We start from the raw sequence: 102,291 nt of genomic DNA, 5'->3' as shown, positions 1-102,291 counted from the left end.
ATGATAGTGCGGGTTCCCGTGTGAAAGTAGGTCATCGTCAGGCTCTTATAAACAAACCGCCCAACCCCTCAAAAGGTTGGGCGTTTTGCTTTGGGAAAACAAAAAATCACCCCACAAACGCCTGCCGGATACCCAGCAGGCGTTTTTGTTTGGGGTTGGCTGGTTACCTTGTCGACCATCGTGTGGTCAAGGCAAATGATTGAAGGCTGCCTTGCCGTCGGCGCCAGGCCTCAAGCCCACAGGCCTTGGCGAATGCCGTGCGAGATGGACTGCATGCTGTTCATCTTGACGGGTTGTCGGGGCGCGGAGGTCTCTCTCGTCATCACGGGATTTTGAATCTCGATACTCGAACCGTCTTCGAACGTCCAACGACTGGCACTGCGATCGGACTCGGCCTTGCCCATGGCATGCAGGGCACGCGCCAGACTGGCAATGTCACCGTCGAGGCGGGAGAGGAATTCTGAGGCTTGAGACATGGTGGCGATGCGTTGTATCGACGCTGAGAACTTGTTTGTATGGGTGTCTAGAATAGCCATGCTCTCAATTTGATCGTGTCAGAGAACTGCCTGCGGTGGCGTGCGATAGCTATCAAAGCGTGAGCGTAAACGTCATCGACGGACCGTCTGAACCTGGCCTCGAAGCCGGCTGGCAACGATGGGAGCGCGAGTTCTGCTCGACGCGCGCGCTGCGTCGGTGCTATCGTGAGGTGCATAACCTATGAATCAAGAAGGATGGAATCCATGCTCGAACTTCGCCCGAACTGTGAATGCTGCGACACCGATTTGCCGCCGTCGGCAGAAAACGCGTTGATTTGTTCGTTCGAATGCACGTTTTGCGCCACCTGTGCGGAGCAGAAATTACTGGGCTTCTGCCCGAACTGCGGAGGCGAGCTGCTCAGGCGTCCCCGCCGGCCTGCAAACAAACTGCAGAATGCGCCGGCATCGACTCGGCGGGTCGTGGCGGCGCAGACCTGTTGACGAGACGGCCACTGCACGGCACCGGCATCGGCTTCGGCTGCCCGCAATTGCTACTGCCACTGCCACGGCAACTGCAACTGCAACTGAAATGACAGGGGTCGTTTCAATCGCGACATCAACGACGATTGCGGTGCGGTGCGGTGCGGTGCGGTGCGGCTGCAGCTCAGGCTCTGGCAAAGACCCTGACGACAGCAATCGCAAGCGGAGTCGGGCGTAGGACACATTGCCGATACCTGGGGGTATTCAGGTTTCCCCCGATGGCAGGGTCAGGACAGGGGTATGGAATGGAGTTGTCAGTGATCTTCAGGAGAACATCATGCGTCACCCCCATTCCCCCGAACGACTGGAAGGCGCGCTGGCCCTGCTGGGAGCCGGTGCCGTTTTTGCCTGGTCGATGACCATGATCTGGGCGATGCTGGTCGTTCACAGCTAGAGCGGTTTTTCTACATCGTTGGCGGCAATCGGGCTGAGGGCTTTCTGCGGGCTCGACGATTGGCGCAATACCGATGGCGATGCCGAAGCCGAAGCCGATGCCGTCGGTGTCGGTGTCTGGGTCCATGGCACGGTCCTTCCGTTTCTACTGCATGGGAATGCAGGATGCCCGAGGGGATGCGGAGCGCAATTCATCGAATCGATGGCACGCTGCGGCCCTGAAATGCGTGAGGGCAAAGGTGATCGATGCCGCTTGCCTCGTTTTGCGCCTTTTGCTCACCGTGCGGGCGCTTGCGATCCGACACGGCGGCTCGTTCCGAATCACATGTTCACGCTATCGTGACTGCGCCGACGGACCGGGTGTGTCCGGTACGGACCTCCATCGCCCCAGGCGGGGTGACAACCGATCGGACGCAAGCCCATGAGTGCAAGCAAGACCACGCTGATGCAGTTTTTCCACTGGTACTACCCGGATGGCGGCAAGCTTTGGCCGGAGGTGGCCGAGAAAGCCGAATCCCTGGCTCGACTGGGCATCACGAATGTCTGGTTGCCGCCCGCGGCGAAGGGGGCGTCGGGCGGTTATTCGGTGGGTTACGACACCTACGACTTGTTCGATCTGGGAGAGTTCGACCAGAAGGGCAGCCGGGCGACCAAGTACGGTGACCGCGAAGCGCTCGAGCAGGCTGTCCATGCGCTCAAGGCCCAGGGTCTGCATGTGATGTACGACGTGGTGTTCAATCACAAGATGGGGGCCGACGAAAAAGAGCGCGTGCGGGTGCGCCAGGTCGACGAGAACGACCGCACGCAGATCTCCGAAGAGGTGATGGAGGCCGAGGCGTACACACGCTTCACGTTCGAAGGCCGAGCCGGCCGGCACTCGGAGTTCGTGTGGGATTTCCGCTGTTTCAGCGGTGTGGATCACATCGAAAACCCCTCGGGACAAGGCATTTTCAAACTGGACAACGATTTCGGCGAAGACGGCTGGAACGACGAGGTCAACGGCGAAAACGGCAACTACGACTACCTGATGGGCGCGAATATCGAGTACCGCAACAAGGCGGTGCGCGAGGAATTGAAGTACTGGGCACGCTGGCTGATGGAGAGCCTGCCTTGCGACGGTTTCAGGCTGGATGCCGTCAAACACATCCCCGCCTGGTTCTTCAAGGATTGGCTGGACCACGTGCGGCATGAAGCCGGGCGCGATCTGCTGGTGGTGGCCGAGTACTGGTCGCCCGACATGGCGGCGTTGGGACAGTATCTGGAGCAGGTCGACAACAAGCTGATGCTGTTCGATGCCGCGCTGCATCACCGGTTTCACGAAGCCTCGAAGCAAGGCGCTCAGTACGATCTTCGCGGCATCTTTTCGGACACGTTGGTGGGGACCTTGCCCGCGCATGCGGTGACGCTGGTCGCCAATCACGACACACAGCCGCTGCAGTCGCTGGAAGCGCCCGTCGAGCCTTGGTTCAAGCCGCTGGCCTATGCCTTGATCCTGCTGCGCGAGCAGGGCGTTCCCTGCGTGTTCTATCCGGATCTCTACGGTGCGCGTTACACCGACAAGGGACACGACGGCTCGGATTGCGAGATCGAGATGCCGGCGATCGCGGCGCTGCCGGGGTTGATCCAGGCGCGTCAACGTTATGCCCATGGTCCGCAGACCGACTATTTCGACGATCCCAACTGCATTGCCTTTGTGCGGGCGGGCACGGCAGAGGCACCGGGCTGCGTGGTGGTGCTGAGCAATGGCGAGGCCTCGGGCAAGACCATCGTCTTGGGGGATGGCCACGCCGATGCAGTGTTCCGCGATGTGCTGGGGCACTGCCAGGACGAGGTGGTGACCGATGCGCAGGGGCAGGCCGTTTTCCCGGTGCAGGGGGGAAGCGTCAGCGTCTGGGTCAGGGCCGATGCGATACAGGGCTAGGCAGGGCTAGGCGCCCGACCGAACCGAAGGCAACAGGCGCGCCGGGTGAGAGGCCGGGTGCCGCCGTGCGGCAGGCGCGAACCGGCAGGGCCGCTCAGACCGATGTCGCCGCGCGCGAGTTGGCGTCGGTGCGGAACACCAGGGCCTGACGGTCCTGCGGGCCGGCCGGGCCGGGCTGGCGTGTGGCTGCAGCGTGGCGCGTCTGGTCGATGACTTCGTCGACCACATGCCGCTGGGGCGAGCGCGAGCACACGGGATCGGTGGCGGAGGGGTCGCCGGTGAGCATCCAGGCCTGGCAGCGGCAGCCGCCGTGGTCGCGGCTCTTTTCGCTGCAATCGCGGCAGGGGGCCTGCATCCAATGGTCGCCCCGGTAGGCATTGAAGGCCTGGCTGCGCCGCCAGATCTCCTCGAGCCGCATGTTGCGCACGCTGGGCAACTGGATGCCGGGCAGCGCACGGGCGTTGTGGCAGGGCAGGGCCAGCCCGTCGGGGGCGACGCCGAGAAAGATCTGGCCCCAACCGCTCATGCAGGCCTTGGGCCGGTCTTCGTAATAGTCGGGCACGACGAACAGGAGTTTGCATCGATCGCCGATGCGCGCCCGATAGTCGTTGACCACCGCTTCGGCTTCGACGAGCTGCTCGCGTGTGGGCATGAGTTCGGCGCGGTTCTTCATGGCCCAGCCGTAGTACTGGGTGTTGGCGAGTTCGAGGTACTCGGCGCCCATGGCCAGGGCCATGTCGATGATCTGGCCGACATGGGGCAGGTTGTGACGATGCAGCACGCAGTTCATCACCATGGGGTAGTCGTGCTCCTTGATCAGAGCGGCCACGCGCTGCTTGAGTGCAAAGGTGCGTGTGCTCGAGAGGAAGTCGTTCATCTCGCGCGTGGAGTCCTGGAACGACAGCTGGATGTGGTCGAGTCCGGCGTGCTTCAGGGCCTGGATGCGGCGCGCGTTGAGGCCGATGCCCGAGGTGATGAGGTTGGTGTAGAAGCCCAGGCGTCTGGCCTCGGCGACCAGTTCCTCGAGGTCGTCGCGCAGCAAGGGCTCGCCACCGGAGAAGCCCAACTGGGCGGCGCCCATGGCGCGCGCCTGGCGCAGCACGTCGACCCATTCAGCGGTGCCGAGTTCGGCGCCGTGCTGGGTGTAATCGACCGGGTTGTAGCAGAACACGCAGTGCAGCGGACAGCGGTAGGTGAGTTCGGCCAGCAGCCAGAGCGGGGGGCCGGACGGGGTGACGGGGGGATCCTGCGGGACCAGAAAGGGCGAACCGTCGGGGCGCACGGAAGAAGCGGCCGGCCGCGGCGGTGCAGGGCGAACCGTGGAGGCCTGCTGAATGGGGATGACGCGGCGGGGTTGGGGCATGGGGGAGGTGGGAACGCGGTAACCCGGTGGGCGATCGAGGTGGCTGTAGCCGGGGCAAGGCGTGAAGCGGTCTCAGACGATCCAGCGGTGATGGGTGGCCGTGGCCAGCCAGGCGTGGACGTCCGGCGTCAGTCCTTCGGTTTTGTAGCGGGTTTCGAGTTCGGCGACGATGGCCGGCACGTCGCGCTGACCGTCGCAGCATTCGAGGATGGCCGCTGCGCTGGCGTTGAGTTTGACCATGCCTTCCGGATAAAGGAGAACGTGGGCCTGCTGTGCAGGTTCCCATTGCAGGCGGAACAGGCGGTTGAGCCTGGGCTGCGCGGGAATGGCTTCGGGCGTGATGTCGGCGGGCGGCGTGCGGCCGGCCGCGCCGGGGCTGGCTGGGTGGGTTGCGGGGTCGAGACGGCTGTCGCTGGTGCTCATTGGGGATAGGCTTTCTCGATGGCGTCGAGCATGCTCCAGAGCACGTCGAGCTTGAATTGCAGGATGTCGAGTGCGCGCAGTTGCTGCTCGTGCGTGGTGAAGTGCGCCAGCGTCACGGCCAAGCCGTGGTCGACGTCGCGCTGGGCCAGGGGAATGCGGCTGCGGAAATAGGACAGGCCGTCGGCCGCGATCCACGGGTAGTGCCGAGGCCAAGTGGCCAGCCTGTCCTTGTGGATCTGGGGCGCGAACATTTCGGTCAGCGAGGAGCAGACGGCTTCCTGCCAGGGCGCGTGGCGCACGAAGTTGACGTAGGCATCGCAGGCGAAACGCACGGCGGGCTGCACGTGGTCGAGGCGCCAGAGGGCGTCGCGGTCCAGGCCTGCTGCCAGCGCCAACTGGGTCCAGGCCTCGAGGCCGCCGGCGTTGTCGCCCTCGAAATCGCCCTGGCCGTCGTGATCGAGCAGGCGGATCATCCATTCGCGGCGGACTTCGCGGTCGGGGCAGTTGGCCAGCACCGCAGCGTCTTTCTGCGGAATGCACCACTGGTAGTAGAAACGGTTGGCGATCCAGCCGCGAACCTGCGCGGGAGAGCATAGACCGCTGTTGAGGCGGACATTGAAGGGGTGATGGATGTGGTAGCCCGCACCCTTGTCCCGCAGGCGGGCTTCGAATTCTTGGGTGCTCCATGGCACCGGACGGGTGGAGGGCACGGGTCGCACCGGCGCGATCACGGGCGTGTGCAGGAAGGGGGAATGGATGGCGGGATTCGTCACGGAACGATCTCCATGCCGTCGTAGGCCAGCTCGATGCCGTGGGCGCGCAACTGGGCGTGCTCGGGCGAGTCGTGGCGCAGGACGGGGTTGCTGTTGTTGATGTGGATCAGGATGCGGCGCTTGTCGGCGTAGTCGCCAAGCCGTTCGAGCATGCCGCCGGCGCCGCTTTGCGGCAGGTGGCCCATGCTGCGAGCGGGTTTGGAGGACAGCTCCAGCCGGATCATCTCGTCTTCGTCCCAGAAGGTGCCGTCGAGCATCAGCACGTCGGCCGACCGCATGGCCTGTGCCACGGCGGGGTCGATCTCGCCGAGGCCCGGGGCGTAGAACACGCGGCGGCCGCTGCGGGTGTCGGTGATGAGCAGGCCGATGTTGTCGCCGGGATGGGGGTCGTGCCGGTGGGGCGAGTAGGGCGGTGCCTTGCTGCTGAGCGCCAGGGCCTGGAACCGAACATGCTTCAGCGGCGCGATCGCGAAGGGCTGGCCGTCCAGCGCCAGTGTGTGTTCGACCGTGCCGCAGTAGTGCGAGAGCACGGTCAGCAGAGGCAGGCCGGTGCGCAGGTCGGCCAGCACGGGCGCGGTGGCGTGGATGTTCAGGGGGCGGGACGATTCACGCAGCATGAGCAGGCCGGTGACATGGTCGATCTGTGCATCCATCAGCAGCACGGCGGCGATGCCGCTGTCGCGGCGGCCGCGGGCGGGTTGAAGCTCGGGGGTGGCGCGGATCTGCGTCAGGATGTCGGGCGAGGCGTTGATGAGCACCCAGTCCGCAGAGCCTTCTTCACCCACGATGAGCGAGGATTGGGTGCGTGCATGGACGGTGGGGTTCGCAGCGTCGGGCGAGGCGGCGTGGGCCGAAACGGCGGGCTGACCGGCTGTGCGGCGTGCCAGGGTGCAGTTGCCGCAATTGCAGTTCCATTGGGGAAAGCCGCCGCCGGCGGCGGAGCCCAGGACTTTGATTTTCATGCGCGGGGGAGCAGACCGTGAGTGTCGTGCCGGGCGGCGGGGCCGATGGCAGACAGGGGGAAACGCAGAGGTGCGACGGATGCCGGCGGCACACCGGCCTTGTCCTGGCCCGGGATGGGACGGGAAAGGCCGGTGCGGCGATCAGCGGTTGAACACGTACATCGTGATTTCAAAACCGAAACGCAGGTCGATGGCCTTCGGGGTTTCCCATTTCATGATCTGTGACTCCTGTGTCGTTGGGGGGAAGAAAAAAGAATGAAAAGAGCACCGTGGCGCACCGGCCGGTGTGCACGGGCTCGAAGCATTGTGCGGGGCGGGATGGGCGATGTCGCGCGCTGAAACCATGAAACGGGTCTCATGATTTTCATGAAAATGCGCCGGCTCGCAGGGGCTATGCAGGCTGTGTATCGGAAGCGGCCATGCTTTTCTTAGAATCCCGCCATGTCCAGTCATCGGCTCTTTCCCGATCTCGAGCCGCATGCCTGCGGCCACCTGTCCGTGGGCGGCGGTCACGAGGTGTATTGGGAACGGGTCGGCCATCCGAGCGGGCGACCCTTGCTGTGGCTGCATGGCGGGCCGGGCAGCGGCGCGTCGCCGCGGCAACGGCGTTTCTTCGATCCGGCGCGCTGGTGCGTGACCTTGTTCGATCAGCGGGGCTGCGGGCGCAGCACCGTGCGGCCGGACTTGGGCGGCGGCGAGGCCGGTGCGAGCATGGACGGACAGGCGCATGCTTCACACCGGGTCGTGCACAATCGCACGCCCGATCTGCTGGCCGACATCGAGTCGCTGCGGCGGGCCGCCGGCGTGACGCGCTGGGTGGTTGCGGGCGGATCGTGGGGGGCCACATTGGCACTGGCTTATGCGGCGCGCTGCCCGCAGGCGGTGCAGGGGCTGGCCTTGCGTTCGCCTTTCCTGGCGTCGCGCGGCGAGGTGCGAGATCTTCTGAGTGCGCCCCCGGCGGGCGTGCATGCCGTGGTGCAAGCCGCCTGGGACCGCTTGGCGGCGGCCCTGGCGATGGGGGACGACCTGGGGCCCAGGGCGGCGGATCGTGACCTTGCGCAGGCCCATGCCGTCTTCCGGCAGGGCGGGGAGGCGTGCCGTGGGCTGGCCGTGGCCTGGAGCGTCAACGAATGGGCGCGCTCTGCGACCCCCGCTACGCTGCAGCAGGCGCTGGACCAGGGCTTTTTGACGGCCCCCGTCGAATGGGCCCGGCGACTGGGCGATGCCGATGACCTGTGGCGTCGCGCGTTGGTTCAGACGCACTATCTGGTCCATGGTTGCTTTGTCGATATGAGCGCTGTGCTGGCCGATCTTTCCGGCGGCTTTGCAGGCCCCGTGGTGCTGGTGCGAGGGGCGCTCGATGCCCTGTGCCCGCCGGGCAACGCCGACGTCATCGTGCAGGCGCTTCGAGCCGGCACAGCGCGGATCTGGACGGTGCCAGGCGCCGGGCACGATGCGCTGGACGATGGCATGGTGGCGGCCTGGCACGACGCGCTGAATGCGCTGGCGCACGATCTGGACCTTACCGAGGCCTGTGCATGACCTTGCGCGCACGCATCAACCTGATCATCGCCAGCCTGATGCTTGTGGTGGTGGGGACGCTGACGGTGGTCGATCTGCTCGGCACACGCAATGCGGTGCGCGAGGAGATTTCCGCGTCGCACCGGATCGCCACGCAGTTGGTGAGGGAAGTGCTCGAACACTATGGTCAGGGGAATGCCGGTCAGCTGGTGCAGTTCCTGACCCGGGTCGGGCGGGTCCGGTCCAACGACATGACGCTTTATGCGGCCGACGGGCAGGTGCTCTACCGGTCGCCGCCCTCGGCCTACAAGCAGGGACGGGATGCGCCGGGCTGGTATGCCCGCCTGGTGATTCCGGATCTGCAGCCGGTGGAGCTGCCGGTGTTTGGCGGCTCGCTCGTGATTCGTTCGAATGCCTCCCGGGCAGTGCTCGATGGCTGGGACGACATGAAGGCGCAGATGCTGGGCACGCTGGTGCTGCTGCTGGCGGTGAACCTGCTGGTGTTCGCGATCGTGGGGCGCTGTCTGCAGCCCTTGTCGGATGTCCGGGCCGTGCTGGACCGGATGGGACAGGGCGACTACGCGGTTCGCCTGCCGAGGCTGCCGGGGGCCGAAGCGCAGTCCATGGGCGAGGCCGTCAATCGACTGGGGGCAGCGATCGAGACGAACCGGGCGGCCAGTCTGCAGGCGGCACAGGCCGAAGCCCGGCTGGCGGCCGAACGCGGTTTTGTGCAGGAGCTGCAGTCGCGCATCGAGGCCGAACGCCGGGATCTGGCGGCTTCGCTGCACGACGAGATGGGCCAGTCGGTGACGGCGGTGCGCACGCTGGCCCATACGCTGGTGCAGCGCTGCGGGGCGGCGCCCGGTGGGGATCCGGCGGCGCGCCGGGCCGGGGAGTTGCTGCTGCGTACCACGGACGGTCTGTACGATGCCATGCATGCGCTCATTCCGCGCCTGCGTCCGCCCGCGCTGGACGCGTTGGGACTGTCTGCGGCGGTGGCCGATCTGGTGCAGGGCTTGCGGATCCAGCATCCCGGTATCGCATTCGAATTGAACCTCCCGGATGCGCCGGATCTCGCGTTGCCCGAGCCTCTGCAGATCGGCGCCTACCGCATCGTGCAGGAGGCCCTGACCAACGTGCTCCGGCATGCCCAGGCCACCCGTGTGCAGGTGGGGCTGGTGCGGCGCGAACACGCACTGCATCTGCAGGTCGACGACGACGGCGTCGGCATGGCGCGGCCCGAGCCGGTGGCCGGCCGCTACGGCCTGTACGGCATGGTGGAGCGGGCCCAGGCCCTGGGCGGGGCGCTGCGGCTGGGCCGTTCGCGTCTGGGCGGCCTGGCCGTGAGAGCCCGCCTGCCGGTCGACGGCTGGGTGATGCCCACCCCGGTCCCGCCTCTTGCCTGATCGTCCCGACGACAACCGAAAATTTCAGATGCCTGCTGCTGCCACCTTTCCCCCCGCGTCCTCCGCCCTTGCACCGGCCCTGCGGGTCCTGCTGGTGGACGACCATGATCTGGTCCGCATGGGCTTCCGCTTGCTGCTGGAGTCGACGGCGGGCATCGAGGTCGTCGAGGAGGTGAACAGCGGCGAGTCGGCTCTGGACTGGCTGCGGCGCTGGCAGGCCACGCCCGAGGGGGCCGCCGGCGAATTGCCGGTGGATGTCGTGATCATGGATGTGTCGATGCAAGGCATCAGCGGGATCGAGGCCACGCGGCAACTGCTGGCGCGTGCGCCGGGGCTGCGGGTGCTGGCGCTCAGCGCGCACGAGGACCCCAGCCACGTGCGCCACCTGCTGGCGGCGGGCGGGCTCGGGTATCTGTCCAAACGCGCCGATCCGCAAGTGCTGGTCGAAGCGGTGCGCTGCGTGGCGCGTGGCGAACGGTTTCTGGATGCGGCACTGGCTCAGCGCATGGCGCTGCAGGCGCTGGCGCCCGCACCGCAGGGGACTGCGGCCGGCGAGGCAGCCGGACGGCATGGCGTGGTCGCAACGCTGTCGGAGCGCGAGTTCGAGGTCTTCCTGCATCTGGCCCGCGGTCTGTCGGCGGCAGACATCGCGACCCAGTTGCACATCTCGCCGCGCACGGTGGGCACCCATCTCTACCACGTCAAGCAGAAGACGGGCGCCCGCAACCAGGCTGAAATCACCTTGCTGGCGATTCAGCAGGGGCTGCTGCAGGTCTAGGCCTGCTCGCGAAACGGGCGGAGCCCAGTTGGCCGTCAAGGCTCGCCCTCACAGGCCCTTCTGCGTGGCCGCGGCCAGTGTCCGGGCCACCCAGGCCATGGCTTCGGGGACATCGTAGTTGCCGGCATGCGGCTGGTCCCATGCCAGGCGATCGTTCAGGTCGAGCACATCGGCGTCGGCGGCCAGGGCGCGGTTGAGGTTGATCGACACGGTGAAGGCCGTATCGCGGTCGCGTGTGCCATGGCGGACATACCAGTAGGGGGCCGTGGTGGCGGTGGTGCCGATGTAGCGCATGGGGTTGTGGCGATCGTGATCGGGGCGCCCGAGAGCGAGCGCTGGGTGGCGGACATGGCGACGGGCTTGGCCACGAGCAGACTTCCTTGCACCAGCGCACCGGCCTGACGCCGCCGGCCGTAGGGGCCGTGGTCAACTCGACGCTGGCGCTGATGCGGGTCGCCACGGGCGACTACATCGTCCTGATGCCGCTGGCGGTCGGGGCCATTCTGCGGGGCGAAGCGGCCTTGTCGCCGGTGCTGCGCCACTTCATTGCGCATCTGCATCGGTCGGCCCATCATGCGACCAACCTGTTCAGGGGGGGAAGCTCTTCATTTATGAGTGCATGCCAGGCGTTATCATCGCCGCATCGTTCCCCTGGCTGGCATGGCGGCCGTCCGGCCGGGCTCGAACCGTAGTTCCCCCTCTGGCGGCCTAGCCGTTTTTGTCTGTTTTTTCGACCGGGTTCGCCGTGCGTCTCAATTCCATCAAGCTCGCTGGCTTCAAATCGTTCGCCGAGCCGACCAATTTCCTGCTGCCGGGGCAACTCGTCGGCGTGGTCGGCCCCAATGGTTGCGGCAAGTCCAACATCATGGATGCCGTGCGCTGGGTGCTGGGCGAAAGCAAGGCGAGCGAGCTGCGCGGCGAGTCCATGCAGGACGTGATCTTCAACGGCACGACGACCCGCAAGCCGGCCAGCCGGGCCAGCGTCGAACTGGTGTTCGACAACAGCGACCACCGCGCGGGCGGCCAGTGGAACCAGTTCCCGGAAATCGCGGTCAAGCGGGTGCTCACGCGCGAGGGCAACTCGAGCTACTACATCAACAACCAGGTGGTGCGCCGGCGCGACGTGCAGGACGTGTTCCTGGGCACCGGCCTGGGCCCGCGCGCCTACGCCATCATCGGGCAGGGCACGATCAGCCGCATCATCGAATCCAAGCCCGAGGAGCTGCGGCTGTTTCTGGAGGAGGCCGCGGGGGTCTCCAAGTACAAGGAGCGGCGGCGTGAAACCGAGAACCGCCTGTCGGACACACGCGAGAACCTGACGCGGGTGGAAGACATCCTGCGCGAGCTCAACGCCAATCTCGACAAGCTGGAAAAGCAGGCCGAAGTGGCCAGCCGCTACAACACCCTGCAGTCGCAGGTGGCGCTGCGGCAGCAGCAGCTGTGGTTCCTCAAGCGCAGCGAGGCCGAGGCCGATCAGGCCAAGATCCAGACCGAAGGCCTGCAGGCGGTCAACGACCTGGAGTCGCGCATGGCCGACCTGCGCCGCATCGAGGCCGAGCTCGAGACCATCCGGCAGGCGCACTACGGTGCCGGCGACAAGGTCAACCAGGCCCAGGGCCAGCTGTACGAGGCCAGTGCCGAGGTCGGCAAGCTCGAGGCCGAGATCCGTTTTGTGGTCGATGGCCGCCAGCGCGCCGAGCAGCGCCTGGTGCAGCTCAAGGAGCAGCACGCCCAGTGGAGCCAGCGGCAGGAAGACGCCGCGGTCGAACTCGAACAACTGTCGGAGCAGACGGTGGGGGCCGAGGAGCAGGCCGAGACGCTGGCCGCCCAGGTCGAGGAGCAGAGCATGCGCCTGCCCGAGCTCGAGGACGCGCTGCGCCGCGCCCAGCAGCAGGCCAACGACCAGCGGGGTGCCGTGCACGCGGTGCAGCAGCAGATTCAGGTGCTGGCAGCCGACCAGCGCAACATCGACGACCAGAGCCGGCAGTTCAACGTGCGCCGCGAACGGCTGCAGGCCGACCGCCAGGCCTTGGCCGCGCCCGACGAGCAGCGGCTGCTCAACCTGCAGGAACAACTGGCCGAGCTCCAGGAGAGCCAGGAACTGGCCAACGCCCGCCTGGCGGAACTGCAGGATCTGGTTCCCGAACTCGACGAGGCCCGTCGCGACCGGCAGCAGGCGGTGAACCGCGAGTCGGCTCGGCAGGCCGACCTGTCGGCCCGGCTGGAGGCGCTGCGCACGCTGCAGGACAAGGTCAAGACGGACGGCAAGCTCCAGCCCTGGCTGGCCCGGCACGGACTCGACAGCCTGCAAGGCCTGTGGAGCCGGCTGGGCATCGAGCAGGGCTGGGAAAATGCGCTGGAAGCCGCGTTGCGCGAACGCATGGGGGCGCTGGAGATCGGCCGCCTCGAGACCGTGCGCGCGTTTGCCACGGATGCGCCGCCGGCCAAGCTGGCTTTCTATACGCCGCCGGTGGCCGGTGTGGCCCCGGCCGCAGGTCACGGCCTGCCGCGTCTGGCCGACAAGTTGCGTGTGCACGACGCCGGCCTGCGGGCGCTGCTGGGCGACTGGCTGCAGGGTTGCTACACCGCCCAGCAGATCGACGATGCACTGGCGCGCCGTGCCCAACTGCAGGCCGGCGAGGTGATCTACCTGCCCGACGGGCATGCGGTCAGCGCGCACAGCGTGAGCTTCTATGCCCAGGACAGCGAACAGGCCGGCATGCTGGCACGGGCCCAGGACATCGAGAACCTGGAAAAGGAAATCCGGGCGCACAACTTCATCGCCGAGGAATCCCGTACGGCGCTGGTGCGGGCCGATGCCGCGTATACCGACGCCACGCAGCGCCAGGTCCAGGCCCGGCGCGAACAATCCGAAGGCCAGGGCCGGCTGCACGACCTGCAGGTCGAGACCCTGCGTCTGGGCCAGTTGGCCGAGCAGGCCCGAGCGCGCAGCCAGCAGATCGCGGGCGATCTGGCCGAGGTCGACGAACAGCTCGAGGCCCTGCAGGAGCGGCGTGTGACCGCCGAGGCGCGCTTCGAGGAACTGGACATGCAACTGGCCGATACGCAGGAGCGCCACGCCCAGCTCGACGACCGGGTGATCGAGAACGAACGCAAGCTGGCCGAGGCGCGCGAGCAACTGCGCGCGCTCGAACGTCAGTCGCAGGAATCCGGCTACGCCCAGCGCAGCCTGACGCAGCGCCTGGGCGAACTCAACCGCTCGATGGAGACCGCAGCGCAGCAGTTGCAGTCGATCGATGCCGAGCGGCAGCGGGTGAACGACGAACTGACGCGGTTCAACGACGCCGCGGCGCAGGGCGGCCTGCAAGAGGCGCTGGCCGCCAAGATGGCGCGCGAACAGGCACTGGCCGCACTGCGCAGCGAGTACGACGATCTCACGGCCAAGCTGCGGGCCAGCGACGAGCGCCGCCTGCAGCTCGAGCGTGAACTCGATCCGCTGCGCCAGCGCATCACCGAATTCCAGCTCAAGGAGCAGGCCGCGCGCCTGGGCCTGGAGCAATACAGCCAGATGCTGGCCGAGGCCGAGGCCGATCTCGAGGCCCTGGCCCGTTCGGTGGCCGACGGACAGGTCCGGCTGACGGGACTGCAGGGCGAGATCGACCGCTACAACCGCGAGATCGCCGCACTGGGCGCCGTCAATCTGGCCGCGCTCGACGAGCTGACCGCGGCCCGCGAGCGCAAGCAGTTCCTGGATTCGCAGATGGCCGACCTGCTCGACGCCATGAACACGCTCGAGGACGCGATCCGCCGCATCGACGGCGAAACGCGCGAACTGCTGGGCAGCACCTTCACGACGGTGAACGAACATTTCGGACGGATGTTCCCCGAGCTGTTCGGCGGCGGTCAGGCCCGCCTGGTGATGACGGGCGAGGAAATCCTGGATGCGGGCGTGCAGGTGATCGCCCAGCCGCCGGGCAAGAAGAACCAGACCATCCATCTGCTGTCGGGCGGCGAAAAGGCGCTGACGGCCATTGCACTGGTGTTCGCGATTTTCCAACTCAACCCGGCACCGTTCTGCCTGCTCGACGAGGTCGATGCACCGCTGGACGATGCCAATACCGAACGGTATGCCAAACTGGTGGCGCACATGAGCGACGAAACACAATTCCTATTCATCAGCCACAACAAGATCGCCATGGAGATGGCCAAACAGCTGATCGGCGTGACCATGCAGGAGCAGGGCGTATCGCGCATCGTGGCGGTCGACATGGAAGCTGCCAACACCCTGATGGAGGCTGCATAAATGGAGAGTTCACTGCAGGTCGGTCTGGCCATCGTCGGCGGCCTGGTGCTGGCCGGCGTGGTGGCGTACAACGCCTGGAATTCACGCCGTCACATGCCCCGGCAGGCCCGCCCGTCCGAGGAGGGACATGACCCCGAGCTCGGCGACGGCGACGGCCCTGGTTACGGCAACGGCGGCGACACCGACGACGGTTCTGCCCGAGCCGATCGGCGCGAGCCCGGCCTTTATGGCGGCGACCACGACTTCCAGGCCCGGCGCGACGAGGCCGAGCCGGTGGGCTTTGCCGAGTTCGACGGACCTGCCGACGAGGACCGGCGTGGCTCGGCATCGGGCAATGGCCGGGCGGCACCGGCATCTTCCGGGTCGGTGTCATCTGCGGGATGGACGGGACAGACCTCGGGCCCTTCCGCAGTTGCGGCACCGGTGGGACTGGCCCCCGAGTTCTCGGCCGTCGGACCGTCCGAGCGCCGTACCGGGCAGCTCGACGCGCTGATCGATGTCATCGCGCCGATTGCGCTCGACGGCGTGGTTTCCGGCGATGCCGCGATTGCGGCGCTGCCGGGCACGCGGCGTGCGGGCAGCAAGCCTTTCCTGATCGAAGGGCTCAATCAGATTTCATCGAGCTGGGAACCGCCGCATCTGGGCCGCCGCTACACGGCGTTCCAGGCCGGCGTGCAACTGGCCAACCGCAACGGTGCGCTCAACGAGATCGAGTTTTCCGAGTTCGTGATGAAGGCCCAGGCCTTTGCCGACGCCGTGGGCGGGGCGCCCGATTTTCCCGACATGATCGAGCAGGTGGCCCGGGCGCGCGAGCTCGACCAGTTCGCCGGGGCACACGATGCCCAACTGGGCTTTTCGCTGCGGGCTCGCACCACGGCCTGGAGTCCGGGTTATGTGCAGCAGCAGGCGGGCAAGCTCGGTTTCATTGCCGGTGCGATTCCCGGCCGCATGGTGCTGCCGGCATCGTCTCCCGGCCTGCCGCCGGTGCTGGTGTTGAGTTTCGACACCCAGGCTGCGCTGGCCGAGGATCTGGCCCAGGCGGCGTTGCACGAGATCGCGCTGTCGCTCGACGTGCCGCAGGTCAGCCGCGACGAACAGCCCTTCGAGCGCCTGCGCGAAGCCGCCCATGAGCTGGCGACCGCCATGGACGGGCTCATCACCGACGACAACGGCACGCCGATCTACCTCGAAGCCATGGATTCGATCGCGCAGGATCTGTCGCAGTTGTACGATACGCTCGATGCGTACGACCTCTCGGCAGGCTCTCCGCAGGCGCGTCGCCTGTTTTCCTGAACGACAACAGTCGCTGGCGGTTGGCGGGCCAGGCCGCTGCCGGCCGTTATGGATGCCTTCGCAGCCTTCGTCCGCAATGGCTGGCGAAGGCTGATTTGTTTGGCGAGGCGATGCGGCCGTGCAAATGGCCGATGCCCGTCGATGTGCGGCGCATGGACTGGCCATGCGTCCCCTGATTGAATTGAATGAACAAGGCGCGGCAGATCCATGCCACGCGATGGACCCCGACATGAGTGCTCAATCCCCGTCTTCGCTCCCGCTCTTTCCTTCCGAGCCGGTCGGCCAGGGCAGCGAATCCCCCCAGGCACCCGAACTCAGCGCCGCCGAGCGCATCCGCCAGTTGCGTGAGCAGATCGTGTTCCATGCCCATCAGTACTATGTGCTCGATGCGCCGCAACTGCCCGATGCCGACTACGACGTGCTTTACCAGGCCCTGGAAGCGCTGGAGGCTGCCCACCCTGAGCTGATCACGCCGGATTCACCCACGCAACGGGTGATCGGTCAGGTGCTGCCCGATTTCGAGCCGGTCAGGCATGCCGTTCCGATGCTGTCGATCAAGACCGAGACGGACACCACGCCGGCGGGCGCCCAGGCTTTCGATGCACGTATCCGGCGCGAGCTGGCGCTGGGCGAAGGCGATCCACCCGTGGCGTATGTGGCCGAGCTCAAGTTCGACGGTCTGGCCATGAGCCTGCGCTACGAAGACGGTATGCTGGTGCAAGCCGCCACGCGGGGCGATGGCGAGACGGGCGAGAACGTGACGCAGAACATCCGCGGCATCCGCCAGATTCCGTTGCGGCTGCATGCCTCCGGGCTGGCCGTACCGCCGGTGCTGGAGGTGCGTGGCGAGGTCTACATGCGGCGTGACGATTTCGAGGCGCTCAACGCCCGTCAGCGCGATGCGGGGGGCAAGACCTTCGTGAATCCGCGCAACGCGGCTGCGGGCGCGGTGCGCCAGCTCGATCCGGCCATTGCGCGCCAGCGTCCGCTGAGCTTTTTTGCCTATGGCGTGGGCGAGGTGACGCAGCAGGCCGACGGCGGGCCGGCCTTCGAGACCCATTACGGCCTGCTGCAGGCCCTGAAGGCCTGGGGCTTGCCGGTGGCCGGCCAGACCGAACAGGTGGCGGGCAGCGAAGGCCTGGCGGACTTCCACCTGCGCATCGGTGCCGAACGGGACCGCTTGCCCTACGACATCGACGGCGTCGTGTACAAGGTCGATGCACTTGAACTGCAGCGGCAGCTCGGGTTCGTGAGCCGCGAGCCGCGCTGGGCCGTGGCCCACAAATACCCGGCCCAAGAGCAGACGACCACCGTGCTGGGCATCGACATCCAGGTCGGACGCACGGGCAAGCTGACGCCCGTCGCGCGGCTGCAACCGGTGTTCGTGGGAGGGGTGACGGTCACCAATGCGACATTGCACAACCGCTTCGAGCTGCGGCGCAAGCGGGTGCGGGTGGGCGATCTGGTCATCGTGCGGCGCGCGGGCGATGTGATTCCCGAGGTGGTGGGCTCGGTGCCGCAGCCGGGCGGGCGGCCGGCCTATGTGCCCAATTTCCCCATGCCCGAGGTTTGCCCGGTGTGCGGCAGTCAAGTCGTGCGCCAGCGCGGCGAGGTGGCCTACCGCTGCACGGGCGGTCTCTTCTGCGCAGCCCAGCGCAAGCAGGCGCTGCTGCATTTTGCGCAGCGCCGTGCACTTGATATCGAAGGTCTGGGCGAAAAGCTGGTCGACCAGCTGGTGGACGGCGATATCGTCAAGGTGCTGCCGGACATCTACAGGCTGGGCCTGAGCAGCCTGTCGGCGCTCGACCGCATGGCCGATAAGTCGGCGCAGAACGTGCTGGCCGCGCTCGAAAAATCCAAGTCGACGACTCTGCCGCGATTCCTGTTCGGCCTGGGCATCCCGAACGTGGGGGAAAGCACGGCCAAGGACCTGGCCAAACATTTCGGTCTGCTCGATCGGGTAATGGATGCCACGACCGAGCAGCTGCTGGAAGTCAATGACGTGGGACCCATCGTCGCCGGGAGTTTGCGGACTTTCTTCGAGCAGGCGCACAACCGGGAAGTGGTCGAGCAGTTGCGGGCGTGCGGCGTGCACTGGCCCGAGCAGGAGCCGGTGCGTGCGCCCGCGTTGCCGCTGGCCGGGCTGACTTTTGTGATCACGGGCACCTTGCCCACGCTGTCGCGCGACGAGGCCAAGGACAGGCTGGAGGCCGCGGGTGCCAAGGTGGCCGGTTCGGTGAGCAAGAAGACCAGTTTTGTGGTCGCCGGCGAAGAGGCCGGCAGCAAGCTGGCGAAGGCTCAGGAACTGGGCATTCCGGTTCTGGACGAGCAGGGCATGCTGGACAAGCTGGCCTGAAGGGATGGCCTCGCCCCGTCGCCGGGGCGGGTGGATCAGCGGTCGACGCGGTTGCGGGTGCCGCCGTCGTCGTTGCCCGTGCTGCGCAGTGCCAGCGCGGCGGCGGCCACGCACATCAGCACGGCCACGGCCTGCATCAGGGATTCGATGGCCTCGGGGTTGTCGAACAGGATCACGACCAGCAGCGTGAGGGCGGCACCGAGGGTCAGTCCGACCGGCGGCAGCCGTTGGGCCAGCACGGGCGGTTGCCAGCCGTAGGCGGTGCAGGCTTCGTGGTAGATGGTGCGCCAGGCCTTGGGGAAACCGTGGTAGCGGCGCAGTCGCTTGAGGTAGAGGCGGTCGCGCAGCACCGGGTGATAGATGCGGTTGTCGCGGGGCGCGCGTTCGTAGGCCCGGTCGAGCACCGGGTAGTCGAACGAAAAACCGGGACGGGCATAGAGACCGGGGACAACCGCTTCGAGCTCGCGGCAGTCGTAGCCGTCGTTGACGAGGATGGTGGCCGCAAAACTCTCGTCGTTGGCCAGCGCGTCGGTGCTGGCGGCGCGCTGATGCCGCAGATGGGTGCAGGCGGCGCGGCTGACGCGGGTGAGCGGGAAAAAACAGCGGTAGGCCTCCTGACGCAGCGCAGCCACATGCACTCGCCAGGACCAGCCCAGATCGGCGGGACGCAGGTCGGACGCCAGGAAGTCGGCAGGGCAGTCGTCGAACAGCCGGAAAAAATCCTCGAGCCGGTCGAAGCCGATGCGCAGATCGGTTTCGAGCAGCCACAGGTGACGAAAATCCGGAACCGCCTGGGCCGCCAGGTAATACGCGTAGTCGCCGCAGCGCCATTGCATGTCCCGCCGCGTGGGCAATCCGAGCGAACGAACGGTGCGGGTGTCGAAGGCGACATGGCGGAAACCGCTGTACTCGAAATGCCGTTTGCGACGATCGGCCACCACGACGATTTCGAAGCGACCGGTGCGGTCGGCTTCGATCAGGGTCTGATGGCTGGCACGCGAATAATGATCCGCACGCAAGACCAATAAGTCTTTCACAGGCTGGGCCTCTGGATTTTTTGCGTTGAGGGTCGCCGGCGCGCGTCGCCGGCGCTTGGCATTATCGGGGCAAATCGGACATTCGAGAAACGGCGTGCGGCCTTGTCCGGCACAGGTGACGGCCCCCCGGGAGAGCTCAACTGTTGGCGGGTTCGATCCAGAACCAGGCTGCGGCCTGCGACGGCACCCGGTCGTAGCGGATGCGCACGCCGTCGAGGGTCTGCTCGGCCGACTGGGCCCCGCCCTGGTAGCTGGCGACCAGACGGGCGACCAGCGGGGTCAGCGTGGAGAGGGATTTGTCCGGCATGGCCGCAGCCGCCACGGCCGCAGTGGTCAGCAGCACACTGGCGTCGGAGTCGGCCGATTGGTCGCCGTTGACGATGAGGGTGATGGACGCCACGCGCAGGCTGTTCTTGTCGACCAGCACGATCAGCGTGTTGTGGTTGTCGAGCGCCAGAGTCATCGAGTCATGGATTTCGCCGATCTCGACCTCGGGTTGGGCCGGCAGACGGTAGGGTAAGGTCGCCTCTTCCATCAGGATGTTCAGACGTTGGGCATAATCCTGCGGCGTGCAGGGTAGGAATGCTTTCTCAATAGGCCGCGCCTGCAGAGCCGCAGCCTGCTGGCGAGCCTCGTTGAGGCTGTGCAGCTTGTCGTTCCAGTAGATGCCGACCAGGAAGGCGGCAACCAGGGTGACGCCGGTCAGGCACAGCAAAGTGATGTGTTTGTTCAAGCTCATATCTCGAGATGGCATTCCTCGTCCGGTCAGAGTGCCTGGCGTCCGTGAAGTTCGGGCGCGCAGGTCGACCTGGTCCGCTCCCGGCCGGTTCCCCGTGTGCACGTGGCGCCATGCGTGGGCCCGCGTTACGCTGACAGTGCATTAAAAAAAACGATACTTTCAATGATTTTCCTGAGCATTATCGCCGCCACGCTGCTGGCGGGCATCGGCAGCGTCTGGCTGGCCTCGTTTCTGAGCTTCGGCGTGCTGGCGCGTTACGCCCAGCACATGCTGAGTCTGGCGGCCGGGGCCCTGCTGGCGACCGCTTTCATGCATCTGCTGCCCGAGGCCTTCGAGAGCGGCGAAGCCGTGCACCGGCTGTTCACGGTGTTCCTGCTGGGGCTGGTGTTCTTTTTTCTGCTGGACAAGGCCGAGCTGTGGCATCACTCGCACGAGCACGGCCAGCTCGACGAGGTGCTGCAGGCGGAAGCCGAGTCGCTCGAACAGGCCCGCGAGCAGGTGCCCGGTGCCCACGCGGCCGCCCATGCGGACGGCGCGCATGCTCACCATGGACACGACCACGGTGCGCATGCCCACGATCACCATCGCCCGCATGGCCACAGCCATGGGCATGCCCACACGCACCGGAGCGGGGGCTGGGCCGTGCTGTTCGGCGACGGCCTGCACGCCTTCGGCGACGGCATCCTGATCGCCTCGGCTTTCCTGGCGGACATGCACCTGGGCATCGTGGCGGCGCTGGCCGTGCTGGCGCATGAGGTGCCTCATCACATGGGCGACATCGTGGTGCTGCGCCAGAGCAGCGGAAACAACCAGCGCAAGGCTCTGGTGAAGGTTTCGATGGCCGGCGCGATGACGGCGGCCGGTGGGGTCATCGGTTATGTGCTGGTCGACCAGCTCCATGACTGGCTGCCGTATTTTCTGGTCGTGGCGTCGAGCAGCTTTGCCTATGTGGCGCTGGCCGATCTGATTCCCCAATTGCAGAAACGCCTGTCCGCCCGGCAGACGACGGCGCAGGTGGCCTGGCTGGCGGCCGGCATCGTCATCGTCACGCTGGCCAGCGGGCTGGCGCACAGCCATGGCGGGCATGATCATGCCCACGGACAGAGCGAGCCGGGCACGCAGGCCCACGATCATCGCGGGGCAGCGCTGCCGGGCGAGGGGCAGCACGCCGACGAAGACCATGACCACCACCACGACCACGAGGGTGGGGGTCGCGATCAGGGGAAGTCGGCCCCCTGAGTCTGGACTCTCAGCCCTGGGCGACCGGCCGCGCCGGATCGCTGCACCAGTCGCTCCAGCTTCCGGCATACAGGCGGGCGCGGCCCAGGCCGGCGATTTCCATGGCGAGCAGGTTGGGCGTGGCACTGACGCCGCTGCCGCACTGGTGGACGACGCCTGCCACGTCGTGGCCGGCCAGCAGTTCGTCGAACTCGGCTCGAAGCACGGCGGCAGGCTTGAACTTGCCGTCGGCGCCGAAGTTGCTGGTGAACGGCCGGTTGAGGGCTCCGGGAATGTGGCCGGCGACCGGATCCAGCGGCTCGACTTCACCCCGGTAACGCGGTGCGCCCCGGGCGTCGATGACGGTCTGGACGGGCGAACCCAGCTTGGCGAGCACGTCCTGGGCATCGACCAGGTCGGTCAGGGCCACGGACAACTGGAAGTCGCCTTCGGCATGCACCTGGGCTTCGGTTTCGAGTGCGCCGCCGGCAGCTTGCCAGGCCTGCAGGCCGCCGTCGAGCACGGCGACGGCATCGAAGCCCACCCACTTGAGCATCCACCACAGGCGGACGCAGTAGTTGCACTGCTGGCGATCGTAGACCACCACCTGCATGCCGTGCTGCAGGCCGGCCTTGGCCAGCCAGGCGGCGAAGTGCTCGCGGCTGGGCAGGGGGTGACGGCCGCCCGAGGCCGCCTGGCCGCTGCCGCTCTTGTCGCTGAGCGACAGGTCGAGGTCGGCGAAGACGGCGCCGGGAATGTGGCCTTCGGTGAACTGGGCCGCACCGGCCTGCGGCTTCATCAGGTCGAAGCTCACGTCGAAGACCAGCAGGGGCTTGCCGCTGGCCTGAAGGGCCTGCAACTGCTCGGCCGAAATCAGGGTGGTGTAGGGCGCGGATGAAGAGGTGGATGCCATATCGGATCGTCGTTCAGGTCAAACGGGTGAAAACAGCGGGCTGCACGGGGCCCTGTCGGCCGGCCCGGAAGGTTGCAGAGGCCGCGATGCGGAGCGGCGCGAGGGCTGCAGCAGTGGCCGCAGGAGGCGACAGATGTCGCGACCGGTGCGGTTCGGGGAGTCATCTTAATCGACGGGGCCATGGCCACGCGCCGCTTTGTCCCTGAGGCCGGTGGCTGGCGGACTCGGCGGCGCTCAGCGGTCTTCGGCGGGGACCTGGGGGGCCACGCGGGCACGCAGGATGCTGGCCAGCACGCCGCTGAGGATGATGAGCCCCATGCCGGCCCAGCCGATGGGCGGAATGTGTTCGGCAAAGACCAGCATGCCCAGGATGGACGAGAAGATGATGCCCGAGTACTGCAGGTTGGCGACCAGCAGCGTGCCCATGTGACCCTGACTGCGGGAGTAGGCGCGGGTCATGCAGAGTTGGGCCATGGCCGCGAGGATGCCCACGGGCAGCAGCCAGATCGCGCCCTGCCAGTTCCAGGGCGACAGACCGGTGGCCAGCGCGACCAGGCCGCCGGCCAGGCAGCAGCCCACGGCGAAGTAGAAGACGGTGCGGGTTTCGGATTCGCCCACCCGGGCCAGGGCCACGACCTGCATGTAGGCGAAGGCCGCCAGCATGCCGGAAAGCAGGCCGATGAGGCCGGCGAACATCTGGCTGTTGTCGATCGAGGGCCGCATGATCATGAGCACGCCGGCGAAGCCGATCAGCACGGTCAGGCTCAGCGGGCCCTGTGCCAGCGGCGAGGGGCCCGGGCGCAGCGGGCGCCAGGCGAGCAGCGAGCCGCCGACGATGAAGGTGGCGATCCAGATGCTGCTCATGTAGTTGAGCGTGACCGCCGTGGCCAGCGGCAGGAAACCGATGGCGTAGAACCAGCCGCCCATCGAGATGACGCCGATCAGGCTGCGCCAGGCGTGCATGCCCGGATACCGGGTCTTGAGCGTCACGCCTTGCGAGCGGGCCAGCAGGCCCAGGCAGACGGCCCCGATCAGCCCGCGGTAGAAGATCAGTTCGGCGGCCGAGTAGTACGCCGACGCCAGCTTGACGCAGACCCCCATGAACGCAAACAACAGGGTGGCCAGCAGCATCCAGAGGGCTTGCATGGGATCGGTATTCCAGAATGCGAAAGCCGTCGATTGTAGGCCGCTTCGCCGGCCGGGAGGGCGGGGCTTCGCGGGCTCAGGTGCGCCACATGCCCTGGGCGGCCATGTCGGCGACGATGCGTACCAGGTGGTCGGAGACGGCCTTGACGGCCAGCGAGGGGCCCTTGGATTTGGAAAACGCCATGGCCACCGTGCGCTGGAACGACGGTTCGACGATGCGAGCGGCCTGCAGCCGGTTCTGCTGCACTTCGTCCCAGACGGCATGCAGCGGCAACACGGTGTAGAGGCGGGCCTCGGCCGTGAGCTGCTTCTGCAGCGGCAGCGAATCGGCCTCGATGGCCGGTGCCAGCGTGATGCGGGCCTGGCGGGCGCCGGCGTCGAGTGCCGTGCGCAGGCCGTTGGGTGCGCTGGGCAGAATGAAGGGCAGGCCGTCGAGCCGCGCGAAAGGCACCTGGCCCTGTGCGGTGAGCCGGTCGCCGCTGCAGCCGATGAGGCAACTGTCGACGGTGGCCAGGGCTTCTTCGCCTTCGGGCAGGCTGCTGCCGTAGCGGTAGAGGATGGCGATGTCCACACGGGCCTCGGTCAGCCATTCCTCGACCTGGCCGCTGGAGCCTTCGAGCACCTTGAGGCTGACACCGGGGTGCAGGGTGTGGATGCGCTCGAAGAGCCGGCCGATTAGGATGGTGCCGATGGACGGCAGCGAAGCGATGGTGACGGTGCCGACGGGCTCGTGCAGGTCGGCCCGGATGTCCTGTTCGAGCGAGCGCGCACGTTCGAGCAGTTCCTTGACCTGCGGGAACAGACGCAAGCCGGTCTCGGAGAGCTCGACGCCCCGCCCGGTGCGCGTGAAGAGGCGGGCACCGCACTCGCGCTCCAGGGCGTTGATCTGGCGGCTCAGGAAAGACTGGCTGCTGTCGAGGAACAGCGCGGCACGTGTGAGGCTGCCCAGTTCGCCGATGGCGACGAAGGACCGCCATTTCTGCAAATCGGCGGTGATGTCGAGACGGAAGTCGGAAGCCTTGGCGCGGTACATCAGCGGGGATTATTCATGACATGCGCCCAGTCGGCAATGGCATCGGCCACCGCCAGGGGCTGCTCGGGCACCATGGCATGGCCGGCGCCCGGGATGCTGCGCACGGTGACCCCGGTGCCGAGCAGGGCCGAGAACTCGTCGCGGCTCGACGGCGGACGCCAGGCGTCGTCGCTGCCTTGCAGGTCGAGCACGGGAATCTGCGACGGGTGTTGCCATTCGGTGCGTGGCGGCTGCTGGGCGGCGGCCCGGTAGGCGGCCCGCCATTGCGGATGCCAGCCGTCGAGCCAGGGCCGGGGATCGTTGCCCGGGGCAAACATGCAGAGTCGCAGGGCTTCGAGGCGAGCCGCTTCGGGCTGGGCGGGGTCGGAGGCCACGGCCAGGGCCTGGGCCATGCCGTCGGGAAACGTGCGTGCGGCGGCGGCCATCAGCACCAGTCCGCGCACCTGGGCGGGATGGCGCCAGGCCGCGACGCGCGCCACCCAGTGGCCGTAGGCATGGCCGGCCACCAGCGCGGGGCCGTGGACGAGTTGCGCGACGACGGCGGCGACGTCGCCGGCCAGGGTGTCCAGCGTCATGTCGGGCGGCGGCGGACTGCTGCGGCCCATGCCGCGGGGCTGTGGCCGCAGCACCTGGAAGCCGCGCAGGGCCAGCAGCTCGGCCAGGTCGTCGAAATCCAGCGAATCGCGCAGCGAGGAGGGCAGGAGCACGAGGGCCGGGCCGCTGCCCTCGGTGACGACGTCGATCCGGGCGTCGCCATGCGAGAGCAGCAGCCGGCGACGGGGTGAGGCCGGGCGTGTCATTCGATCTGGGCGCCCGAGGTTTTTACCAATTGGGCCCAGCGCGGGATGTCGTCACGCAGCAGCGCCGCAAAGGCTTCGGGCGTGGAGGTGGTGGGTTCGATGCCCAGGGCCAGCAACTGGCGGCGCGTGTCTTCGTGACGCATGGCCTGGCGGGTGGCTTCGTTGAGCGTGCGGACCAGCGCGGGCGGCGTGCCGGCGGGGGCAAAGACGCCCAGCCAGTTGGAGACTTCGTAGCCCGCCAAGCCCGATTCGGCCAGCGTGGGAATCTGCGGCAATGCCGCCATGCGCGTGCGCGAGGTGACGGCCAGCGCCCGCACGCGGCCGTTGCGGATGTGTTCCTCGTAGACCGAGTAGGAGTCGAAGGTGCAGTCGATGCGGCCGGCCAGCAGGTCGGTCACCAGCGGGGCACTGCCGCGATACGGCACGTGCGTGAGATCGACGTTCGCCAGGCTTTCGAACAGGGCGCCCGACAGGTGGCTCGAGCTGCCGTTGCCTGCCGATCCGTAGGTGAGCTTGCCGGGCTGGGCCTGCGCCAGCGCCTTGAACTCGGCCACGCTGCGTGCGGGCACATCGGCGTGGACCAGCAGCACGCGCGGCGTGATGTGGGTGAGCGAGATGGGCGTGAAGTCGGCCACCGGGTCGTAGCGCAGGCGCGGGTACAGCGCGGGGTTGATCGCATGCGTGCCCATGGTGCCGAGCATGAGCGTCAGGCCGTCGGGTTTGGCGCGGGCCACGAATTCGGCAGCCAGGCTGCCGCCTCCGCCGCCCCGGTTGTCGACGATGACTTGCTGGCCCAGTACAGCGCCCAGTTGCAGCGCCAGGGTGCGGGCCATGATGTCGGCGGCGCCGCCTGCGGGGAAGGGCACGACCAGCGTGATGGGGCGGTCCGAAAACGCCGCCATCGCCCCGAGGGGCACCATGGCCACGGAGGCCAGGGGCAAGGCGGCGAGGATGCGCAGCACGCCGCGGCGACGGCGGGCGGCGCCTGCAGGGCGCGGGCGGGGCAGAGGGGTCACGGTTTGTCTCCTGAATGCTTGTTGTGCGTTGCACTCTAGCGGCGAGCCGGCCCCGCGCCTATGCCGATCCGCGCATGGCTGGGTTGCGGGCTGCGGCACGACGGCGTGCAAAGCAGCCTTGCCGGTTTGGTGCAAGGCGAGGCGGCAGGCGAGTCCTAAACTTTGTGCAAACAAGGGTCGGCGCCAGGCCGGCCTTCCATTCGCAACCGGAGACAAGACATGAAAACGAACCGCCGCATCTGGGGCGCAGCCATGGCGCTGCTGACCGCCGCTGCCACCTTGGCCCTGCCCTCGGCCCACGCACAGGACTGGCCCAACCAGCCGATCAAGCTGGTCGTGCCCTATGCCGCAGGCGGCCCGACCGATGCGATCGCGCGCCTGCTGGCGACCAAGCTCGGCGAGTCGCTGGGCAAGCCGGTGGTGGTGGACAACCGCGCGGGTGCCGGCGGCATCATCGGCGTGGAGGCGACCGCCAAGGCCCAGCCCGACGGCTATACCCTGGCACTGATCGCGCCGGGCCCGCTGGCCGGCATGCCCAATCTGATGAAAGCGCCGTACACGCTCGACGACGTGCAGTACCTGACGGTGGTCGCACGCATTCCCAGCGTGATCGTGGTCAACAGCAAGTCGGGCATGCACACCCTGGACGATCTGATCAAGAAGGCCAAGGCCGCTCCGGGCAAGCTGGCCTACAGTTCGGCCGGTCCGGGCACCACGCCGCACATCGGCATGGAGCTGTTCAAGGACCAGGCCGCCGTGGATCTGCTGCATGTGCCCTACAAGGGCGCGGCGCCCGCGGTGACGGCGCTGCTGGCCGGCGAGGTCGACGCCACCATGGTCGATTTGCTGCCCGTGCTGCCGCACGTCGGCAGCGGCGCCTTCACGGTGCTGGCCGTGGCCGGCCCCGAACGGGCGCCGCAACTGCCCCATGTGCCCACCACCCACGAGCAGGGACTGAAGGGTGTGTCGATGGAGACCACGTATGGCCTGATCGCGCCCAAGGGCCTGCCCGCCGCGATTGCCAACAAGGTGCGCGAGGCCGCCGTGGCTGCGGTCAATGCCCCGGAGATGAAGCAGACCTTCCTCAAGCAGGGGGCGATTCCTGCCACTTCCACGTCCGACGAGTACCGCCAGTTGATGGCCGCCGAGTCGCAGAAGTGGAAGGGCATCATCACCAAGTCCAAGATCACGCTGGAGTAAGCCGCCGTGACCCGGACGATTGTTTCTGCCTCTTTCGAGCCTTGCGTGCAGGGCCTGGCCGATCCCCAGTGGAAGTTTGCGCGGGCCCAGGTGCCCCGGCTCGAGGGCTGGGTGGTGCGGGTGCGCGACGACGAAGGGCACGAAGGCCTGGGCTACTGCCATGCCATCCCGGCGATCTCCACCCACGGCGAGGGCGCGCGGGCCGGACTGGCTTTCCTGGTGCCGATGCTGGTCGGCCGCAGCCTGGATGAACTGGGGGCGGTGCTCGACGAGCTCGACGCCACGCTGGCCTACCAGCCGACCGTCAAGGCCGCCATCGACATGGCGCTGCACGACCTGCTGGCGCGTGCGATGGACGTGCCCGTGCACGTGCTGCTGGGCGGGCGGCAACGCGAGCGGGTGGCGCTCTCGCGCATCCTGCCCATCAAGGCGCCGGACGAAATGGGCGCATTGGCACGCCAGCTTGCCGGGCAGGGTTATGGGCAACTGAAACTCAAGCTGTCGGGCGATACCGACCTGGACATCCAGCGCCTGGCCGCCGTTCGCGAAGCGGTGGGGCCCGATGTGGTGCTGACGCTGGATCCGAACCAGTCGTACAGCCCCAAGCAACTGATCTCGGCTTTTTCGCGGATGGAGCGTCATGCCGTCGCGCTGATCGAGCAGCCGGTGCCGGCGGCCGATTTCGCCGGGCTCAAGCTGCTGACGCAGGCCTTGCCCGTGGCCATCGAGGCCGACGAAGCCGCGCAGAGCGTGCGCGACGTGTTTCGCCTGGTTTCCGAGCGTGCGGTCGACGTCATCAACCTCAAGGCCACCAACCTGGGAGGGCTGCGGCGCTTTCTGCAGGCCGTGCGCATCTGCGAGGCGGGCGAGGTGGCGGTGCGCGTGGGTGCCGCCTTCGGCCCGGCCCTGATGCAGGGCATGGCGCTGCAGGCGGCCTGCACGGTGCGGCGGCTGCCTTACGGCTGCGAGCTGTCCGAACACCTGCATCTTCTGGACGACCCCTTCACCCCCTTGCCCGTGACCGACGGGCATCTGGCGCTGCCGGCCGGCGCGGGCTGCGGCGTGACCTTCCGCGCCACCACCGGCTGACCCCTGGAGTATTTGCATGACCTCACACGCTTACATCTGCGATGCCGTGCGCACGCCCTTCGGCCGCTACGGCGGCGCTTTGGCCACGGTGCGCGCCGACGATCTGGCGGCGGTGCCGATCAAGGCCCTGATGGCGCGGCATCCCGGTCTGGACTGGGAGCAGCTCGACGACGTGATCCTGGGCTGCGCCAACCAGGCCGGCGAGGACAACCGCAACGTGGCTCGCATGGCCGGCCTGCTGGCGGGGCTGCCGCTGTCGGTGCCGGGCAGCACCGTCAACCGGCTGTGCGGCTCGGGCCTGGATGCGCTGGGCAGTGCGGCGCGGGCCATCAAATCGGGCGAGGCCGGCCTGCTGCTGGCCGGCGGCGTGGAAAGCATGAGCCGCGCGCCCTTCGTGATGCCCAAGGCCGAATCCGCTTTCAGCCGCGCCGGCAGCCTGCAGGACACGACCATCGGCTGGCGTTTCATCAACCCGCGCATGAAAGCGCTGTACGGTGTGGACGCCATGCCCGAGACTGCCGAGAACGTGGCCACCGATTACGGCATCGGCCGCGAAGACCAGGACCGCATGGCGCTGGCCTCGCAGCTCAAGGCGCTGGCGGCGCAGCGCAACGGATTCTTCGATGCCGAGATCACGCCGGTGAGCGTGCCGCAGCGCAAGGGAGAGCCGCTCTGCGTGGACCGCGACGAGCATCCGCGCGAGACCTCGATCGAGGCGCTGGCGCGGCTCAAGGGTGTGGTGCGGCCCGACGGCACGGTCACGGCAGGCAACTCCAGCGGCGTGAACGACGGCGCCTGCGCCCTGCTGCTGGCCGGCGAGGCGGAAGCGACACGCCTGGGCCTGGTGCCGCGTGCCCGCATCGTCGGCATGGCAACGGCCGGCGTGGCACCGCGCGTGATGGGCATCGGACCGGCGCCGGCCACGCTCAAGGTCTTGGCCCTCACGGGATTGAGTCTTGCGCAGATGGACGTGATCGAGCTCAACGAAGCGTTTGCGGCCCAGGGCCTGGCCGTGCTGCGCCAGTTGGGAATCGACGACGACGATCCGCGCGTCAATCCCAACGGCGGGGCCATTGCGCTCGGTCATCCGCTGGGCGCATCGGGTGCGCGTCTGGCGACCACGGCCATCAACCAGTTGCACCGCACCGGCGGCCGCTACGCACTGTGCACGATGTGCATCGGCGTGGGGCAAGGCATCGCGGTGATCCTCGAACGTGTCTGACTCTGTTTTTTGCTCACACCATGCACGATTACACGCAACTCCGTTTTGAACTCGACGGGCATGTCGCCACGCTCACGCTGGACGCCCCGCCGGTCAATGCCCTGACCCGCACCCTCAACGACGAGCTCACGCTGGCGCTCGACCGCATTTCGGAGCTCGACGAGATCCGGGCCGTGGTGCTGACCGGTGCCGGCCGAGTGTTCTGCGCGGGGGCCGATCTCAAGGGCCGGGCCTCGGTGATCAAGGCACCGGGCGACCTGCCGGCCCATTCGCGGCGCACACGCGAATGTTTTCACGCGATCCGGGAATGCGCCAAGCCCGTGGTGTGTGCGGTCAACGGGGCGGCGCTGGGTTCGGGCCTGGCCATGGTGGCGTCGAGCGACATCGTCGTGGTCTCGGACAAGGCGCAACTGGGCCTGCCCGAGGTCGATGTCGGGTTGCTGGGCGGCTGCAGCCATGCGATGCGGCTGTTCGGCCATTCGCGCCTGCGGCGCATGGCGCTCACCGGATTTCGCGTGGGCGGCGAGGAGCTCTATCGCCTGGGCGTGGCCGAGGCCTGCGTGCCGGGGCCCGAGCTGCTGCCGCTGGCCATGGAGATCGCGCAAAGCATTGCCGCCAAGAGCCCGGTCTCGACCCGCATGGGCAAGCACACCCTGAACGTGATCGAGGACATGAGCCTGCGCGACGGCTACCGTTATGAGCAGGACATGACCGCGCAGATCGGCCGGACCGAGGATGCGCGCGAGGCGCAGCGGGCCTTTGCCGAGAAACGCGCGCCCGTATTCGTGGGACGCTGAGCGCCGAGCCGGGTGGGCGGCACATGCCGCTGTCTCTCTGGTGATTGGCAGGGCGCGGGCCGGGGGGCCTAATCCGGGCAGATACCCAAGGAGCCCGCCCCATGTTCTCTGACCTGTCCGCCAATGCCCAGGCGCTGCGCGAGCGCCTGCTGCAGTTCTTCGAGGCGCACATCTACCCCAACGAGGGGCGCTATCGAGAAGAGACGGATGCCCTGCGCCGCAGTGGCGATCCGTGGCAGACCGTGGGGCTGATCGAATCGCTCAAGCCGCTGGCACGCGAAGCCGGGCTGTGGAATTTGTTCTTGCCGCATGCCCACGAGGGGCAGGGCGGCATCTCCAACCTCGACTATGCGCCGCTGTGCGAAGTGATGGGCCGCGTGTCGTGGTCGGCCGAAGTGTTCAACTGCTCGGCGCCCGATACCGGCAACATGGAGACGCTGGCGCGCTACGGCACGCCGGTGCAGAAACAGCAGTGGCTGGAGCCTTTGCTGCAGGGCGAGATCCGATCGGCTTTCCTCATGACCGAACCGGCCGTGGCGTCGTCGGACGCCACCAACATCCAGTGCACCATCCGGCGCGACGGCGACCACTATGTGCTCGACGGGCGCAAGTGGTTCTCTTCCGGCGCCGGCAGTCCGCACTGCCGGCTCTTCATCGTGATGGGCAAGACCGACCCGGACGCGCCCCGACACGCGCAGCAGTCGATGGTGCTGGTGCCGCGCGATACGCCTGGGGTGACGGTGCTGCGGCACCTCTCGGTCTTCGGCTACGACGATGCGCCGCACGGGCACATGGAGGTCGTGCTCGACAACGTGCGTGTGCCGGTGGATCACATGCTGCTGGGGGAAGGCCGTGGTTTCGAGATCGCGCAGGGGCGGCTGGGGCCGGGGCGCATCCACCACTGCATGCGCTCGATCGGTGCGGCCGAACGCGCACTCGAAGCGATGTGCGATCGCCTGCTGGCCCGCGTGGCTTTCGGGCGCCCGCTGGCCGAGCAGTCGGTGTGGCACGAACGCATTGCCGAATCGCGTTGCCTGATCGACCAGGCGCGCCTGCTGACGCTGCAGGCGGCGTGGAAGATGGACACCGTGGGCAACAAGGCCGCCCGGGCCGAGATCGCCATGATCAAGGTGGTGGCGCCGAACATGGCCTGCCGCGTGGTGGACTGGGCCATCCAGGCGCATGGTGCGGCCGGGGTGAGCCAGGACTTCTGGCTGGCCGAGGCCTATGCGCTGCAGCGCACCGTGCGCATCGTCGACGGGCCCGACGAGGTGCACCGCAACGCCATCGCCAGGATCGAGCTGGCCCGGCGTGCGCAGGCCGGTATGTCTGGCACCGCATCCCAGGATTGACGCCGCTCGCGTAGGCGAGAGCGCAGCGGGTTTCCATAATGCCAGGCATAAAGGAGACCCGTTACATGAGCACCGCACACGGTCCGCTATCGCATATCAAGGTCCTGGACCTCAGCCGAATTCTCGCCGCGCCCTGGGCCGGTCAAGTCCTGGCCGACATGGGCGCCGAGGTGATCAAGGTCGAGCGCCCCGGGGCGGGCGACGACACCCGCAGTTGGGGCCCTCCCTTCCTCAAGGACGCGCACGGCCAGGACACCCGCGAGGCCGGTTATTACCTGGCCGTGAACCGCGGCAAACGCTCCATCACGGTGAGCCTGGAAAAACCCGAGGGGCAGCAGATCATCCGCGAGCTGGCCCTGCAGGCCGATGTCGTGCTCGAGAACTACAAGGTCGGCACCCTGGCGCGCTACGGACTGGACGAAGCGTCGCTGCGCAAGCTCAATCCGCGCCTCGTGTATTGCTCGGTCACGGGCTTCGGACAGACCGGCCCGCGCCGCGATCAGCCGGCCTACGATTTTCTGATCCAGGCCATGGGCGGCCTCATGAGCGTGACCGGCGAGCGCGACGGCCTGCCGGGTGCCGGACCGCAGAAGGTGGGCGTGCCCATCGTCGATCTGATGACGGGCATGTACACCGCCGTGGCCGTGCTGGGCGCGCTGGCGCAGCGCGAGCGCACGGGCCAGGGCGAGTTCATCGACGTCGCCATGCTGGACGTGCAGGTGGCCTCGCTGGCCAACCAGGCCATGAACTATCTCGTCTCCGGCAAGGTGCCCCGCCGCAACGGCAATGCCCATCCCAACATCCAGCCGCAGGATGTGTATTCGTGCGCCGACGGCGATGTGATCCTGGTGGTCGGCAACGACGGCCAGTACGCGAAGCTGTGCGAGGCGCTCGGCCGCCCCGAGCTGGCCACCGATGCGCGATACGCCACCAACGCGCAGCGTGTGCGGCACATCGCCGAGCTGTCGGCTACGCTGCGCGACTTGTTCGGGGCCTGGCCGCGCGAGCGGCTCATCGCCGCGCTCGATGCCGCCGGCGTGCCCTGCGGCCCCATCAATTCGGTGGCCGATGTGTTCGAGGACCCGCAGGTGCAGGCGCGCGGCATGCTGCGCCGCGTGCCGCATCCCAGCGGCGTGGAGGTGCCTCAGGTCGCCAGCCCGCTGCGCTTCGGCGGCCAGGCGCCGGTCGATCGCGATCCGCCGCCGTTGCTGGGGCAGCACAGCGAGGACATCCTGTCGTCGCTGGGCTACGGAGCCGCCGACATCCGCGCCCTGCGCGAGAAGGGAGTGATCTGATGGCCCGGCAACTCACGCTGCACTGGTCGCCCAAGTCGCCCTACGTGCGCAAGGTCATGGTCTGCGCCCACGAGCTGGGGCTGGTGCCGCAGCTCGAACTCGTGCGCTCGGTGGCCGCCATGCTCAGGCCCAATGCGGCCTTGATGGAGGTCAATCCGCTCTCCAAGATCCCCACGCTCGTGTTGCCGGACGGCCGCGTGCTGTACGACTCGGTGGTGATCTGCGAGTACCTCGACCACCTGGCGGGCGGCACGCTGTTCCCGGCCACGGGCGATGCCCGCTGGCAGTCGCTGCGCTGGCACGCGCTGGGCGACGGCCTGCTCGACGCGCTCATCCTGTGGCGCAACGAACGCGAGCGTGGCGTGCCGGTCGAGCAACTGCTCGATGCCTTCGCGCTCAAGGCCGACAAGGCCCTGGCCGTGCTGGAGCACGAAACGCCCGCACTGGCGGCGGCTCCGCTGTGCATCGGCCAGATCACCGTCGCCTGCGCGCTGGGCTACATGGACTACCGCTTCGACACGTTGGGCTGGCGCAGCCGCGCGCCGCGTCTGGCCGGATGGCTGGCCGAACTGAGCCAGCGGCCGTCCTTCAAGGCCACGGAGCCGATCGATGGCTGAAGAACAACGCACATTCACGACCGCCGCCGCACTGCCTCGCGAACGCGGTGTTCTGGTGATCGGCGCGGGCACCATGGGCAGCGGCATTGCCGAAGTGGCCGCCGCCGCCGGCCATCCCGTCTATCTGCGCGATGCCAGCGATGCGGCCGTCGAACGCGGCCTGGGCCTGATCCGCGCCAGCCTGGAGCGGCGGGTCGCCAAGGGCCGGCTCGATGCGGCCGAGCGCGATGCCATCCTGGCACGCGTGATGCCTGCACCCCCCGAACTGCCGGCCGGCCTGGGTCTGGCGATCGAGGCGATCTACGAGGATCTGCAGGCCAAGGTCGATGCCTTCGAGGCCGTGGAGGCCATGTTGCCGGCAGATGCCATCCTGGCCACCAACACCTCTTCCCTGTCCGTGACGGCGCTGGCCGGGCGGCTGGCCCGGCCCGGCCGTGTGGTGGGCATGCATTTCTTCAATCCGGCGCCTGCGCTGCCGCTGGTGGAGGTGGTCAGCGGCCATGCCACCGACCCGATCGTGGCCGACACCGTGGCCGCCACGGCGCAGGCCTGGGGCAAGACGCCGGTGCGCTGCCGGTCCACGCCGGGCTTCATCGTCAATCGTGTGGCCCGGCCTTTCTATGGCGAGGCATTGCGTCTGCTGCAGGAACAGGCCTGCACGCCGGCGGCACTCGACGCCGTGCTGCGCGAGTCCGGCGGTTTTCGCATGGGGCCTTGCGAGCTGACCGACCTGATCGGGCAGGACGTCAACCTGGCCGTGACCCGATCGGTCTACGCGGCATTCGACGGCGATCCGCGCTACCGGCCTTCGCTGGTCCAGCGCGAACTGGTCGACGCCGGCTGGCTGGGCCGCAAATCGGGGCGCGGATTCTTCGACTACGGGCCGGACGCGATCCGTGTGCAGCCCGACGACGCGGGGGCCGGGTTGCCGTCGCCCCGTACGGTGCACATCAAGGGCGACCTGGGTGCGGCGCAGGGGCTGGTCGCGCTGCTGGGCGGGCTGGCGGGCGTGACCGTGACATCGACCCCGTCGCCGGATGCCCCAGCCGGTCGGGGCCTGCTGCGTGTCGACGGCCATGTGCTGGCGTTGACCGACGGCCGCACGGCGGCGGCGCTGGCACGCGAGCTCGGCGAACCCGTGGTGCTGTTCGATCTGGCGCTGGACTACGCCCGCTGCACGCGGGTGGCCGTGGCGGCCTCGGATGCGGACGATGAACGGGGCTTGCGTGCGGCGCTGGGCCTGTTCGCCGCGCTGGGCAAGCCGGCCTCGGTGCTGGCCGACCTGCCCGGGCTGGCCGTGATGCGCACCGTGGCCATGCTGGTCAACGAAGGCGCCGAGGCGGTGTTGCACGGCATCTCGGACGAGGCCGGGGTGGATGTCGCCATGCGGCTGGGGGTGAATTACCCCGTCGGGCCGCTGGCCTGGGGCCGGACGATCGGGCTGCCGAATGTGCTGCGGGTGCTCGAGAACCTGCGTGCCGCTTATGGCGAAGACCGTTACCGTGCATCGGTGTGGCTGCGGCGCGAAGTGGATCGGCAGGCCGTCCGGCAAGGAGCATGAACATGAGCATGAACCCCGCCATCGAAGCGACGACGCCGGCGGCCCCGCCGAACACGCCTGCGACGCCTGCCGAAGCGAGCCCGGACGTGGTGCGCACGCAGCGCAGCGGGCCGGTCGCCGTGATCTCCATCCACCGGCCCGAGCGCCGCAATGCGCTCAACATGCGCATCAAGCAGGCGCTGGTCGAGGCCCTGCAGGCGGCCGAAGACGACCCGGCCGTATCGGCCGTGGTGCTGACCGGCAGCGAGGGCTACTTTGTGGCGGGCACCGACATCGCCGAGATGGCCGGCATGAGCCCCGCCGACCATGTTCGCCTGGAGACCGGCCGCCTGTTCGAGGTGGTGCGCGGTCTGGCCAAGCCGACGATCGCCGCAGTGGAAGGTTATGCGCTGGGCGGAGGATGCGAACTCGCCCTGGCGTGCGACATGATCGTCGCGGCCGACGATGCGCAGTTCGGTCAGCCCGAGATCCGGGTCGGCATCATGCCCGGGGCCGGCGGCACGCAACGCCTGCTGCGCAGTGCCGGGCGCTACAAGGCCCTGCTGTGGACCCTGCTGGGCGAGAACATTCCCGCGCGCGAAGCCTATGTGGCCAATCTGGTGAGCGAGCTGGTCGCACCCGGCCAGGCGCTGGAGCGGGCCGTGGCGATCGCCACCCGGCTGGCCGGCATGCCGCCCCTGGCCGTGCAAGCCATCCGCGAAGCCGTGCGCCTGGGAGGCGACGTGCCGCTGGAGACCGCGCTGGCGCTGGAGCGGCGTTATTTCGAACGCCTGTTTGCCAGCGAGGACCAGAAGGAAGGCATGCAGGCCTTCCTCGAGAAACGCCGCCCGCAGTACAAGGGGCGTTAACGGTAGAGGCTCTCGGGATTGCTCACCAGCACCTCGCGCACCAGGGCCTCGTCACCCGTCCAGTCCATGAACATGTCGAGCAACTGGACCGGGTCCGGCGTGGGCGTGACCCGCAGATGGGGCCAGTCGCTGCCCCAGAGCAGGCGGTCGGGGCGCGCCTGCAGCAGTTTCTGCTGGAATGCCCGGCCCACTTCCCAGTCGGGCGATTGCAGCAGGTTGCGGTAGGCGCAGAGCTTGACCCAGACCTGACCGGTCTCGAGCAGGTCGAGCAGGGTGCGGAAGCCCGGCTGATCCACCCCCGAGGCGGCGTCGAAACCGCCCATGTGATCGATCACCACCGGCACCGGCAGGCGCCGGATGGCCTCTGCCGCATCGGGGAGCGCCACGCAGTCGGTCCACAGTTCGGCGTGCAGGCCGGCGTCGGCCAGAGCAGGGGCCAGGGCCTGCAGATCGCTCAGCGCGGCGCTGCCCGCGAAGTTGCCGCCGGCAGCGCTGCGGTGGCTGAAGCGCGCACCGCGTACGCCCCGGCTGCGCAGTGCGGCCAGCGGCAGCGCGGTGTCCTGGCGGATCACCACCACGCCGCGCAGATCGGGTTGTGCGGCCAGCGCATGCAGCAGCAGCGAGTGGTCGTCGCCATAGGCGCTGGGATGCACCAGCACCCCGTGGCCCAGTCCCAGGCGGCGCAGCAGCGCCATGTACTGCGGCTCGAGTGCTTCGGGCGGCGTGTAGCTGCGGTCTGCGGCCAATGGAAAGCGCCGGTAGGGTCCGAACAGGTGGGCATGGCAGTCCCAGCCCCCCAGGACCAGGTCGTCGGATGCGGTCATGCGAGCTCTCCGTGCTGGGGCAGGGCAAAAGCCGGCTGCGCGCCTTCGGGCAGCGGGATTTCGTGGCAGTTGAGGGTCATCGCCACCAGGGTGTAGTAGCCGATCAGTGCCGTGAGTTCGACCACCGTGCGTTCGCCGAAATGCGCCACGGCTGCGCGGTAGGTCGCGTCCGAGACCGACTTGTGGGCATTGAGCTCGACGGCGTAACGCCACACCAGCGCGTCGGAGACCGACAGGCCGGGCGGCTCGGTCTGCGCCAGCAGGGCCTCGATGATGGCCGGCTCGATGCCGGCTTTTTCACCCTCGATGCGGTGCGCGTGCCATTCGAAAGGCGAATTGCAGGCACGGCCGGTGACCAGGATGGCCAGCTCGGACAGGCGGGGCGGCAGCGACGTGCCGTAGCGCAGCAGCGCGCCGAGGGCCTGCCACTTGTCGGCCAGTTCGGCGTTGTGCAGGGCGGCGCGCAGCGGCCCCTGGATTTTGCCCCGGGGCCCCGAGACGATCTTGTCGTAGACCGCTTTCTGGTCCGCGTTCATCGTTTCGGGCGTGGGCAAGGAAATGCGAGGCATGGCGAGTTCCCGGATGGATGGAGTTCGTTGATGTGATCCGGGAAATCATAAGCAGGCCTCGCCCGCCGGGAAGGCCTGCAGCGGCAAGCCTGCCTTGCGTGTTGCCGCATGGCAGGGGCCGCAGCCGCCGGTTCAGCGCGCGGCCGAGCCCGGCACGGCGTCGGCCATCGTGCGCCGATACCACTCGTGGAAGTGCTGCATGCCGTCTTCCATGGGGCTCTGGTAGGGGCCGACCTCGTTGTCGCCGCGCATCATCAGCGCCTTGCGGCCCGCATCCATGCGCAGTCCGATCTCGTCGTCTTCCTCGCAGGTCTCCATGTAGGCGGCCTGCTGGGCCTCGATGTACTCGCGCTCGAAAGCGGCGATTTCCTCGGGGTAGTAGAACTCGACCACGTTGAGCGTCTTCTGCGGGCTGATCGGCACCAGCGTCGAGACCACCAGCGAATTGGGATACCACTCGACCATGATGTGCGGGTAGTAGGTCAGCCAGATCGCGCCGTGCTTGGGCACGCGGCCGCTGTCCTGGCTGAGCACGGCGTCGTGCCAGCGGGAGTAGGTGTCGCTGCCGGGCTTGGCGAGTTCGTTCGAGACGCCCACGGTCTGCACCGAATACTCGGGCTTGAACTCCCAGCTCAGGTCGTCGCACGTCACGAAGCGGCCCAGCCCCGGGTGGAAGGGGCCGACATGGTAGTCCTCGAGATAGACCTCGATGAAGGTCTTCCAGTTGTAGTCGCACTCGTGCATGCGCACCGAGTCGAGCACAAACCCCGAGAAATCGAGCTCGGCGCGGGGCCCCATGTTGGCGAGGTCGGCATGGATGTCGCGGCCGTTGTCCTCGAACAGCATGCCGTTCCAGTTGCGCAGCGGGTAACGCTTGAGGTTGAGGCAGGGGTCTTGCGCAAAATGCGGTGCCCCCACCAGTTCGCCCTTGGTGTCGTACGTCCAGCGGTGCAGCGGGCACACGATGTTGCTGCCGGTATTGCCCCGGCCCTTGAGGATCACGGCCTGGCGATGGCGGCAGACATTCGAGATCAGCTCGATGCCGGTCGGCGTGCGCACCAATGCGCGCCCGTCGCCTTCGTGGGCGAGGGTGTAGAAATCGCCCACTTCGGGCACTGCCAGCTCATGCCCCACATAACGGGGCCCAGCTTGAAAGATGGTCTCCAGTTCGCGCGCAAAAAGCGCTTCGTCGAAATAACTGGTAACTGGAAGTTGGCTAGTCGCCTGCTGCAGTTGAAGACTTAAATCAGACATGGATGACCTGACCTAAAGACTCCCCACAGGGGGAACACAAAGATAAAAGGGATACGCGCTGTTCAGGACGGTGGGCAGCAGGTGCCCGGCGCGTGCGAAAAGAGTGAAGGGGGCGATTGTACCCGACATAAAACGTGGGGCAATTGCCGCAGTGCGGCAGTCGGAGAAATTCTTGATTTGATAGCGTGAGATGCAAGCCGATAAAGGGCTTGATCGATGATTGTCATATTTCTGTCATCATTCGGCGCGACCGTGCATGCCGGAGCGGCGGCGCCGAACGGCAGACGCCGGGTTGCCGCCGACGCCTCGGCCTGCCGCCACGCGCTTGGGCAGCACGGGAGAACCGGCATGCCCTGGCCATGCCGATTTGTCCGACTATGGCTCAACTGCGGCAGGCCCAGGCCGCCCCGGCTTAAAATGAGCGGTTATCGTGGCGTGGCGCCGCGCGGCTGTGGATCGTGCGGATCCAGGCCGATCCAGACGAGCCCCCATTGATGCCCAAGAAGACCCTCACCGCCGACGACGACACAACCCCTGCGGCCGGCCTGTTCGGCTCGCAGCCGCCCCAGCCTGCCTTGCCGCCCCTGCCGGAAAGCTACGAGGCGGGTGTGCAGGAGCTCGAGAGCCTGATCGCGCGCATCGAGTCGGGCCAACTGCCGCTCGACCAATTGCTGGCCGGTTATCGGCGCGGCGCACAGTTGCTGGCGTTTTGCCGCTCGCGGCTCGAGGCCGTCGAGGAGCAGATTCGTGTGCTCGATGGCGGCGAACTGACGCCCTGGAGCGGGACGCGGGACGGCGCGGCATGAGCGCCCTCGAACGCCAGGCGAGCGGACGCGATCCGGCCCCGGCGGCCGAGCGGGGTTTCGATTTCGACGCATGGAGCACGCAGGCGCGCGATCGCGTCGAGTCGGTCCTGTCGACGTGGGTCGGCGCGGGCGTTCCGGCCGGCCTGGGCGATGCGATGCGTTACGCCGTGCTCGATGGCGGCAAACGCCTGCGGCCCCTGCTGGCGCTGGCCGCTGCCGAAGCCGTCGACGGCATGCCCGGTGCGGCCTTGCGGGCCGCTTGCGCCGTCGAGCTCATCCACGCCTATTCACTGGTGCACGACGACATGCCGTGCATGGACAACGACGTGCTGCGCCGGGGCAAACCCACGGTGCATGTGCAGTTCGGGCAGGCGCAGGCCCTGCTGGCCGGCGATGCCCTGCAGGCTCTTGCATTCGAACTGCTGACGCCGGCTTCGCCTGCCGACGACCTGTCTGACGGGCTGAGCAATCTGGCCCACGCGCAGGGGGTGCCGGGCCAGTCCGACCACGCCGATGCCGATGCGGCCACGCAGGCGCGCCTGTGCAGATTGCTGGCGCAGGCCGCGGGCGGCCGCGGCATGGCGGGCGGACAGGCGATCGACCTGGCCAGCGTGGGCCGGCAACTGGACGATGCGTCGCTGTCGCAGATGCACAGGCTCAAGACCGGGGCCTTGCTCCAGGCCAGCGTGCTGCTCGGAGCCGCATGCGGCAAGCCCGCGCCGGCGGCCTGGCGGGCCCTTGCCGAATACGGCGCGGCCATCGGGCTGGCCTTCCAGGTCGTCGACGACATCCTGGATGTCACCGCCGATACCCAGACGCTCGGCAAGACGGCCGGCAAGGACCAGGCCAACGACAAGCCGACCTATGTTTCGATGATGGGCCTGGCGCCGGCCCGGGCCTATGCCGGCGAGCTGCTGGCGCAGGCGCTGGCCGCGCTCGACGGCAGCGGACTGCCACGCATCGATGCCCTGCGTGCGCTGGCCACTTCCGTGGTCGGCCGCAGCCACTGAACGGGTGGCAAGCCGGAATTGTGCTGATACGTGCGGAGGCCCTCTGGGGCTTGCACACATGAAGAATTGATCTAGAGGTTACCTGGGATGTCCTATCCACTGCTGCAGACCATCAACGACCCGGCGGACCTGCGCGCCGTGCCACGCGAGCGCCTTCAGCTGCTGGCCGACGAATTGCGCGCCTACGTGCTCGAAAGCGTTTCCCGCACCGGCGGCCACCTCAGCTCGAACCTGGGCACCGTCGAGCTGACGCTGGCGCTGCACTATGTCTTCAATACCCCCGAAGACCGCATCGTGTGGGACGTCGGCCACCAGAGCTATCCGCACAAGATCCTGACCGGCCGCCGCGACCGCATGTCGACGCTGCGCCAGGCCGGCGGCCTTTCGGGCTTTCCCCGCCGCGACGAGAGCCCCTACGACACCTTCGGCACGGCGCACTCGTCGACCAGCATCTCGGCCGCACTGGGCATGACCCTGGGTGCACAGCTCAAGGGCGAGCAGCGGCATGCGATCGCGGTGATCGGCGACGGCGCCATGACGGCCGGCATGGCCTTCGAGGCCCTGAACAACGGCGGAGTGCACGACAACGCGCGCCTGCTGGTCATCCTCAACGACAACGACATGAGTATCAGCCCGCCGGTGGGCGCGCTCAACCGCTATCTGGCGCAGCTCATGAGCGGCCGCTTCTATGCGGCTGCACGCCAGGTCGGCAAGAAGGTGCTGGGCGTGGCGCCGCCGCTGCTGGAGCTGGCCAAGCGCTTCGAGCAGAACGCCAAGGGCATGGTGGTGCCGGCCACGCTGTTCGAGACCTTCGGTTTCAACTATGTCGGACCGATCGACGGGCACGATCTCGAATCGCTCATCCCCACGCTGGAAAACCTCAAGCATCTGCAGGGCCCTCAGTTTCTGCATGTGGTCACCAAGAAAGGCCAGGGCTACAAGCTCGCCGAGGCCGATCCGGTGGCCTACCACGGCCCGGGCAAGTTCGATCCTGCGGTGGGCCTGCAGAAGCCTGCCACGCCCTCCAAGCCGACCTTCACCCAGGTCTTCGGCCAGTGGCTGTGCGACATGGCTGCGCAGGACGCGCGCCTGGTGGGCATCACGCCGGCCATGCGCGAGGGCTCGGGCATGGTCGAGTTCGAACGGCGTTTTCCCGACCGTTACCACGACGTCGGCATCGCCGAGCAGCATGCGGTCACCTTTGCCGCCGGCCTGGCCTGCGAGGGTCTCAAGCCGGTGGTCGCCATCTACTCGACCTTCCTGCAGCGCGCCTACGATCAACTCATCCACGATGTGGCGATCCAGAACCTGCCGGTGGTGTTTGCCCTGGACCGCGCCGGTCTGGTCGGTGCCGACGGCGCCACCCATGCGGGGGCCTTCGACATTCCCTTCCTGCGCTGCGTGCCCAACGTGAGCGTGGCCACGCCGGCCGACGAGCGCGAATGCCGCCAGTTGCTGAGTTCGGCCTTTGCGCAGGATCATCCGGTGGCCGTGCGTTATCCCCGCGGCGCCGGTGTGGGCGCAACCCCCGACGCGGGCCTCGACGCCTTGCCCATCGGCCGTGGCGAGATCCGCCGCGAGACGACACGGACCACGGCACGCGTGGCCATCCTGGCTTTCGGCACGCTGCTCTATCCGGCCCTGCAGGCCGCCGAGTCGGTCGACGCCAGCGTGGCGAACATGCGCTGGGTCAAGCCGCTCGATACCGCACTGCTGCTGGATCTGGCCGGCCGCCACGACATGCTGGTCACGGTCGAAGAAGGGGCCGTCGCCGGAGGTGCGGGCAGCGCGGTGCTCGAAGCGCTGCAAGCCGCTGGCATTTCTCTGCCGGTGCTCAACCTGGGCCTGCCCGACGTGTTCATCGAGCATGGCGACCCGGTCAAGCTGCTGGCCGGCGTGGGGCTCGATGCCGCCGGGATCGAAGCCAGCCTGCGGGCACGCTGGCCCGAGCTCGGCTGAGCGGCTTCTTCCGCGCTGTGCGCGAAAGCCTCGCCGTGTCTCGCGACATCTCGATGCCTCGCGAAACGGGGGCCTCGTTCAGCCCTCGGTGCCCCATCCGAAACGGATGCCCACACCGGGCTCGGTGACGAGGTAACGCGGCGAGAGTGCGTCGTCCTCGAGTTTCTTGCGCAGCCGCGCGACGACGATGCGCAGGTAGTGGGCATCGTCCTCGTGCGACGGCCCCCAGACTTCCCGCAGCAGGCGTTTCTGGCTCACCAGTTGGCCGGGCGTGCGCGCGAGCAGATCCAGCACGGCGAATTCCTTGCGGGTCAGGGCCAGTGTCTGGCCGCGCAGCGTCACGCTATGGCGGACCAGGTCGATGTGCAGCACGCCGTCGTCGAACACCGTGACGGCCTCGTCCTGGGGGCGTGCACGTTGCCGCAGCGCCAGCCGGATGCGCGCCATCAGCTCCTGGATGCCGAAGGGCTTGGTGACGTAGTCGTTGGCCCCGGCGTCGAGCAGTGCGACTTTCTGGGTCTCGCCGGACCGCACCGTCAGCACGATCACCGGCACCTCGGAGACCGCGCGCAGCCGCTCCAGCACTTCGGCACCGTCGAGATCGGGCAAGCCCAGATCGAGCACGACGAGGTCGGGGTGCAGGGCCGAGAACTCGGCCAGGCCCGCGCGCGCGGTCGGCGCCAGGGTGACGGCATAGCCCTGCGAGCGCAGGCTGATCTCCAGGAACTTGCGGATTTCAGGTTCGTCGTCGATCACGAGAATGCGGGCGGACGTCATGTCGGGCGGATGGCTTGAGCGAGGATCGGGCTAGAGGGAATCGAGCGCATGGGGCGGATCGGCTTCGCGCCGCAGCACATCGGGCGGCAGCGTGATGCGCACCAGGGTGCCCTGGCCGTCCGGCCCGGCATAGGCCTCGGTGCGGCCCATGTGGGCGCCGACGATGGCTTGCACGATGGCCAGGCCCAATCCCGTGCCCTGGCCGCCGCGGTCGCCCCGTTCCACACTGTAGAACATGTCGAAGACCCGGCGGCGTTCGTCGGCCGGAATGCCCGGGCCGCGATCGACGATGTCCAGCGACAGGCCTGCCGCCGCATCGGCCCGGGCCACGATGCGCACCGGTGCGCCGGGAGGCGAGAACTTCGCGGCATTCTCCAGCACGTTGAACAGCGCCTGCTCGATCAGTGCCGGATGCACGTGCAGTGCCGGCAGGTCGGGCGGCAGGTCGATCTCGAAGCTCAGCTGCGGCACGTAGCGCTGCAGGCGGCGCGTGGCCGAGGCGATCAGTTCGTCCACGCCGATCCAGTCGCGTTCGAGCTTGAGGCCCTGCTGGCCCAGGCGCGTCATGTCCAGCAGATTCTGGATGTAGCGGTCCAGCCGCTGGCCCTCCTGGGTGATGGAGGCGAGCAGGGCGGCGCGGTCCTCGCGGCTCATGTCGTCCGCGTAGGCCGCCAGACTGTCGGCCGCACCGATCATCGAGGCCAGAGGCGAACGCAGATCGTGCGAAACCGAGCTCAGCAGCGCCGTGCGCAGGCGCTCGGTCTCGCCAGCCACCCGTGCGGCTTCGAGGTCGGAGACCAGCGTGGTGCGCAGCGCCGCCTGCCCGATGTCCTCGGCCATCGATTCGGCCAGCCGGCGCTGCTCGATGGACAGGCTGCGCACACCGGCCGCAAAACGCAGACCGACGACGCCGCTGGAATCCTCGCCCGCGTTGATGGGCAGAAACCACCAGGAGGAGGACGACAGGGTGTCGGTGTAGCGCCCGCTGGGCTGGCCATGGCGGCGCGTCCACGCCATGGCGCCCTGGTCCTTGGCGCCCGGGGCTTCGCCCGCGCTGGGCGGCACGTCGATGCCGTCGTAGGCGATCCAAGCCATGGCACCCAGCGCTTCTTGCATGGCGCCACGCCCGACCTGCAGCACCTGGCCCAGGTCGGCGGCAATCGAGAGCTTGCGGGCCAGGTCCTGGATCAGCGTGGCATGCGAGTTGGCGGCCCGCAGCGCCAGCACCTGCGCGCGCAACCGCGATGCCAACTGGCCGGCGATCAGCGCGGCGGCCAGGAACAACCCGACCGTCGCCACGCCTTGATTGGCAGCGATGTGGAAGGTCAGCCGGGGCTCGATGAACAGGAAATCGTAGGCACTGAAACACAGCAGCGCCGTGATCACCGCGCCGGCCATGCGGCTGCGCGCACCCACCATCAGCACGGCCAGCATGAAGATCATCGACACGTCCTGCAGGCCCAGCAGCCGGTCGGCCAGCCAAGCCGTCAGGATGGCGCCGGCGGTGTAGGGCAGCACGATCCCGAGATCGGCCCAGCCCGATGGCAGACGCGGCAGCACCGGCGCATGCCGGCTGCGTGGCGGATGGGCGGCCGAGCCGATGATGGTGATTTCGTACTGGGCACCGCGGCGCAGCAACTGCTGGCTGATGGTGCGGTTGAACAGGCGGGCGACCGGCCGCACGCGGGTTCGGCCCAGCACGATGGCGGTGGCACCATGGGCCTGTGCCGCGTCGAGCAGGGCCGAGGCGATATCGTCTCCGTGCAGCAGCGCGGTGTCGCCGCCCAGCCTGCGGGCCAGGGCAAAGGCGCGGTCGATTTCCAGGACGCGCTGGACCTGCCGGCGGTCGATGCCCTTTCCGGGTATGCCGGGCCCGGCCCGCTCGGCTGCGCCTGCGTGTGCCCGCTGCACGGCCACCACCGACCAGGTGGCGCCGCGCCGCTCGGCCATGCGGCTGCCGGCACGCACGAGATCCTGCGACTGGCCATGGCCGTCGATGGCAATCAGCACGTGCCGGCGGATGCCCGCGACCGTGCGTTGGCCTCGCGCGGCGTTGTGCTCGCGCAGATCGGCGTCCACATGGCTGGCCACCGTCTGCATGGCCAGCTCGCGCAGGGCGGTGAGATTGCTCGGTGAAAAGAAGCTCGCCAGCGCCCGCTCGGCCGCCTCGGGGACGTAGACCTTGCCTTGATTGAGCCGCTCGATGAGCTCACGGGCGGGCAGGTCGACCAGGCGGATGTCGCGCAGCCGGTCGAGGACCTTGTCGGGCACGGTCTCGGCGACCCGCACGCCGGTGATCTGGAACACCACGTCGTTGAGGCTCTCGAGGTGCTGCACATTCACGGTGGTGTAGACATCGATGCCGGCGTCGAGCAGTTCCTCAACGTCCTGCCAGCGCCGTTCGTGCCGGCTGCCGGGCATGTTGCGATGCGCCAACTCGTCGACCAGCACGATGGCGGGGCGCCGCGCCAGCACCGCATCGAGATCCATTTCCTCGAGCGTGCGGCCCTTGTGCAAGAGCGTCCGGCGCGCGACCACCTCCAGTCCCTGGAGCTGCCGTGCCGTGTCTTCCCGGCCATGGGTCTCGACGATGCCGACCGCGATGTCGCGGCCCTGCCGGCGAAGTTCGTGGGCGCGCACCAGCATGGCGTAGGTCTTGCCCACGCCGGGTGCCGCGCCCAGAAACACGGTGAGGCGGCCGGCCGATTCGCGCTGCAGTTCCTCGACCAGGGCATCGGCCTGCTGGCGCTTGTCTGGATTGTCGTCAGTCATGGCGGATGCGGCGGGGTACGGAGGGTGGAGACAGTGTAGTGGTGCCGCGCAGCAGCGCATGCCGCCAGGCCAGCTTGCAGCCCGGCGAACACGTCAACTGGCGACCGTAGGCCAGCGCGTGCAGCACCGGATGCACGGCATGGCGCAGACCGCAGACCGGACAGGCATGGATCTCGAACGGGCTGCCGGGGGCTCGCTCGGGCTTCAATCCGCGCTCCGTGCAAACCGTGCGAGTTCGGCTGCAGAAGGTTGCCGGCCCGGCGGCGCCAGCACATAGACATGCCAGTCCTCGCCGCGGCACAGCGCCAGTGCGATCTCGACGGCGTCGCGGCCCGCGACGGCGAGGCGCACCTGAGGCCGTTCGTGCTGCAGGCACGCCCGCAGCGCCGCGATGCCCACCGGCGTGACGGGAAAACCGGCCTCTGCCATTGCACCCTGTTCGGTGGTGGCCGCAAACGTCATCTGCTGCGCATCGACGAACAGGCCGGCGCAGATGTCATGTGCCGATCTCATGGCATGGTCCCCCCGAGTAAGAATGGATCGGACTGGACATGCCAGTGGCCGAGCAAGGCCAGGACCTGGGCGGGGCCGTTGCAGGCGAGCAGGGCGTCGGGCAGCCGACGGCTGGAAAACAGCCGGCAGATGGTGGCCAGCAAGTCGAGGTGCTGCTGATTCTTGGGTTGCGGCACCAGCAGCACCATCGCATGGCGCAGCGCGATGCCGTCGGGCGTGGCGTAGCTCGAAGTCGGCAGCGGTCGGGTCAGCCGCGCGTAGATCGCGCTGGATCGGGCGAGTCCGTCGAGCCGTGCGTGAGGAATCGCCACCCCGGCGCCGATGGCAGTGGACGACAGGGCTTCGCGACGGGCCAGGATGGCGTGGCCGTGCTGTGCCGCGACGCCGTGGCGGGATTCGATGTGTGCCCCGAGCACACCGAGCAAGGCATCGAAGTGCGGTGCGTCGATGTCGAGCAGCACATCTTCGGGTGCCAGGAAATGGCGGATGTCTGGATTCATGTCTGGCTCACCGGCTCGCGCCGGCCGCAGAAGGCGAGGGTGCCAGGTGCTGGTCGAGCGCCGCGTTGAGCAACAGCACGTTGACGCGTGCCGCGCCCGGCGAGAGCGGCCAGGGCCGTTCGATGTGCTGCGCAAGCAGCTCGCGGATCCGCGCCGGCGGCACGGCGCGGGCGCGGGCCACACGTTCGACCTGGATCTCGGCGGCTTCGGGGCCGATGTGCGGGTCCAGGCCGCTTCCGGACTGAGTGACCAGATCGCGCGGCACCTGAGCGGGGGCGATGTTCTCGCGCCGGGCCACGGTGTCGGTCTCCAGTTGCACACGCGCCGGCAGGTCGGGGTTGCTGCGGGCCTGGTTGCTGCCCGCCGCCGCCATCGGGTCGAAGGCTGCGGCCGATGGGCGGGGCATGAAATAACGCGCATCGGCAAAAGGCTGGGCCACCAGGGCCGACCCGATCACCCGGCCGTCGGCGGCCTGCACCAGGCTGCCGTTGGCCTGGTGCGGGAACAGCCACTGGCCCAGGCCGACACCGGCCAGGTTGTAGCCCAGGCCGATCAGGGCCAGCGACAGCACGGCCAGCACGGCAGAGGCACGCAGGGCACCGCCGTCGTGCAGGCCCGGGGCAGACGGGGCGGTCGCGGGCGGGGTCGTGGGTTGCACCGAGGACAGTGCCTCGGGCATCGGGATCGTCTTTGAAATCGGCAGAGTCATGATGGGGATCTCCTGTTCATGGGCGGTCAGAGACCGAACAGCGCCACCAGCGCCATGTCGAGCAGCTTGATGGCAACGAAGGGCAGCAGCACGCCGCCCACGCCGTAGACCAGCATGTTGTTGCGCAGCAGTGCGGTGGCCGAGGCCGGCTTGAAGCGCACGCCGCGCAACGCCAGCGGAATCAGCAGCGGGATGACGAGGGCATTGAAGACCAGTGCGGCCATGACGGCGCTGGCCGGACTGTGCAACTGCATCACATTGAGCGCCGCCATCTGCGGAATCGCGGCGGCGAACAGCGCCGGCAGGATGGCGAAGTACTTCGAGACGTCGTTGGCCAGCGAGAACGTGGTCAGCGCGCCGCGCGTGATGAGCTGCTGCTTGCCGATCTCGACCACCGCCAGCAGCTTGGCCGGATCGCTGTCGAGATCCACCATGTTGCCCGCCTCCTTGGCGGCCTGCGTGCCGGTGTTCATGGCCAGCCCCACGTCGGCCTGGGCCAGCGCGGGCGCGTCGTTGGTGCCGTCGCCCACCATGGCCACCAGCCGCCCGCCGGCCTGCTCGGCGCGGATGCGGGCCAGCTTGTCTTCGGGGCGGGCCTGCGCGACGAAGTCGTCGACACCGGCGTCGGCCGCAATGGCCGCTGCCGTGAGCGGGTTGTCGCCCGTGATCATCACCGTCCTCACGCCCATTTCGCGCAGCCGTGCAAAACGTTCACGGATGCCGTGCTTGACCACGTCCGAGAGCTCGACCACCCCGAGCGCCTGCCGGTTGCGCGCCACCACCAGCGGCGTTGCGCCCTGGCGCGCCACCCGGTCGGCGCAGGCGCGCAGATCGGCGGGCACCGCGATGCCCTGCGCGGCGAGCCAGTCGGTCATGGCATCGACCGAGCCCTTGCGGATGGCCTCGCCGCCGGCCAGGTCGACGCCCGACATGCGCGTGGCCGCCGTGAACGGCACGAAGTCGGCCCCGGCCGGCTCCTGCAGGTCATGCCCCTGTTCACGGGCCAGCCGCACGATGGACTTGCCCTCGGGCGTGGGGTCGGCCAGCGACGACAGCAGCGCGGCCTGCGCCAGCATGGCCGGGTCCACGCCGGGCAGGGCATGGAAGGCCGTGGCCTGACGGTCGCCATGGGTGATGGTGCCCGTCTTGTCGAGCAGCAGCACGTCGATGTCGCCTGCGACCTCGACCGCCTTGCCCGACTTGGCCAGCACGTTGGCCTGCAGCGCCCGGTTCATGCCGGCGATGCCGATGGCCGGCAGCAGTCCGCCGATGGTCGTCGGGATCAGGCAGACCAGCAGCGCCACCAGAATCACCACGTTCACCTTCACGCCGACAAAGGCGCCGATGAAAGGCAGCGTCACCACCACGATGAGGAAGGTCGCCGTCATGACCATCAACAGCAGGCCCAGCGCGATCTCGTTGGGCGTCTTCTGCCGGTTCGAGCCTTCGACCAGCGCGATCATGCGATCGAGGAAACTCTGTCCCGGCTCGGCCGTCACCCGCACCACGATGCGGTCGGACAGCACCTGGGTGCCGCCGATGACGCCCGAGCGGTCGGTGCCGGCCTCGCGCAGCACGGGGGCCGATTCGCCGGTGACGGCCGATTCGTTGATGCTGGCCAGTCCTTCGACGATCTCGCCGTCGGCGGGAATGGTCTCGCCGGCGTCGACGAGCACTTCGTCGCCGGGGCGCAGCAGGGCGGCCGACACGCTTTCCTCCTGTCCGGCCCCGATGCGGCGGCGGGCTATGAGGTCGCGGCGGGCGCGGCGGAGCGAAGCCGCCTGGCCCCGGCCGCGCGATTCGGCCAGCGCCTCGGCGAAGTTGCCGAACAGCACCGTGGCCAGCAAGGTGAAGGTCACGCTCCAGCCAAAGCCCGGCGTGGCGAGGCCGGCCGCCGTGGCGGCGCCGGTGACCAGCGTGCCCAGCCAGACCACCGCCATGACCGGGTTCCTGGCCATGTGCCGGGGCGACAGTTTGCGCACGGCGTCGCGCAGGGCGCTGCCCCACGGCGAGGGCTCGGCCCGCCGGGCAGCCGGACGTTCGACGACGGAAGTGTTGTGTTCCATGATTCGGGGCTCCTCAAGGTTGAGCCAAGGGCTGCGTCGAGGCCGGATGGGCCAGCGACAGGTGTTCGGCGATCGGGCCCAGGGCCAGCACCGGCATGAACTGCAGCAGGGTCAGGATGACCACGATGCCGATCAGCGTGAGCGCAAACGTCGGGGTTTCGATGTGCAGCGTGCCGGGGCCTTCGGGGGCTTGCCGCTTGCGTGCCAGCAACGCGGCGATGGCCAGCGGCAGCACCAGGGCGGGGTAGCGGCCCAGCAGCAGTGCGGCCGATGCGGACAGGTTCCACCACGGCGTGGCATCGCCCAGGCCCTCGAAGCCCGAGCCGTTGTTGGAAAACGCCGAGGTGTACTCGTAGAGCACCTGGCTGATGCCGTGAAAGCCCGGATTGGAGTTGCCGGCGAGTCCCGGCACGGCCAGTGCCAGTGCCGTCAGCCCCAGAACCACGAATGGCTGCAGCAGCACCAGCACTGCCAGCAGCCGCACCTCGGGTGCCTCGATCTTGCGGCCGAACAGCTCGGGCGTGCGACCGGTCATCAGGCCTGCAATGAAAACCGCCAGCAGCAGGTAGACCAGAAACTGCTGCAGCCCGCAGCCCACGCCGCCCCAGATCGCGTTGATCAGCATGTTGGCCAGGGTCGTCAGGCCCGTCAGCGGGGCCGCAGAGTCGTGCATCATGTTGACCGAGCCGTTGTTGACCTGGGTCGTCAGCGAGGCCCAAATGGCCGAACTCTCCACGCCCAGCCGTACCTCCTTGCCCTCCATGGCCAGCACCGACTGGCCGGCAGCCGCGTACGACTCGGTCCACAACGTGGCCGCAGCGGAGACGACCGACATGCACAGCATGGTGCCCAGCACCATCAGGCCGAAGCGCCGGCGGCCGGTGAACGGGCCGATCATCATGATCACGGCGACCGGGACCAGGGCGATGGCCAGCAGCTCGAGAAAATTCGAGGCCGGTGTCGGATTCTCGAGGGCCACCGCGCTGTTGGGGCCGTACCAGCCGCCGCCGTTGCTGCCCAGTTGTTTGATCGCCACCATGGGTGCCACGGGGCCCAGCGGAATCTTCTGGGCGGCAGCCGGTGTGGCGCCGACCTGCGCCGACGGGTCCAGCGTCTGGACGGTGGGGCCGGCCTCGAGCGTCGCCGGCACGCCTTGCGCGGTCAGCAGCACCGAGCCCACCAGTGCCAGCGGGATCATGATGCGGCCGGTGGCGCGCACCACGTCGACCCAGTAGTTGCCCACATCGGCCTCGACCGCTGCGGCGGGGCGGGCCTGCTCGCCGGCCGCGTCCCGCGTGCCGCTCTCCGGCATCGGGTCGGCCTGCATGCGCGCCCGGCCGCCGAACAGCGCGCGCAGCGTGGCGGCGACCATGGCCAGGCCCATCACGGGGGTGAGGAACTGCAGCGTCACGATGCCCACCATCTGCGAGAGGTAGGACAACTGGGCCTGCCCCGAGTAGTGCTGCTGGTTGGTGTTGGTCAGGAACGAAATCACCGTGTGCAGCGCAAGGTCCCAGCGCATGTCCGGCGCGTTGTCGGGATTGAGCGGCAGCCCGGCCTGGAGCATGAAGAGCGCCCAGACCAGGCCCAGCAGCACGGCGTTGCTGAGCCCGAAAGCCAAGGCGTAACCGCGCCAGCTCATGCCGGAGCCGGGCCGCACGCCCATCAGCCGGTAGGCCGGCTGCTCGATCCATCGGAACAGACAATCGGACCGCATCGGCCCGCCCCGCATCACCGCCGCCATATAGCGGCCCAGCGGCCATGAGAGCAACAGAATCGCCCCCATCAAGAAAATAAACTGCAGCATCACGCCACTCCATTGAAATCAATGAATACAAGGCCGGCCCATACCCTTTTGTCGGGGACAGGGCGAACGGGTTTTGAAACCCGGGCCTTGTTTCCGGCCGATATCGGCCAGCGGAGGCAGTGTGCTGCGGGGGACGCTGGCGCGTCGTAAAAAGTGCGTAAAAGGTGGTTTCAGGGCACGCGTTTTTTACGCACTTTTTACGCCGGCCGGCAAGGCGCTTGAGGAGAATGACGGCATGCCTTCCGGACGCCCGGTGGGGCCTTGTCTCGGAGAAGAATGGCCATGATGCACGTCGTGTGGGATATCGTATTTGTCGCGGTGGTGTTTTTTGTTTTGGTCCAGGCGCTTCGGTATTTCACCCGGAAAAAGAATGGCCCGGCGAGCTGAAACTCCCGGGCCGTCGTCGGCGTGAATGCCGGATTAAAAAACGAAGTCGCGAACAAGAAGAATGAACGGGCGCCGAAAACACGGCGATGCCCGGCCGCCCAATCGGCCTGGACGATCGGAGTCGACCCCTTACTTGATGCGGATCAGGAACAGCCTGCGCCCTTTGGCGTCGAGCACCAGTCCATCGTCGTCGGCGAAGCCCAGCAGGGCACCCGCCAGTGAATACACTTCGTCGCCATCGAGCCGGAACATCGGCTGGCTGCCCTGTCGTGCCCGGATGAAGGTGTCGTGGTCGATCAGCCCGATGGGCGCTTGCTGGGCATCGGCCGTGACCACGTCGAAGCGGCCGGAACGGTAGTCAATAGTCATAAGCGTGCACCTCTCAGCCCCAAATTAGCACCTTTTGCCCGGTGCCACAAATCGCCATGGCGAGTACGAAAGTATGGTGATCCGAATCCCCTTCGCGTGGTCGAGGCCTGCCGCATACCCCGGCTGCGTGTATGGTGACGGTCGTATGCAAGACTCTCCTGGCTTTTCCGCCGTTCCCGGGCCGTCGGTTGCCCCCGCGCCCGCTCCGGGCCATCCGCCTGCTGCGGCAGGCATCCCGCGCGCGACCTGTCTGGTGGTCGGCGCCGGCATCGTCGGCACGCTTTCGGCCTTGCGGCTGCTGCAGCAAGGGCATGCCGTCTGCCTGGTCGATTCCGATTTCGAGGCCCTGTGCTGCTCGACCGGCAATGCGGGCAGCGTGAGCGCCGGGTCGGTGGTGCCGCTGGGCATGCCCGGCCTGTGGAAACAGGTGCCGCGCTGGCTGATCGATCCCGATGGGCCGCTCAGCATCCGCCCCGAGTACGCAGGGCGCATCGCCCCCTGGCTGCTGCGTTTTCTGCAGGCCTCGACGCCCGATCGGGTGGCCCGGATCGCACCGGCGCTGCACGCCCTCAATGCGCCGTCGATCGCGCTGTACCGCGAGCTGGCCGATGCGCTGGGCGCTTCCACGCTGTTCCAGGCCACCGGTCAACTGCAGGTCTATACCAGCGAGCAGGCGCGACAGAAGGACGCCGGCGGCTGGCGCCTGAGGCAGGCCCACGGCGTGGCCATGCAGCCGGTCGAGCGGGCCGATATCCAGGCGCTGGAACCGGCTGTCGGTGCGCAATACACGCACGGCATGTTTCTGCCGGACGAAGGCATGGTGACCGATCCCCGCGGCCTGCTCCAGCGCCTGCGCCAGGCCGTGGTCCAGGCCGGCGGCGAGCTGCTGCAGGCCCGCGTGCAAGGCCTGCAGCCGCAGGCCGATCAGGGGATGCGGGTGGAAACCACGCACGGGCCGCGCACCGTGCAGCACGTCGTCGTGGCCGCCGGGGCGTGGTCGCATCGACTCGCCGCGCAGCTGGGCGACCGGGTGCCCCTGCAGCCCCAGCGCGGCTACCACGTCGTGTTCGAAGACAGTGGCGTGGCGCTCAAGCGGCCGGTCGTGGCGGCCGAAGCCAAGTGTTTTGCCACGCCGATGGACATGGGCCTGCGCGTGGCCGGCACAGTCGAGTTCGGCCGTCTCGACGCGCCGCCCAGTCCGCGGCGCACCCAGGCGCTGCTGAAGCACAGCCAGGCCCTGTTCCCCGGCCTGCGTGTGGGCGATGCCGCCACGCGCAGCACATGGATGGGCTGCCGGCCCTGCCTGCCCGACTCGCTGCCGGTGATCGGCCCCTCGAAGGCCGGTGCACGCGTGATCTACGCATTTGGCCACGGCCACCTGGGACTGACCCAGGCGCCCATGACCGCGCGTGTCGTCGCCGATCTGGTGGCCGGCCGTTCGCCCGCCATCGACATCCAGCCCTACCGGGCGGCGCGCTTCGGCGCCGGCGCTTGACGGCCGGGCAGCCTGCCGGTGGCTGTCAGGGCGGCGTGGAGCCGCCGGCCGCTGCCGCCGGGCTCTGCGGCAGCATGGGCGGTGCGGCGGTGGCCTTGAGCAGCACGCCGGCCAGCTTGTCGTAGTCGCCGTCGAAATGATGGCCGCCCTTGAGCGCCAGGATGCGCACGGGCGAGCCCGCCTTGTTGAGCTTCGGGCAGACGGCTTCCTTGTCTTCGACACCGTAGACGCACAAGGCCAGGCCGCGCGGCAGCTTCTCGGCCTCGGGCAGCGTGGGCAGCCCCTTGTCGTTGCTCTTGATCCAGTTGGTGACGTGGAACTCGAACGAGGCCTTGTCGCCCATGCCGATGAGCAGTGCGGTGGCGACCTGCGCCCGCAGATCGGCGGGCAGGCGGTTGAGCACGAAGGGCATCACGTCGGCGCCCTGCGAGTAGCCGATCAGCAGGATGCGGCTGCGTTTCCACTGCGGCTGGGACTGGTAATACCGCATCACGCGCACCACGTCCTGCGCGGTGGAATCGGGCGTTCGGGCCTTCCAGAAATAACGCAGCGAATCGAAGCCCACCACGGGGATGCCTGCGCGGTTCATCGCATCCGAGAGATCGCGGTCGATGCCCGCCCAGCCGCCGTCGCCGCTGAGCATGATGGCCAGCAGATCGTGCTCGCCCTGGGGCGCCTTGGCCGGTTCTTCGACCAGCGGCAGATCCTTCACGGCTGCGGGCGGCGCGGCCGTGCTTTGCTGATGGGGGCTCAGGCGTGTGTAGGCGTCGGCCAGCAGGGCATCGATGCGGTTGCCGTCCACCGCGGGCATGAGCGTGGCACCCGGCACCGATTGCACCAGGGCCGTGGTGGCGGCGTCGCCGCCGGCTTGCGGAAACACCAGCCATGGATCGGCGAGCTTGGCGGCCGGCAGCAGGCTGTAGACGTGACCCTGCCCGGGCTGCGCTTTGGCAATGGGCGCATGGTCGCGGCACAGCTTGAGCGGCAACTTGAGATCGGTCGAGACCAGGCCCCACGAAATCGCACCGCTGAACGTATCGGCCGGCGCCGTCGCCGCGGCGCCGTAGGCGAGGGCGGCTCCCACCGGGCCGCTGCCCACCAGCACCGGCTGGTGATAGCCGTTGAGCTGGTAGCGGGCCTGCAGGAAACGGCTGAAATTGTCGAAATCGCCCTGCGGCCCCAGGCAGTCCGCGCCGTCGCGGCGCATGCTGGCGATCATCTTCTTGACGTCAATGCCGGCGGCCAGAAGTCCCTGCGTCCGCAGCGATTCGGCCAGGGCCTGGTCCTGCGCCGTCCAGCCGTCGAGGCCCGAGAGCACCAGGGCCACGCCCCGCGGATCGCCCGCAGGTCGATAGACCGGGGCCTTGTCGAAGTAACCGTGGCTGAAGGTCTCGCCCGGCGAGGCCGCTGCAGCAGACGCTGAAGACGCTTGAGACGGCCGGGGCGATGCGTGGCCGGCCCCGGCCGCAGCTGCCGGACGGTCTGCGGCGGGCGTTCCGGCGGCAGGGGCCGAGGCGGCCAGGGCCGGACTGGCGGCCAGGCCCAGCGCCAGCAGCAGCGCGCAGCCCAGTCCGGCAGAAGGGGCCGCCATCGGCAGCCTAGCCGTTTCCATGCAGGCGGGAGCAGGTGCCGGGGTCCGGCGGTACAACGAATCAGGATGGGTCATGCGCGACAACGACAGCGGGTTTGGGAAGCGCCTGCGAACGGGCGAAGCGCGCGCCCAGCCGGCTGATCAGCGCTGCCGTATCCATGAGGATGAGCAGGGCCGAGCCGGCGCTGGGGGCGATCAGGTAGCGGGCTTCCCAGTGGGGATCGAATTTTTCCTTGAACGACCTCAGACCCCTGAAATGGTAGAAACGTTCACCGTGACCGAACATCAGCCGTGCCAGACGGTGCCAGTTCGAGGCCAGCTCGTGGTTCGCCATGCCCGAAAGCGGTGCCATGCCCAGGCCAAAACGCTCGAAACCGTGGGCCTGGTAGTGCAGGATGAGCTGCACGAACAGGTAGTCCATGGTGCCGGGCGGCGCATCGTCGGTCTGCCGCATCAGGTCGATGCTGGCCTCGAGCCGTTTGCCGGTCTCCATCAGCGTGGCAAAGGCCACCGGCTCGTCGTTCAGGGTGATCAGGGCGATGGGGCCGCGCGCCACATAGGCTTCCGAGAACGAACCCAGCGAGTAGCCTTTTTCGCGTGCGCGGTTCTTGACGAGCCAGTTGTCGGAGATGTCGCGCAGACGGGGCAGCAGCGGCTTCACATCGGCCGCACCGACCACCTGGAAACGCAGGCCCTCGCGCTCGGCGCGGTTGACCGACGTGCGCAGATTGGCGCGTTTGCCGCCCTTGAGCGTGAACTCGCCCAGCGGCACCCAGGCGAACTCGCCCAGCTTGCGGGCCTGCATGCCGGCGTCGAGGTACATGCCCAGCTTGTCCGGCCGCACCTGGTAGAAGCCGGCGCGGCCGCCGTGGGCGTGGGCGGTCTCGATGAAGTTCCAGATCAGTTCAGGCCATTCGTCGGTGGGGCCGACCGGGTCGAACAGTCCGATCCACGAGCGGCCCTGCTTGCCGTACATCAGAAAGGATTTGCCCGATGTCGAGAACAGCACGCTCTTGTCGCCCGCCAGCATCAGGTTGGCCGAGGCCGACGGCTGGGTGGCGATGATGGCCTGCGCACGCTCGATCTCGGCCGCGCTGGCCGTGGCCGGCACGCCCGACGGCCGGCGCATCAGCTGCCAGGCCGCGAACACCAGCGTGACCAGCGCCACCGCCAGTGCCGCGCGCAGCGAACGCGGTGCATTGGCGTTGAACTCGAAGCGCCACCACAGCTCGTGCGTGTAGGCCACGTTGCGGTAGGTGAAGAACAGGATCCAGGCCACTGCGGCCAGCGTGGCGCCCAGGCAGATCAGCCAGTAGACGTCGAAACGCAGCGAAAACAGCGAAGAGCGCCGGTTGAACTGCCGCCGCGACACCACCAGCAGCAGGAAAAGGAAACCCAGCAGCATCATTTCGTGCACGGCCAGGCCCTTGGGCAGCGACAGCCAGAAGTTGGCCCCCGTGGCCAGCAGCGCCCCCCACCAGGCCGCGTCCAGCCGGTGCAGCAGCCCACGCGCCAGCACCAGCAGCAACAGGCCGCAGATGCTGCCGATCATGTGGGCAGACTCCACCACCACCAGGGGCACGTTGACGGACAGCAGCTCGGCCGCGCTGTGGCTGGCCGGCGTGACGCCGGAGACCAGCAGCACGATGCCCGCGATGAAGGTCATGGCCGCCAGCAGCATCGGGCTCAGGCGGGCGGCGGCGCGCGCCAGCGGCAGGCTGGCGCCGAGCACCGCCTTGCCCTTGACGATGCGGCCCTGCATGCGCGCCTCGTAGCCGACCAGCAAGGTGGTGGCCACGGCCAGCGGCAGCAGGAAATAGATCATGCGGTAGAGCACCAGCGCCGCAGCCAGATCGGCCGGCGGCACCTGGCTGCCGATGCCCAGCAGCATCACCGCTTCGAACACGCCCAGTCCGGCCGGCACATGGCTGATCACGCCCACGGCCAGCGCCAGCAGGTAGAAGGTGAGGTAGTTCCACCACGAAAGATGGTCGGTGGGCAGCAGCAGCCACAGGGTGAGGGCGGCAAAGGTCAGGTCCAGGGCCGTGATGACCAGCTGTTGCAGCGCCAGCTTGAGCTCGGGCAACTGGAACTGCCAGTTGCCGACGTGCAGCGTGGGCCGTGTGGCGCAACGGTAGAACAGCCAGCCTACGGCTCCCAGCAGCAGAAGGGCGACCAGCCGCAGCGTGACCGGCGGCCAGCCCACCAGGCTGGCAATGGCCGGGGCGCCCCACAGCAACGCACAGGCCCCGAAGGTGGCCGTGCCCACGCCGAAGGCCAGGGCATTGAACGTGGCCGCGCGCGCCACCTGCATCGGCTCGAGCCCGGCGGCGGTGAACAGGCGCATGCGCACCGCGCCGCCGGCCAGCGCCCCCAGTCCCACGGTGTTGCCGAGGGCAAAGGCGATGAACGAGGTGAGGGCGATCGTGACCTTGCGCAGCTTGCCTGCCAGCCCCAGATAACGCAGCGAGGCAAAGTCGTAGCCCATCAGGCAGATGTAGCTCAGGGCCGTCGAGGCCGTGGCCAGCACCAGCAAGTGCATCGGCATGGCATCGACCAGCGCGGCGATCTTGCGGTACTTCACCTCGGCCAACAGGTGCTGCAGCGATTCGAACACCAACGTGCCGACCAGTGCGGCGGCTGCGATCAGCAGCAGGGCGCGCAACCAGGTCCGATCCAGCAGCTTGATCAGTTTGCCCAGTAAGGCGGGCATCGCGAGCGACATGAAAAAAAGCTCCGGGAGGAAAGCGAAGAGTGACGCCGGGCGGACCCTCTTCCGCCGCGGCTCTCGTCGTCTGCATGATTTAGCTGCAGGAAGCGCGATGGTAGCGGCGCGAATTCCTTTTGCGATCGAGATTTTCCCATGGATGTAGGTCGTTCTGATTAGGGTGGCGCTGGAGGCCCCCCGGGCGCTTCTGTTTTTGGGGTGGGCGGGCCGGTGGTTGTCCATGGCGGGGGCCGGGGCCCCGGGTGTTGTTCACCCGCCTCACCCGGGCCGTGCGCCATGCCTGTACACCATGCCCATCCCGGGCGCACGCGGTGCCTCTGCATTGGGCGGCATGCACGCCGGCGGTGCGGCGAGGTGACCAATTCCAGGCAAAGACGGCCCTTGTGGTGCGCCCGCCTGCCGATGGGGCATGCCAAGAAAAAGTTGACTTCGATCTGCAGAAAAAGTGCTTTGACACTTTTTGCTGCAGCGCGGCAAAGTGAGCCGGTCGATGCCGCTGCGGGCGCCTTCCGGCGCTGTGCGGCGCAGCCGTTCGATCCGTCCATCGAAACCGTTCATTGCCTATCTGGAGATGTCGAAATGAAGCACCCCATCCGCCGCGTTCTCGCGGCTGCCCTCACCGTCGCCGCCATGGCTGGGGGCACGGCGTTCGCCAAGAGCTGGAACCTGTCGGCCGAGCAGCCCGACAGCAACTACCACACCAAGAACATCCGCCTGTTTGCCGAAGACGTGCAGAAGGCCACCGGCAACGAGCTGGAGTTCAAGATCCAGTCCAACGGCATCCTGCTCAAGCGCCCCGAGGTCAAGCGCGGCGTGCAGCAGGGCATCGTGCCGATCGCCGACGTGCTGATGGCCGCCATGGCCAACGACGATCCGATCTTCGAGATCGACAACATTCCCTTCCTCGCGCCCTCGTTCGATGCCAGCGAGCGGCTGTGGAAACTCGCGCGGCCGCTGATCGCCGAGCGGCTCGACAAGCAGGGCCTGGTACTGGTCTACGGCACGCCCTGGCCGCCGCAGGGCATCTACACCAAGAAGCCGGTGCAGTCGCTCGACGACTTCAAGGGCGCCAAGCTGCGCGCGGTCAACGTCGCCGTGGCCCGCATGGCCACGCTGATGGGTGCGGTGCCCGCGACCGTGCAGGTGGCCGAAGTGCCGCAGGCCTTCTCCACCAACGTCATCGACATGATGATGACGTCGTCGGCCACCGGCGTCGACACCTCGGCGTGGGACTACACCCGCTTCTACTACGACGTCCAGGCCAGCCTGCCGTATTCCATCACCATCGCCAACAAGCGCGCCCTCGACGGCCTGACCCCCGAGCAGCGCAAGGCCGTGATGGATGCCGGCGCCCGTGCCGAGACCCGTGGCTGGGCGATGGCGCGCGAGCAGAACGCCAGCTTCGTCAAGGTGCTGTCGGACAAGGGCATCCAGGTCGAGCAGACCCCCCCGCGCCTGGCCGAGCAGATGAAGTCCATCGCGCAGACCATGGCCGAAGAATGGGGCAAGAAAGCCGATCCGCAGGCCCTGGAGGTGCTCCGTGCATTCCGTGGCCAGTGATTCCGGCACGCCGCAGGCGCAGGCCGTGGCCTCGGGCCTGTCGCTCTGGCTGGACCGCTTCGACGCCCTGCTCGACGGTCTCTCGCGTGTCTCGGGCGTGTGCGGCGGCGCGGCCCTGCTGGCCACGGGCATGATCGTCACGGCGCAGATCGCCGCCCGCCTAGTGGGCTCGCAGATCCCGGCGACCGACGACTTCAGCGCCTGGGCCATGGCCGCCTCGCTGTTCCTGGCGCTGCCCTACACGCTGCGGCAGGGCGGCCATATCCGCGTCACGCTGCTGCTGCATGTGCTGCCGCAACGCCTCGCGCTGGGATTCGAGCTTCTGTCGACCGGCGTGGCCCTGGCCCTGGTGGCCTGGGGCGGCTGGCATTCGGCCCTGTACGTGCACGACGCCTACCTCAGCAATGAAGTGGCACAGGGCATGGTGGCCGCGCCGCTGTGGATCCCGCAACTGAGCATGCCGCTCGGACTGCTGGGCCTGGCCCTGATGCTGGTGGGGCGCCTGGTGGCCATCCTGCGCGGCAAGCCCTGGAAGGAAGACGAAAATGAATGAATGGATGCAGAGCGCAGTGCTCATCGGCACACTGCTGCTGCTCTTGGCCGGCGGCCTGTGGGTGGCGCTGGCGCTCATCGCTTGCGGTGTCGTGAGTCTGGTGATGTTCACCGAAGTGCCCGCCGACCTGGTGTTCGCCACCAAGGCCTGGGATTCGGCCGCGAACTGGAGCCTGGTGGCGCTGCCGATGTTCATCTGGATGGGAGAGATCCTTTTCCGCACCCGCCTGTCGCAGGACATGTTCAGCGGTCTGGCCCCCTTGATGCGCAGACTGCCCGGCCGGCTGGTGCATGTCAACGTGCTGGGCTGCGGCATCTTCGCGGCCGTCAGCGGCTCGTCGGCCGCTACCGCCGCCACCATCGGCAAGATCTCGCTGCCGGAACTCAAGGCACGCGGCTACGACGAGGGCTTGAGCGTGGGCTCGCTCGCCGGCGCCGGCACGCTGGGGCTGCTGATCCCGCCGTCCATCGTGATGATCGTCTACGGCGTGGCTGCGCAGACCTCGATCGTGAAGCTGTTCGTCGCCGGCATCCTGCCCGGCATCCTGCTCATGTTCATGTTCTCGAGCTACATCGCCCTGTGGTCCTGGCGCCATCCCGACAAGGTGCCGCCGGCCGATGCGCCCTTGCCCTGGCGGGTGATCTTTTCCCGGCTCAAGCTGCTGCTGCCCGTGATGCTGCTGATCATGGCCGTCATCGGCTCCATCTACACCGGCGTCGCCACGGCGACCGAATCGGCCGCCGTGGGTGTGCTGGGCTCGCTCGGCATCGCGCTGTGGAGCCGCTCGCTCGACCGCGCATCGTTCGTCGCCAGCCTGATGGGCGCGGTCAAGACCTCGTGCATGATCTCGTTCATCATCCTGGGTGCAGGCTACCTCACGGCGGCCATGAGCTTCACCGGTCTGCCGGGCAATCTCGCCGCCTGGATCTCGTCCATGGGGCTGAGCCAGTACGAACTGATCTTTGTGCTGACGCTGTTCTTCATCGTGCTCGGCGCCTTCCTCGACGGCATCTCCATCGTGGTGCTCACCACCGCCGTGCTGATGCCCGCCATCCAGCAGGCGCAGATCGATCCCATCTGGTTCGGCATCTACCTCATCCTGGTGGTCGAGATGGCGCAGATCACGCCGCCCGTCGGCTTCAACCTGTTCGTCATCCAGAACATCACCCGGCACAACCTCTGGTACCTGATCAAGAAGTCGTTTCCCTTCTTCCTGATCCTGGTGGCGGCCACCGGCGTGGTGACCGTGTTCCCGGACATCGTGATGGTGCTGCCGGACGCCATGGCCCGGCCTTGAGGTGAATCAGCGCGGCCGCGGCGCAGGACCGGCGTCCTCGATCGGGCCCTGGAAGCCGCGTCGGCTGAACGGTCCCGATCGGTTGCGCAGCGCTCAGTCGGCCGATTCGCGTGCCGCATGCATCCAGGCCTGCCCCGTGCGTTCATGCAGGCGCTGTGCGAGCTGCGCGGCCATGTGCACGGCCAGCTTGGCGGTCTCGCGGATGGCCGCCGTCTCGCCGCGCCGCGTGATGGCCGTGGTGTTGATGGTCGGCAGCGCCGGGCCTGCCAGGCGCACCAGCGTGCCGGCCTCGAGCTCCTTGACCACGAACGCCCCGGGAATCGCAGCCACGCCGTAGCCGTCGAGCACCAGCTGCAGGATCGATTCAACCGATGGAAAACTGCAGATCGTGGGCTCGAGCTCGCGGTCCATGAACAGATTCTGCAGATGCGCACGCGGCAGCGACTGGCGCGAGAACGTGAGCAGACGGTACTCGGCCAGCTCCTGCAGGCTCATGCGCTGCGTGTGCGGCACCAGCTTCGGGCTCGCCACCCAGTGCACCACGTAGTCGCAGATCGGCCTCACTAAAAAGTCGGACGTGCCCGTGGCTTCGGGAAAAGGCGTGTCCTGGATCAGCACGTCGATTTTTTTGCGGCGGAACAGGTCCTTGAGGTTGGCCGAGGTATCGACCGTGATTTCCGGGTCGATCAGCGGCAGCGTCTGGTTGAGCTCGAGGATCAGCGGCGACAGCCAGGTCTTGACCACGGTCTCGGTCGCGCCGATGCCGACCTTGCCGCTGGGCGGCGTGTCCGAGCGCGCGTACTGCAGCATCTCCTTTTCGAGCTTCAGCATGCGCTTGGCCTGCGTGACGATGTACTCGCCCTGCGGCGTCAGCGCCAGCTTGCGCGAGCTGCGATCGATCAGCTCGAGGCCGATCAGGTCTTCGAGGCTGGCAATGCGCTGCGACACGGCGGTCTGCGTGACGTGCAGCGCCTCGGCGGTTTCACGGAAGCTGCCGACGCGGGTCAGGACGACCAGGGTTTCGAGGAAACGGGTATTCAAGAGTCGATACGGAAAAAGTGAGGAACGTGTCCGCCGGCACCTGTGCGGCACCGTCGGCGAACACCAAGAAAAACTGTTCGGCGGGCTCCAGAAAAACTCGTTTGCCAAGGCGGGCCGGCCCGTCCGATCATCACGGCATGGCCTGCAAGAACCGTGCAGGGCTTGCAACCACAGGAGTTTTCAAGATGAGCAAAGGCTTGCCCGCAGAGCCGGGCACGGCATCGCCGCACGACGCGGAGCCGCGCATCCACATGGCCGGATTGGGTGGCCTGCTGCTCGATGGCGGCGGCGCGCATTTCAGCCTGCCGCTGCAGCGGCGCGTGTGGGCACTGGCCGAATCGCTGCGCCGTGCAGGCCTGCCCGGCGTGCGCGAGATCGTGCCCGGCGTCAACAACCTGCTGCTTCTGTTCGACCCCCTGAGGCTGGCGCCGGCAAAGGCCCGCGACCGATTGCTGGCGCTGTGGCAGGACGCCTCCAGCGAGGGCACCGACGAAGGCCGGCGGGTCGAAGTGCCGGTCACCTACGGCGGCGCGTCCGGCGAGGATCTGCCCGATCTCGCCCGCGCGCAGGGACTGAGCATCGCCGACTATGTCGAGCTGCACACCTCGATCGACTACCGCGTGGCCTGCGTGGGCTCCATGCCCGGCTTCGTCTATCTGGCCGGACTGCCGCTGCCCATGGCCACCCCCCGCCGTGCCGTGCCGCGGCTGCGCGTGCCGCCGGGCGCCGTGATGATCGGCGGCGTCCAGGCCGGCATCATGCCCATGCCCGCACCCTCGGGCTGGCATGTGCTGGGCCGCACCGAACTGCAGCTCTTCGATCCCCACCGCGAGGCGCCTTGCCTGCTCCTGCCGGGCGATCTCGTGCGCTTCAAGGCGCTGGAGGTGCAGGCATGATCGAGATTCTTTCCTCGGGTGCCGCCAATCTGGTGCAGGACCAGGGCCGCAGCGGCCTGCTGCACCTGGGCATCAGCCGCAGCGGGGCGATGGACGGGCTGGCGCTGAGCTGCGCCAACCTGCTCGCCGGCAATCCGGCCGATGCAGCCGGTCTCGAGATCGCGATGTTCCCGTTCAAGCTGCGTTTCCTGGGCGATGTGCGATTCGCATGCACGGGTGCCGATGCCGAACTGCGCCTCGACGGCGAGGTGCTGCCGCCCTGGTGGAGCGGGCAGGCGCACAACGGGCAGGTGCTGACCCTGGGCCTGCCGCGCACCGGGGCACGGGCCTACCTGGCCTTTGCCGGGGGCATCGACGTCCCCGTGGTGCTGGGCGCACGCGCCACCGATCACAAGACCGGTTTTGGCGGCCTGGCCGGACGCGGGCTCAAGCGCCTCGACCGCCTTTCGCTCGAGGCTGCAGGCGAGGGCCCCGCCATCCCCGGCGGCGACGTGGGCTGCGTGCCCGCCGGGCTGCCCGCCTTCTGGCGCGAGCTGGCCTCGGGCTGCGTGACGCTGCGGGTGCTGCCGGCCGCGCAGTACGCGCAGTTCACCGCCGAATCGCGCCGCATCCTGGTCGAGGCCGCCTGGCAGGTCACGCGCGATGTCAGCCGTCAAGGCTATCGCCTGGCGGGCAGCGAAGCGCTGCGCCTGGCCGAGCCGCTCGAACTGCTGTCGCACGGCATCGTGCCGGGCACCGTGCAGGTTCCGCCCGCCGGCCAGCCCATCATCCAGCTCGCCGAAGCCAACACCTGCGGCGGCTACCCCAAGATCGCCACCGTCATCGAGCCCGACCTGTGGCGCCTGGGCCAGGTGCCCAGCGGCTGCGCCGTGCGTTTCGAGCCCGTCACGGCCGAAACCGCCGAATCCATCTGGCGTGCACAGGACGCCGAACTGGCCCGCCTGGCGCAATGCATCGCCCCCATGGCGCGCCGCGCCGCCTGAACCGTCATTCCCCCACCACGGAGAGATCAACACCATGCCTGCCTTGCCCCCCAACATCGCCATCGACCTCAACTCGGACATGGGGGAGGGCTTCGGCGCCTACCGCATGGGCGACGACGAAGCCATCCTGGACTCGGTGACCTCGGCCAACGTGGCCTGCGGTTTCCATGGCGGCGATCCGGAAATCATGGCCCGCACCTACACGCTGGCCAAGGCCAAGGGCGTCACGGTCGGTGCGCATCCCGGTTACCCCGACCTGTGGGGTTTCGGCCGCCGCGACATGGCCTTCAGCCTGGGCGAACTCGAACGCCTGGTGGCCTACCAGATCGGCGCCGCCTTGGCCGTGTCCACTTACGCGGGTCATCCCATCCGGTATGTGAAGTGCCACGGCGCGCTCGGTCAGCAGACCTACCACAGCGCCGAGATCGCCACCGCCGTGTGCCGTGCCGTCAAGGCCGTCGATCCCTCGCTGGTGATGCTGTCGATCGCGCGCGGCCAGCAGGACCGCATCGCTGCAGAGATGGGCCTGATCACCAAATCCGAGATCTACGCCGATCGCGGCTACGACGAAACCGGATTCCTGGTCTCGCGCAAACTGCCCGGCGCCTTGCTCAAGGATCCGGTGCAAGCCGCCGAGCGCATCGTGCGCATGGTGCGCGAAGGGGCCATCGAAACCACCAGCGGTGCCTACCTGCCCGCACGCGTCGAATCGGTATGCGTGCACAGCGACACGCCCGGTGCCGTCGAGATGGCCTCGCAGGTCCGCACCCTGCTCGAAAAAGCCGGCCTGACCCTGCGCGCTTTTGCTTGAGGAGCCCTGCATGCGAGAAGAATTCGTCGAACGCCTGATCGAGCTGTTTGGCCGCAGCGGCGCCAGTGAACTGCAATTCAACGACGGCGACAGCAGCCTGCAGCTCACCCGCAGGGCCGCAGGGCAGGGCGTTGCCGCCGCGCTCCCGGCCGAACCCGCCCATCCCCGCGCCCAGCCTGACAGCGCGCCGGCTCGGCCCGCCGGCGGCCAGCCCCACGCGCTGGTCGCCGGTCTGTCGGGCATGTTCTACCGCGCCAGCGCGCCGCACGAGTCGCCCTATGCCGCCGTCGGCGACGTGGTGGAAGAAGGGCAGGTGCTGGGCCTGATCGAGGCCATGAAACTGCTCAACGAAGTGGAAGCCGATCGAGCCGGCCGCATTGCCGGCTTCTGCGTCGGCAATGGCGATGCGGTCGAAGCCGGCATGCCGCTGGTCATGATCGAGGCCCTGGAGGGCAGCGCCTGATGTTCGACACCGTACTGATCGCCAACCGGGGCGAGATCGCCCTGCGCATTCTGCGGGCCTGCCGCACCCTGGGCCTCAAGACGGTCGCCGTCTACGCCGAGCCCGATGCGGACCAGCGCCATGTGCACCTGGCCGACCAGGCCGTGTGCATCGGGCCCGCCCCGGCCGCGCAGAGCTATCTCGACATGGATCAGCTGATCCTCGCCGCATGGCATACCGGGGCCGGGGCGATCCATCCCGGCTACGGTTTTCTGTCGGAGAACGCGGCGTTTGCCGAACGGGTCGAACAGGCCGGTCTGGTCTTCATCGGCCCCGAATCCCGCACCATCCGCCAGATGGGCGACAAGATCGAGGCCAAACGGGCCATGCTGGCCGCCGGCGTGCCTTGCGTGCCCGGCACCGAAGCCATCCGGCCCGGCGGCGAAGCCGAGGCGGCCGAACAGGCGCTGGTCATCGGCTACCCCGTCATCGCCAAGGCCGCGGCCGGCGGAGGCGGGCGGGGCATGCGTGTGGTGCGCGAGCCCGCAGCCCTGGACGGTGCACTCAAGCTCACCCGCGAGGAAGCGCAGCGGGCCTTTGGCGATGCCTCGGTCTATCTCGAAAAATTCCTCGAACACCCGCGCCATGTCGAGATCCAGGTATTGGCCGATGGCCAGGGCCACGCCGTGTGGCTGGGCGAACGCGACTGTTCCATGCAGCGTCGTCACCAGAAGGTGCTCGAGGAATCGCCGGCCCCCGGCATTCCGCGCGAGCAGATCGCCCGTATCGGCCGCCTGTGCGCCAGCGCCTGCATCGACATGGGTTACCGCGGGGCCGGCACCTTCGAGTTCCTCTATGAATCCGGCGGTTTCTACTTCATCGAGATGAACACGCGGGTGCAGGTCGAACACCCCGTCACCGAGATGGTGACCGGCGTGGACATCGTGGCCGAGCAACTGCGCATTGCCCAGGGCCAGCCGCTGCGCATCCGGCAAGAGGACATCGTCTTCAGCGGCCATGCCATCGAATGCCGCATCAATGCCGAGCATCCCTGGACCTTCGTGCCTTCGCCCGGCCGCGTGGCGCAGTGGCGCGTGCCGGGCGGTGCCGGCATCCGCGTCGATTCGCATGTCGATGCCGGCACCGCCGTACCGCCTTACTACGATTCGCTGATGGCCAAGTTCATTGCCCATGGCAGTACCCGCCACGAGGCCATTGCCCGCATGCGTGCCGCACTGGGCGAGGCCGTGGTCGAAGGCGTCGCCAGCACCGTCGCGCTGCAGCAGGCGATTCTGGACGACGCCGGATTTCTGGCCGGCGGCACCGACATCCACTACCTCGAATCGGCCCTGCCGCGCTGGGCGCCACCCACTGGAGCCAAGGCATGACCCCCGAACCCCTCGAACGCATGGACCGCATCGAACGCGTCGAAAAATGGCTGACCGCCCTGGCCCCTCTGGGCCCCGTACGGCTGCACTACCAGGCGCCGGGACAGTCGCTCGTGCTGGCGTTCGGCACGGAGGCTGCGGCCGATCCGCCGTGCAGCGCTGTGCCTCGTCTGGCGGACCCGGCCGCCGAGCCCGCAGGCGCTGCAGGCCCTGCACGCGTCGCGGCCCCGACGCCACCGGCAGAGTCTGCCGGCGGCGAGCCCGTGAAGGCTCCGGCTTTCGGTGTGTTCCAGGCGGCGCACCCGTTGCGCCCCGATACGGCGCTGGCACCCGGCAGCCGTGTCGCCCTGGGGCAGACAGTGGCGTATCTGGCCGTGGGGCCCGTGCTGCAGGCCTTGCGTGCACCGCGCGATGGCGTGCTGCTGGCCTGGACGGTCGAGAGTGGTGCCCGTGTGGATCGGGGCGATGTGCTCTACCGGCTGAGCTGACTCAGCCCGTCGAAGCGCCCGCAGCGACCGCCAAGGCGAGGGCGTCGACGTCGGCATCGGCATCGGCATCGGCTCGGCATCCACATCCGCATCCGCATCCGCATCCGCATCCGCCACAACGCCGCTCCTCCCGAAGCCCGCGATGCCGCCCTGTGCTCAGTTGCGGCTGTAACGGTACACCGTGTTGCGCGACACGCCCAGCTCGCGTGCGGCCGCCGACACATTGTGGTCGTTGCGCGCCAGCGCCTCGTGCACCGCGGCATGGGTGATCTGCCGCATGCGGACGGCAGGCTGCCACCCCATGGGTTCGCCGGCTGCACCGTCCTCGGCCCGGCCGTACACGTCATCCATTGCCCATGCGGCGGCGCCCCATCGGCCCGAATCCAGCGCCCGTGCTGCATCCCCCGGGCGTTCACGGCCCGGCCGTGCGAGAGCCGGATGGGCGGGTTGCCCATGGGCCTGTGTGCCCGGTGGCGCGCCGTCTTGCAGTTCCTCGAGAAAATCGTCCGGCAGGTGCCCGCGTTCGATCCACCCCTGCGCGTCGGCCATCAGCGTGGCAGACCGCAGCACGTTGGCCAGTTGCCGGATGTTGCCCGGCCAGGCATGGCCGAGCAGCAGCCGCGCCACGTCGGGCGCCAGCCGGGGCGGGCGCGTACCCGCAGCGCCGTGCTGGGCCAGCAGCGCGTCGATCAGCGCCTGCAGATCGCTGCGCTCGCGCAGGGCGGGCAGCTTCAGGGTCAGGCCGTTGAGGCGGTAATACAGGTCTTCGCGGAACAGGCCCTGGGCCATCAGGCTCTTGAGATTGCGGTGCGTGGCGCTCAGCACCCGCACATCGAGCGCCACATCGCGCGAGCCGCCCAGCGGGGTCACCGATTGCTCTTGCAGCACGCGCAGCAGCCGCGCCTGCATGGCCAGCGGCATGTCGCCGATCTCGTCCAGAAACAGCGTGCCGCCCTGGGCCTGCAGGATCTTGCCCGCATGCCCCTTGCGCCGCGCCCCCGTGAAGGCGCCGTCCTCGTAGCCGAACAGCTCCGATTCGATCAACGTTTCAGGGATGGACGCGCAGTTCACCGCCACGAAAGGCCCTTGCCGCCGAGCGCCCGCCGCGTGCAGCGCATGGGCCAGTAGCTCCTTGCCCGTGCCGGTCTCGCCCAGAATCAAGACATTGACATCCTGCTGGTCGAGCACCTTGCGGGCGCGTGCCAGGCACTGCGCCATCTGTGCATCTCCGGTGTCCAGCGTCGACAGGCTGTGGCTGGCCGTGGATGGGGGACGGTGCAACGGATCGCCCGCCACGGTGCGATTGGCCGGCGCCAAGGCCAGGCCCGAACGACGCGATTCGGCGCGAGGTGCCACCGACCGGATGCCGGTGTCCGTGCCCTGACGGTCGGCGGTGGCTGCCGCACCGGGCTCGTCCCACCCCGAATCGGCCCAGGCGATGCGGGCCGCAGATCGCTCGTGGGCCACACGGGCCTGCACGGCCACGCCGTTGTGCATCTGCAGCCTGAGGCGGCTGGTGCCATGCCGCCGCGAGTGTTCGAGAAGTTCGGGCATCGCCACGCCAAACAGCGAACCGAAGGTGTGCGACTGCAAGCCGCTCAAGGGCAGGCCGAGCTGGAACTGCCCGCTCTGGTTGGCCGACAGAAAACGTCCATCGGGCTCGAAAGCGGCCAGGCCTTCGACCAGGGTGTCGATGAATTCGCCGCGCGTGTGGAAATGCAGCAGCACGCTGTGTGCGAAGCGTTTGGCGAACAGATGGTTCTCGACCATCTGTGCCGACATGCGCACCAGCGCCAGCGTGTGTTTGTGCGGGGCGCGATGGTCTCCGCTCACATCCAGCGCACCGATCACCTGGCCCATGGGGTCGCGGATCGGGGCGCACGAGCAGGTGAGGATGTGGTTGGCGCGCAGGTAATGCTCGTGGCCATGAATCTGCACCGCGCTGCGTTCGGCCAGGGCCGTGCCGATGGCATTGGTGCCGCGCCGCTGCTCCGACCAGAGCACGCCGGGCCGCAGCGCCACGCGCTCGGCCTTGGAGAGGAATTCGTCGTCGCCCAGCGTGTGCAGCACCGTGCCCGCGCTGTCGGTCAAGAGCACCATGCTGTCGGTGCCGGCGATCTGCTCGCGCAGCGTTTCCATCACCGGTCTGGCGTGGGTCCACAAGGCTTCGTTGCGCGCCAGCAGCTCGGCCAGGCCGGCCCTGGGCTGGGCATCGGGGTCGGGTTGGGCCCGGTCGTCGAGCCCGAACTGCAGCGAGCGCCGGTGCGCTGCGGCCAGCACCGCCTGCGGGGCCTCGAGCGTGCGGGGCCAGGCCGTGGTCGTGGGCGACGGGTGGGATGTGGGCAACCGGTGTCTCCTTCAGCGTGGCGGCGAGGGCTTGCCGATTCACGTTACCACGGCATGCTTCAGAGGCAAACCGGCAAAACCCCGCAACCCGTGCGCCCAATAAAAAACCCGGCATGCAAGCCGGGTTTCTGGGGGAAGCAAGGCGCGGAACCAGCCGCGCCGGGCCATCCGCTTTTTACTTCAGGTGTTGGTTCACCAGCTTGGTCAGCTCGAACATGTCGACCTTGTCCTTGCCGATCACGGCCTTGAGCTTGGTGTCGGCCACGATCACGCGGCGTTGGGCGGCATCCTGCAGGTTGTTGGCCTTGATGTATTCCCAGATCTTCTTGGTGACTTCCGTGCGGGGCAGGGGAGTGCTGCCAACAATCGCGGCCAATTCGGCGCTGGGCGTCAGTTCCTTCAGAAAGGCAGCGTTGGGCGTGCGTTTCTTAGCAGGAGCGGTTTTAGCAGTTGCCATGATCTTTTCAGTCCTTGTTGGGTATTGGAACCGTCCGGGGCAAGCCCGGAGCAAGGCCGCATGCTACTGGAGAAAAACCGCCTTTCCAAGCAATCGGCCAAGTTTTTTCTAAGCAAATGTTGCATGGCCTCCCTGGGGAGAAACCCTGGAACGGTGCCGGGGCTTGCTTTTGGCCGAGGTCGAATCGAGGTCAGACTGCAACCTCCATCGCGCCGTGGCATGCTCTCGGCTCGACCCCAACCGAACCGACCGGAGACCCTAACATGAGTGCTGATTCCACAGTCCCGTCCGCCGTGCAGACCCCCGGCACGGGCTTCTCGACCTGCGATTTCGGCGATGCCCACAAGGCCGATCACAGCGGCGAATTCCGTGTGCTGCCGCCGCTGTTCAACAGCTATGGCGGCGTGGTCCGGTTTCACGGCCAGGTGGTCACGGTGCAATGCTACGAAGACAACACGCCCGTCAAGGCCGTGCTCGAGTCGCCGGGTCATGGCCGCGTGCTCGTGGTCGATGGCGGCGCCAGCCTGCGGCGTGCACTGGTCGGCGGCAACATCGCCGCATCGGCCGCCCGCCAGGGGTGGGCCGGCGTGGTGGTCGACGGTGCCGTGCGCGACATCGCCGAACTGCGCGCCACGCCCATCGGCATCCGTGCGCTGGCCCTGATGCCGCTGCCCACCGAACGCCGGGTGCCCGGATTGCGCGACGTCGGCGTGCGTATCCAAGGGGTCTGGATACGGCCCGGCGAATGGCTGTATGCCGACGAGGACGGCATCGTCGTCTCGACCCGCGCGTTGACCTGAGCGCAGCCTGAAAAAGCTTTTCGCATGGTGGAAAACGACCATGCTGCGCCGCCGCAATCTTTACCGAATCAAGATAAATGATTTCGCGATACGGTATTGTTTTTGCAAGATGTTGATTTTTAATATTAAAAAATAACTCTTACATAAGACATAAGACTGATCGGCGACAGCGAGGGTCTTTTAAAGTTGTTTCCAAGGACAGGCGATTTCAAAGCCTGCACTGTCAACCACACCCCCTTGGAGCAACAGCATGAAGAACCTCACGCGTGACCAGCAGATCGCCGCCCTGCAGCAGGACTGGGCCGACAACCCCCGTTGGAAAGGCATCCAGCGCGGCTACAGCGCCGCCGACGTGGTCCGCCTGCGCGGATCCTTTCCGATCGAATACACCCTGGCCCGCCGCGGTGCCGAAAGGCTCTGGGAGCTCGTCAACAAAGAGGACTTCGTCAACTGCCTCGGTGCGCTGACGGGCGGCCAGGCCGTGCAGCAGGTCAAGGCCGGCATCAAGGCCATCTACCTGTCGGGCTGGCAGGTCGCTGCCGACAACAACGGCTATGCCTCGATGTACCCCGACCAGTCCCTTTATCCGGTGGATTCGGTGCCCAAGGTGGTCGAGCGCATCAACAACGCCTTCCGCCGTGCCGACGAGATCCAGTGGTCGAGAAACGTCGGCCCCGGCGATGCCGGCTACACCGATTATTTCGCCCCCATCGTGGCCGATGCCGAAGCCGGTTTCGGCGGCGTGCTCAATGCCTTCGAACTGATGAAGGCCATGATCCGCGCAGGCGCCGGCGGCGTGCATTTCGAGGATCAGCTCGCTTCGGTCAAGAAGTGCGGCCACATGGGCGGCAAGGTGCTGGTGCCGACGCAAGAAGCCGTGCAGAAACTCATCGCCGCCCGCATGGCGGCCGATGTCTACGGCGTGCCCACGCTCGTCATCGCCCGCACCGATGCCGAGGCGGCCGATCTCGTCACCAGCGATGTCGACGAAAACGACAAGCCCTTCCTCACCGGCGAACGCACGGCCGAAGGTTTCTACAAGACCCGCAAGGGCATCGACCAGGCCATCTCGCGTGCCGTCGCCTATGCCGACTACGCCGATCTGGTGTGGTGCGAAACCGGTACCCCCGACCTCGAGTTCGCCCGCCGCTTTGCCGAAGCCGTGCACAAGGTGCACCCGGGCAAGATGCTGGCGTACAACTGCTCGCCCAGCTTCAACTGGCGCAAGAACCTCGACGACGCCACCATTGCCAAGTTCCAGCGCGAGCTGGGCGCCATGGGCTACAAGTACCAGTTCATCACGCTGGCCGGCATCCATTCGATGTGGTTCAACATGTTCGATCTGTCGCAGGACTACGCCCGCCGCGGCATGTCGGCGTATGTCGAAAAGGTGCAGGAGCCCGAGTTCGCCGCACGCGAACGCGGCTACACCTTCGTGTCGCATCAGCAGGAAGTCGGCACGGGTTACTTCGACGACGTCACCACCGTCATCCAGGGCGGCAAGTCGAGCGTGACCGCGCTCACCGGCTCGACCGAGGAAGAGCAGTTCCACTGAGCACCGCGCACGGTGCTCCGAAGGCGCTCAGGATACGGTCATGAGGCGCGCTGGGCCGACCACTCGCCGCCGCCATCCACACGCCCGACCAGGCGGCCGTCGCGCAGTTCGCCCTCGTAGCGCTGGCCGCCGGCCGTGAAGGCGACCTTGCGGCCGTCGATGCGGGCCTCGCTCAAGGCATGCTGCTGGCCGTCGCGCAGCAGCGTGCCCTCGAGCTTTTGGTAGGTCTGCTCGAGGCGCAGTTCGCCGTTGGCCAGCCGCCAGTTGCCGTGCAGCTTGGCGGGTACCACCCAGGCATGGGCCTGGCAGTAGTAGCTCGAGCATTCCGGCCCGCCGCCCGCGCTCTGGTCGGGTTCCCACTCGTCCATGGTGAACGAGTTCGACACCACCCGGGTTCCGGGTGCCATGTCCAGCAGGATCGGGCGCAGCTTGATGTTCAGCTCGGGCAGCAGAAACAGCGTCACCACCGTGGCCTTCGAGAAATCCGAGGCAAAGATATCCGCCTTCTCGAAGGTCGCCTTGTCGCTCACGCCTTCTGCACGAGCGGTGCGCTGCGAAAGCGCCACCAGATCGGCGTTGTATTCGATGCCATGGGCGCGTGCCCCGCGCTTGGCTGCGGTGATGACGGTACGGCCGTCGCCCGAACCGAGGTCGACCAGGTAGTCCTGCTCGGTCAAGCCGGCCATCTCCAGCATGCGGTCGATCAGCGCCTGCTGCGTGGGCACCCAGATCACATCCTTGCCCTGCTGGCCCTGCTTGGGCACGTATTCGGGGGTCGCAGCCTCCGGCGGCGTGGCCGGGGCGGCGGACGGGGTCTGTGCCAGGGCGGTGTTCAGCGACAGCACGCAGGCCGCGCAGGCCAAGGCCAGTCTGCTCAATCGAGTCATTGCGTATTCTCCAGTTTGACGAACGGGTGTGAGGTTCAAACTCGGCGCGGCGGCCGGAGGCGCCACGTCGCCTGCCAGCGGGGCAGGGCGGGAATTCTTGGAGCCGACGACGTGCGGCTCATTGTTGTGTGTGCATCGAATGTAGCAGCCTGACGCCGTGCCTGCTGGCCGCAAGGTGTTAACGGATTGGCATCCGAACGACGCCCGAGGAGATCCCCCAGGGCCTGCTTAATTCGAAGGCAGGCCGGGAAAGTGCCCGGAAATACTAGAGAAATCGCGAAATCGACGCCGACTTGCCCCCAGTTTTTGGGGATAACTTCATGTCCTACAAAAGGACCGGTTCAGTCCTGATCGCCAGGGTCAAGCCCAGGGCTCACACTGCATCAGTCACCGGCCCTGCGTGATGCCTTGGGCACACGTGCTGGCGTCGTCGTGATCTGGCGTACGAAAGCCTCGCAGCAGGCAAGAAGGAGCTTGAATATGCAGCATCTGTTCAGAGTGTTGGCCGGTCTGGCCATCATGCTGATCACCGGCTTGGTGTTCATTGCCTTCCATTGGTTCGCGCCCAAGGCCGCCTGGGCCAATGCGCTCACCGCGCTGCTGGTGTGCTACGCCGTCGGCAGCCTGGCCCAGGCCCTGGCGCAGCTGTGCGTGAGTTCGCGTCGCGCCCGCCGCAACCGGGCGCTGGACGATGCAGCCCGCCATGCCTCGCCCAACGCCTTACCACCCTTCCGTGTGCTGCCCGTACTCGCCCCGAGTACCGAGGCCGAGCGCCCGGGTTTGCCCGGCGTTCCGGCCGCTGCTAAACCAGAACCCCATTAAGTCAGCAAGATTACAGCGGTGTCTGGAGATGTGCCGGCGCGCGACGTTACGTTCATTCCTTGCGTTTGTAACGTAACGGAGTAAACTAAACCCCTGACAGACCGGGAGGCAGCGTGCATTCGGTCTTCGGTTTAGAAGCCTAGCTACAACCGAAGTATGCGTTTTGTAGTCATAGACAATTTCTATGGACATTGGAAGAATGCGGTCAGCTGGATTCAAAACAGACCAACGATAAGGCCTGAGCATTGCACGATAAAGGCTAGGAGACTCATTGCTGCAGTGAATTCACAGACATAGAGGAAGAGTAATGCCAAAAATTCGAATGGCATGGGGCCGCAAGTCCGATGACCGCAAAACACACAGTCATGGCCGCTGGATTCCGGACAATGACCACAATCGACAGGTGCTCCAAGACTCGTTGGCGTTTTTCCAGGGCAACGAGCAGCACAAACTGGCCGATTTCTGGCTCGAGTACCGTAAACCGCGCGCCAAGCGCAAGTCCGACGGGCATCTCAGCCCCGACGAACTGAAGACGCTGCCCTGGTGGCAAGCGAGCGCCGCAGAGAGCACCAGCGCTCCCTGAGCCGGCCCTGCGGTCGGCTGCTTCACGCCGCCCTGGCCGCATCTGAACTTCTCCACGCCTGATCTCGCACGCCGGCTCGGCTCGGCTGTGCGTGTCCGTGCCAGGGTGTCGATTCAAACCCGTCGGCACCCTTGCGCGTGGCCGCGTGGCGGCCCGTCCACTCTGCATCCACGCGTCGACCGTCTGCCTTCCAACTGGCGGCGCGGTCGTTTGCCTTTGCCCATGGGCGACCCTGCACGCCTCGATTACGGAGGTCATGGAAAACATCGTTTCGATTGTTTCCAATTACTCCATCAATGGGGTTTCAATACCCGTTGACGAAGGGTTTGATTCAGGTTATTTGAGGGATTTATGTCTTAAACCCTGCAACGTCCTTCGACCCAATCGTCGAATAATGTGTCGCCTCCCATCTGTCCCCCTTTCAGCATCCATTCAATATTCCCAGTAATGGAATCGGCGCTGTGAGTCAGGCTCACTGTTACGCCGGGCGCTAGAGTGTTACGAAACGTCAGGCCTGAAATACCGAGGGCCAAAGTGGCTTGGCTGGACGTGTCGCCGCCGGCGATGCCCACCCGGCCCAGACGCCGGCCCGCAGCCGCACAGGCCCGGATCAGCGCGGCCACGAATTGGCCGGTGGCGGCGGCCACGGCCGTGGTGCCGGCGTTGCCGGTCGACTCGACCGGTGCTTCGGGCCGGTCGGTGTGCACCAGCACATGACGGCCTTCGGCCAGCGCCCGGGTCGCCCGCTCCAGGCTGGCCTGGGCATAGCCGGGCTCGTGCAGCAGGCGCTGCACGGCCAGGGGCTGGCGTTCGAACAGTCGGCAGTGCGCCACCTGGCGGGCCGTCACGGGCGACAGGCTGCCGGCAAAGACCAGCACCGGCCCTTGCGCCGGGCCCAGCGGCGCCGGCGGCACAACGGCGGGCAGGCCGTCACGGGCATCCGCGTGGCCGGGCCGATCGCCGCTGTCGGCCGCCCAGGCCAGCGCCAGAGCCTGCTGCACGCTGCTGGGGCCGACCGCCAACAAGGGCGCTTGCCGGGCCGCGAGCCACATCAGTCGGCCCAGCAGGGGCAATTGAGCCTCGTCGGTCACATCCAGCAGCAGAGGTTGCCCGCCGTGCCGGGCCAGGGTCTGGTCCAGCCAGCGCAAGACGTCACCGGCCGCCGCTGCCCCCGCCGCCGTAGCGGCGCAAGAGGAGGAAGAGGCGGACGCCCCGGTGGGATAAGCCGTATGCGGCAGGCTGCCCACGCCGGCCAGCCCCTGGGCCTGCAGGTGCAGGCGCAGATCCGCTTCGTGCATCGGTGTCACGGGGTGGTGGCTCATCACCGGATGGCGGTCGATGCGGTAGATCTCGGGCGAGCCGCCCGCGCGAGCGAACAACTGGGCAAAGCTGCAATAGCGGCCGATGCCCGGCTGGCCTCCCACGATGGGAACCAGGCCCGGCGGCAGCAAGTCGCGCAAGGTCTGGATCGCGACCGCGATATTGCCCACGTGGGGGGCGCTGTCGAATGTCGAACAACACTTGTAGTGCAGCACGCGTGCACCCGTGCCGACCAGAAAGCGGCCCGCGGTGCGCAGTTCCTCGGCCATGGGGCCGGGCGCCATGCCGCGTGCCGCGCCAGCGATGCCGATGGCGTCGAGCGGCCCGGCCGCCGCCAGTTGCTCGGGCGTGGGCACGCCCATGAACAGCATGCTGCGCCAGCCGGCTCGGGCCACGACGGCCAGCGTATCGGTCGCACCGGTGAAATCGTCGCCGTACCAGGCGACCAGCGGCGTCGTCATCTCAGCCTGCCTTGCCAAAGAAATCCAGCGCACGCCGCAGCTCGGGTGCCTGGCGTGCGGCGTCTTCCAGGGTCTGTCCGCCCCGTGCGGCCTGCCAGGCCTGGCGGATGCTGCGCACGCCGGCGGCAGGGCCGTCGGGGTGGGCGAGAATGCCGCCGCCCGACATGAACAGCACGTCGTCATGCGCCAGCGCCGACCAGGTCGCGGGCACGGTGCCGGCCCACTGGCCGGACGACAGTGCCGGCATCACGGCGTCGTCGATCCCCGGCGACAGCGGCTTCAGGCAGTCGTGTGCCGACTGCACCACTTCGCTGTCTTCCTGCGAGAACTTGCCCTGCAGCCCGTGCACATGCATGTGGTCGACGCCGGCCAGCCGCCACAGCGCCTGATAGGCTTGAAAACCCATGCCCAGCCACGGATGGCGCGACAGGGCGCCATAGCCGTTGCGATGGCCGTGCAGCGCCAGCGGCGTGCGGCGGCGCAGTGTCTGGATGGCCGAAAAACCGCACCAGTTCAAGCTCGCCATCACACAGCTTCCGCCTTCGCGTTCGACCAGCTCGGCATGGCGCAGCATGGCATCGGTCTCGTCGCTGATGTTGAACGCCACCATCACCTGCCGGCCCGTGCGCTCGCGGTGCGCACGCACCACCTTCATCACCGCCGGTACACGCTCGGCCAGCGGGGCATGCACCGGGTTGGCGCAGACCTCGTCGTCCTTGATGAAATCCACGCCCGCCGCGCACAGCTGGTCGACCAGCGCGGCCGTCTGCTGTGCCGTCAGGCCCACGTTCGGCTTGATGATCGTGCCCACCAGCGCGCCCTGCGGCACGCCGGTCAAGGCCCGGGTGCCGGCGATGCCCACTGCGGGCAGATCGAACCGCGCACGGTAATGGCCGCCGAAGGCCAGCGTCTCCAGGCGCATGCCGGTGACTTCGCCCAGGTCGTAGAGGTTGCCGCTCACGGTCGAGGCCAGCGTGGGCAGATTGGCCCCGATGTTGTCGGCCGGAAAAGCGATGCGGATGCGGGCGCGCCGCCAGCCGCCCGGCGGACGGATGCCCTGGCGGTCGAGCCAGGCGTTGGGCAGGCTGGGCTGCGCGGCGGGCGGCAGCTCTTCGATGGATTCGACCTGGGCGCGGGCGCGGGCGCGCAGCTCGTCGGTCTCGCCGTGCACCCGCGTGAAGGTGCCGCACGATTGTTCGCCCGCCATCACCTCGGCCACCCGGGCCGGATCCAGCGGGGTCTCGATCAGGTAACTCGCGTGTATCGTGTCTGAAGTCATGGTTGGTGCAAGGCTCACAGCGTGCGCAGATCGGGGAAGGGGCGGACCGGATCGCTGCCGTCCCAGCCTTCCGAGCTGTGGCGGATCAGGTCGAACAGCTTGCCCTTGGGGCCGGCCACTTCCGAGAGCTCGATCACCGTGCCGGGGTGGTACTCGGTGTCGAAGTAGATGAAGCGGCCGCGCTCGCCCACTTCACCGCTCATCTTGGGTTGGAAGCCCTGGGCCAGCAGGCGCTCGAGGTCGGCGTCGTAGTCGCTGGTCCAGTAGGCCACGTGCTGCAGGCCGGTGTGGCCGGCGCGCAGAAAGTCGCGGTACATCGAGGGCACGTCGTTGCGCGTCTGGATCAGCTCGACCTGCACGTAACCCGAGTTGGCCAGCGCCACCGAGTTGTGGGGCGTGTAGGCCTCGCCGTCGTAGCGGTAGTTGACGATGGGCACCTGCGGGTTGTAGTACCAGGGGCCCACGCCCAGCGTGCGGCTCCAGTAGTCCATGGCGGCCTCGATGTCGTGCACGACATAGCCCAGTTGGCGGATCTCGCCCAGAAAACGGCTCATAAAGAATCCCATGCCTTGAAGTTGACGCACCCATCCCCGCGGACGGGCGCGTTGAGAAAAAACACAAACAAAAAACAAGAACGACAGCGGCCGTCGCGATCAGGCCGCAGGGGCGGGGCCTTCGGCGGCCCCGGCCCGCCCTACAGGAAACCGATGGAGATCCACGGAATCGCCGCCACCAGCAGCAGGCCCACCAGCAGGGCTGCCATGTAGCCCCAGATCGGCTGCATGCCTTCGGCCGGATCGACCTTGCCGATCGCGCAGGCCGCGTAATAGCCCACCCCGAAAGGCGGCGCGAACAGGCCCACGCCCATGGCCAGGATCACCACCATGGCGTACTGCACCTCGTGGATGCCGACGGCGCGTGCGATCGGGAACATCAGCGGCCCGAACAGCACGATCGCCGGAATGCCCTCGAGCACGCTGCCCAGGATCACGAAAGCCACCAGCGACACCGCCATGAAAGCCCACTTGCCGCCGGGCATGCTTTCCATGGCCTGAGCCAGGTCGGTGGCGAAACCCGATTGCGTGAGGCCCCAGGCCATGGCCGTGGCTGCACCGATGATGAAAACGATGGCACCCGACAGCGTGGCCGTCTCGACCAGCATGCGCGGCAGGCGCTGCAGGTCGAACTGCCGGTAGATGAGCAGGCCGGCCAGCACCGAATAGGCGATGCCGATGGTCGAGACCTCGGTGGCCGTGGCCACGCCCTCGACCACTGCCGCGCGGATCACGAAGGGCAGGGCGACGGCCGGCAGGGCATAGACCAGCGAGCGCAGGATGGTGTGCAGGTTGGGACGCTCCACCGCGCTCAGGTCTTCGTGGCGGTAGCGCCACCACACCACGGCGCACAGGGCCAGACCCAGCACCAGGCCGGGCAGCAGCCCGCCGGTGAACAGCGCGGCGATCGACACGCCCGTCACCGAACCGATCGTGATCAGCACGATGGAAGGCGGAATCGTCTCGGTCTGCGCCCCGGTGGTCGACAGCAGCGCCACCAGATCCCCCGGTTTGGCCCCGCGTTTCTTCATCTCGGGGAACAGCACGGGGGCGATGGCCGCCATGTCCGCCGCCTTCGAGCCCGAGATGCCCGACACCAGGTACATGCCGCCGATCAGCACATAGTTCAGCCCGCCGCGCACATGTCCCAGCAGACTGGCCAGGAACTGCACCATGGCGCGCGCCATGCCCGTCATCTCGATCAGCAGACCCAGAAAAACGAACAGCGGAATCGCCAGCAGGATCAGGTGCGACATGCCTTCGTCCATGCGCCCCACCATCACGATCATGGGCGTGCGGGTGGTGAGCGCCAGAAAACCGAAGGTCGCCAGCGCAAACGAAAACGCGATCGGCACGCCTGCGAATACGCAGCCCCCCACCACGATCACAAAAAACACGATCAGGTTGAGCTTGCCCAACGGCATCAGCCACGGACCGGCCAGCCACAGCAGCAGGGCGATGCCGCCCACGGTCGCCAGCGCGGCCAGCACCGTGCGGGGCGAAGCCGTGCTGCCGAGCAGCCGGGTCAGGCAGAACAGCAGCATCAGTCCCACACCCACCGGCAGGGCCGAGGCGCGCCAGGCATTGCTGATCTCGAGCGCGGGCGTGACCACGATGGCTTCTTCGTACGCGTACTCGAAAGCCGGGTGGGCGATCAGCAGCAGAAAACCCAGCGCCGCAGCCACCGCCAGCACATCCAGAAAGGCGCGGCGGGCCGGCGTGGCCTTGGCGACGAAGGCCGTCATGCGCATGTGTTCGCCACGCCGCAGCGCCACCACGGCACCCAGCATGGAAAGCCACAGGAACAGGATCGAGGCCAGTTCGTCCGACCACACCAGCGGTGCGTGGAACACGTAGCGGGCCACCACGCCCGACAGCAGCAGCATGATCTCGGCCAGGACCAGCACGGCGGCCACGGATTCGACCGTCCAGCCCAGGCCCCGCTCCAGCGGATCGAGCCACGCGCGCCAGCCCTCGCGCGGCGGGGGCTGCAGGTGCAGGGTGCCCGCCTGCATCAGGACACCTTGCCCACCATGGACTCGAGCAGAGCCCAGGCTTCATCGCCGAACTTGCCCTTCCACTCGGCGTAGTAGCCGGCGCTGCGCAACTGGTCGCGGAAGCTCTGCGGATTGGCGTCGTTGAAGGTCATGCCCTTGGCCGAGAGGTCGCCGCGCAGCGTCTCGTTGAGCTTGCGCAGGTCTGCGCGTTGCTGCAAGCCGGCTTCGTTGAAGGCCCGCGAGTAAATCGTCTTGAGGTCGTCGGGCAGGCCGCGCCAGGCCCGGCCGTTGACCACCAGGTGGTAGCCGTCCCAGCTGTGATTGGTGACCGAGCAGAACTTCTGCACTTCGTACAGCTTGGCCGTCTGCACGATGGCCAGCGGGTTCTCCTGCGCGTCGACCACCTTGGTCTGCAGCGCCGAATACACCTCGCTGAACTGCAGGCTGGCGGGCGAGGCCGACAGCGACTTGAACATCGAGATGCCCATCGGGCTCACTGGCACGCGGATCTTCATGCCGCCCAGGTCGGTGGCGGCCGTGACCGGACGCGTGCTGGTCGTGATCTGGCGGAAACCGTTGTCCCACATGCGATCCATCGTGTGCAGGCCCACCTTGGCGAAGGCGGCGCGAATGCTGTTGCCCAGCGCCCCGTCCACGGCGGTCCAGACCTGGTCGTAGCTCGAGAACGCAAAGCCCACCGCCGTGATCGCGCTGATGGGGGCCAGCGTGGCGATCACCATGGTGCCGGGGTTGAACATCTCGAGGCCGCCGCTGCGCACCTGGGCCAGCATGTCGGTGTCGCCGCCCAACTGGTTGTTCGGGAAGACCTTCACTTCCATGCGGCCGTTGCTTTCGGCCAGGATGCGATCGGCGGCTTCCTGGGCCCGCACGTTCAGCGGGTGGGTCACCGGCAGGTTGTTGCCGAACTTGAACACGTACTCGGGTGCGGCGGCACGCGCGATCAGCGGCCAGCCGGCGGCACCGGCAAGGGGCAGGGCGGATGCGCCACGCAGCAGCGTGCGACGCGAGAGCCCAGCGCCGGGCGAGGGAATGCGGGTCATGTCTTGTCTCCAGGTTATGTAAGGACCGTCTCTGTGGTCCGGTCATGCCGCTTCATGCTGGCGGCTGGGGGCAACGATACTGCCACGCCGCAGTGGCGGCAAATCGCGAATTTGATGTGTTTTGATGTTTGTCAGTTGCAGCGCGCGTGCAGGCCGCCGTCGACCAGCAGCTCCACGCCGTTGATGTAGCGGGCCTGGTCCGAGGCCAGGAAAACCGCCGCGTTCGCGACATCCCAGCCGTCGCCCATGCGGCCGGTGGGCGAGAGCTTGTTGCGTGCGGCGACCATGTCGTCGGGGCTGGCGTAGAAGCCCGAGATCTGGCTGTAGATGTGCGGCGTGTCCATCACGCCGGGCAAGATGCAATTGGCGCGGATGCCCTGCGCGGCGTACTGCAGCGCCACGCTCTGCGTGAACGAATTCACCGCGCCTTTCGATGCGGCATAAGCACAGTAGGCGTAACCCGTCCACCGCACGCCGCCCAGCGCGCCGATGTTCACGATCGCGCCCGAGCCTTGTTCCAGCATCACCGGCAGCACGCACTTGCAGGTGAGGAACATGCTCTTGGCGTTGACCGTCATCACGCGGTCCCAGGTGTCTTCGGTGGTTTCGATGGGCCCGCCCTGCGAGGTGATGCCCACGTTGTTGTGCAGCACGTCGATGCGGCCGAAGGCCGCCAGCGCCTGGCCCACGGCCTGCTGCACGTCGGCCAGCCGGGTCACGTCGGCGGCCACCGAAATCGCCTCCAGCCCTTCGCCACGAATGATGTCCCGCGTCACCGCCGCGGCATCGCCGTCGACGTCCACCGCCACCACCCGCGCGCCTGCACGGGCATAGGCCACGGCCGAAGCCTTGCCGTTGCCCCAGCCGTCGCCTGCCGAGCCGGCGCCGAAGACCAGCGCCACCCGGCCCTCGAGTTGCGGGCCGGGCGCGTTGCCGCGGGGAGGTTGGAATGCTGTCATGTCTTGTCTCCTGTGGTTTTCCCGCGCGGCACTGGCGCGGCGATGGCCGATAAGATAGCCTCGCGCCTTGATGCAACCAACCAGGTTTTATGATGGATTTTGATCGATGGGCGTTGCACCCATGACACGCCTGCTGCCCGGAATCACCGATGTCGCCGCGCAGGCCGGCGTCTCGACCGCCACGGTCGACCGTGTGCTCAATCGCCGTGCGGGCGTGCGCCAGGCCACCGTGCAGCGTGTGCTCAAGGCTGCCGCCGAGCTCAACTACCTGCCCGAAGCCGACCTCTACGCCATGCTGGCGCCCGCCCCCACCCGGGTGACGTTCCTGCTGCCGCGCGACACCAGCGGTTTCATCAACATGCTGGGCGACATGGTGGGCTATTCGCAGGGGCAATGGGCCCCGTACAACGTGAAGTGCCGCACCGAGTGGGTCGACAGCTTCAACCCCGAAGCACTGGCGCAGGCCCTGTTGCGCCATGGCAAACGCAGCGACGGGCTGGTGATGATGGCGCTCGAGGACCCGGCCGTGCGCGAGGCCGTCGCCACGCTGGCCGAGCGCGGCGTGCCGGTGCTCACGGTCATTTCGGATATCGCCCATTCGCAGCGCGCGGCCTACATCGGCCTCGACAACCGGGCCGCCGGCCGCACGGCGGGTTATCTGATCGGGCGTTTCATCGGCGCGCGCGAAGGCAAGGTGGCATTGATCGCCGGCAGCCTGCGTTATGCCGCGCACCACGAGCGCGAAGCCGGCTTCCTGCAGGTGATGCAGGAGATGTTTCCCAACCTCACGGTGGTCGGCCTGCGCGAAGGCCACGACGATTCGGCCAAGAACTACCGCCAGACCCGTGCCCTGATGGACCAGTACCGCGACTTGGCCGGGCTCTACAACATCGGCGGCGCCGCCGACGGCGTGGCACGCGCACTGAGCGAACGCGGCCGCGATCAGCCCGTGGTGTTCGTGGGCCATGGGCTCACGCCCGACACCCGCGCCATGCTTATCGACGGCAGCATGGATGCCGTCATCACCCAAAGCCCGCAGGCCACGCTCATGAGCTGCGTGCGGATCTTTGCCAACCTGCGCGACAAGCGCGATCTGCTGTCGGGCGTGGAGGTCACCCGCAGCCAGGTGATCTTCAGGGACAACCTGCCTTAGTGCCTTGCGGTCAAGGCGCGGCCGGGGCGCCGATCCCGCCGCCTGAATGCGGCTGCCGGTGCCGGGATCCGTGCCGAGATCCGTGTCGTGATTCGTTTTGTGATCAGTGCGGCGAAAGCAGGCCCGCACCCAGCAGGATGAAGACCAGTGCGCCCAGCAGCAGGCGGTACACGACAAACACCATGTAGCTCTTGCTGGAGACGAACTTCAGGAAAGCGACGATCACGCCGTAACCCGAGACGAATGCGATCAGCGTGGCCAGTGCGGTGGGGCCGGGCGCCACGGGCGTGATCTCGCCCATGCTCTTGAAGAGCTGGTAGAAGCCCGAGCCCATCACCGCCGGAATCGCCAGCAGGAACGAATAGCGCGCAGCGGCTTCACGCGTGTAGCCCATCAGCAGGCCGGCGGTGATGGTGCCGCCCGAGCGCGACACGCCGGGGATCAGTGCCATCGCCTGCGCCAGGCCGAACAGGATGCCGTGCTTGGGCGTGAGCTGGTCGAGCGTGCGTTTCTTCTCGCCCACGCGATCGGCCCAGGCCAGCACCAGCGCGAACAGCATCAGCATGGCGGCCGTGATGTACAGGTTGCGCAGCGAGGTCTCGATCATGTCCTTGAACAGCAGGCCCAGCACCACGATGGGGATGGAGCCCAGCACGATCAGCCAGCCCATGCGCGCATCGGGATTGCGCCGTGCCTCGGCGTTGTTGAACGAGGCGAACCAGGCCAGCGCGATGCGCAGGATGTCTTTGCGGAAGTACAGCAGCACCGCCAGCTCGGTGCCGATCTGCGTGATCGCCGTGAAAGCGGCACCCGGATCGCCACCCGACGGCAGCAAGGGGCCGACGATGCGCAGATGCGCGCTGGACGAAATGGGAAGGAATTCGGTGAGGCCCTGGAGCAAGCCCAGGAATGCGGCTTGCGCCCAGCCTATGGATTCAGTGTGGATCATCGGTTCCTGCTGCTACAAATGTCGTGCCGGGCGATTGTAGAGGCACGGTGCTGCACTGCATCATGCAAACGGAAGTATCAAAAAATATCAGGCCGGGATGGCACGTCGCTGGCGCAGCCAGACGATCAGGTCTTCGAGCATCATCGGCCGCGCAAACAGATAACCCTGCATGTGCAGGCTGCCGCGGTCTTTCACCTGCTGGCGCAGGTAGCGCACCTGCTCTTCGGTTTCGACGCCCTCGGTCACGATCTCGAAATTCATGTTCAGCGCCAGGTCGATGATGCTGTCGATGATGTGGTGCGAGATCGTGTCCGGGCGCGCCATGCCGACGAACATGCGGTCGATCTTGATGATGTCGAAATTGAAGCGGTGCAGGTAGGCCAGGCTCGAATTGCCCGTGCCGAAATCGTCGATCGCCAGCTTGACGCCCATTTCGCGCAGGCGCTTGAGGATGCGGTCGGTCTGCTCGTCCTCGGCAATCGGCTGGCGCTCGGTCAGCTCGAGCATCAACTGCAGGCCGCGTGCCGAGGTGCGGTCGAGAAAACGCTGGCAATCCTGCAGCAGGCTTTCGAGCGAGAAGTGCTCGGCACAGACGTTGAAGGCGACCTGCATGCCGCGCGGCACGCGATCGATGTTGGCCACCAGCATGCCGCCGGTCTTTTCCATCAGGTGATGGGTGAGCGGCACGATCATGCCCTCGCGCTCGGCGGCCGGGATGAACTGGTCGGGGCTGAGCACGCCGGCGCGCGCCGTGTGCCAGCGCACCAGCACCTCGACCCCCAGCACCGAGGCATCGGTGCTCGAGACCACGGGCTGAAAGTAAGGCACGAACTCGTCGCGCCGCATGCCGTCCTCGACCAGCCGGCGCGTGGTGTAGAGGCGCTGCGTGAGCCGCCCCACCATGAGCCCGACCAGCACGCTCAGCGCCGCGATGAACAGATACGAAGGCCAGTAGGCGCTCCAACTGCCGATGGACAGGCCGTGGCTGGGCGCCAGCAGCACGCTGGCCGAGTGGCGGCTCGAAGCCACCTGCCGGATGTTCTTGGGGTGACTGCTGGCCGGCACGACGGCTCCCTGCGTGTCGAGGGTCGCATCGCCTACCTGCAGGATCAGGTGCGGGCCGGGATAGGCCGAATGCAGCGCCGCGCGCAGATGCTGGGTGTCGATGGTGGCCATGACACCCACGCCGTTGGCCGCCGTGCTGTCGCGCAGCATGAGGTTGGCGCGGCCCGATGGATTGCCCGGCGCGCCCGCGTCGACCAGCTCCAGGGTGCGACCGCCGGGCGGCTGCACGGGCGGCAGAGCCGTGCTGCGGTCGCCATAGAGACTGGAGCAATACACCGTGTTGCCCCGGAACAAGCCGAGCGATTGCAGTTGAGACAGCGAGGCCACGGTCTCGCGCAACAACACCAGCGTGCTTTCGTCGCACGGGGCATTGGCCGGCAGGCGCTGCACCAGCGCGACGGCATGGGTGGCTTGGTCGAAGGTGTCGTCGAGCTGCGTCAGCGTGGCGTGGGCCAGCGCCTCGTCCTCGTGCTCGCGAGTCAGCTTGATCTGCAGGGCCAGCACCCCCAGTGCGCTCAAGATCGTGAATGCCATGGCCAGCACCACGCACACCAGCGTGGTCGGCTGCGATGGGTTCTTGGACCTCGGCATGGCGTGGGTGCGCTACGGATCTTTGATCAGTTGTATCGGGGTGGGGGGGCGGGAACTGCGGAGGGAATTGCGCTTGCGCGCCGTGCAGGATCGTTCATGCTAATCGTAATTTCTCTGTCAGACAGCGCAATCACGTGCGGCGCTATAAAAAAAGCTGAGCGCCGTGGCAGACACGATGAACACCGAGCATCCGGGATGCGCCGCACACCGCCGCTGTTGCGAGAGCGCTCCAGTTTCGCGGATTTTTCTTGACGATGTTCGATCGTTGTGAATGTTAAAGTACTACAAACTTGATCGTAAAGTCAGTTTTGTGTAAGTAAACTGAAAGGGTGGCTTGCTCCAATCGGGGCCAAGTAAAACCGTGGGAGTAGTGGAATGTCTTACCTTCGAGCCGGCCTGGCAGGGCTGTGGCTGGTGCTGGCGTGGTCGTCGGCGCTGCAGCCTTATCTTGCGCTGGGCTTTTTTGGCCGCCTGATGGCCGACAGCTTCCTGTTCGCCACGGCACTTTTCTATGTGCTGCCCATCATCGAGGGCGCCCTCAAGAAGCATCCCGATCTGCCGCGCATCGCCGCCGTCGACCTGCTGCTCGGGTGGACGGTGATCGGCTGGCTGTGGGCCTACAAGACCGCACGCAGCGCGCCCAAGGTCAAGGCGCCGCCCAAACCCAAGCCGGCCGTGCAAGCCGCGCCGGCGGCCGCGCCCAAACCCGCCGTGTTCGTCGCGCCGACCAACCATCTGGGCCCGCAAGTGGCCGATCGCCTGCAGAAGGCCAGGGATCTGTACGTGGTGGGCGTGTACACCGAAGAAGAATATGCCGCACAGAAAGCGTCGATCCTGGGCAGTGCCGCCAGTTGATGGCGTGGTTGCCCTGCTGTTATAGAGCAATAGAGCAGCAGGCACCTTTCGATTTTTTACCCGCCTCTTGGCGGGTTTTTTTGTCTTGAACCGGGCTGGATGCACCGTGGTCGCGCATGGTCGTTGGCTTGGAGCACGGTTCAGGATCAAATTCAAGGGTAATCACTTATCGATTATGGTGTATTGCCTTTACTGGGTATTTAACGGATCTGAATACCTTTTCTTTACTTTTTCATTTACTCCAGGATGAGCCGGGCGGCATTTTTTTGCATTTCGTGGTTTATCGTCCCTGGCATCCCGCCTTGCAGTCCTGCTTGGGCACGTGGCTCGATGCCGCCGGTTAATACTTCCGGTGGTTATGTTGACATCAATTCTTGAGTCATCGAAGGTATTCATATTTTTCTCTGTTTGACAAGATCGATTCCATGTGGGTCGAGCCCCGCGTGCCGCCATAAATCGTTGATTTGACTGGTTAATGAGCCTGTTCGATGACACCTCGCGCTGTCGTTGGTTTCCTTCGGAATCGCTGTGGGGCCGTCATTTTTGAATAGGCTGCAAGTATTCATCGGGATACCGATTTTGCAGTTTTCTTGCAGATGATGTAGAGGCGTGAGATTCATCCGATCCTACCGGTGACAAACCTTTCTGTAAGAAATCAGTAAGGTTGCGTTGTTTCAATCATTAACACCTGTGAAGGTTGGTTTTATTGAAATGCATCAAGCACTTAACGGCTTGTTTTCAAGCTAAGTCAACAGTTGGCGCAGGGCGATCAGGGTTGGTGGTTCAGACCCGGTCGATCAGGGATGGCATTCATAAAAATTCGGTCGAATCCCTGCTGGACAGTTTCCTGACACAGGCCGCGCGGCTTTTCGAATCGTTGCAGCCGGTGACCAGGTACTCGAGGCAGGCATCGAGACCCATGGCGCAACAGGCTTCAGGCCAAAGTGAAGGGATAACCTATGTTCAAGACCACCCAAACCCCCCAGCTGAGGGCAGCAGCAGGGATTCGGCACGACACCGGCAACTTTTGCGGAACGTGGCGTTTGTTGGCTGAACACAGGCCCCTCTGGGCGCGGCCCCTGTGTGCCGTGCCCGTGCTGCTGGCCCTGGTGCTGGGCGGCGAATCGGCACAGGCGCAGTGGGCCACCGTGACCAACGGCAATGTCAACATCCAGGGCACGCTCGACCTCAACAGCCCGTCGGGCACCAACACCCTGACCGGCATCTCGGCCGGTGCCGTCACCGCGACCAGCACCGACGCCATCAACGGCGCGCAGTTCCACTCGCTGTCGACCGGCTTGAGCACGGTCAACAGCAATGTCGACGGCATCTCGGCCTGGCTCAGCACCACCAACACCGGTCTCGGCACGCTGTCGACCAGCACTTCGACCAGCCTGAGCACCGTCAACAACAGCATCGACGGCATCTCGGCCTGGCTGAGCACCACCAACTCCAATCTCAGCACACTGTCGACCACGGCTTCGACCGGCCTGAGCACCACCAACAGCAACGTCGCCGGCCTGTCGACCAGCACATCGACCGGGCTGAGCACCGTCAACAGCCGGGTCGACAATCTATCGACCGGACTGGCCTCGACCAACACCAACCTCAGCACCCTGTCGACCAGCACCTCGACCAGCCTGAGCACCACCAACAGCACCGTGGCGGGCCTGTCGAGCAGCACGTCGACGGGGCTCAGCACGGTCAACAGCCGGGTCGACGGGCTTTCGACCGGCCTCAGCACCACCAACAGCACTGTGGCCAGCCTGTCGACCAGCACCTCGACGGGGCTCAGCACCGTCAACAGCCGGGTCGATGGGCTCTCGACCGGCCTGAGCACCACCAACAGCAACGTGGCGAGTCTGTCGACCAGCACCTCGACCGGGCTGAGCACGGTCAACAGCAGCATCAGCAGCCTGTCCACCGGGCTGAGCAGCACCAACAGCACCGTGAGCGCGCTCAGCACCACGGTATCGACCGTCTACAACAACAACAAGTACTTCAATGCCAACGGCACTGGCACCGGCGCAGCGGCGCAGGCCACCGGCAGCGGCAGCCTGGCGGCCGGTGCCGGTTCGGTGGCGCAGGGCACCCGTTCGGTCGCCGTGGGCGAGGGCGCTCAGGCCACCGCGGCACAGGCGACGGCGATCGGCTCGCGGGCCGTGGCTTCTGCCGCCAACTCGGTGGCGCTGGGTGCGGATTCGGTGGCGCTCGAAGAGAAGACCGTGTCGATCGGCTCGGCCGGGCAGGAGCGCCGCCTCACCAATCTAGGCGAAGGCGTCAACGGCACCGATGCGGCCAACGTGAACCAGCTCAACCGCGTGGCCGCCGGCATGAACCAGAAGATCCATTCGGTCGAACGCAATGCCAACGCCGGCATCGCCGCGGCCCTGGCCGCTTCGTCTCTGCCCCAGCCCACACAGGCCGGCAAAAGCATGGTCATGGCTGGCGCCGGCTACTACAGCGGCGAATCGGCCGTGGCGGTCGGGGTTTCCAAGATTTCTGAAAACGGCAACTGGGTGGTCAAAGCCAGTACATCGGTCAATACCCGCTCCAAACCCACGGCCGGCGCCGGCGTGGGCTTCCAGTGGTAAGCAAAGGGATACGCACCATGACGCTGCAACACACCCCACTCGGCCTGCGAAGCGAGCCGGTCCGGCCCTCGCGCTGGGCTCTTGCCGCCGCCGCCGCCCTGATGCTGCTGCTCACGGCCTGCGCCGGTTCGATCAGCCGCTCCATCGCCGACGACGGCTCGGGGGCCGGTGAAATCCGCTTTCCCGACGTCGCGGCCGGCGAGATGCGCCAGCGCGGCGTGTTTGTGCCCGAATCCAAGCTGCAACTGGTGAAAACCGGACTCAACAAACCGCAGATCCAGGCCTTGCTGGGCCCGCCGCATTTCAGCGAAGGCCTGGCCGTGGTGCGCGAGTGGGATTACGTGCTCAACTTCCACGAGGCCGACAACCGCGTGCAGTCGTGCCAGTTCAAGGTGCTGTTCGATCTGGAAGGCGTGGCACGCTCGTTCTACTGGCAGCCCCGGGCCTGCGCCAGCCGCTGGAGCAACCAGGCCCAGGCCACACCCGTGGCCAGCCCTTTTGCCGCCGCGCCGCTGGCCCCCCTGCGCAGCACCCGCCAGTTCACCCTGCAGGGCGATGCGCTGTTCGCTTTCGGCAAGAGCGGCCTGCAAGACATCCAGCCCGCCGGCCGCGATCAGCTCGACCGCCTGGCCGAACAGCTTCGCCAGACCCCGGCCGAGCGCATCGACGCCATCGGCTATTCGGATGCCATCGGCAGCCCCACCGGCAACATCGCCTTGTCGCAGCGCCGCGCGCAGGCCGTGCGCAGCTACCTGGTGAGCCGTGGCGTGCCCGCCCACCTCATCCATGCCAGCGGCAGGGGCCAGGCCAACCCGGTGGTGCAGTGCGACCAGGCGGCAAAGGCCCAGCGCATCAGCTGCATGGCGCCGAACCGCCGGGTCGAGGTCGAAGTCGTTCCCCGATCCGCCTCCTAGGCCATCCCCTTTCGTCGTCATTCATGCGAGTCGGTATTTCGGTACTCACCCGGCAGGGTCAGAGCCTGTGGGAAAACGGCATCGGCCAGAACGCGCTGGCCTTGGCCATGCTCATGCAAGAGCTGCCCAACGTGCGCAGCGTGGTGCTGGTCGACGTGGGCGAAATGGCCGGCCTGCCGCACGAAGCGCAAGTGCTGGGGCTGCAGTTCCCCGTCATGCGGCCGCGCGAGGCCACCCACCACATCGATGTGATGATCGAGCTCGCCGGCGGGCTCGATCTGGAATGGCTGGACTACCTGCGGGCCCTGGGCAAACGGGTGGTGTTCCAGGCCTGCGGCCATCCCTATGTCAACCTGGCCGAGCCCAGCGTGTTCGGGCGCGACGCGTACTTCTCCCGGGCCCAGCGGTGCGACGAGGTGTGGCTGCTGCCCATGTTCGCCCATCTGCTGCCCTTGATGGTGACGCTGCACCGCTGCCCGGTGTATGTGATGCCTTATATATGGAGCAGCCAGTTTCTGGCCCAGCGCGTGCGTGCCGTGCAGGCCGAGGGCCATGCCTTTGGTTTCGACGGCGGCAGCATTCACCGGCCCTGGCGTGCCGCCGTGTTCGAGCCCAACGTGTCGGTCGTCAAAAGCGGGCTGCTGCCCATGCTGATCTGCGATGCCGCCTACCGGCAGGCCGCGGACAGCTTGTCTTGCGTGCACTTGCTCAATACCGTGCAGTTTGCCGAACACCCCACGTTTGCCCACCTGTGTACCGGCCTGGCGTTGAGCGTTGCGGGCCGGCTGGCGCTCGAGCAACGGCATGATTTTGCGGGCTTCATGGCCACGCGCGGTGTCGACCTGGTCGTTTCGCACCAGTGGACCAACATGCAGAACTACCTGTACCTCGATGCCCTGCATGGCGGCTACCCCCTGGTGCACAACTCGCCCTGGCTGCAGCAGGCCGGGCAGGGCTACTATTACAGCGGCTTCGACATCGACCACGGCGCTGCCCAGATCGCCACCGCCCGGGCCCAGCACCGCGCCGACGATCGCGACCAGGCCAGCCGCCGACAGGCGTTTCTGGCAGGACTGGAACCCTGCGGCCCCGACAACCTGCGCGCCTACGGCCAGCAGATGGCCCTGCTCGACCCCCGCCACCGCAAGGGGGCGGCATGAGACAGAACCTGCGGGTCGGCATCACCCTCATGCTGCGCGACGGGCCGCAATCGGTTTGGGAAAACGGCATTTTCCAGAACTGCTTTTACCTGGCCATGCTGTTGCAGGCCTCACCCGTGGTGTCGCAGACCTGGATCGTGCACGACGGCGCCGCTGGCCCCGATGCCCATCGGGATCTGCTGGCCCATTCGCCAGCCCCCGTGATGGACCTGGCCACGGCGCAGCAACGGCTCGACGTCGTCATCGAACTCAGTGCCCAGCTCGCGCCCGACTGGAGCCGCGCCTTTCATGCCCGGGGCGGGCGGGTGGTCGCCATGCACGTCGCCAACGACTACGTGATCGACATCGAACGCATCATCTACGGCCTGCCGCCGGGCATGCAGGCTTCGGGTACACCGTACGACGCCGTCTGGACCTTGCCCGCCTTCGAGCACAGTTGCACCTCTTATTACCAACACGTGCTGCGCGCACCCGTCAGCACCATGCCGCACCTGTGGAGCCCCGCCGGCCTGATCCGCCACCTGCGGGCACAGGGCAGGGCCGAAGTCGACTTCGACTACCGGCCCGGGCGCGACCGCTGGCGGCTGGCGGTGTGCGAACCCAATCTCTGCATGGTCAAGACCTGCCACCTGCCCATGCTGCTGTGCGACGCCGCACACCGCGCGCAGCCCGATTTCATCGAACACCTGCGGGTCTACAACGCCATGGGCCTGAAAGAAAACGCGCTGTTCGTGCGTTTTGCCCGCAGCCTGGATCTCGTCAACCATGGCCTGGCCAGCTTCGAGCCGCGCCTGCCCATCACCGACATCCTGGGGCCGCAGGCCGACGCACTGGTCTCGCACCATTGGGAAAACGGCCAGAACTACCTGTATTACGAAGCCCTGTGGGGCGGCTGGCCGTTGATCCACAACTCGGCCTGGCTGGGCGATTGCGGCTACCGCTACCCCGATTTCGACTGCCTGGTCGGCGGCGTGGCCTTGCGCACGGCGTTTGGGGTGCACGACGCGCAGCTCGTACGCTACCGGCAGCAGGCCCGCCAGTTTCTGGCCGCGCTGGATCCGTGTGCCCCCCCCAACGTCGCGCACTACGGTGCGGCCCTGCAAGCGCTGTTTCAATCATGATTGTCTTGTCGAGCTTTTTGCGCGGCCCGCGTCGCGCCGGGCAGAGCCTGTCGCTCAAACTGCTGGCTCCACTGGCGCTGCTCGGCGCAGCCGGCATCGGCACCCTGCCTGCACCGGCCCGATCCCAGCCCCTGCATGCCGGCAAAAGCGCCCCGGCGGCCGATGCCCATGGCAAATGGACGCTACAGCCGGCCGCGCCTTCGCAGCCGCTGCTGGCCCAGACCGCACGGCGCGCCGGCATACGCCGGTGCGTGGATGGCATCGCTTTGATCTCGCGCGGGGCCACGGCCGCCGCCCAGCGGCAAGACGTGCTGATGGACTGGAACCGGGCCAGTCCCAACGACAGTGCACTCTTCAGCCTCACCGCCATGGAAGCCCAGAGCGGCAATTCATTGATGTCGCTGGTCAGCGTGCCCGAGCCCGACGGGCTGGGCTGCTCGATGCTGGTCGAAACCATCAGCACCAAGGCCCAGGCCTGCTCTGCCGTCGCCAAAGCCGAACTGCCGGGCTACACCCGCAACGCACTGCTGCCGACGGTGGATGTCTACACCCGCAGTGCCTCTCCGCAAGAAACGGTGGTGCTGGCCCAGCAGGGCAAACGCAGCTGCCTGATGGTGTGGCGGCACGTGCAGTACGGCTGGAACCTGCAGGGCAGGGCGATGCAGGAGGCTCCCCGCACCGGCCACGCTGCACCCAGCCGCTGAGGCCTGCACCCCTGGCCATCGGCCTCAAATTGCTGCGCCGCATCAATCTGGCGCATGCCCGACTCGCGCCAGAACACGCACGCACTACAGCGGCGCACGGCGCGACCTCGAGCAGATGCCTGCAATTCGCAGGCCAGCACGCAAAAAACCTTCCCTGAACCGGCCAAACCATGGAATGTGAACTCTATTTTGGTATTGTTTTCAATTCATAAAATGAATACTTTTGGGTGGGTCAAAAGTTGAATGGCAGGAACTCAAAAACTATGTTAAGTGCCTGCCAACCGGCGAAAACGTGCGGTTGTGCTCCTATTTATTGCAAAAAACACGCTTCCTGGCACTCTCCTGTGTAGGAATTGTCCTGCACCTGTAACGGACATGACCTACACGGTTGAATCGGCGTGAACTTTGGTTGTGGCGAAGCTGCAATTGATAACTTTCTTATCAAACAAAGCCGCAATAAGACTGGGGTATCATCGCCCGTCAGCTAACCAGCAGTGGAAACCCTTGGTCGCGTTCCCGTGACATTCGTAACATTTGTGTCGCAGTGCAACGTAACACTCGGGGTTTGGGCTTAAAAATTGCTAGGTTTCCGGTTGTGGGGCACCGCGATCTTCCCGATGAAGAGCGCAGCCGGTGCAACCGGGCGATGGAGGATGAAAGAGGGAGATGAGAACAGGCGCCTGCGCCGCACGGAGTCCGCACGACAAGAGCGGGCCCGCTGCACGCAGGATGGTTAAGGACGGCATTGGGCCGCGACATTTTTTTCGAGAGGGCCGGGTGCCCTCCGTGTCGCGGCTCCTCCACCTTGAGGTGTCATGCAAACTGAAACGACAACAGACGGGCCGCTACAAACGCCCCGACACGTTGCCATCATCATGGACGGCAACCGCCGCTGGGCCGCTCAACGCGCGCTGCCCAGGGCGGTGGGCCATGCCACCGGCGCCAAGCGCGTCAAACAAATCGTCACGACCTGCATCGATGCGGGCGTGCAATGCCTCACCCTGTTCGCCTTCAGCACCGAAAACTGGCGCCGCCCGCAAGACGAAGTCTCGGGCCTGATGAAGCTGCTGATGCGCTACCTTAGCAAAGAAGTCAGCGAGCTGCATGCCGAAGGCGTGCAACTGCGCATCATCGGCGACACCACCCAGCTCGACGCACCGCTGCGCAAGATGATCGACGACGTGCATGCGCTGACAGCCGGCAACACCCGCTTCACGCTCAGCATTGCCGTCAACTACGGGGGCCGCTGGGATATCTTGCAGGCCATGCGCCGCTGGCAGGCCGCCCACCCCAACAGCCCGGTGACCGAACTGGACGAGGCTGGGCTGTCTCGCCACCTGAGCACCGGCGACCTGCCCGAACCCGATCTGCTGATCCGCACCGGCGGCGAGATCCGCATCAGCAACTTCTTGCTGTGGCAGATGGCCTATACAGAGATGTACTTCTCGGATGTGCTGTTCCCCACCTTCGGTACCGCGGAGCTGCAGGCCGCGTTCGAGTGGTTTGGCCATCGCGAGCGCCGTTTTGGTGCAGCTGCCGGCCAGTCGGGCGCCATCGACAGCGCCACCGCCCAGGCGAGCCTCGCCGCCGGCGCACACATCCTTCAAAAAGACACACAGCGCAGTGCCTGAGCAGGCCCTGCGCTGCACACATCACCCCATCTAAAAACTCAACGACTTTTGATTAGAAAGCTAGGGAAATCTCATATGACTATCAAGAAGATTCGCACTGCCGTGTTCCCCGTGGCCGGCTTGGGCAGCCGCTTTTTGCCTGCCACCAAAGCCATTGCCAAAGAAATGCTGCCGATCGTGGACAAGCCGCTCATCCAGTACGCTGTCGAAGAAGCGCGCGAAGCCGGCATCACCAGCATGATCTTTGTCACTGGCCGTACCAAGCGCTCGATCGCCGACCACTTCGACAAGGCCTACGAGCTGGAAGTGGAGCTGGAACAAGCCGGCAAGACCGAACTGCTGAAGCTGGCCCAATCGGTGACCCCGGCCGGTGTGACCTGCGCCTATGTGCGCCAGCCCGGTGCCCTGGGCCTGGGCCACGCCGTGCTGTGCGCCGAGAACCTGGTGGGCGACGAGCCCTTTGCCGTGCTGCTGGCCGACGACCTGATCGACGGCAAGCCCGGTGCGCTCAAGCAGATGGTGCAAGCCTATGAAGAACACCAGGCTTCGGTGCTGGCCGTGGAGAACGTGCCGCGCGACAAGACCGGCAGCTACGGCATCGTCAGCGCCGAGCGCATCGACGACCACAACGAACTGGTCAACGGCATTGTGGAAAAGCCGGCACCGGCCGATGCCCCCTCGACCCTGGCCGTGGTGGGACGCTACATCCTCGAACCGCAGATCTTTGAAGAACTGCGCAACATTCCCCGCGGCAAGGGCGGCGAGTACCAACTCACCGACGCCATTGCCGAACTGCTGAAGAAACGCAAGGTGATTGCACACCGCTACGACGGCGTGCGTTACGACTGCGGTTCGAAGCTGGGCTACCTGAAGGCCAATGTGGACTTCGGTGTGCGCCACCCCGAACTGGGTCAGGCTTTCGCCGCATATTTGCGTGAGCGGCAAGGTTAAGCAGCCAGGGGTGTACTGGTAATCTTGGCCACACATTTTTAACACGGCGATGTTTACCTGATCACTCCCGTATTTCAAGAAGGAGCATTCCATGTACGCCAGCCGGACGACAGATAGTGCACTTATGCCACATACAGATGCCGTTGAATCGGTTTCATCGCCTAAAAGCACAATGAACAAAACATCACCCGTGACACATATCGATCCCGGGCCGGTCATGGCTCTGCGCGCCACAGATACGCCAATGACGCAGTCCCTGGCTAGGCAACGAGGCGCGGAGTCGATGCCGGGAGATGAGGTGAACACCCCCATTGTGCTTCGTGATACCGACGTCGACGAAAATATAAATCATTCAATCGTCGTGAAGTTTCTCAAGCGCGGCGTAGATGTGTTGGGTAGTTTATTGTTTTTTGCTTTCTTTGGGTGGCTGTATTTTGCCCTCGCAGTTGGTGTATGGATCAGCTCTGGTCGCCCGATCTTGTTTTCTCAGAAACGGTACGGGTATAAGGGTGAAACCTTCGAATTCTATAAATTTAGATCAATGGTGCCGGATGCTGAGGCCGTTTTGATTAAATATTTAGAAGCGAATCCTGCTGCGGCTGAAGAGTGGAATAAGTATCAGAAATTGGATAATGATCCGCGAATTACGAGGTTTGGACATTTCATTCGAAAAACAAGTTTGGATGAGCTGCCGCAATTTTGGAATGTTCTCAAAGGCGATATGAGCCTTGTAGGTCCTAGGCCCTGCTTGCTTTCGCAGAAAACGCTGTATGGAAAATATTGGTCGAGCTACATTGCCGTCCGTCCTGGAATTACAGGCTTGTGGCAAGTCAGTGGACGAAATACGGTGAGCTATCGTCGACGTGTATTGCTGGATGTTAGATATGTTCAGCAGTTGTCGATTGTTAATGATATTTCCATATTTTTAAGAACTGTATGGGTAGTTTGTACTGGCCATGGTTCGAAGTAATTAAATAGTATATAGAGGTAGAAAAATGAATGTTACTGTAGTTGGAACGGGGTATGTCGGTCTTGTCACCGGTGCGTGTTTTGCCGAGGTGGGTAATATCGTAACCTGTGTGGACGTGGATCAGGTTAAGGTTGATAATCTTCTAAAAGGCATCTTGCCTATTTATGAGCCTGGACTTGATGATGTCGTTATCAACTGTCATAAGCAGGGTCGTCTGAAGTTCACCACATCCCTTAAGGAGGCAATGAATGACTCCGACCTTTATTTCATTGCAGTTGGTACACCTCCGGGGGAAGATGGTTCGGCAGATCTTAAATACGTTTTAGCAGTTGCACGTGAAATTGGGGCCAATATCACCCGGCCTAGCGTGGTCGTAAATAAATCGACCGTTCCAGTCGGTACAGCGGACTTGGTTCGGCAAGCCATCAACGAAGAAATGGCGAAGCGGGGAGTAGAGATTGCTTTCGATGTTGTTTCAAATCCTGAATTCCTGAAAGAGGGTGCGGCTGTTGACGACTTTATGCGACCTGATCGAATTATCGTTGGCGCATCATCCGAAAATGCACGTAATGTGATGCGTGAACTGTATTCGCCATTCAATCGTAACCATCAACGATTGGTGTTTATGGGGGTGCGCGATGCAGAGATGACGAAGTACGCAGCGAATGCCATGCTTGCAACTAAAATTTCGTTTATGAACGAAATCGCCAGTTTGTGTGAACGTCTGGATGTAGATGTTGAACATGTCCGTTTGGGAATTGGCAGCGATCAACGTATTGGCTTCCATTTTATCTATCCTGGGGCGGGGTATGGTGGTTCTTGCTTCCCGAAGGATGTCAAAGCCTTGGTTCACATGGCTGACAAAGTAGACTTCGAAGCCAGCGTACTTCGCGCTGTCGAGCTGCGAAATGATCAGCAAAAACAAACGTTGTTTCAAAAGGTTAGTGACGCTTTTCAAGGTGATTTGGCGGGGCGTAAATTTGCTGTCTGGGGCTTGGCATTTAAGCCCGGAACAGATGACATGCGCGAAGCGCCGAGCACTGTCTTGATTAAGGCATTGCTCGATGCTGGGGCAACAGTCACCGCGTACGATCCTGTTGCGAAAGAAACCGCAAAACTGGAGTATTCCGAAGAAGTGTTTTCGAATGGAAAATTGACTATCTCCGAAAATCAGTATGAAGCTCTGATTGATGCTGATGCACTGATTCTTGTCACCGAATGGAAGCTTTTCCGGAATCCGGAGTTCAAAACGATCAAGAAGTTGCTCAAGAATCCCATAATTATTGATGGCCGAAATCAATATGACTTGGCTGTGATTGCGCGTGAAGGATTTAGTTACGTTGGCGTGGGACGGCAAGCAAAGTTGAGCGAAAAATGAAAATTCTGGTAACCGGAGCCGCCGGATTCATTGGTTTTCACTTGGTGCAGGCGCTCGTGAAGCGTACATGCACAGTCGTTGGGATCGATAATTTAAACGATTATTACGATGTCACTTTGAAGCAAGCGCGACTTGCTGAATTGACATCTCATAAGAACTTCGATTTCCGAACAATCGATCTTGCTGATCGAGCGGCGATGGCCAGCCTGTTTGAAAAGGAGAAGTTTGATCGAGTCATTCATCTCGGCGCTCAGGCTGGCGTGCGCTATTCCATTGATAATCCGTTTGCCTACATAGATAGCAATCTTGTAGGGACGATGACTGTGCTGGAAGGATGTCGCCATTCTAATGTGAAACACGTGCTTTATGCATCGTCATCTTCGGTTTATGGCGCAAATACTAAGATACCTTTCTCTGTGAGTGATAGAGTCGATCACCCGGTGTCTTTGTACGCAGCAACTAAGAAATCCAACGAGTTGATGTCGGAGACTTATGCTCGATTGTATGGGCTAACTTTGACTGGCTTGCGTTTCTTCACGGTGTATGGACCGTGGGGGCGGCCCGATATGGCTTATTTCAAATTTGCTCAATCGATAGTCGCCGGGAAATCTATCCCTGTCTATAACAATGGTGATATGAAAAGGGATTTCACTTATATCGACGATATTGTGAGTGGTATATTGAGGATTCTCGATGTCGGCCCCGAGAAGTTGGGTTTGGGGTTGCACAAGGTTTATAACCTGGGGAACAATAAGCCAGAGTACCTGATGGATATGATATCGATGCTGGAGCGGCATATGGGTCAAGAAGCCTCAAAGGACTTTTTGCCAATGCAGCCAGGTGACGTTTACTCAACATATGCAGACATTGATGATTCAGTTCGTGATTTTGGATATGCTCCCAATATTCCTCTGGATGAAGGATTGAGACGGTTTGTTGACTGGTTCAAGAAGTTTTATAAGATTTAGGTAATCCTTTGTTCAATAAGTCTTTGGGCAAAACTGGAAAAGGGGCAATTTGGACTTTGCTTGGCAATGGGTCCTATGCCCTTTCTCAGTTTTTTATCATTTTTGCATTGGGACGAATTCTGAATGCCGAGGGCGTAGGAGTCTATAGCTATGCTGTTTCTCTAGCGACTCCTGTTTTGGTTTTCTGTAATTTAGGGCTGAGAATTCAGTTGATGACTGATGTAAAGCAGGAAGTGCCACTCTCAGTATATGAGCGTACCCGACTGATTACCAGTTTCATCGGGATGCTGGTGTTGATGGGGTTGGTCGTTGCGCTTAACGATAACCGTCTCGTGATCTCAGCTGTTCTTTTGGTTGGATTGGCCAAGACATTCGAATACCAATCTGAGCTATTTTATGGGCTGTTCCAACGCCTTTATCATTTTCGTGTTATTGCCTTTTCGCTGGCTCTGAAAAGTGTGCTCGTCGTTTTTGCCATTCTGACGACTGTGATCGTCACTGGTGATCTCCTGGCCGGGCTTTTGGCCGTCCTATTTGTCACGGCAGCGGTATGCATTTTTTACGATAGGAACCGACGAAAGAGTCTAATAGGAACTGGGGGCGAACGGCTAAATTCTGCGTCTCTGAAGTTGATTTTGTACACAGGACTTCCGCTGGGTGTGTCCGCCTTGTTAATCAGTCTCAATGTAAATATTCCACGCTTGATACTGGGCGGTTATGTCGGCATGTCCGAATTGGGATATTTTGCCAGTGCGGCTGCCTTCGTTCAGGTGGGCAGTCTCGTGATCATCTCTCTTGGACAAGCGCTTGCACCTCGCATGACTGTCGCGTTTCAGGCGGGTCGATATGCCGAGTACCGTAAATTTGCACTGGCTGGTGTTGGGTTTGCGGTTTTGACCGGTATGATCGGGATGGGCGTGGCCTACGCTTGGGGTGAGTTTTTCCTTGCGCTTGTCGTCAAGTCGACTCATCCTGAAGTCCAGAATTTTATGTTCTGGGTCTTCTTGGCGGCACCGTTTCAGTATGCGATGAGTATGTATGGTTTTGTTGTAAGCTCCACTCGCCGAAATCGGGCGCTGGTTTATGTGAATCTTGCTGTTTCAGTCGGTACTGCTTTGGTTGGCTGGTATTTGATTCCTTCGCAAGGATCATTAGGCGCCGTCTGGGCGTTGGTTGTGGGCTCCATGCTAGGATGCGCTCTCTACACCATCGTGCTGGTGAAAAACATCCGGGATCAAATAGGATCATGAGTTCTCTCACTATATCTGCATTCGCATGCGTACTAATATCCTTGGGCTTCGTGTTGAACGATGTCGAGCTGCCTGGGTTGTTCTACGTAATTTGCTTGGCATCCGGTATTCTCATATTGCGGGATGGGATTGATTATTTGCGTGGACGAATGGGATCATTTGACCCGGTTGGTATTATCGGCTTGGTCGGCGTCATGATGTTTTTCGTTAGCCCTGTTTTGCAGCGCTCTTGGAATTATTGGCCGTTCTTGCCAGATCTTTCGCAAGCAGATGACTGGATGATTCTCTGGGCGACGCTGAATTTGCTCGGTATCCTGATTTATCGCACTATCGTGCATGCCCCATTCAGTAGAGCTACAGTGGCTCAAACTGGTTATACCTTTAATCGACGTCGATTCAAGATTGTTATCGCTCTGGCGTTGGCGTTTAGCTTGCTTATGCAGCTTTATGTCTATTCAAAGTTCGGTGGTATAGCGGGTTTCATTGCAACATTTACTGAGCGTCAATCCGAAGGATTGGTGGACGCCGCAGAAGATCCCTTTGAGGGCATGGGTTTGCCTATGCTTTTTGCCGAAAGCTTTAAGCTGCTCATTGCGATGGGCGTGATTTACCTTATTAAAGGTAAGCCGTGGGCTGCTCGAAATTCTACGCTTGTGATTCTCATGGCGATTTTTGGTGTTGTTTTCCTTTTCTTTGGTGGTTTGCGTGGAAGCCGGAGCTCGACTATCTTTGCTCTGTTTTTTGCTGCTGGGATGTATAGTCTTTGGATTAAACCAATTAGAATAAAATTTATTGTGATTGGTGCACTGGTGGCCTCTGCATTCCTTACGACCTATTATTGGTACAAGATCGCAGGCACAGACGGCATGTTGGCCATGTTTGATAGTAGCTATAGAGCTAATTTTAATTCGGCACGCCAAGATGCCAGTAAGTATATTGTGGCGCGTGACATGGGGCGCATGGATGTTCAGGTGTTGGCATTGAAGCAATACTACGAAAAAGATTACGA

Annotated in this window: 91 protein-coding genes (1 of these 91 running past the window's edge); 51 read left to right on the top strand and 40 right to left on the bottom strand. The window is 66.1% G+C overall.

The annotated features are described in order from the left end of the window. On the top strand, positions 1 to 203 hold a 203-nt coding region (locus tag EC845_RS22685), incomplete at its 5' end, for a hypothetical protein (RefSeq protein WP_233598154.1). Positions 204 to 230: 27 nt separating this feature from the next. Here EC845_RS22685 and EC845_RS18050 read toward each other — a convergent pair. Next, a complete protein-coding gene (locus EC845_RS18050) occupies positions 231 to 536 on the bottom strand; it encodes a hypothetical protein (RefSeq protein WP_123299506.1) in 306 nt (101 codons plus the stop codon). A 204-nt stretch (positions 537 to 740) separates the two neighbouring features. Between EC845_RS18050 and EC845_RS18045 the strand changes: the two genes are divergently transcribed. Beyond that, positions 741 to 977 (top strand): DUF1272 domain-containing protein, encoded by a 237-nt coding sequence (locus tag EC845_RS18045; RefSeq protein WP_123299550.1) that lies wholly within the window; start codon positions 741 to 743, stop codon positions 975 to 977. An 853-nt stretch (positions 978 to 1,830) separates the two neighbouring features. Then, positions 1,831 to 3,330, top strand: coding sequence for an alpha-amylase (gene amyA / locus EC845_RS18035; RefSeq protein WP_123299505.1), 1,500 nt, complete (start codon positions 1,831 to 1,833; stop codon positions 3,328 to 3,330). Positions 3,331 to 3,424: 94 nt separating this feature from the next. Here the strand turns inward: amyA and pqqE are convergent, their stop codons facing one another. The 5 genes from pqqE to pqqA form a co-directional block, all read right to left on the bottom strand. Next, complete coding sequence (pqqE, locus tag EC845_RS18030; protein WP_123299504.1) at positions 3,425 to 4,693, bottom strand: pyrroloquinoline quinone biosynthesis protein PqqE; 1,269 nt, start codon at positions 4,691 to 4,693, stop codon at positions 3,425 to 3,427. Positions 4,694 to 4,765: 72 nt separating this feature from the next. Continuing rightward, complete coding sequence (gene pqqD, locus EC845_RS18025) at positions 4,766 to 5,116, bottom strand: pyrroloquinoline quinone biosynthesis peptide chaperone PqqD (protein WP_123299503.1); 351 nt, start codon at positions 5,114 to 5,116, stop codon at positions 4,766 to 4,768. Beyond that, on the bottom strand, positions 5,113 to 5,844 hold the full coding sequence (pqqC, locus tag EC845_RS18020; RefSeq protein WP_199739847.1) for a pyrroloquinoline-quinone synthase PqqC: 732 nt from the start codon (positions 5,842 to 5,844) through the stop codon (positions 5,113 to 5,115). The genes pqqD and pqqC overlap by 4 nt, the downstream gene beginning before the upstream one ends. Before the next feature lie 41 nt (positions 5,845 to 5,885). After that, the gene (gene pqqB / locus EC845_RS18015; RefSeq protein WP_123299502.1) at positions 5,886 to 6,851 is read right to left on the bottom strand and encodes a pyrroloquinoline quinone biosynthesis protein PqqB; all 966 of its coding nucleotides are present in this window, start codon (positions 6,849 to 6,851) and stop codon (positions 5,886 to 5,888) included. A 141-nt stretch (positions 6,852 to 6,992) separates the two neighbouring features. Beyond that, a complete protein-coding gene (pqqA, locus tag EC845_RS18010; protein ID WP_123299548.1) occupies positions 6,993 to 7,067 on the bottom strand; it encodes a pyrroloquinoline quinone precursor peptide PqqA in 75 nt (24 codons plus the stop codon). Between the two features lie 225 nt (positions 7,068 to 7,292). Between pqqA and EC845_RS18005 the strand changes: the two genes are divergently transcribed. The 3 genes from EC845_RS18005 to EC845_RS17995 are packed head-to-tail and all read left to right on the top strand — an operon-like array spanning position 7,293 to position 10,556. Beyond that, a complete protein-coding gene (locus EC845_RS18005) occupies positions 7,293 to 8,393 on the top strand; it encodes an alpha/beta fold hydrolase (RefSeq protein WP_123299501.1) in 1,101 nt (366 codons plus the stop codon). Continuing rightward, a complete protein-coding gene (locus tag EC845_RS18000; protein ID WP_123299500.1) occupies positions 8,390 to 9,778 on the top strand; it encodes an ATP-binding protein in 1,389 nt (462 codons plus the stop codon). The genes EC845_RS18005 and EC845_RS18000 overlap by 4 nt, the downstream gene beginning before the upstream one ends. A 28-nt stretch (positions 9,779 to 9,806) precedes the next feature. After that, positions 9,807 to 10,556, top strand: a complete 750-nt coding sequence (locus EC845_RS17995; protein WP_123299499.1) for a response regulator transcription factor — start codon at positions 9,807 to 9,809, stop codon at positions 10,554 to 10,556. 48 nt (positions 10,557 to 10,604) lie between these two features. On the opposite strand, the gene EC845_RS17990 is transcribed toward EC845_RS17995, so the two are convergent. After that, positions 10,605 to 10,850, bottom strand: coding sequence for a hypothetical protein (locus tag EC845_RS17990; protein ID WP_123299498.1), 246 nt, complete (start codon positions 10,848 to 10,850; stop codon positions 10,605 to 10,607). 86 nt (positions 10,851 to 10,936) lie between these two features. Here EC845_RS17990 and EC845_RS17985 point away from each other — a divergent pair, with 86 nt between their 5' ends. The 4 genes from EC845_RS17985 to ligA all read left to right on the top strand — a co-directional run bounded on the left by EC845_RS17985 (position 10,937) and on the right by ligA (position 18,469). Continuing rightward, positions 10,937 to 11,248: a hypothetical protein gene (locus tag EC845_RS17985; RefSeq protein ID WP_123299497.1), complete on the top strand. Its 312-nt coding sequence runs from the start codon at positions 10,937 to 10,939 to the stop codon at positions 11,246 to 11,248. A gap of 53 nt (positions 11,249 to 11,301) precedes the next feature. Then, positions 11,302 to 14,820, top strand: coding sequence for a chromosome segregation protein SMC (gene smc / locus EC845_RS17980; protein WP_123299547.1), 3,519 nt, complete (start codon positions 11,302 to 11,304; stop codon positions 14,818 to 14,820). Beyond that, positions 14,821 to 16,113: a cell division protein ZipA C-terminal FtsZ-binding domain-containing protein gene (locus EC845_RS17975; protein ID WP_233598153.1), complete on the top strand. Its 1,293-nt coding sequence runs from the start codon at positions 14,821 to 14,823 to the stop codon at positions 16,111 to 16,113. Between the two features lie 229 nt (positions 16,114 to 16,342). Next, complete coding sequence (ligA, locus tag EC845_RS17970; RefSeq protein WP_123299545.1) at positions 16,343 to 18,469, top strand: NAD-dependent DNA ligase LigA; 2,127 nt, start codon at positions 16,343 to 16,345, stop codon at positions 18,467 to 18,469. A 35-nt stretch (positions 18,470 to 18,504) separates the two neighbouring features. Here the strand turns inward: ligA and EC845_RS17965 are convergent, their stop codons facing one another. Both EC845_RS17965 and EC845_RS17960 read right to left on the bottom strand, forming a co-directional pair. Continuing rightward, complete coding sequence (locus EC845_RS17965) at positions 18,505 to 19,506, bottom strand: hypothetical protein (protein ID WP_148077343.1); 1,002 nt, start codon at positions 19,504 to 19,506, stop codon at positions 18,505 to 18,507. A gap of 136 nt (positions 19,507 to 19,642) precedes the next feature. After that, positions 19,643 to 20,239 (bottom strand): hypothetical protein, encoded by a 597-nt coding sequence (locus EC845_RS17960; RefSeq protein ID WP_148077342.1) that lies wholly within the window; start codon positions 20,237 to 20,239, stop codon positions 19,643 to 19,645. A gap of 168 nt (positions 20,240 to 20,407) precedes the next feature. Here EC845_RS17960 and EC845_RS17955 point away from each other — a divergent pair, with 168 nt between their 5' ends. Further along, positions 20,408 to 21,484 carry a ZIP family metal transporter gene (locus EC845_RS17955; protein WP_123299494.1) on the top strand — a complete coding sequence of 359 codons (1,077 nt, stop codon included), beginning with the start codon at positions 20,408 to 20,410 and terminating at the stop codon, positions 21,482 to 21,484. Positions 21,485 to 21,494: 10 nt separating this feature from the next. Here the strand turns inward: EC845_RS17955 and EC845_RS17950 are convergent, their stop codons facing one another. From EC845_RS17950 to EC845_RS17930, 5 genes are all read right to left on the bottom strand, one after another. Next, positions 21,495 to 22,376, bottom strand: a complete 882-nt coding sequence (locus EC845_RS17950) for a sulfurtransferase (RefSeq protein ID WP_123299493.1) — start codon at positions 22,374 to 22,376, stop codon at positions 21,495 to 21,497. Positions 22,377 to 22,610: 234 nt separating this feature from the next. Beyond that, complete coding sequence (locus tag EC845_RS17945; RefSeq protein ID WP_123299492.1) at positions 22,611 to 23,522, bottom strand: DMT family transporter; 912 nt, start codon at positions 23,520 to 23,522, stop codon at positions 22,611 to 22,613. A gap of 76 nt (positions 23,523 to 23,598) precedes the next feature. Continuing rightward, positions 23,599 to 24,555: a LysR family transcriptional regulator gene (locus tag EC845_RS17940; protein ID WP_123299491.1), complete on the bottom strand. Its 957-nt coding sequence runs from the start codon at positions 24,553 to 24,555 to the stop codon at positions 23,599 to 23,601. After that, positions 24,555 to 25,355 (bottom strand): alpha/beta fold hydrolase, encoded by an 801-nt coding sequence (locus EC845_RS17935; protein WP_123299490.1) that lies wholly within the window; start codon positions 25,353 to 25,355, stop codon positions 24,555 to 24,557. The genes EC845_RS17940 and EC845_RS17935 overlap by 1 nt, the downstream gene beginning before the upstream one ends. Then, the gene (locus EC845_RS17930) at positions 25,352 to 26,371 is read right to left on the bottom strand and encodes a tripartite tricarboxylate transporter substrate binding protein (protein ID WP_233598152.1); all 1,020 of its coding nucleotides are present in this window, start codon (positions 26,369 to 26,371) and stop codon (positions 25,352 to 25,354) included. The genes EC845_RS17935 and EC845_RS17930 overlap by 4 nt, the downstream gene beginning before the upstream one ends. 219 nt (positions 26,372 to 26,590) lie before the next feature. Between EC845_RS17930 and EC845_RS17925 the strand changes: the two genes are divergently transcribed. The 9 genes from EC845_RS17925 to EC845_RS17885 all read left to right on the top strand — a co-directional run bounded on the left by EC845_RS17925 (position 26,591) and on the right by EC845_RS17885 (position 36,352). Further along, positions 26,591 to 27,571, top strand: a complete 981-nt coding sequence (locus EC845_RS17925; RefSeq protein WP_123299489.1) for a tripartite tricarboxylate transporter substrate binding protein — start codon at positions 26,591 to 26,593, stop codon at positions 27,569 to 27,571. A 6-nt stretch (positions 27,572 to 27,577) separates the two neighbouring features. After that, positions 27,578 to 28,660, top strand: a complete 1,083-nt coding sequence (locus tag EC845_RS17920) for a mandelate racemase/muconate lactonizing enzyme family protein (protein ID WP_123299488.1) — start codon at positions 27,578 to 27,580, stop codon at positions 28,658 to 28,660. A gap of 16 nt (positions 28,661 to 28,676) precedes the next feature. Next, complete coding sequence (gene pcaF / locus EC845_RS17915; RefSeq protein ID WP_123299487.1) at positions 28,677 to 29,882, top strand: 3-oxoadipyl-CoA thiolase; 1,206 nt, start codon at positions 28,677 to 28,679, stop codon at positions 29,880 to 29,882. Positions 29,883 to 29,902: 20 nt separating this feature from the next. After that, a complete protein-coding gene (locus EC845_RS17910) occupies positions 29,903 to 30,679 on the top strand; it encodes an enoyl-CoA hydratase/isomerase family protein (protein WP_123299486.1) in 777 nt (258 codons plus the stop codon). Positions 30,680 to 30,780: 101 nt separating this feature from the next. Beyond that, entirely contained in the window at positions 30,781 to 32,031 is a 1,251-nt protein-coding gene (locus tag EC845_RS17905) for an acyl-CoA dehydrogenase family protein (protein ID WP_123299485.1), read from the top strand. A 65-nt stretch (positions 32,032 to 32,096) separates the two neighbouring features. Beyond that, positions 32,097 to 33,326: a CaiB/BaiF CoA-transferase family protein gene (locus tag EC845_RS17900; RefSeq protein WP_123299484.1), complete on the top strand. Its 1,230-nt coding sequence runs from the start codon at positions 32,097 to 32,099 to the stop codon at positions 33,324 to 33,326. Next, positions 33,326 to 33,943, top strand: coding sequence for a glutathione S-transferase family protein (locus EC845_RS17895; RefSeq protein WP_123299483.1), 618 nt, complete (start codon positions 33,326 to 33,328; stop codon positions 33,941 to 33,943). Before EC845_RS17900 ends, EC845_RS17895 begins: the two co-directional genes overlap by 1 nt. Continuing rightward, positions 33,936 to 35,504 carry a 3-hydroxyacyl-CoA dehydrogenase gene (locus EC845_RS17890; protein WP_123299482.1) on the top strand — a complete coding sequence of 523 codons (1,569 nt, stop codon included), beginning with the start codon at positions 33,936 to 33,938 and terminating at the stop codon, positions 35,502 to 35,504. Before EC845_RS17895 ends, EC845_RS17890 begins: the two co-directional genes overlap by 8 nt. A gap of 2 nt (positions 35,505 to 35,506) precedes the next feature. Continuing rightward, positions 35,507 to 36,352 carry an enoyl-CoA hydratase-related protein gene (locus EC845_RS17885; RefSeq protein WP_233598151.1) on the top strand — a complete coding sequence of 282 codons (846 nt, stop codon included), beginning with the start codon at positions 35,507 to 35,509 and terminating at the stop codon, positions 36,350 to 36,352. Here the strand turns inward: EC845_RS17885 and EC845_RS17880 are convergent. From EC845_RS17880 to EC845_RS17870, 3 genes are all read right to left on the bottom strand, one after another. Next, complete coding sequence (locus tag EC845_RS17880; protein ID WP_123299481.1) at positions 36,349 to 37,176, bottom strand: amidohydrolase; 828 nt, start codon at positions 37,174 to 37,176, stop codon at positions 36,349 to 36,351. The genes EC845_RS17885 and EC845_RS17880 overlap by 4 nt on opposite strands. Further along, positions 37,173 to 37,745 (bottom strand): carboxymuconolactone decarboxylase family protein, encoded by a 573-nt coding sequence (locus tag EC845_RS17875; RefSeq protein WP_123299480.1) that lies wholly within the window; start codon positions 37,743 to 37,745, stop codon positions 37,173 to 37,175. Before EC845_RS17875 ends, EC845_RS17880 begins: the two co-directional genes overlap by 4 nt. Before the next feature lie 132 nt (positions 37,746 to 37,877). After that, complete coding sequence (locus EC845_RS17870; protein ID WP_123299479.1) at positions 37,878 to 38,999, bottom strand: aromatic ring-hydroxylating dioxygenase subunit alpha; 1,122 nt, start codon at positions 38,997 to 38,999, stop codon at positions 37,878 to 37,880. 494 nt (positions 39,000 to 39,493) lie between these two features. On the opposite strand from EC845_RS17870, the gene xseB reads away from it, so the two are divergent. From xseB to dxs, 3 genes are all read left to right on the top strand, one after another. Then, positions 39,494 to 39,805: an exodeoxyribonuclease VII small subunit gene (xseB, locus tag EC845_RS17865; RefSeq protein ID WP_123299478.1), complete on the top strand. Its 312-nt coding sequence runs from the start codon at positions 39,494 to 39,496 to the stop codon at positions 39,803 to 39,805. Beyond that, positions 39,802 to 40,815, top strand: coding sequence for a polyprenyl synthetase family protein (locus tag EC845_RS17860; RefSeq protein WP_123299477.1), 1,014 nt, complete (start codon positions 39,802 to 39,804; stop codon positions 40,813 to 40,815). Before xseB ends, EC845_RS17860 begins: the two co-directional genes overlap by 4 nt. A gap of 87 nt (positions 40,816 to 40,902) precedes the next feature. Beyond that, positions 40,903 to 42,774, top strand: coding sequence for a 1-deoxy-D-xylulose-5-phosphate synthase (gene dxs / locus EC845_RS17855; RefSeq protein WP_123299476.1), 1,872 nt, complete (start codon positions 40,903 to 40,905; stop codon positions 42,772 to 42,774). 78 nt (positions 42,775 to 42,852) lie between these two features. Here the strand turns inward: dxs and EC845_RS17850 are convergent, their stop codons facing one another. From EC845_RS17850 to EC845_RS17810, 9 genes are all read right to left on the bottom strand, one after another. Beyond that, positions 42,853 to 43,551: a response regulator gene (locus EC845_RS17850; RefSeq protein WP_123299475.1), complete on the bottom strand. Its 699-nt coding sequence runs from the start codon at positions 43,549 to 43,551 to the stop codon at positions 42,853 to 42,855. Positions 43,552 to 43,581: 30 nt separating this feature from the next. Next, positions 43,582 to 46,323 carry a sensor histidine kinase KdpD gene (locus EC845_RS17845; protein ID WP_123299474.1) on the bottom strand — a complete coding sequence of 914 codons (2,742 nt, stop codon included), beginning with the start codon at positions 46,321 to 46,323 and terminating at the stop codon, positions 43,582 to 43,584. Next, a complete protein-coding gene (locus tag EC845_RS17840) occupies positions 46,316 to 46,531 on the bottom strand; it encodes a hypothetical protein (protein WP_123299473.1) in 216 nt (71 codons plus the stop codon). Before EC845_RS17840 ends, EC845_RS17845 begins: the two co-directional genes overlap by 8 nt. Beyond that, positions 46,528 to 46,836, bottom strand: a complete 309-nt coding sequence (locus tag EC845_RS17835; protein ID WP_123299472.1) for a hypothetical protein — start codon at positions 46,834 to 46,836, stop codon at positions 46,528 to 46,530. The genes EC845_RS17840 and EC845_RS17835 overlap by 4 nt, the downstream gene beginning before the upstream one ends. Next, a complete protein-coding gene (locus EC845_RS17830) occupies positions 46,833 to 47,336 on the bottom strand; it encodes a PTS sugar transporter subunit IIA (RefSeq protein WP_123299471.1) in 504 nt (167 codons plus the stop codon). Before EC845_RS17830 ends, EC845_RS17835 begins: the two co-directional genes overlap by 4 nt. Before the next feature lie 7 nt (positions 47,337 to 47,343). Further along, complete coding sequence (gene kdpC / locus EC845_RS17825; RefSeq protein ID WP_233598150.1) at positions 47,344 to 48,045, bottom strand: potassium-transporting ATPase subunit KdpC; 702 nt, start codon at positions 48,043 to 48,045, stop codon at positions 47,344 to 47,346. A 26-nt stretch (positions 48,046 to 48,071) separates the two neighbouring features. Beyond that, positions 48,072 to 50,111, bottom strand: coding sequence for a potassium-transporting ATPase subunit KdpB (kdpB, locus tag EC845_RS17820; RefSeq protein WP_123299469.1), 2,040 nt, complete (start codon positions 50,109 to 50,111; stop codon positions 48,072 to 48,074). A gap of 13 nt (positions 50,112 to 50,124) precedes the next feature. After that, positions 50,125 to 51,918, bottom strand: coding sequence for a potassium-transporting ATPase subunit KdpA (gene kdpA, locus EC845_RS17815; protein ID WP_123299468.1), 1,794 nt, complete (start codon positions 51,916 to 51,918; stop codon positions 50,125 to 50,127). Between the two features lie 516 nt (positions 51,919 to 52,434). Then, positions 52,435 to 52,674 (bottom strand): hypothetical protein, encoded by a 240-nt coding sequence (locus EC845_RS17810; protein ID WP_123299467.1) that lies wholly within the window; start codon positions 52,672 to 52,674, stop codon positions 52,435 to 52,437. A gap of 145 nt (positions 52,675 to 52,819) precedes the next feature. Here EC845_RS17810 and EC845_RS17805 point away from each other — a divergent pair, with 145 nt between their 5' ends. Next, positions 52,820 to 54,169 carry an FAD-binding oxidoreductase gene (locus EC845_RS17805; protein ID WP_158615725.1) on the top strand — a complete coding sequence of 450 codons (1,350 nt, stop codon included), beginning with the start codon at positions 52,820 to 52,822 and terminating at the stop codon, positions 54,167 to 54,169. Between the two features lie 25 nt (positions 54,170 to 54,194). Here the strand turns inward: EC845_RS17805 and EC845_RS17800 are convergent, their stop codons facing one another. After that, on the bottom strand, positions 54,195 to 55,760 hold the full coding sequence (locus EC845_RS17800) for a virulence factor family protein (protein WP_123299465.1): 1,566 nt from the start codon (positions 55,758 to 55,760) through the stop codon (positions 54,195 to 54,197). A 61-nt stretch (positions 55,761 to 55,821) separates the two neighbouring features. After that, positions 55,822 to 58,485, bottom strand: coding sequence for a bifunctional lysylphosphatidylglycerol flippase/synthetase MprF (gene mprF, locus EC845_RS17795; RefSeq protein ID WP_199739837.1), 2,664 nt, complete (start codon positions 58,483 to 58,485; stop codon positions 55,822 to 55,824). A 582-nt stretch (positions 58,486 to 59,067) separates the two neighbouring features. On the opposite strand from mprF, the gene EC845_RS17790 reads away from it, so the two are divergent. From EC845_RS17790 to EC845_RS17780, 3 genes are read left to right on the top strand one after another with little or no spacing between them, the layout of a single operon-like run. Beyond that, positions 59,068 to 60,048 carry a TRAP transporter substrate-binding protein gene (locus EC845_RS17790; RefSeq protein ID WP_123299464.1) on the top strand — a complete coding sequence of 327 codons (981 nt, stop codon included), beginning with the start codon at positions 59,068 to 59,070 and terminating at the stop codon, positions 60,046 to 60,048. Then, positions 60,038 to 60,601 (top strand): TRAP transporter small permease, encoded by a 564-nt coding sequence (locus EC845_RS17785; RefSeq protein WP_148077341.1) that lies wholly within the window; start codon positions 60,038 to 60,040, stop codon positions 60,599 to 60,601. Before EC845_RS17790 ends, EC845_RS17785 begins: the two co-directional genes overlap by 11 nt. Continuing rightward, positions 60,594 to 61,898: a TRAP transporter large permease gene (locus tag EC845_RS17780; protein ID WP_123299462.1), complete on the top strand. Its 1,305-nt coding sequence runs from the start codon at positions 60,594 to 60,596 to the stop codon at positions 61,896 to 61,898. Before EC845_RS17785 ends, EC845_RS17780 begins: the two co-directional genes overlap by 8 nt. A gap of 93 nt (positions 61,899 to 61,991) precedes the next feature. Here EC845_RS17780 and EC845_RS17775 read toward each other — a convergent pair whose 3' ends face one another. After that, complete coding sequence (locus EC845_RS17775) at positions 61,992 to 62,939, bottom strand: LysR family transcriptional regulator (RefSeq protein WP_148077340.1); 948 nt, start codon at positions 62,937 to 62,939, stop codon at positions 61,992 to 61,994. Positions 62,940 to 63,124: 185 nt separating this feature from the next. Here EC845_RS17775 and pxpB point away from each other — a divergent pair, with 185 nt between their 5' ends. The 6 genes from pxpB to EC845_RS17745 are packed head-to-tail and all read left to right on the top strand — an operon-like array spanning position 63,125 to position 67,947. Continuing rightward, positions 63,125 to 63,835: a 5-oxoprolinase subunit PxpB gene (pxpB, locus tag EC845_RS17770; RefSeq protein ID WP_233598149.1), complete on the top strand. Its 711-nt coding sequence runs from the start codon at positions 63,125 to 63,127 to the stop codon at positions 63,833 to 63,835. Beyond that, positions 63,832 to 64,818 (top strand): biotin-dependent carboxyltransferase family protein, encoded by a 987-nt coding sequence (locus EC845_RS17765; RefSeq protein ID WP_123299460.1) that lies wholly within the window; start codon positions 63,832 to 63,834, stop codon positions 64,816 to 64,818. Before pxpB ends, EC845_RS17765 begins: the two co-directional genes overlap by 4 nt. Before the next feature lie 34 nt (positions 64,819 to 64,852). After that, positions 64,853 to 65,629, top strand: a complete 777-nt coding sequence (locus tag EC845_RS17760; RefSeq protein WP_123299459.1) for a LamB/YcsF family protein — start codon at positions 64,853 to 64,855, stop codon at positions 65,627 to 65,629. 10 nt (positions 65,630 to 65,639) lie between these two features. Next, a complete protein-coding gene (locus tag EC845_RS17755) occupies positions 65,640 to 66,092 on the top strand; it encodes a biotin/lipoyl-containing protein (RefSeq protein ID WP_123299458.1) in 453 nt (150 codons plus the stop codon). Further along, positions 66,092 to 67,459 carry an acetyl-CoA carboxylase biotin carboxylase subunit gene (gene accC, locus EC845_RS17750; protein ID WP_123299457.1) on the top strand — a complete coding sequence of 456 codons (1,368 nt, stop codon included), beginning with the start codon at positions 66,092 to 66,094 and terminating at the stop codon, positions 67,457 to 67,459. Before EC845_RS17755 ends, accC begins: the two co-directional genes overlap by 1 nt. Further along, positions 67,456 to 67,947, top strand: a complete 492-nt coding sequence (locus EC845_RS17745) for a hypothetical protein (protein ID WP_123299456.1) — start codon at positions 67,456 to 67,458, stop codon at positions 67,945 to 67,947. The genes accC and EC845_RS17745 overlap by 4 nt, the downstream gene beginning before the upstream one ends. A gap of 156 nt (positions 67,948 to 68,103) precedes the next feature. Here EC845_RS17745 and EC845_RS17740 read toward each other — a convergent pair whose 3' ends face one another. Continuing rightward, a complete protein-coding gene (locus tag EC845_RS17740; protein ID WP_123299455.1) occupies positions 68,104 to 70,293 on the bottom strand; it encodes a sigma-54-dependent Fis family transcriptional regulator in 2,190 nt (729 codons plus the stop codon). Between the two features lie 175 nt (positions 70,294 to 70,468). Continuing rightward, positions 70,469 to 70,750 (bottom strand): SWIB/MDM2 domain-containing protein, encoded by a 282-nt coding sequence (locus EC845_RS17735; protein ID WP_123299454.1) that lies wholly within the window; start codon positions 70,748 to 70,750, stop codon positions 70,469 to 70,471. A gap of 263 nt (positions 70,751 to 71,013) precedes the next feature. On the opposite strand from EC845_RS17735, the gene rraA reads away from it, so the two are divergent. Further along, positions 71,014 to 71,550: a ribonuclease E activity regulator RraA gene (rraA, locus tag EC845_RS17730; protein WP_123299453.1), complete on the top strand. Its 537-nt coding sequence runs from the start codon at positions 71,014 to 71,016 to the stop codon at positions 71,548 to 71,550. A 250-nt stretch (positions 71,551 to 71,800) separates the two neighbouring features. Further along, positions 71,801 to 73,105, top strand: a complete 1,305-nt coding sequence (aceA, locus tag EC845_RS17725; RefSeq protein WP_123299452.1) for an isocitrate lyase — start codon at positions 71,801 to 71,803, stop codon at positions 73,103 to 73,105. A 38-nt stretch (positions 73,106 to 73,143) separates the two neighbouring features. Here the strand turns inward: aceA and EC845_RS17720 are convergent, their stop codons facing one another. Continuing rightward, a complete protein-coding gene (locus EC845_RS17720; protein WP_123299451.1) occupies positions 73,144 to 73,992 on the bottom strand; it encodes a cyclopropane-fatty-acyl-phospholipid synthase family protein in 849 nt (282 codons plus the stop codon). A gap of 480 nt (positions 73,993 to 74,472) precedes the next feature. On the opposite strand from EC845_RS17720, the gene EC845_RS17715 reads away from it, so the two are divergent. After that, positions 74,473 to 74,814 carry a hypothetical protein gene (locus EC845_RS17715; RefSeq protein ID WP_123299450.1) on the top strand — a complete coding sequence of 114 codons (342 nt, stop codon included), beginning with the start codon at positions 74,473 to 74,475 and terminating at the stop codon, positions 74,812 to 74,814. 307 nt (positions 74,815 to 75,121) lie between these two features. Continuing rightward, a complete protein-coding gene (locus EC845_RS17710) occupies positions 75,122 to 75,397 on the top strand; it encodes a hypothetical protein (protein WP_148077339.1) in 276 nt (91 codons plus the stop codon). A 356-nt stretch (positions 75,398 to 75,753) separates the two neighbouring features. Here EC845_RS17710 and EC845_RS17705 read toward each other — a convergent pair whose 3' ends face one another. The 6 genes from EC845_RS17705 to EC845_RS17680 form a co-directional block, all read right to left on the bottom strand. Continuing rightward, positions 75,754 to 77,178: a four-carbon acid sugar kinase family protein gene (locus EC845_RS17705; RefSeq protein ID WP_123299448.1), complete on the bottom strand. Its 1,425-nt coding sequence runs from the start codon at positions 77,176 to 77,178 to the stop codon at positions 75,754 to 75,756. A gap of 1 nt (position 77,179) precedes the next feature. Beyond that, the gene (locus EC845_RS17700; protein WP_123299447.1) at positions 77,180 to 78,457 is read right to left on the bottom strand and encodes a ribulose-bisphosphate carboxylase large subunit family protein; all 1,278 of its coding nucleotides are present in this window, start codon (positions 78,455 to 78,457) and stop codon (positions 77,180 to 77,182) included. 14 nt (positions 78,458 to 78,471) lie between these two features. After that, positions 78,472 to 79,011 (bottom strand): VOC family protein, encoded by a 540-nt coding sequence (locus EC845_RS17695; protein ID WP_123299446.1) that lies wholly within the window; start codon positions 79,009 to 79,011, stop codon positions 78,472 to 78,474. A 140-nt stretch (positions 79,012 to 79,151) separates the two neighbouring features. Next, the gene (locus tag EC845_RS17690) at positions 79,152 to 81,026 is read right to left on the bottom strand and encodes a TRAP transporter large permease subunit (RefSeq protein WP_123299445.1); all 1,875 of its coding nucleotides are present in this window, start codon (positions 81,024 to 81,026) and stop codon (positions 79,152 to 79,154) included. Then, positions 81,026 to 82,069: a TRAP transporter substrate-binding protein gene (locus tag EC845_RS17685; RefSeq protein ID WP_123299444.1), complete on the bottom strand. Its 1,044-nt coding sequence runs from the start codon at positions 82,067 to 82,069 to the stop codon at positions 81,026 to 81,028. The genes EC845_RS17690 and EC845_RS17685 overlap by 1 nt, the downstream gene beginning before the upstream one ends. 131 nt (positions 82,070 to 82,200) lie before the next feature. After that, on the bottom strand, positions 82,201 to 83,028 hold the full coding sequence (locus EC845_RS17680; RefSeq protein ID WP_123299443.1) for an SDR family NAD(P)-dependent oxidoreductase: 828 nt from the start codon (positions 83,026 to 83,028) through the stop codon (positions 82,201 to 82,203). 121 nt (positions 83,029 to 83,149) lie between these two features. On the opposite strand from EC845_RS17680, the gene EC845_RS17675 reads away from it, so the two are divergent. Then, positions 83,150 to 84,181 carry a LacI family DNA-binding transcriptional regulator gene (locus EC845_RS17675; protein ID WP_123299540.1) on the top strand — a complete coding sequence of 344 codons (1,032 nt, stop codon included), beginning with the start codon at positions 83,150 to 83,152 and terminating at the stop codon, positions 84,179 to 84,181. Positions 84,182 to 84,284: 103 nt separating this feature from the next. On the opposite strand, the gene EC845_RS17670 is transcribed toward EC845_RS17675, so the two are convergent. After that, entirely contained in the window at positions 84,285 to 85,130 is an 846-nt protein-coding gene (locus EC845_RS17670; protein WP_123299442.1) for an undecaprenyl-diphosphate phosphatase, read from the bottom strand. Positions 85,131 to 85,217: 87 nt separating this feature from the next. Next, on the bottom strand, positions 85,218 to 86,786 hold the full coding sequence (locus EC845_RS17665; protein WP_123299441.1) for an EAL domain-containing protein: 1,569 nt from the start codon (positions 86,784 to 86,786) through the stop codon (positions 85,218 to 85,220). A 375-nt stretch (positions 86,787 to 87,161) separates the two neighbouring features. On the opposite strand from EC845_RS17665, the gene EC845_RS17660 reads away from it, so the two are divergent. The 13 genes from EC845_RS17660 to EC845_RS17600 form a co-directional block, all read left to right on the top strand. Beyond that, positions 87,162 to 87,641, top strand: a complete 480-nt coding sequence (locus EC845_RS17660; RefSeq protein WP_123299440.1) for a superinfection immunity protein — start codon at positions 87,162 to 87,164, stop codon at positions 87,639 to 87,641. 1,043 nt (positions 87,642 to 88,684) lie between these two features. Next, positions 88,685 to 90,235, top strand: coding sequence for a YadA C-terminal domain-containing protein (locus EC845_RS17655; protein WP_233598148.1), 1,551 nt, complete (start codon positions 88,685 to 88,687; stop codon positions 90,233 to 90,235). A 17-nt stretch (positions 90,236 to 90,252) separates the two neighbouring features. Further along, positions 90,253 to 91,149 (top strand): OmpA family protein, encoded by an 897-nt coding sequence (locus EC845_RS17650; RefSeq protein ID WP_123299438.1) that lies wholly within the window; start codon positions 90,253 to 90,255, stop codon positions 91,147 to 91,149. A 23-nt stretch (positions 91,150 to 91,172) separates the two neighbouring features. After that, entirely contained in the window at positions 91,173 to 92,309 is a 1,137-nt protein-coding gene (locus EC845_RS17645) for a DUF2827 family protein (protein WP_123299437.1), read from the top strand. Continuing rightward, positions 92,306 to 93,430, top strand: a complete 1,125-nt coding sequence (locus tag EC845_RS17640) for a DUF2827 domain-containing protein (RefSeq protein WP_123299436.1) — start codon at positions 92,306 to 92,308, stop codon at positions 93,428 to 93,430. Before EC845_RS17645 ends, EC845_RS17640 begins: the two co-directional genes overlap by 4 nt. Positions 93,431 to 93,435: 5 nt before the next feature. Further along, a complete protein-coding gene (locus EC845_RS17635) occupies positions 93,436 to 94,134 on the top strand; it encodes a hypothetical protein (protein WP_148077338.1) in 699 nt (232 codons plus the stop codon). 815 nt (positions 94,135 to 94,949) lie between these two features. Continuing rightward, on the top strand, positions 94,950 to 95,765 hold the full coding sequence (uppS, locus tag EC845_RS17630) for a polyprenyl diphosphate synthase (protein ID WP_123299434.1): 816 nt from the start codon (positions 94,950 to 94,952) through the stop codon (positions 95,763 to 95,765). Between the two features lie 81 nt (positions 95,766 to 95,846). Beyond that, entirely contained in the window at positions 95,847 to 96,716 is an 870-nt protein-coding gene (gene galU, locus EC845_RS17625) for a UTP--glucose-1-phosphate uridylyltransferase GalU (RefSeq protein ID WP_123299539.1), read from the top strand. A 91-nt stretch (positions 96,717 to 96,807) separates the two neighbouring features. Beyond that, positions 96,808 to 97,686 carry a sugar transferase gene (locus EC845_RS17620; RefSeq protein WP_233598147.1) on the top strand — a complete coding sequence of 293 codons (879 nt, stop codon included), beginning with the start codon at positions 96,808 to 96,810 and terminating at the stop codon, positions 97,684 to 97,686. Between the two features lie 25 nt (positions 97,687 to 97,711). Then, positions 97,712 to 99,064, top strand: a complete 1,353-nt coding sequence (locus EC845_RS17615) for a UDP-glucose/GDP-mannose dehydrogenase family protein (RefSeq protein WP_123299433.1) — start codon at positions 97,712 to 97,714, stop codon at positions 99,062 to 99,064. After that, positions 99,061 to 100,032, top strand: a complete 972-nt coding sequence (locus EC845_RS17610; protein ID WP_123299432.1) for an SDR family NAD(P)-dependent oxidoreductase — start codon at positions 99,061 to 99,063, stop codon at positions 100,030 to 100,032. Before EC845_RS17615 ends, EC845_RS17610 begins: the two co-directional genes overlap by 4 nt. 8 nt (positions 100,033 to 100,040) lie before the next feature. Then, on the top strand, positions 100,041 to 101,282 hold the full coding sequence (locus EC845_RS17605) for a lipopolysaccharide biosynthesis protein (RefSeq protein ID WP_123299431.1): 1,242 nt from the start codon (positions 100,041 to 100,043) through the stop codon (positions 101,280 to 101,282). Beyond that, on the top strand, positions 101,279 to 102,291 hold the 5' portion of the coding sequence (locus EC845_RS17600) for a hypothetical protein (protein ID WP_123299430.1). It continues 469 nt past the right edge of the window; 1,013 of the gene's 1,482 nt are visible here — the first part of the coding sequence; its start codon is at positions 101,279 to 101,281; the stop codon falls past the right edge of the window. Before EC845_RS17605 ends, EC845_RS17600 begins: the two co-directional genes overlap by 4 nt.

It is taken from the genome of Comamonas sp. BIGb0124, assembly GCF_003752175.1.
In the GTDB taxonomy this organism is placed as follows: domain Bacteria; phylum Pseudomonadota; class Gammaproteobacteria; order Burkholderiales; family Burkholderiaceae_C; genus Comamonas_F.
Note: the sequence above shows the minus strand (reverse complement) of the source record. Positions and strands in the feature narration are given on the sequence as shown.

What these genes read in the sequence shown, in the direction of transcription:
- EC845_RS17615 (WP_123299433.1), top strand. Translation starts at nt 97,712, where the DNA reads ATGAATGTTACTGTAGTTGGAACGGGGTATGTCGGTCTTGTCACCGGT.
- EC845_RS17905 (WP_123299485.1), top strand. Translation starts at nt 30,781, where the DNA reads ATGTTCTCTGACCTGTCCGCCAATGCCCAGGCGCTGCGCGAGCGCCTG.
- EC845_RS17610 (WP_123299432.1), top strand. Translation starts at nt 99,061, where the DNA reads ATGAAAATTCTGGTAACCGGAGCCGCCGGATTCATTGGTTTTCACTTG.
- ligA (WP_123299545.1), top strand. Translation starts at nt 16,343, where the DNA reads ATGAGTGCTCAATCCCCGTCTTCGCTCCCGCTCTTTCCTTCCGAGCCG.
- EC845_RS17695 (WP_123299446.1), bottom strand. Translation starts at nt 79,011, where the DNA reads ATGAGCCGTTTTCTGGGCGAGATCCGCCAACTGGGCTATGTCGTGCAC.
- EC845_RS18000 (WP_123299500.1), top strand. Translation starts at nt 8,390, where the DNA reads ATGACCTTGCGCGCACGCATCAACCTGATCATCGCCAGCCTGATGCTT.
- EC845_RS17955 (WP_123299494.1), top strand. Translation starts at nt 20,408, where the DNA reads ATGATTTTCCTGAGCATTATCGCCGCCACGCTGCTGGCGGGCATCGGC.
- EC845_RS17650 (WP_123299438.1), top strand. Translation starts at nt 90,253, where the DNA reads ATGACGCTGCAACACACCCCACTCGGCCTGCGAAGCGAGCCGGTCCGG.
- dxs (WP_123299476.1), top strand. Translation starts at nt 40,903, where the DNA reads ATGTCCTATCCACTGCTGCAGACCATCAACGACCCGGCGGACCTGCGC.
- EC845_RS17800 (WP_123299465.1), bottom strand. Translation starts at nt 55,760, where the DNA reads ATGGCGGCCCCTTCTGCCGGACTGGGCTGCGCGCTGCTGCTGGCGCTG.
- EC845_RS17845 (WP_123299474.1), bottom strand. Translation starts at nt 46,323, where the DNA reads ATGACTGACGACAATCCAGACAAGCGCCAGCAGGCCGATGCCCTGGTC.
- EC845_RS17950 (WP_123299493.1), bottom strand. Translation starts at nt 22,376, where the DNA reads ATGGCATCCACCTCTTCATCCGCGCCCTACACCACCCTGATTTCGGCC.
- EC845_RS17805 (WP_158615725.1), top strand. Translation starts at nt 52,820, where the DNA reads ATGCAAGACTCTCCTGGCTTTTCCGCCGTTCCCGGGCCGTCGGTTGCC.
- EC845_RS17700 (WP_123299447.1), bottom strand. Translation starts at nt 78,457, where the DNA reads ATGACTTCAGACACGATACACGCGAGTTACCTGATCGAGACCCCGCTG.
- EC845_RS17910 (WP_123299486.1), top strand. Translation starts at nt 29,903, where the DNA reads ATGCACGATTACACGCAACTCCGTTTTGAACTCGACGGGCATGTCGCC.
- accC (WP_123299457.1), top strand. Translation starts at nt 66,092, where the DNA reads ATGTTCGACACCGTACTGATCGCCAACCGGGGCGAGATCGCCCTGCGC.
- EC845_RS17850 (WP_123299475.1), bottom strand. Translation starts at nt 43,551, where the DNA reads ATGACGTCCGCCCGCATTCTCGTGATCGACGACGAACCTGAAATCCGC.
- EC845_RS17755 (WP_123299458.1), top strand. Translation starts at nt 65,640, where the DNA reads ATGCGAGAAGAATTCGTCGAACGCCTGATCGAGCTGTTTGGCCGCAGC.
- rraA (WP_123299453.1), top strand. Translation starts at nt 71,014, where the DNA reads ATGAGTGCTGATTCCACAGTCCCGTCCGCCGTGCAGACCCCCGGCACG.
- pqqB (WP_123299502.1), bottom strand. Translation starts at nt 6,851, where the DNA reads ATGAAAATCAAAGTCCTGGGCTCCGCCGCCGGCGGCGGCTTTCCCCAA.
- EC845_RS17925 (WP_123299489.1), top strand. Translation starts at nt 26,591, where the DNA reads ATGAAAACGAACCGCCGCATCTGGGGCGCAGCCATGGCGCTGCTGACC.
- pcaF (WP_123299487.1), top strand. Translation starts at nt 28,677, where the DNA reads ATGACCTCACACGCTTACATCTGCGATGCCGTGCGCACGCCCTTCGGC.
- EC845_RS17875 (WP_123299480.1), bottom strand. Translation starts at nt 37,745, where the DNA reads ATGCCTCGCATTTCCTTGCCCACGCCCGAAACGATGAACGCGGACCAG.
- EC845_RS17995 (WP_123299499.1), top strand. Translation starts at nt 9,807, where the DNA reads ATGCCTGCTGCTGCCACCTTTCCCCCCGCGTCCTCCGCCCTTGCACCG.
- EC845_RS17640 (WP_123299436.1), top strand. Translation starts at nt 92,306, where the DNA reads ATGAGACAGAACCTGCGGGTCGGCATCACCCTCATGCTGCGCGACGGG.
- EC845_RS17835 (WP_123299472.1), bottom strand. Translation starts at nt 46,836, where the DNA reads ATGAGATCGGCACATGACATCTGCGCCGGCCTGTTCGTCGATGCGCAG.
- EC845_RS17900 (WP_123299484.1), top strand. Translation starts at nt 32,097, where the DNA reads ATGAGCACCGCACACGGTCCGCTATCGCATATCAAGGTCCTGGACCTC.
- mprF (WP_199739837.1), bottom strand. Translation starts at nt 58,485, where the DNA reads ATGTCGCTCGCGATGCCCGCCTTACTGGGCAAACTGATCAAGCTGCTG.
- EC845_RS17665 (WP_123299441.1), bottom strand. Translation starts at nt 86,786, where the DNA reads ATGCCGAGGTCCAAGAACCCATCGCAGCCGACCACGCTGGTGTGCGTG.
- EC845_RS17945 (WP_123299492.1), bottom strand. Translation starts at nt 23,522, where the DNA reads ATGCAAGCCCTCTGGATGCTGCTGGCCACCCTGTTGTTTGCGTTCATG.
- kdpC (WP_233598150.1), bottom strand. Translation starts at nt 48,045, where the DNA reads ATGACTCTGCCGATTTCAAAGACGATCCCGATGCCCGAGGCACTGTCC.
- pqqD (WP_123299503.1), bottom strand. Translation starts at nt 5,116, where the DNA reads ATGAGCACCAGCGACAGCCGTCTCGACCCCGCAACCCACCCAGCCAGC.
- EC845_RS17895 (WP_123299483.1), top strand. Translation starts at nt 33,326, where the DNA reads ATGGCCCGGCAACTCACGCTGCACTGGTCGCCCAAGTCGCCCTACGTG.
- EC845_RS17705 (WP_123299448.1), bottom strand. Translation starts at nt 77,178, where the DNA reads ATGACGACGCCGCTGGTCGCCTGGTACGGCGACGATTTCACCGGTGCG.
- EC845_RS17830 (WP_123299471.1), bottom strand. Translation starts at nt 47,336, where the DNA reads ATGAATCCAGACATCCGCCATTTCCTGGCACCCGAAGATGTGCTGCTC.
- EC845_RS17765 (WP_123299460.1), top strand. Translation starts at nt 63,832, where the DNA reads ATGATCGAGATTCTTTCCTCGGGTGCCGCCAATCTGGTGCAGGACCAG.
- EC845_RS17690 (WP_123299445.1), bottom strand. Translation starts at nt 81,026, where the DNA reads ATGCAGGCGGGCACCCTGCACCTGCAGCCCCCGCCGCGCGAGGGCTGG.
- EC845_RS18050 (WP_123299506.1), bottom strand. Translation starts at nt 536, where the DNA reads ATGGCTATTCTAGACACCCATACAAACAAGTTCTCAGCGTCGATACAA.
- EC845_RS17885 (WP_233598151.1), top strand. Translation starts at nt 35,507, where the DNA reads ATGAGCATGAACCCCGCCATCGAAGCGACGACGCCGGCGGCCCCGCCG.
- EC845_RS17935 (WP_123299490.1), bottom strand. Translation starts at nt 25,355, where the DNA reads ATGACACGCCCGGCCTCACCCCGTCGCCGGCTGCTGCTCTCGCATGGC.
- EC845_RS17680 (WP_123299443.1), bottom strand. Translation starts at nt 83,028, where the DNA reads ATGACAGCATTCCAACCTCCCCGCGGCAACGCGCCCGGCCCGCAACTC.
- EC845_RS17780 (WP_123299462.1), top strand. Translation starts at nt 60,594, where the DNA reads ATGAATGAATGGATGCAGAGCGCAGTGCTCATCGGCACACTGCTGCTG.
- EC845_RS18045 (WP_123299550.1), top strand. Translation starts at nt 741, where the DNA reads ATGCTCGAACTTCGCCCGAACTGTGAATGCTGCGACACCGATTTGCCG.
- pxpB (WP_233598149.1), top strand. Translation starts at nt 63,125, where the DNA reads ATGAGCAAAGGCTTGCCCGCAGAGCCGGGCACGGCATCGCCGCACGAC.
- EC845_RS18005 (WP_123299501.1), top strand. Translation starts at nt 7,293, where the DNA reads ATGTCCAGTCATCGGCTCTTTCCCGATCTCGAGCCGCATGCCTGCGGC.
- EC845_RS17620 (WP_233598147.1), top strand. Translation starts at nt 96,808, where the DNA reads ATGTACGCCAGCCGGACGACAGATAGTGCACTTATGCCACATACAGAT.
- EC845_RS17720 (WP_123299451.1), bottom strand. Translation starts at nt 73,992, where the DNA reads ATGACTCGATTGAGCAGACTGGCCTTGGCCTGCGCGGCCTGCGTGCTG.
- EC845_RS17890 (WP_123299482.1), top strand. Translation starts at nt 33,936, where the DNA reads ATGGCTGAAGAACAACGCACATTCACGACCGCCGCCGCACTGCCTCGC.
- xseB (WP_123299478.1), top strand. Translation starts at nt 39,494, where the DNA reads ATGCCCAAGAAGACCCTCACCGCCGACGACGACACAACCCCTGCGGCC.
- EC845_RS17975 (WP_233598153.1), top strand. Translation starts at nt 14,821, where the DNA reads ATGGAGAGTTCACTGCAGGTCGGTCTGGCCATCGTCGGCGGCCTGGTG.
- EC845_RS17710 (WP_148077339.1), top strand. Translation starts at nt 75,122, where the DNA reads ATGCCAAAAATTCGAATGGCATGGGGCCGCAAGTCCGATGACCGCAAA.
- EC845_RS17880 (WP_123299481.1), bottom strand. Translation starts at nt 37,176, where the DNA reads ATGACCGCATCCGACGACCTGGTCCTGGGGGGCTGGGACTGCCATGCC.
- EC845_RS17870 (WP_123299479.1), bottom strand. Translation starts at nt 38,999, where the DNA reads ATGTCTGATTTAAGTCTTCAACTGCAGCAGGCGACTAGCCAACTTCCA.
- EC845_RS17760 (WP_123299459.1), top strand. Translation starts at nt 64,853, where the DNA reads ATGCCTGCCTTGCCCCCCAACATCGCCATCGACCTCAACTCGGACATG.
- EC845_RS17670 (WP_123299442.1), bottom strand. Translation starts at nt 85,130, where the DNA reads ATGATCCACACTGAATCCATAGGCTGGGCGCAAGCCGCATTCCTGGGC.
- EC845_RS17735 (WP_123299454.1), bottom strand. Translation starts at nt 70,750, where the DNA reads ATGGCAACTGCTAAAACCGCTCCTGCTAAGAAACGCACGCCCAACGCT.
- EC845_RS17660 (WP_123299440.1), top strand. Translation starts at nt 87,162, where the DNA reads ATGTCTTACCTTCGAGCCGGCCTGGCAGGGCTGTGGCTGGTGCTGGCG.
- amyA (WP_123299505.1), top strand. Translation starts at nt 1,831, where the DNA reads ATGAGTGCAAGCAAGACCACGCTGATGCAGTTTTTCCACTGGTACTAC.
- EC845_RS17990 (WP_123299498.1), bottom strand. Translation starts at nt 10,850, where the DNA reads ATGCGCTACATCGGCACCACCGCCACCACGGCCCCCTACTGGTATGTC.
- EC845_RS17645 (WP_123299437.1), top strand. Translation starts at nt 91,173, where the DNA reads ATGCGAGTCGGTATTTCGGTACTCACCCGGCAGGGTCAGAGCCTGTGG.
- EC845_RS17715 (WP_123299450.1), top strand. Translation starts at nt 74,473, where the DNA reads ATGCAGCATCTGTTCAGAGTGTTGGCCGGTCTGGCCATCATGCTGATC.
- EC845_RS17860 (WP_123299477.1), top strand. Translation starts at nt 39,802, where the DNA reads ATGAGCGCCCTCGAACGCCAGGCGAGCGGACGCGATCCGGCCCCGGCG.
- EC845_RS17745 (WP_123299456.1), top strand. Translation starts at nt 67,456, where the DNA reads ATGACCCCCGAACCCCTCGAACGCATGGACCGCATCGAACGCGTCGAA.
- kdpB (WP_123299469.1), bottom strand. Translation starts at nt 50,111, where the DNA reads ATGGAACACAACACTTCCGTCGTCGAACGTCCGGCTGCCCGGCGGGCC.
- pqqE (WP_123299504.1), bottom strand. Translation starts at nt 4,693, where the DNA reads ATGCCCCAACCCCGCCGCGTCATCCCCATTCAGCAGGCCTCCACGGTT.
- uppS (WP_123299434.1), top strand. Translation starts at nt 94,950, where the DNA reads ATGCAAACTGAAACGACAACAGACGGGCCGCTACAAACGCCCCGACAC.
- EC845_RS17810 (WP_123299467.1), bottom strand. Translation starts at nt 52,674, where the DNA reads ATGACTATTGACTACCGTTCCGGCCGCTTCGACGTGGTCACGGCCGAT.
- aceA (WP_123299452.1), top strand. Translation starts at nt 71,801, where the DNA reads ATGAAGAACCTCACGCGTGACCAGCAGATCGCCGCCCTGCAGCAGGAC.
- kdpA (WP_123299468.1), bottom strand. Translation starts at nt 51,918, where the DNA reads ATGCTGCAGTTTATTTTCTTGATGGGGGCGATTCTGTTGCTCTCATGG.
- EC845_RS17790 (WP_123299464.1), top strand. Translation starts at nt 59,068, where the DNA reads ATGAAGCACCCCATCCGCCGCGTTCTCGCGGCTGCCCTCACCGTCGCC.
- EC845_RS17675 (WP_123299540.1), top strand. Translation starts at nt 83,150, where the DNA reads ATGACACGCCTGCTGCCCGGAATCACCGATGTCGCCGCGCAGGCCGGC.
- EC845_RS17685 (WP_123299444.1), bottom strand. Translation starts at nt 82,069, where the DNA reads ATGACCCGCATTCCCTCGCCCGGCGCTGGGCTCTCGCGTCGCACGCTG.
- EC845_RS17940 (WP_123299491.1), bottom strand. Translation starts at nt 24,555, where the DNA reads ATGTACCGCGCCAAGGCTTCCGACTTCCGTCTCGACATCACCGCCGAT.